Origin of the sequence: Mannheimia granulomatis (assembly GCF_011455695.1) — a bacterium.
Classification (GTDB): domain Bacteria; phylum Pseudomonadota; class Gammaproteobacteria; order Enterobacterales; family Pasteurellaceae; genus Mannheimia; species Mannheimia granulomatis_A.
Genome location: NZ_CP015030.1, coordinates 1,613,465 through 1,728,807 on the forward strand (window position 1 = coordinate 1,613,465; position 115,343 = coordinate 1,728,807).

106 protein-coding genes, 4 tRNA genes, 3 rRNA genes and 1 other annotated feature (2 of these 114 running past the window's edge) are annotated in these 115,343 nt (G+C 40.6%); of the genes, 56 read left to right on the plus strand and 57 right to left on the minus strand.

The annotated features are described in order from the left end of the window. Window positions 1-277 carry the end of a thiol:disulfide interchange protein DsbA gene (dsbA, locus tag A4G16_RS07780; protein WP_165889405.1) on the plus strand. It extends 362 nt beyond the left edge of the window, so 277 of the gene's 639 nt are visible here — the last part of the coding sequence; its start codon lies off the left edge, out of view; it ends in the stop codon at window positions 275-277. Window positions 278-362: 85 nt separating this feature from the next. Next, entirely contained in the window at window positions 363-656 is a 294-nt protein-coding gene (locus A4G16_RS07785) for a YfcZ/YiiS family protein (protein WP_165889406.1), read from the plus strand. Between the two features lie 69 nt (window positions 657-725). Here A4G16_RS07785 and srmB read toward each other — a convergent pair whose 3' ends face one another. Then, on the minus strand, window positions 726-2,060 hold the full coding sequence (gene srmB / locus A4G16_RS07790; RefSeq protein ID WP_165889407.1) for an ATP-dependent RNA helicase SrmB: 1,335 nt from the start codon (window positions 2,058-2,060) through the stop codon (window positions 726-728). A gap of 147 nt (window positions 2,061-2,207) precedes the next feature. On the opposite strand from srmB, the gene A4G16_RS07795 reads away from it, so the two are divergent. Beyond that, window positions 2,208-2,471 (plus strand): GrxA family glutaredoxin, encoded by a 264-nt coding sequence (locus A4G16_RS07795; protein ID WP_165889408.1) that lies wholly within the window; start codon window positions 2,208-2,210, stop codon window positions 2,469-2,471. A gap of 59 nt (window positions 2,472-2,530) precedes the next feature. On the opposite strand, the gene A4G16_RS07800 is transcribed toward A4G16_RS07795, so the two are convergent. The 4 genes from A4G16_RS07800 to A4G16_RS07815 all read right to left on the minus strand — a co-directional run bounded on the left by A4G16_RS07800 (window position 2,531) and on the right by A4G16_RS07815 (window position 6,685). Next, complete coding sequence (locus tag A4G16_RS07800; protein ID WP_165889409.1) at window positions 2,531-2,626, minus strand: methionine/alanine import family NSS transporter small subunit; 96 nt, start codon at window positions 2,624-2,626, stop codon at window positions 2,531-2,533. After that, on the minus strand, window positions 2,626-4,131 hold the full coding sequence (locus tag A4G16_RS07805; protein ID WP_165889410.1) for a sodium-dependent transporter: 1,506 nt from the start codon (window positions 4,129-4,131) through the stop codon (window positions 2,626-2,628). Before A4G16_RS07805 ends, A4G16_RS07800 begins: the two co-directional genes overlap by 1 nt. 335 nt (window positions 4,132-4,466) lie before the next feature. Further along, window positions 4,467-5,762 (minus strand): HlyC/CorC family transporter, encoded by a 1,296-nt coding sequence (locus tag A4G16_RS07810; RefSeq protein WP_165889411.1) that lies wholly within the window; start codon window positions 5,760-5,762, stop codon window positions 4,467-4,469. A 125-nt stretch (window positions 5,763-5,887) separates the two neighbouring features. Next, window positions 5,888-6,685, minus strand: coding sequence for a cytochrome C assembly family protein (locus A4G16_RS07815; RefSeq protein WP_165889412.1), 798 nt, complete (start codon window positions 6,683-6,685; stop codon window positions 5,888-5,890). 220 nt (window positions 6,686-6,905) lie between these two features. On the opposite strand from A4G16_RS07815, the gene yceD reads away from it, so the two are divergent. From yceD to plsX, 3 genes are read left to right on the plus strand one after another with little or no spacing between them, the layout of a single operon-like run. Further along, window positions 6,906-7,430: a 23S rRNA accumulation protein YceD gene (gene yceD, locus A4G16_RS07820; protein WP_027073732.1), complete on the plus strand. Its 525-nt coding sequence runs from the start codon at window positions 6,906-6,908 to the stop codon at window positions 7,428-7,430. Between the two features lie 16 nt (window positions 7,431-7,446). Further along, window positions 7,447-7,617, plus strand: a complete 171-nt coding sequence (rpmF, locus tag A4G16_RS07825; RefSeq protein ID WP_005598552.1) for a 50S ribosomal protein L32 — start codon at window positions 7,447-7,449, stop codon at window positions 7,615-7,617. Between the two features lie 18 nt (window positions 7,618-7,635). Continuing rightward, the gene (gene plsX / locus A4G16_RS07830; protein ID WP_165889413.1) at window positions 7,636-8,667 is read left to right on the plus strand and encodes a phosphate acyltransferase PlsX; all 1,032 of its coding nucleotides are present in this window, start codon (window positions 7,636-7,638) and stop codon (window positions 8,665-8,667) included. A gap of 28 nt (window positions 8,668-8,695) precedes the next feature. Here the strand turns inward: plsX and hisD are convergent, their stop codons facing one another. Both hisD and hisG read right to left on the minus strand, forming a co-directional pair. Continuing rightward, window positions 8,696-9,979 (minus strand): histidinol dehydrogenase, encoded by a 1,284-nt coding sequence (gene hisD, locus A4G16_RS07835; protein WP_165889414.1) that lies wholly within the window; start codon window positions 9,977-9,979, stop codon window positions 8,696-8,698. A gap of 118 nt (window positions 9,980-10,097) precedes the next feature. Further along, entirely contained in the window at window positions 10,098-10,997 is a 900-nt protein-coding gene (hisG, locus tag A4G16_RS07840; protein WP_165889415.1) for an ATP phosphoribosyltransferase, read from the minus strand. Between the two features lie 36 nt (window positions 10,998-11,033). Beyond that, window positions 11,034-11,162, minus strand: a sequence feature (His leader region). Window positions 11,163-11,357: 195 nt separating this feature from the next. On the opposite strand from hisG, the gene A4G16_RS07845 reads away from it, so the two are divergent. Next, entirely contained in the window at window positions 11,358-12,215 is an 858-nt protein-coding gene (locus A4G16_RS07845; protein ID WP_165889416.1) for a phosphoribosylaminoimidazolesuccinocarboxamide synthase, read from the plus strand. 160 nt (window positions 12,216-12,375) lie between these two features. On the opposite strand, the gene A4G16_RS07850 is transcribed toward A4G16_RS07845, so the two are convergent. The 3 genes from A4G16_RS07850 to ilvC all read right to left on the minus strand — a co-directional run bounded on the left by A4G16_RS07850 (window position 12,376) and on the right by ilvC (window position 14,683). Then, window positions 12,376-12,681: a nucleotidyltransferase family protein gene (locus A4G16_RS07850; protein ID WP_165889417.1), complete on the minus strand. Its 306-nt coding sequence runs from the start codon at window positions 12,679-12,681 to the stop codon at window positions 12,376-12,378. Beyond that, window positions 12,674-13,111, minus strand: a complete 438-nt coding sequence (locus tag A4G16_RS07855) for a nucleotidyltransferase substrate binding protein (protein WP_165889418.1) — start codon at window positions 13,109-13,111, stop codon at window positions 12,674-12,676. The genes A4G16_RS07850 and A4G16_RS07855 overlap by 8 nt, the downstream gene beginning before the upstream one ends. Window positions 13,112-13,201: 90 nt before the next feature. Continuing rightward, window positions 13,202-14,683: a ketol-acid reductoisomerase gene (gene ilvC, locus A4G16_RS07860; RefSeq protein ID WP_165889419.1), complete on the minus strand. Its 1,482-nt coding sequence runs from the start codon at window positions 14,681-14,683 to the stop codon at window positions 13,202-13,204. Window positions 14,684-14,916: 233 nt separating this feature from the next. On the opposite strand from ilvC, the gene A4G16_RS07865 reads away from it, so the two are divergent. Then, window positions 14,917-16,161 carry a paraquat-inducible protein A gene (locus A4G16_RS07865; RefSeq protein ID WP_165889420.1) on the plus strand — a complete coding sequence of 415 codons (1,245 nt, stop codon included), beginning with the start codon at window positions 14,917-14,919 and terminating at the stop codon, window positions 16,159-16,161. A 39-nt stretch (window positions 16,162-16,200) separates the two neighbouring features. Here the strand turns inward: A4G16_RS07865 and yccS are convergent, their stop codons facing one another. Next, window positions 16,201-18,417, minus strand: a complete 2,217-nt coding sequence (yccS, locus tag A4G16_RS07870; protein ID WP_165889421.1) for a YccS family putative transporter — start codon at window positions 18,415-18,417, stop codon at window positions 16,201-16,203. Window positions 18,418-18,450: 33 nt separating this feature from the next. Beyond that, window positions 18,451-18,909 carry a methylglyoxal synthase gene (gene mgsA, locus A4G16_RS07875; RefSeq protein ID WP_165889422.1) on the minus strand — a complete coding sequence of 153 codons (459 nt, stop codon included), beginning with the start codon at window positions 18,907-18,909 and terminating at the stop codon, window positions 18,451-18,453. Between the two features lie 130 nt (window positions 18,910-19,039). Between mgsA and thrC the strand changes: the two genes are divergently transcribed. Next, the gene (gene thrC / locus A4G16_RS07880; RefSeq protein WP_165889423.1) at window positions 19,040-20,314 is read left to right on the plus strand and encodes a threonine synthase; all 1,275 of its coding nucleotides are present in this window, start codon (window positions 19,040-19,042) and stop codon (window positions 20,312-20,314) included. 73 nt (window positions 20,315-20,387) lie between these two features. Here the strand turns inward: thrC and A4G16_RS07885 are convergent, their stop codons facing one another. Continuing rightward, window positions 20,388-21,122: a glutathione peroxidase gene (locus A4G16_RS07885; RefSeq protein ID WP_165889424.1), complete on the minus strand. Its 735-nt coding sequence runs from the start codon at window positions 21,120-21,122 to the stop codon at window positions 20,388-20,390. A gap of 120 nt (window positions 21,123-21,242) precedes the next feature. Between A4G16_RS07885 and oxyR the strand changes: the two genes are divergently transcribed. After that, window positions 21,243-22,124, plus strand: coding sequence for a DNA-binding transcriptional regulator OxyR (gene oxyR, locus A4G16_RS07890; RefSeq protein WP_165889425.1), 882 nt, complete (start codon window positions 21,243-21,245; stop codon window positions 22,122-22,124). A gap of 1 nt (window position 22,125) precedes the next feature. Further along, window positions 22,126-22,755, plus strand: a complete 630-nt coding sequence (gene fabR / locus A4G16_RS07895; protein ID WP_165889426.1) for an HTH-type transcriptional repressor FabR — start codon at window positions 22,126-22,128, stop codon at window positions 22,753-22,755. Between the two features lie 30 nt (window positions 22,756-22,785). On the opposite strand, the gene A4G16_RS07900 is transcribed toward fabR, so the two are convergent. The 5 genes from A4G16_RS07900 to A4G16_RS07935 all read right to left on the minus strand — a co-directional run bounded on the left by A4G16_RS07900 (window position 22,786) and on the right by A4G16_RS07935 (window position 34,875). Then, window positions 22,786-23,085, minus strand: coding sequence for a DUF4298 domain-containing protein (locus tag A4G16_RS07900; RefSeq protein WP_165889923.1), 300 nt, complete (start codon window positions 23,083-23,085; stop codon window positions 22,786-22,788). 141 nt (window positions 23,086-23,226) lie between these two features. Beyond that, complete coding sequence (locus tag A4G16_RS10985; protein ID WP_237052362.1) at window positions 23,227-31,173, minus strand: YadA-like family protein; 7,947 nt, start codon at window positions 31,171-31,173, stop codon at window positions 23,227-23,229. 328 nt (window positions 31,174-31,501) lie between these two features. Further along, window positions 31,502-32,491 carry a virulence RhuM family protein gene (locus tag A4G16_RS07925; RefSeq protein ID WP_165889427.1) on the minus strand — a complete coding sequence of 330 codons (990 nt, stop codon included), beginning with the start codon at window positions 32,489-32,491 and terminating at the stop codon, window positions 31,502-31,504. A gap of 190 nt (window positions 32,492-32,681) precedes the next feature. Continuing rightward, a complete protein-coding gene (mpl, locus tag A4G16_RS07930; protein ID WP_165889428.1) occupies window positions 32,682-34,046 on the minus strand; it encodes a UDP-N-acetylmuramate:L-alanyl-gamma-D-glutamyl-meso-diaminopimelate ligase in 1,365 nt (454 codons plus the stop codon). A gap of 73 nt (window positions 34,047-34,119) precedes the next feature. Further along, complete coding sequence (locus tag A4G16_RS07935; protein WP_165889429.1) at window positions 34,120-34,875, minus strand: VacJ family lipoprotein; 756 nt, start codon at window positions 34,873-34,875, stop codon at window positions 34,120-34,122. A 157-nt stretch (window positions 34,876-35,032) separates the two neighbouring features. On the opposite strand from A4G16_RS07935, the gene metJ reads away from it, so the two are divergent. From metJ to panF, 3 genes are read left to right on the plus strand one after another with little or no spacing between them, the layout of a single operon-like run. Beyond that, window positions 35,033-35,350, plus strand: coding sequence for a met regulon transcriptional regulator MetJ (gene metJ, locus A4G16_RS07940; protein ID WP_025248288.1), 318 nt, complete (start codon window positions 35,033-35,035; stop codon window positions 35,348-35,350). A 47-nt stretch (window positions 35,351-35,397) separates the two neighbouring features. Continuing rightward, a complete protein-coding gene (locus A4G16_RS07945; protein WP_165889430.1) occupies window positions 35,398-35,622 on the plus strand; it encodes a YhdT family protein in 225 nt (74 codons plus the stop codon). Continuing rightward, a complete protein-coding gene (gene panF / locus A4G16_RS07950; RefSeq protein ID WP_165889431.1) occupies window positions 35,622-37,046 on the plus strand; it encodes a sodium/pantothenate symporter in 1,425 nt (474 codons plus the stop codon). The genes A4G16_RS07945 and panF overlap by 1 nt, the downstream gene beginning before the upstream one ends. A gap of 80 nt (window positions 37,047-37,126) precedes the next feature. Here panF and nhaA read toward each other — a convergent pair whose 3' ends face one another. Further along, on the minus strand, window positions 37,127-38,311 hold the full coding sequence (gene nhaA / locus A4G16_RS07955; RefSeq protein ID WP_165889432.1) for a Na+/H+ antiporter NhaA: 1,185 nt from the start codon (window positions 38,309-38,311) through the stop codon (window positions 37,127-37,129). Between the two features lie 179 nt (window positions 38,312-38,490). Here nhaA and A4G16_RS07960 point away from each other — a divergent pair, with 179 nt between their 5' ends. From A4G16_RS07960 to nudF, 4 genes are read left to right on the plus strand one after another with little or no spacing between them, the layout of a single operon-like run. Further along, window positions 38,491-38,919, plus strand: a complete 429-nt coding sequence (locus A4G16_RS07960) for an EamA family transporter (protein WP_165889433.1) — start codon at window positions 38,491-38,493, stop codon at window positions 38,917-38,919. 18 nt (window positions 38,920-38,937) lie between these two features. Beyond that, window positions 38,938-39,690, plus strand: a complete 753-nt coding sequence (locus A4G16_RS07965) for a 4'-phosphopantetheinyl transferase family protein (protein ID WP_165889434.1) — start codon at window positions 38,938-38,940, stop codon at window positions 39,688-39,690. Further along, the gene (psiE, locus tag A4G16_RS07970) at window positions 39,683-40,099 is read left to right on the plus strand and encodes a phosphate-starvation-inducible protein PsiE (RefSeq protein WP_165889435.1); all 417 of its coding nucleotides are present in this window, start codon (window positions 39,683-39,685) and stop codon (window positions 40,097-40,099) included. Before A4G16_RS07965 ends, psiE begins: the two co-directional genes overlap by 8 nt. Before the next feature lie 9 nt (window positions 40,100-40,108). Then, window positions 40,109-40,738 (plus strand): ADP-ribose diphosphatase, encoded by a 630-nt coding sequence (gene nudF, locus A4G16_RS07975; RefSeq protein ID WP_165889436.1) that lies wholly within the window; start codon window positions 40,109-40,111, stop codon window positions 40,736-40,738. Between the two features lie 32 nt (window positions 40,739-40,770). Here nudF and A4G16_RS07980 read toward each other — a convergent pair whose 3' ends face one another. From A4G16_RS07980 to A4G16_RS08000, 5 genes are all read right to left on the minus strand, one after another. Then, window positions 40,771-42,174 carry a surface lipoprotein assembly modifier gene (locus A4G16_RS07980; protein ID WP_165889437.1) on the minus strand — a complete coding sequence of 468 codons (1,404 nt, stop codon included), beginning with the start codon at window positions 42,172-42,174 and terminating at the stop codon, window positions 40,771-40,773. A 56-nt stretch (window positions 42,175-42,230) separates the two neighbouring features. Continuing rightward, window positions 42,231-43,307 carry a factor H binding protein domain-containing protein gene (locus A4G16_RS07985; protein ID WP_165889438.1) on the minus strand — a complete coding sequence of 359 codons (1,077 nt, stop codon included), beginning with the start codon at window positions 43,305-43,307 and terminating at the stop codon, window positions 42,231-42,233. 195 nt (window positions 43,308-43,502) lie between these two features. After that, window positions 43,503-43,805: an EamA family transporter gene (locus A4G16_RS07990; RefSeq protein WP_336217463.1), complete on the minus strand. Its 303-nt coding sequence runs from the start codon at window positions 43,803-43,805 to the stop codon at window positions 43,503-43,505. A 37-nt stretch (window positions 43,806-43,842) separates the two neighbouring features. Continuing rightward, the gene (uxuA, locus tag A4G16_RS07995; RefSeq protein ID WP_165889440.1) at window positions 43,843-45,027 is read right to left on the minus strand and encodes a mannonate dehydratase; all 1,185 of its coding nucleotides are present in this window, start codon (window positions 45,025-45,027) and stop codon (window positions 43,843-43,845) included. 19 nt (window positions 45,028-45,046) lie between these two features. After that, window positions 45,047-45,796, minus strand: a complete 750-nt coding sequence (locus A4G16_RS08000) for an FCD domain-containing protein (protein WP_165889441.1) — start codon at window positions 45,794-45,796, stop codon at window positions 45,047-45,049. Between the two features lie 249 nt (window positions 45,797-46,045). Here A4G16_RS08000 and A4G16_RS08005 point away from each other — a divergent pair, with 249 nt between their 5' ends. The 7 genes from A4G16_RS08005 to cpdA all read left to right on the plus strand — a co-directional run bounded on the left by A4G16_RS08005 (window position 46,046) and on the right by cpdA (window position 54,061). Continuing rightward, window positions 46,046-46,891 (plus strand): SDR family oxidoreductase, encoded by an 846-nt coding sequence (locus tag A4G16_RS08005; protein ID WP_165889442.1) that lies wholly within the window; start codon window positions 46,046-46,048, stop codon window positions 46,889-46,891. Window positions 46,892-46,900: 9 nt separating this feature from the next. After that, window positions 46,901-47,716 (plus strand): HAD family hydrolase, encoded by an 816-nt coding sequence (locus A4G16_RS08010; protein ID WP_027073699.1) that lies wholly within the window; start codon window positions 46,901-46,903, stop codon window positions 47,714-47,716. 42 nt (window positions 47,717-47,758) lie between these two features. After that, a complete protein-coding gene (locus A4G16_RS08015) occupies window positions 47,759-49,519 on the plus strand; it encodes a glycoside hydrolase family 3 protein (protein WP_165889443.1) in 1,761 nt (586 codons plus the stop codon). Between the two features lie 27 nt (window positions 49,520-49,546). Then, window positions 49,547-50,959 (plus strand): MFS transporter, encoded by a 1,413-nt coding sequence (locus A4G16_RS08020; protein ID WP_165889444.1) that lies wholly within the window; start codon window positions 49,547-49,549, stop codon window positions 50,957-50,959. A 14-nt stretch (window positions 50,960-50,973) separates the two neighbouring features. Next, a complete protein-coding gene (gene uxaC / locus A4G16_RS08025; RefSeq protein WP_165889445.1) occupies window positions 50,974-52,377 on the plus strand; it encodes a glucuronate isomerase in 1,404 nt (467 codons plus the stop codon). 23 nt (window positions 52,378-52,400) lie between these two features. Next, window positions 52,401-53,042, plus strand: coding sequence for a bifunctional 4-hydroxy-2-oxoglutarate aldolase/2-dehydro-3-deoxy-phosphogluconate aldolase (locus A4G16_RS08030; RefSeq protein WP_165889446.1), 642 nt, complete (start codon window positions 52,401-52,403; stop codon window positions 53,040-53,042). A 182-nt stretch (window positions 53,043-53,224) separates the two neighbouring features. Then, complete coding sequence (gene cpdA, locus A4G16_RS08035) at window positions 53,225-54,061, plus strand: 3',5'-cyclic-AMP phosphodiesterase (protein WP_165889447.1); 837 nt, start codon at window positions 53,225-53,227, stop codon at window positions 54,059-54,061. Between the two features lie 83 nt (window positions 54,062-54,144). Here cpdA and torD read toward each other — a convergent pair whose 3' ends face one another. The 11 genes from torD to napF form a co-directional block, all read right to left on the minus strand. After that, window positions 54,145-54,756 (minus strand): molecular chaperone TorD, encoded by a 612-nt coding sequence (torD, locus tag A4G16_RS08040; protein ID WP_165889448.1) that lies wholly within the window; start codon window positions 54,754-54,756, stop codon window positions 54,145-54,147. Next, a complete protein-coding gene (gene torA / locus A4G16_RS08045; protein WP_165889449.1) occupies window positions 54,756-57,221 on the minus strand; it encodes a trimethylamine-N-oxide reductase TorA in 2,466 nt (821 codons plus the stop codon). Before torA ends, torD begins: the two co-directional genes overlap by 1 nt. Before the next feature lie 102 nt (window positions 57,222-57,323). Further along, on the minus strand, window positions 57,324-58,487 hold the full coding sequence (gene torC / locus A4G16_RS08050) for a pentaheme c-type cytochrome TorC (protein ID WP_165889450.1): 1,164 nt from the start codon (window positions 58,485-58,487) through the stop codon (window positions 57,324-57,326). A 4-nt stretch (window positions 58,488-58,491) separates the two neighbouring features. Beyond that, entirely contained in the window at window positions 58,492-58,626 is a 135-nt protein-coding gene (locus tag A4G16_RS08055; RefSeq protein WP_165889451.1) for a nitrate/trimethylamine N-oxide reductase NapE/TorE, read from the minus strand. A 297-nt stretch (window positions 58,627-58,923) separates the two neighbouring features. Next, window positions 58,924-59,532 carry a NapC/NirT family cytochrome c gene (locus A4G16_RS08060; RefSeq protein WP_027073689.1) on the minus strand — a complete coding sequence of 203 codons (609 nt, stop codon included), beginning with the start codon at window positions 59,530-59,532 and terminating at the stop codon, window positions 58,924-58,926. A gap of 10 nt (window positions 59,533-59,542) precedes the next feature. Beyond that, window positions 59,543-59,971, minus strand: a complete 429-nt coding sequence (locus tag A4G16_RS08065) for a nitrate reductase cytochrome c-type subunit (RefSeq protein WP_165889452.1) — start codon at window positions 59,969-59,971, stop codon at window positions 59,543-59,545. A gap of 57 nt (window positions 59,972-60,028) precedes the next feature. Further along, window positions 60,029-60,907 (minus strand): quinol dehydrogenase ferredoxin subunit NapH, encoded by an 879-nt coding sequence (gene napH, locus A4G16_RS08070; RefSeq protein WP_165889453.1) that lies wholly within the window; start codon window positions 60,905-60,907, stop codon window positions 60,029-60,031. Next, window positions 60,907-61,812 (minus strand): ferredoxin-type protein NapG, encoded by a 906-nt coding sequence (gene napG, locus A4G16_RS08075; RefSeq protein ID WP_042804324.1) that lies wholly within the window; start codon window positions 61,810-61,812, stop codon window positions 60,907-60,909. The genes napH and napG overlap by 1 nt, the downstream gene beginning before the upstream one ends. 95 nt (window positions 61,813-61,907) lie before the next feature. Then, window positions 61,908-64,406, minus strand: a complete 2,499-nt coding sequence (napA, locus tag A4G16_RS08080; protein WP_165889454.1) for a nitrate reductase catalytic subunit NapA — start codon at window positions 64,404-64,406, stop codon at window positions 61,908-61,910. A gap of 34 nt (window positions 64,407-64,440) precedes the next feature. After that, on the minus strand, window positions 64,441-64,707 hold the full coding sequence (locus A4G16_RS08085; protein WP_165889455.1) for a chaperone NapD: 267 nt from the start codon (window positions 64,705-64,707) through the stop codon (window positions 64,441-64,443). Beyond that, window positions 64,700-65,236 (minus strand): ferredoxin-type protein NapF, encoded by a 537-nt coding sequence (napF, locus tag A4G16_RS08090; RefSeq protein WP_165889456.1) that lies wholly within the window; start codon window positions 65,234-65,236, stop codon window positions 64,700-64,702. Before napF ends, A4G16_RS08085 begins: the two co-directional genes overlap by 8 nt. A 183-nt stretch (window positions 65,237-65,419) precedes the next feature. Between napF and A4G16_RS08095 the strand changes: the two genes are divergently transcribed. Then, a complete protein-coding gene (locus A4G16_RS08095) occupies window positions 65,420-65,995 on the plus strand; it encodes an NAD(P)H-dependent oxidoreductase (RefSeq protein ID WP_165889457.1) in 576 nt (191 codons plus the stop codon). 86 nt (window positions 65,996-66,081) lie between these two features. On the opposite strand, the gene ddc is transcribed toward A4G16_RS08095, so the two are convergent. From ddc to radC, 5 genes are all read right to left on the minus strand, one after another. Next, on the minus strand, window positions 66,082-67,617 hold the full coding sequence (gene ddc / locus A4G16_RS08100) for an L-2,4-diaminobutyrate decarboxylase (protein ID WP_165889458.1): 1,536 nt from the start codon (window positions 67,615-67,617) through the stop codon (window positions 66,082-66,084). Between the two features lie 80 nt (window positions 67,618-67,697). Continuing rightward, a complete protein-coding gene (locus A4G16_RS08105; protein WP_165889459.1) occupies window positions 67,698-69,062 on the minus strand; it encodes a diaminobutyrate--2-oxoglutarate transaminase in 1,365 nt (454 codons plus the stop codon). Window positions 69,063-69,411: 349 nt separating this feature from the next. After that, window positions 69,412-69,582 (minus strand): 50S ribosomal protein L33, encoded by a 171-nt coding sequence (gene rpmG, locus A4G16_RS08110; RefSeq protein ID WP_005613503.1) that lies wholly within the window; start codon window positions 69,580-69,582, stop codon window positions 69,412-69,414. Window positions 69,583-69,593: 11 nt separating this feature from the next. After that, window positions 69,594-69,830 (minus strand): 50S ribosomal protein L28, encoded by a 237-nt coding sequence (rpmB, locus tag A4G16_RS08115; RefSeq protein ID WP_005599762.1) that lies wholly within the window; start codon window positions 69,828-69,830, stop codon window positions 69,594-69,596. 158 nt (window positions 69,831-69,988) lie between these two features. Then, window positions 69,989-70,690, minus strand: a complete 702-nt coding sequence (radC, locus tag A4G16_RS08120; RefSeq protein WP_237052363.1) for a RadC family protein — start codon at window positions 70,688-70,690, stop codon at window positions 69,989-69,991. Between the two features lie 161 nt (window positions 70,691-70,851). On the opposite strand from radC, the gene coaBC reads away from it, so the two are divergent. From coaBC to A4G16_RS08165, 9 genes are all read left to right on the plus strand, one after another. Further along, window positions 70,852-72,084 carry a bifunctional phosphopantothenoylcysteine decarboxylase/phosphopantothenate--cysteine ligase CoaBC gene (coaBC, locus tag A4G16_RS08125; protein WP_165889461.1) on the plus strand — a complete coding sequence of 411 codons (1,233 nt, stop codon included), beginning with the start codon at window positions 70,852-70,854 and terminating at the stop codon, window positions 72,082-72,084. A gap of 140 nt (window positions 72,085-72,224) precedes the next feature. Then, the gene (gene dut / locus A4G16_RS08130) at window positions 72,225-72,680 is read left to right on the plus strand and encodes a dUTP diphosphatase (RefSeq protein WP_165889462.1); all 456 of its coding nucleotides are present in this window, start codon (window positions 72,225-72,227) and stop codon (window positions 72,678-72,680) included. A 12-nt stretch (window positions 72,681-72,692) separates the two neighbouring features. After that, the gene (gene slmA, locus A4G16_RS08135; RefSeq protein WP_165889463.1) at window positions 72,693-73,298 is read left to right on the plus strand and encodes a nucleoid occlusion factor SlmA; all 606 of its coding nucleotides are present in this window, start codon (window positions 72,693-72,695) and stop codon (window positions 73,296-73,298) included. A 2-nt stretch (window positions 73,299-73,300) separates the two neighbouring features. Then, window positions 73,301-73,519, plus strand: a complete 219-nt coding sequence (locus A4G16_RS08140; RefSeq protein ID WP_027073672.1) for a YheU family protein — start codon at window positions 73,301-73,303, stop codon at window positions 73,517-73,519. A gap of 63 nt (window positions 73,520-73,582) precedes the next feature. Continuing rightward, entirely contained in the window at window positions 73,583-74,257 is a 675-nt protein-coding gene (gene crp / locus A4G16_RS08145; RefSeq protein ID WP_027073671.1) for a cAMP-activated global transcriptional regulator CRP, read from the plus strand. Window positions 74,258-74,379: 122 nt separating this feature from the next. After that, complete coding sequence (gene murB / locus A4G16_RS08150) at window positions 74,380-75,408, plus strand: UDP-N-acetylmuramate dehydrogenase (protein WP_165889464.1); 1,029 nt, start codon at window positions 74,380-74,382, stop codon at window positions 75,406-75,408. A gap of 12 nt (window positions 75,409-75,420) precedes the next feature. After that, on the plus strand, window positions 75,421-76,182 hold the full coding sequence (locus A4G16_RS08155; RefSeq protein ID WP_165889465.1) for a biotin--[acetyl-CoA-carboxylase] ligase: 762 nt from the start codon (window positions 75,421-75,423) through the stop codon (window positions 76,180-76,182). A 136-nt stretch (window positions 76,183-76,318) separates the two neighbouring features. Then, complete coding sequence (locus tag A4G16_RS08160; protein WP_165889466.1) at window positions 76,319-77,962, plus strand: ABC transporter substrate-binding protein; 1,644 nt, start codon at window positions 76,319-76,321, stop codon at window positions 77,960-77,962. A 180-nt stretch (window positions 77,963-78,142) separates the two neighbouring features. Continuing rightward, window positions 78,143-81,148: a glycoside hydrolase family 2 TIM barrel-domain containing protein gene (locus A4G16_RS08165; protein ID WP_165889925.1), complete on the plus strand. Its 3,006-nt coding sequence runs from the start codon at window positions 78,143-78,145 to the stop codon at window positions 81,146-81,148. A 43-nt stretch (window positions 81,149-81,191) separates the two neighbouring features. Here A4G16_RS08165 and A4G16_RS08170 read toward each other — a convergent pair whose 3' ends face one another. Then, window positions 81,192-82,553: a patatin-like phospholipase family protein gene (locus tag A4G16_RS08170; protein WP_420704457.1), complete on the minus strand. Its 1,362-nt coding sequence runs from the start codon at window positions 82,551-82,553 to the stop codon at window positions 81,192-81,194. 418 nt (window positions 82,554-82,971) lie between these two features. On the opposite strand from A4G16_RS08170, the gene A4G16_RS08175 reads away from it, so the two are divergent. From A4G16_RS08175 to A4G16_RS08185, 3 genes are all read left to right on the plus strand, one after another. Then, a complete protein-coding gene (locus A4G16_RS08175) occupies window positions 82,972-84,297 on the plus strand; it encodes an MFS transporter (protein WP_165889467.1) in 1,326 nt (441 codons plus the stop codon). A 155-nt stretch (window positions 84,298-84,452) separates the two neighbouring features. Next, window positions 84,453-85,136 carry an AzlC family ABC transporter permease gene (locus tag A4G16_RS08180; protein WP_165889468.1) on the plus strand — a complete coding sequence of 228 codons (684 nt, stop codon included), beginning with the start codon at window positions 84,453-84,455 and terminating at the stop codon, window positions 85,134-85,136. Next, on the plus strand, window positions 85,136-85,423 hold the full coding sequence (locus A4G16_RS08185) for an AzlD family protein (protein WP_165889469.1): 288 nt from the start codon (window positions 85,136-85,138) through the stop codon (window positions 85,421-85,423). Before A4G16_RS08180 ends, A4G16_RS08185 begins: the two co-directional genes overlap by 1 nt. Window positions 85,424-85,470: 47 nt before the next feature. On the opposite strand, the gene A4G16_RS08190 is transcribed toward A4G16_RS08185, so the two are convergent. Together A4G16_RS08190 and A4G16_RS08195 are read right to left on the minus strand one after the other, a co-directional pair. After that, entirely contained in the window at window positions 85,471-86,568 is a 1,098-nt protein-coding gene (locus tag A4G16_RS08190) for an HlyD family secretion protein (protein ID WP_165889470.1), read from the minus strand. A gap of 32 nt (window positions 86,569-86,600) precedes the next feature. Further along, a complete protein-coding gene (locus A4G16_RS08195) occupies window positions 86,601-88,190 on the minus strand; it encodes an MFS transporter (RefSeq protein ID WP_165889471.1) in 1,590 nt (529 codons plus the stop codon). Window positions 88,191-88,323: 133 nt separating this feature from the next. On the opposite strand from A4G16_RS08195, the gene A4G16_RS08200 reads away from it, so the two are divergent. Beyond that, the gene (locus A4G16_RS08200; protein WP_165889472.1) at window positions 88,324-88,878 is read left to right on the plus strand and encodes a TetR/AcrR family transcriptional regulator; all 555 of its coding nucleotides are present in this window, start codon (window positions 88,324-88,326) and stop codon (window positions 88,876-88,878) included. 63 nt (window positions 88,879-88,941) lie between these two features. Here the strand turns inward: A4G16_RS08200 and lldD are convergent, their stop codons facing one another. Further along, window positions 88,942-90,087 (minus strand): FMN-dependent L-lactate dehydrogenase LldD, encoded by a 1,146-nt coding sequence (gene lldD / locus A4G16_RS08205; RefSeq protein WP_165889473.1) that lies wholly within the window; start codon window positions 90,085-90,087, stop codon window positions 88,942-88,944. A 794-nt stretch (window positions 90,088-90,881) separates the two neighbouring features. Between lldD and rppH the strand changes: the two genes are divergently transcribed. The 5 genes from rppH to trpS all read left to right on the plus strand — a co-directional run bounded on the left by rppH (window position 90,882) and on the right by trpS (window position 94,958). Further along, window positions 90,882-91,538, plus strand: a complete 657-nt coding sequence (gene rppH / locus A4G16_RS08210) for an RNA pyrophosphohydrolase (RefSeq protein ID WP_165889474.1) — start codon at window positions 90,882-90,884, stop codon at window positions 91,536-91,538. Then, window positions 91,538-92,326 carry a sulfite exporter TauE/SafE family protein gene (locus A4G16_RS08215; protein ID WP_042804361.1) on the plus strand — a complete coding sequence of 263 codons (789 nt, stop codon included), beginning with the start codon at window positions 91,538-91,540 and terminating at the stop codon, window positions 92,324-92,326. The genes rppH and A4G16_RS08215 overlap by 1 nt, the downstream gene beginning before the upstream one ends. Window positions 92,327-92,334: 8 nt before the next feature. After that, window positions 92,335-93,132: a prolipoprotein diacylglyceryl transferase gene (gene lgt, locus A4G16_RS08220; RefSeq protein WP_165889475.1), complete on the plus strand. Its 798-nt coding sequence runs from the start codon at window positions 92,335-92,337 to the stop codon at window positions 93,130-93,132. A 71-nt stretch (window positions 93,133-93,203) separates the two neighbouring features. Further along, window positions 93,204-93,872 carry a phosphoglycolate phosphatase gene (locus A4G16_RS08225; protein ID WP_165889927.1) on the plus strand — a complete coding sequence of 223 codons (669 nt, stop codon included), beginning with the start codon at window positions 93,204-93,206 and terminating at the stop codon, window positions 93,870-93,872. Window positions 93,873-93,926: 54 nt separating this feature from the next. After that, the gene (trpS, locus tag A4G16_RS08230) at window positions 93,927-94,958 is read left to right on the plus strand and encodes a tryptophan--tRNA ligase (protein ID WP_165889476.1); all 1,032 of its coding nucleotides are present in this window, start codon (window positions 93,927-93,929) and stop codon (window positions 94,956-94,958) included. 62 nt (window positions 94,959-95,020) lie between these two features. On the opposite strand, the gene A4G16_RS08235 is transcribed toward trpS, so the two are convergent. The 7 genes from A4G16_RS08235 to A4G16_RS08260 all read right to left on the minus strand — a co-directional run bounded on the left by A4G16_RS08235 (window position 95,021) and on the right by A4G16_RS08260 (window position 100,814). After that, the gene (locus tag A4G16_RS08235; RefSeq protein WP_165889477.1) at window positions 95,021-95,572 is read right to left on the minus strand and encodes a Crp/Fnr family transcriptional regulator; all 552 of its coding nucleotides are present in this window, start codon (window positions 95,570-95,572) and stop codon (window positions 95,021-95,023) included. Between the two features lie 67 nt (window positions 95,573-95,639). Then, complete coding sequence (locus A4G16_RS08240) at window positions 95,640-97,010, minus strand: sulfatase-like hydrolase/transferase (protein ID WP_165889478.1); 1,371 nt, start codon at window positions 97,008-97,010, stop codon at window positions 95,640-95,642. Between the two features lies 1 nt (window position 97,011). Further along, entirely contained in the window at window positions 97,012-98,514 is a 1,503-nt protein-coding gene (locus A4G16_RS08245; protein ID WP_165889479.1) for a tripartite tricarboxylate transporter permease, read from the minus strand. Between the two features lie 15 nt (window positions 98,515-98,529). Further along, window positions 98,530-98,985, minus strand: a complete 456-nt coding sequence (locus A4G16_RS08250) for a tripartite tricarboxylate transporter TctB family protein (RefSeq protein ID WP_165889480.1) — start codon at window positions 98,983-98,985, stop codon at window positions 98,530-98,532. A 52-nt stretch (window positions 98,986-99,037) separates the two neighbouring features. Further along, complete coding sequence (locus A4G16_RS10990) at window positions 99,038-99,361, minus strand: hypothetical protein (RefSeq protein WP_237052364.1); 324 nt, start codon at window positions 99,359-99,361, stop codon at window positions 99,038-99,040. Further along, window positions 99,303-99,599, minus strand: coding sequence for a hypothetical protein (locus A4G16_RS10995; protein WP_237052365.1), 297 nt, complete (start codon window positions 99,597-99,599; stop codon window positions 99,303-99,305). The genes A4G16_RS10990 and A4G16_RS10995 overlap by 59 nt, the downstream gene beginning before the upstream one ends. A 117-nt stretch (window positions 99,600-99,716) precedes the next feature. Continuing rightward, complete coding sequence (locus A4G16_RS08260) at window positions 99,717-100,814, minus strand: anaerobic sulfatase maturase (RefSeq protein ID WP_165889481.1); 1,098 nt, start codon at window positions 100,812-100,814, stop codon at window positions 99,717-99,719. 129 nt (window positions 100,815-100,943) lie between these two features. Between A4G16_RS08260 and A4G16_RS08265 the strand changes: the two genes are divergently transcribed. Beyond that, a complete protein-coding gene (locus A4G16_RS08265) occupies window positions 100,944-101,759 on the plus strand; it encodes a sulfite exporter TauE/SafE family protein (RefSeq protein ID WP_165889482.1) in 816 nt (271 codons plus the stop codon). Window positions 101,760-101,860: 101 nt separating this feature from the next. Here A4G16_RS08265 and A4G16_RS08270 read toward each other — a convergent pair whose 3' ends face one another. Both A4G16_RS08270 and ppa read right to left on the minus strand, forming a co-directional pair. Beyond that, entirely contained in the window at window positions 101,861-102,616 is a 756-nt protein-coding gene (locus tag A4G16_RS08270; protein ID WP_027073655.1) for a M48 family metallopeptidase, read from the minus strand. A gap of 58 nt (window positions 102,617-102,674) precedes the next feature. Beyond that, window positions 102,675-103,202 (minus strand): inorganic diphosphatase, encoded by a 528-nt coding sequence (gene ppa / locus A4G16_RS08275; protein WP_027073654.1) that lies wholly within the window; start codon window positions 103,200-103,202, stop codon window positions 102,675-102,677. 226 nt (window positions 103,203-103,428) lie between these two features. Between ppa and A4G16_RS08280 the strand changes: the two genes are divergently transcribed. The 10 genes from A4G16_RS08280 to A4G16_RS08325 all read left to right on the plus strand — a co-directional run bounded on the left by A4G16_RS08280 (window position 103,429) and on the right by A4G16_RS08325 (window position 109,390). Continuing rightward, window positions 103,429-103,504: transfer RNA gene (locus A4G16_RS08280), tRNA-Lys, on the plus strand. Between the two features lie 24 nt (window positions 103,505-103,528). Continuing rightward, window positions 103,529-103,604, plus strand: a tRNA-Lys gene (locus tag A4G16_RS08285). Window positions 103,605-103,628: 24 nt separating this feature from the next. After that, a tRNA-Lys gene (locus A4G16_RS08290) sits at window positions 103,629-103,704 on the plus strand. An 89-nt stretch (window positions 103,705-103,793) separates the two neighbouring features. Beyond that, window positions 103,794-104,816 (plus strand): endolytic transglycosylase MltG, encoded by a 1,023-nt coding sequence (mltG, locus tag A4G16_RS08295; RefSeq protein WP_165889483.1) that lies wholly within the window; start codon window positions 103,794-103,796, stop codon window positions 104,814-104,816. Window positions 104,817-104,827: 11 nt separating this feature from the next. Then, window positions 104,828-105,457 (plus strand): dTMP kinase, encoded by a 630-nt coding sequence (gene tmk, locus A4G16_RS08300; protein WP_165889484.1) that lies wholly within the window; start codon window positions 104,828-104,830, stop codon window positions 105,455-105,457. Then, window positions 105,457-106,440 (plus strand): DNA polymerase III subunit delta', encoded by a 984-nt coding sequence (locus tag A4G16_RS08305; protein ID WP_165889928.1) that lies wholly within the window; start codon window positions 105,457-105,459, stop codon window positions 106,438-106,440. Before tmk ends, A4G16_RS08305 begins: the two co-directional genes overlap by 1 nt. A 60-nt stretch (window positions 106,441-106,500) precedes the next feature. Next, a complete protein-coding gene (locus A4G16_RS08310; protein WP_165889485.1) occupies window positions 106,501-107,289 on the plus strand; it encodes a TatD family hydrolase in 789 nt (262 codons plus the stop codon). A 9-nt stretch (window positions 107,290-107,298) separates the two neighbouring features. Next, the gene (locus A4G16_RS08315) at window positions 107,299-107,820 is read left to right on the plus strand and encodes a DUF1523 family protein (protein WP_027073649.1); all 522 of its coding nucleotides are present in this window, start codon (window positions 107,299-107,301) and stop codon (window positions 107,818-107,820) included. A gap of 80 nt (window positions 107,821-107,900) precedes the next feature. Next, window positions 107,901-108,602 (plus strand): UDP-2,3-diacylglucosamine diphosphatase, encoded by a 702-nt coding sequence (gene lpxH, locus A4G16_RS08320; RefSeq protein WP_165889486.1) that lies wholly within the window; start codon window positions 107,901-107,903, stop codon window positions 108,600-108,602. Continuing rightward, window positions 108,599-109,390, plus strand: coding sequence for a glycosyltransferase family 2 protein (locus A4G16_RS08325; protein WP_165889487.1), 792 nt, complete (start codon window positions 108,599-108,601; stop codon window positions 109,388-109,390). The genes lpxH and A4G16_RS08325 overlap by 4 nt, the downstream gene beginning before the upstream one ends. A gap of 164 nt (window positions 109,391-109,554) precedes the next feature. On the opposite strand, the gene rrf is transcribed toward A4G16_RS08325, so the two are convergent. The 4 genes from rrf to A4G16_RS08345 form a co-directional block, all read right to left on the minus strand. Then, window positions 109,555-109,670, minus strand: a 5S ribosomal RNA gene (gene rrf / locus A4G16_RS08330). A 191-nt stretch (window positions 109,671-109,861) separates the two neighbouring features. After that, a 23S ribosomal RNA gene (locus tag A4G16_RS08335) occupies window positions 109,862-112,762 on the minus strand. Window positions 112,763-112,929: 167 nt separating this feature from the next. Beyond that, a tRNA-Glu gene (locus A4G16_RS08340) sits at window positions 112,930-113,005 on the minus strand. A 203-nt stretch (window positions 113,006-113,208) separates the two neighbouring features. Beyond that, a 16S ribosomal RNA gene (locus A4G16_RS08345) occupies window positions 113,209-114,748 on the minus strand. The 16S, 23S and 5S rRNA genes sit together here with 1 tRNA gene alongside, the layout of an rRNA operon. A 436-nt stretch (window positions 114,749-115,184) precedes the next feature. On the opposite strand from A4G16_RS08345, the gene A4G16_RS08350 reads away from it, so the two are divergent. Then, on the plus strand, window positions 115,185-115,343 hold the 5' portion of the coding sequence (locus tag A4G16_RS08350) for a DUF5718 family protein (RefSeq protein WP_165889488.1). The gene runs 672 nt beyond the window's last position; the window shows 159 of its 831 coding nt (coding positions 1-159); it begins with the start codon at window positions 115,185-115,187; the stop codon falls past the right edge of the window.

A 115,343-nucleotide genomic window follows, 5' to 3' on the forward strand; every position in this document is an offset into this window, starting at 1 on the left:
TAAAGATTCATTGAAATCGATGGACGATATTCGTGCCGTCTTTTTAGCAAACGGCATTACCGCTGAACAATTTGATAACGGTATTAATAGCTTCGCGGTAAACGGTTTAGTGAACAAACAGGTTCAACTAGCAGAAGATTTCCAAATTCGTGGTGTTCCGGCATTTTTTGTAAACGGTCAATATCAGCTTAATTTAGAAGGTTTTACCGATTCAAGCTCAACAAATGACTTTATCAAGCGTTATATTGATGCAGTCGTGTTCTTAAGCAAAAAATAATTGAGATAATCAATGCCGAATAGAAAATTCTATTCGGCATTTTTACTGGTTAGTGCGAAGATCATTTCAAAAGATAGGAATTAAAATGCGTAAAACCATGCAACAAAAGGCAGAAGAAGCTCACAATATGTGTAAATTAAAAGGAGACTCTCTGCTAGATAACAGCAACCGTCAGATAAGTTTTGAAGCGGTTTATAACAGCGAAGATGAAGCTTTACAAGCGGTCGAATTTTTTACACAAAAAGCAAAATCGGTGGAAACCGAACCTTGCGAAATCCAAACTGAAATCAGTCTTGTCGAAGAAGGGTTTCTGATGAAAATGTGGATAGAATTTAGCTGTGAAGCAGAAGTAATTTTATTCCAAATGGCACTTCGATAATGCTAAAACAAGCGGTTATTTTTTGTAAGATTTTTGCAAAAAATCATGTAAAAATAACCGCTTGTATTCTTACGCCTGTTTAACCACTGCCGACTCGCTGCTTGGCTTACGGCGTTTGCCGATATTTTTAGTATCTTTGTGGCGAACTTTCACTTTCTGTTTTGCCGCCTCTTTTTTCACTTCTTTTTTCTTTTTAATACGAGCCTTTTCTTTTTTGCTGGTGATATTTAGCTCAGCATCTTTCGGTGCTTTCGTGCGTGGCTCTAAGCCCTCAATAATACGAGGTTTTAACGCCTCTTCAGTGTAGCGTTTAATTTTACCAAGTAGCTTATAATCATGAGCTTCCACTAACGAAATCGCCGAGCCTTTTTTGCCTGCGCGAGCGGTTCGCCCAATACGATGTAAGTAAGTATCAGCACTATAAGGCAAATCGTAGTTAATCACAAAATCCACATCGTCAATGTCAATTCCTCGAGCCGCTACATCGGTCGCAACCAACACATTTACCACACCCTCTTTTAGACGGGAAATGGCTTGATTACGTTGAGTTTGAGCCATTTCTCCCTCAAGGTAGGTGGAACGTAGCCCACGCTTACGGAGGGTTTCGCTAAGCTCTCGCACATCTTCACGGCGGCGAACAAACACAATCGCTTTTCCAATCGAAAACTCCCCGATTAGGCGAGCCAATAGCTTGGTTTTATGTTCCACATTATCTGCATGATAATACCATTGCTGGATTTTTTTACGCTCACGGCGGCTTGGTTCGGCATCCACTTTAATCGGATCATTTAATAAACGGTTGGAAAAATCGTCCAATAATTCACCCTCAAGCGTCGCGGAAAAAAGCCAAGTATATTTACGCCAGCGGGTTTCAGCAGCAATTTTTTCTGCATCTTGCCCAAAGCCCATTTGCAACATTCGGTCTGCCTCATCAAAAATAAGAATTTCTACCGCCCGGCAATCAAAATTTTCTTCTTTGATGTATTGCATTAAACGCCCCGGTGTTGCAACTACAATATCTTGATTGCTGTTAAACACTTCACCGTGATTTTGGTAAGCCACACCACCGGTAATAGTTGCGATGCTCAATTTAGTAAACTGAGCTAACTCTTGCGCCTGCTCTGCTACTTGCATTGCCAATTCACGGGTTGGGGTCAAAATCAAAATACGTGGAGCGCCCGGCTTACGGCGTGGATAATCAAGCAAATGCTGAATGGCCGGTAGTAAAAAAGCAGCTGTTTTACCTGTGCCGGTTGGAGCAGAGCCAAGCAAATCTCTCCCTTCCAAAGCAGCAGGAATAGTGGCTTGTTGAATAGATGTTGGGCGGCTATAGCCTTTTTTTGCTAAGGCTTTAAGTAGTTGAGGGTGTAAATCTAATTCCTCAAATGTAGTTAATTGGGTCATTTCTTTTTCTCTAATCATGAATTTCCCCAAAGTATATCATATTAACGGCGTAGGGTGATGGTGAATAAAGTTATCCTCAAATTTGCAAAAGATTGCTAAAATATGACCGCTTGCAAAGCGATAATCTTATTTTAGAAGGAAAATAGTATGTTTGTTGAGATTTATGGACGTTATTCTTGCCCATATTGCACCCGTGCAAAAGCATTAGCGGAAAAAATGAAAGCGGAATTAAGCGATTTTGATTTCAAATTTATCGATATGATTACAGAAAATATCTCAAAAAAAGATTTAGAACCGCGTGTCGGCAAGCCGGTTGCCACGGTTCCACAAATTTTTATAGACGACACTCACGTTGGTGGCTGCACCGATTTCCAAGCATTTGTGAAAAGCAAATTTGGCATTGAAGTCTAATAAAACGCAAATGACCGCTTTTACAAGCGGTCATTTTTTTGCTTATTTTTGCAATAATGTTACTCTTTTGGTAAGCGTTTAACCGCAAAGATTAAACCGCCCCAGATGATTACCATTGCAACCACCATCGTAATAATTGCTGCTGAACTCATCATTATTCTCCTTTTGGTTCATTTTTCCAAGATAATTTGGAAAGTAGGTAAGCCACAACCACTAAGCCGATTGCCATTCCCCAACCGAAGGTATTCACAAACCAGCTTGGGTAGCCTTCGTAACCTTCACGGTACACTTTGCTGATTTCGCTAAACAGCATAAATGCTAATACGCCCGAAGTGATGACGATACATAAACGCCAGATAAAGCCGACTTTGAATGAAGAGACTTCGTTTAAGTGTTTCTCTAATGTGCTGAGTTTTTCGTTAGTTACAATCGCAATCAGTGAAACAAACGCCACTGCAACGATACCGAATTGGTTCACGAATTTATCCATAACATCTAACATTGGTAAGCCGGTTGTTGTACCGAATAAGAGTACAGACACGACCATCATCGGAATACCTACGATTAAGGTGGCTTTCACACGGCCTGCATTCAGTTTATCTTGTACCGCAGAAACGATAACTTCCACAACAGAGATGAAAGAAGTTAATGCTGCAAAGGTAAGTGAACCGAAGAACAGTACGCCGACTAATGCACCCATTGGCGCTTGGTTAATAATAGTTGGGAAGGCGAAGAAGGCTAAACCGATACCACCTTTTGCCACTTCATTCACTTCTTGACCAGCAGATAATGCCATAAAGCCAAGTGCGGCAAATACACCGATACCTGCTAATAATTCAAAGGCACTGTTCGCAAAACCTACTACTAAACCTGAACCGGTTAGGTCAGTTTTTGGTTTCAGGTATGAAGAGTAAGTAATCATGATCCCGAAACAGATGGAGAGTGAGAAGAAGATTTGACCGTAAGCGGCAATCCATACACTTGGATCAGAGAGTTTGTCCCAGTTTGGTGTAAACAACGCATCTAAGCCTTTTGCTGCCCCTGGTAAAGTTAATGAGTAACCCACTAATACAAGGAACATCACGACCAATAACGGCATTAAAATGTTAGAGGAGGCAGAGATACCTTTTTTGATCCCTAATGCCAATACAGCAATCGCCACCAGCCATACTGCGATTAATGGACCTGTGACCATACCGACAAATTCAAAGCTCACACCTTGTGAAATATCACCCATTTTCAGGAATTCGCCGATAAAGAAATCCACCGGTTTGTCGCCCCATGCCCCTGTTAATGAGAAGTAAGTATAGCTTGCTGCCCAGCCGAGAACGACCGCATAGTAGATCCCGATGATCACGTTGATTAACACTTGCCACCAACCGAAGGTTTCAAATTTCGGGCTGAAACGGCGGAAAGATAACGGTGCACCACCACGATATTTATGACCAATTGCATAGTCTAAGAACAGCAGTGGGATACCTGCGGTTAATAAGGCAATAATATATGGCAGAATAAATGCACCACCACCGTTTTCATAAGTAGTATAAGGGAAACGCCAGATGTTTCCTAAGCCGACAGCGGAACCAATGGCCGCCATAATAAATGCACCACGTCCGGAAAAAGTTTCTCTTTGTGGTGCGTTAGATGATTGATTAGACACGGGAATACCTCAAACTGATTCAGTTTTATATTAAATGAGTATTAAATTTTGTGAAATGCGATTTGCTCACATTTTAAGAGCGGAATATGCACAAATTCTGATTAAATGTAAAGTAGAAAAATAAAGCAAAACTGACAAAAAACACCAAAATCACAATATAAAAAACTAATAAAAACATAAAAATCAAACAAAAAATCTAAAAAATAATATATAAAAGTTGAATATAAATAAAAAAAGCGAATACATTAGAATAATCATTTATATTCGTTTTTAACAAAAAAATAACACATTATTTGTACAAATAATGTGTTATTAGAAAAGGTTAAGATAAAAAATTAACTTAATTGAGCTTCCGTATTCTCAGACTCTTCTGTAGATAAATATTCTACTTTAGCTTGCTTCACCATATTTTCACTGACTTCTAGAATAGTTACTTTCAAGTTATATAACTCAAATTCCATGCCTTCATCCGGAATTTTTTCTAAATGCTCCAAAATCAGACCATTAAAAGTTCTCACTTCTTCTAAAGGCAGAGCCCAATTAAATAACTTATTTAAATCACGTAGATTTGCTGACCCCTCAATAATCACAGTACCATCTGATTGAGGCTGAACTTCCTGTTCAAGCGTTGGAGCAGAAGAGGTGGTAAACTCCCCTACAATCTCCTCTAAAATATCAGCTAGTGTCACCAAACCTTTAATATCGCCATATTCATCAACTACTAAACCAATTTTCTCTTTATTGGCTTTAAAGTTCATTAACTGAGTAGTAAGTGGCGTACCTTCAGGAATAAAATAAATCTCATCAATAGCACGAATGAGCATTTCTTTGGTAAATTCGTTCTTCTCAAGCATTAGACGAAAAGCTTCACGCACACGTAAAATACCGAGAATATTGTTATCCATATCGCCTTTATAGATAATCACCCGAGCGTGTGGTGCATGGTTGAGCTGACGCATAATGGCTTTCCAATCATCGTCAATATCAATACCACTAATATCATTACGAGGCACCATAATATCGTCTACCGTGACCTTTTCCATATCTAAAATAGAAACTAACATCTCACGATGTTCTTCGGGAATAAATTTACCGGCATCTAATACCACGCTGCGTAGTTCTTCAGCACTTAAACCTTGTTTATCCTTTTTCTGAATACGCAGCAGCTTCATCAAGCCGTTAATAATCATATTCATCAAAAAGACGATTGGGCTAAGTAGTTTTTTTAATGGAGTCAGAATAAAGCTGGCAAAAAAACCGACTTTTTCAGGATAAATTGCCGCAATAGTTTTAGGTAAAATTTCAGAGAAAACTAACATAACAAATGTTAGTAAACCGGTTGCAATCGCAATGCCAGCCTCACCGGAAAGCTGCATTCCTATCATAGTCGCAATAGCTGAAGCGGCGATATTAACCAAGTTATTACAAATTAAGATAAGGCTAAGTAGCACGTCTGTGCGTGCCAAGAGTTTTTCCGCTAATTTTGCGCCTTTATGCCCTTGAGCTGCCAGGTGTCTCATTTTATAGCGGTTTAAAGACATCAGCCCGGTTTCCGAGCCTGAGAAAAAAGCAGAGAGTACTAAAAGAATAGCTAAGGTAATAAATAAACTACTCAGGGGAATACTGTCCAAAATTGAATTCCTATGTAAATTAATCAAAAAAATTATTGCAGCTCTTTATTTTATGCTGCAATAACTCACGCCGTCCTTAACACCGACTTGCAAAAAATTTAGCTTTTCTGACCGCTTGTAAAGGGTTAATGAACGATAATTCGGCTACCAAAATAGCCTATTGAGAGCAATATCATACCCGAAATCGAATAAATAAGCACCCGCTTTCCACGCCAACGTAATTTCCACTGTCCTAATAGCTGAACACAGTAGACCAACCACGCCAGTCCGGAGAAAATTGCTTTATGAATATGTTCCGGAGCAAAAAAATTATGTAGATAAATCATGCCCGAAATCAAGGTTAAAGTAAGCATTGCCTGTGCAGCCAAAGTTAATGTGAAAAAGTGACGCTCAACCGACATCAAAGGTGGCAAAATAGGGCAAAAGAACATTTTTTTGCTTTTTAGCTGTCTATCCAGCCACTTTAATTGAAAAGCATAAATTAAGGCTAGGAAAAATAGAGCATAAGAAAATAAAGCAATACCTAAGTGGAATAATAAACCCGCATTCTCTTGTAAGTGGCGGATAAAACTACCTTTTACAAAACTGGCAACCGATACACTGCAAATGGCAAAAGCATAAACGATAATCAGTGGAAACCATGCGGTTTTCCATTTTATTAACGCAAATGTTACGCAAATTGCCATGATAAAACTCATCAACGAAAGTACATTGGTTACCGTAAAATTTTGACCCGAAATTAAAATAAGATCGCCATATAACACTGCAGAATGCAAAATAATCGCCAACATACCTAATCCAAAGACTAAGGTAATATTCGGCTTTTTATTTACTGTGGTTGCATTTTCTAAGTTTACCAGCGTTGGGGCAACCCAAAGCAAGGTTAACGCATAAGCAACTATTGCTAAGGCAGGAAGTAACATTTTTCTCGAATCTCGTAAAATAAATAAGAATAATTTTCAGAATTTTAATCAAAAGTATCAGTTTTCGCTAGTTTTTGCTATGGTTAGATGAAAAATTACCCTAGAAAATAACCACTTTTTATTTTAAGTCAAACCGTCGCTTTTATATGAAAGGATATATTCATCAAAAAAATAATTTTCCTTTGACTAATTTCCTTTCTATCTGTAATATGCACACCCTATGCAAAAGGTAAAACTACCCCTTACTATTGACCCGTACAAAGACGCTCAGCGTCGAGTGGATTATGAAGGTTACATTTCAAGTGAGCTTCTAAAACGCTTGGGTGAATCAGTATGTAACGTGCTAAGTGATGCACAAGTTACTCTATCGTTATATGTCGATCCACAACGTTTGACTGTGATTAAAGGCACAGCAACCGTTGATGTGGAGTTTGACTGCCAACGTTGTGGTGACCCGTTTACACAAACGCTAGACTGTTCATTTAGTTTCAGTCCGGTGTCTAACATGGATCAGGCGGACATCTTGCCCGAAATTTATGAACCTATCGAAGTAAACGAGTTCGGTGAAGTAAATTTACTAGAAATGATTGAAGATGAATTTATTCTTGAATTACCTCTAGTCCCGATGCATAGTGAAGAACACTGTGAAGTGTCCGGTGTCGAACAGGTATTTGGTGAATTGCCTGAAGAATTGGCAAAAAAACCAAATCCGTTCGCAATATTAGCTAATTTAAAGAAAAACTAGATCTAGGAGAAAGCCCGTGGCTGTTCAACAAAATAAGAAATCTCGTTCACGTCGTGATATGCGTCGTTCACACGATGCGTTAACAACTGCAGCAGTTTCAGTAGATAAAACAACTGGTGAAACTCACTTACGCCACCACGTAACTGCAGATGGTTACTACCGTGGTCGTAAAGTAATCAACAAGTAATTCCTTTCGAGGTATATCTTGAGTGATATCACTCTTGCAATAGATGTGATGGGCGGGGACTTTGGTCCCCGTGTTACTATTGTGGCCATCGCAAATACATTAAAATGCAATTCCAAACTCTCGTTTCTTTTATTTGGTGATGAATACCAAATAATACCTCTTTTAAAAAAATACTCCCTCGAAAATCACCCTCGTATTCAGCTTCATCACACCCAACAAGTGATTGATCCCGATGTTCCTTTTTCAACCGCCATCCGTCAAAGTAAAAACAGTTCAATGCGTTTAGCTATCGAAGCAGTAGCCACCGGCAAAGCTCAGGGATGTATTAGCGGAGGCAATACAGGAGCATTAATGGGTTTGGCTAAATTATTGATTGAACCATTACCTAATATTGAACGTCCCGCATTGACTTCTTTAATTCCGACAATGAACGGAAACTCTACGGTTATGCTAGATTTAGGAGCTAATATTGAGGTGAGTAATCACCAACTTATCCAATTTGCCGATATGGGGAATATTTTTGCTCAAGTTATGCTCGGTTTAGTTTACCCCCGCCTTTCTTTACTCAATATTGGCACAGAAGAAAATAAAGGTACAGCCCAAATTAAAGAAGTGCATCAAGTGCTAAAAACACGACTTGATCTCAACTATCTTGGTTTTATTGAAAGCGATAAATTAACCAGCTATATAACAGACGTAATCGTCTGTGACGGCTATAGCGGTAATATTGCATTAAAAGCATTAGAAGGAGCGGCAAAAAATATTCTTTCTTTGCTTAAAAAAGAGAAAGCTGATTCTGATATTTGCCGTAAAACAAAACGCTATTTGTTAAGAGTGATTTTCCATCGTTACTACCGCAAACTACAAGAAATCAATCCTGATCGCCATAATGGCGCGACTTTACTCGGGTTATCAAAAGTAATAGTTAAAAGCCATGGTGGAGCAAACGCTAACGCCTTTAGCTACGCAATTGATTACGCTATTCAGCAGATTGAAAACGATATTCCAAACAAGATTATGGCAAGATTACATCAACTTGATAAAAAATAAGCGAACCGTTCAGTTCGCTTATTTTGTTTTAGCCTTTTAATTTTGCTACACGTAAACTGACTGCGTTTTTATGTGCTTGCAATAACTCGGCACTTGCCATTTGTTCTACTGTTTCCGCTAAAGCTAAAAAGCCTACTGGGGTTAATTCTTGTACTGTCATGCGCTTACTAAAATCGGCTAATCCTAAACTAGAATAAGTTTTAGTGTAGCCATAAGTTGGCAACACATGATTGGTCCCGCTAGCATAATCGCCCATAGATTCCGGTGAATAAGCGCCTAAGAAAATAGAACCTGCATTATCTAAATCTACAAGCAGTGATCGAGCATTTTCAGTCTGTACAATTAAATGCTCAGGTGCATATTTATTGCTAATTTCGACCGCTTGTTGCAAATTTTCCGCAATAAAAGTGCGACTGTGAGCCAAAGCTTTACGGGCAGTTTCTCCACGAGGTAAAACAGAAACCTGTTTTTCTAACTCCTCATCAACTTCCTTGGCTAAAGTTTCACTTGGCGTGACTAAAATCACTTGTGAATCAGCACCGTGTTCGGCTTGGGAAAGCAAATCACTGGCCACAAAGGCAGGATCAGCAAATTCATCAGCAATCACTAATACCTCAGACGGTCCTGCCGGCATATCAATCGCAGTGCCTTCTTGTACAACTTGGCGTTTGGCCTCCGTTACAAAAGCATTACCTGGCCCGAAAATTTTATCTACTTGCTGTATTGTTTCCGTGCCGTTTGCCATTGCAATTATCGCCTGAGCCCCACCTACCGCATAGATAGTTTCTACTCCACATAAATTTGCAGTATAGAGAATCTCATCAGCAATCGGCGGAGGCGAGCAAAGCACAACTTTCTTACAACCAGCGATTTTTGCCGGAATCGCCAACATTAAAACTGTAGAAAACAGCGGAGCCGAGCCGCCCGGAATATAAAGTCCAACACGATTAATCGGACGGGTAAGTACTTGGCAACGCACACCCGCTTGGGTTTCGATATCCACCTCTTGATTTTGCTGAGCCTTGTGAAAGGCTTCAATGTTTGCTTTAGCATTTTGAATTGCCTTTTTCAAAGCAGGGGAAATGCGGCTTTCCGCCTGCTGAATTTGCTCTTTCGATATGACCAGGCTCTCTAATTTTACTTTATCAAATTTTTCGCTTAGCTCTAATAAGGCTTTATCGCCGTTTTCTAATACGTTTTTTTTAATTGCCTCAACAGCTGTTTTGATGCTTTCACCAATGACTTGTGCCGGACGAGCAAGATATTGCTCTTGCTCTATTTCACTCAGATTATTCCAAATTAGGGTTTGCATATTTTGTCCTTATTTATGCCTAGCACGGCAAAGCCGTACTAGGTTACGCATATTTGAGCCGCTCTGCGGCTCTATTTTCGGTTACTTTCTTTGCACAAGCAAAGAAATAACATAAAACCTACGCCAACATTTTCTCAATAGGTAGAACGAGAACAGAACTCGCGCCCATCTCCTTAAGCTGCTCCATTGTTTCCCAAAACAGATTTTCTTGACTTACTACATGCATAGCCACTCGTGTTTGATCATTGGCAAGTGGCAGAATAGTCGGATTTTCTACTCCTGGTAATAACGCCGTGATTTGTGTTAACTTATCTTTTGGTGCGTGTAACATAATGTACTTCGACTCACCCGCCTGTTGCACACCTTGGATACGAGTCAGTAATTTCTCAACTAAGGCTTGTTTTTCGGCAGAAAGCGGTTCTTTACGCTGAATTAAACAAGCTGTGGAACGATAAATCACCTCCACCTCCTTCAACCCGTTTGCCTCAAGAGTTGCGCCTGAAGAAACCAAATCGCAAATAGCTGTAGCAATACCAGCACTTGGGGCAACTTCTACTGAGCCAGTTAATAAAATACTTTTAAACGGCACACCTTGCTCTTTCATATAGCGTTTTAATAAATTAGGATATGAAGTAGCAATCACAGTATCCTCCAAATCTTTTACACTGGTATAATTTTTATCACGATCAATGGCAAGAGATAAGCGACATCCGCCAAAATCTAACTGGCGAAGTTTTTTATATTCTACCTTTTCACCGCCAGCTAATCGTCCGAGCTCTTCTTCCTCTAGTACATTCTCACCGATAATGCCAAGATCTACTACACCATCAAAGACTAAGCCCGGAATATCATCATCACGCACACGCAAGATTTCAATCGGCATATTTTCCGAATAGGCAATCAAGCGTTGGTCATTCCAAATAATTTTTACTCCGCACTGTTTCAATAATTCACTACATTCTTGGCTTAAACGCCCTTTTTTCTGCATTGCGATGCGTAATCGATTTTGTGTTGTCATTGCTGTTTCCTTCTTGTTTTTTTAAATTTTAAATGTAAAGAAAAACCCTCTCGAAAAGACTTCCGAGAGGGTTAAATTTAGTTTGCCTTTATGCGTACTCGGAAGTTTCTATCTTCCGCACACATCAAATGCCCGAAAGATTATTCAGGGAAATGATGGTGATGATGAGTACGAATAAATGTCATTGTTCTATTCTCCAAAAATGAGCTGTTTTTAAAGATACGCCTAAATTTTAACAATGACAAGTCTTTTTTATAAAATTTGTTTTTATTATCTCAAAATAACTTATCGCAAACGTTTGCGTAAAGCGGTATAATTTCCCTAATTTTTTACAAATTCAATAAAGCAGGAATTTTAAAAATGCAAATCAGCTTAAAAAAAATCTACTCCGGCAAAGTACGTGACCTCTACGAAATTGACGAAAAACGAATGTTAATGGTGGCAACCGATCGCTTATCGGCATTTGATGTAATCTTAGATGACCCTATCCCACACAAAGGTGAAATCCTCACTCAAATCTCTAATTTCTGGTTTAACAAATTAGCTCATATTATGCCAAACCACTTCACAGGTGATAGCGTGTTTGATGTATTACCGAAAGAAGAAGCTGAAGCAATTCAATATCGTGCAGTAGTTTGCAAACGCTTAACTCCGGTCAAAATTGAGTCAATTGTGCGTGGTTATTTAACCGGCTCAGGCTTAAAAGATTACAAACAAACCGGCACCATCTGTGGCTTAAAATTACCTGAAGGTTTGACAGAAGCAAGCAAATTACCACAGCCAATTTTTACTCCATCTAGCAAAGCAGAAGTGGGCGATCACGATATCAACATCAGCTATGAAGAGTGCGAACGCCAAATCGGCGTTGAACTTGCCGCCAAAGTACGCGATGCTGCTCTCGCACTTTACACTGAAGCGGCAGAATATGCCTTAACCAAAGGCATTATTATCTGCGATACCAAATTTGAATTCGGATTAGATGAAAACGGTGTACTGACGTTAATGGACGAAGTACTGACTCCAGACTCCAGCCGTTTCTGGTCTGTCAAAACTTACCAAGAAGGCACAAATCCGCCATCATTTGATAAACAATTCGTGCGAGATTGGCTGGAAAACAGCGGTTGGAATAAACAAGCCCCGGCTCCAAAAGTGCCTATGGATGTGATTGAAAAAACCGTGGCAAAATACCAAGAAGTTTTAGATTTATTAACCAAATAAGAGAACAAGCGATTACAAAAAGCATTGCTTTTTGAACGTTGGCTTTGCCAATGGCAGCGAAGCTGTAAACAATCCTTACAAGGATTGTGAATAATTTTAGTCAATTTTTGCAAATACGAAAAAGCCTGTAAGGAATACTTACAGGCTTTTGTTTTGAGAATTACTGGATTTCTATATATTTTTGCCGAATAATCTGCCGAAATGCTTCGCTGGTGGTTGCCCAATCAACAATATCTACTTTCCAAACTAAATCCGATTCAGAAAAAGCTTCTTTGAGATTATCACTCTCTAAAAAAGTTAAAGGCGTTTCAGTGATAATAGCTAAATCCAAATCTGAATATTTCCTCGCAGTACCTTTCACACGAGAACCAAATGCCCACACAGGATAGTTAGGAACAAACTGTTGGAGGATAGATTTAACAATCTCAAGTTCCTCTGGCTGAAGAGCTAATTCAGGTTTATCCATTTTGATTTCTCAAACGCAGTTGCTCAACTAAAAAACGGCTATATTCAAGGAAATCCTCAATTTGGCTATACACTGCTATTGCTTTATCTTGATTATAAGTATGAGAGGTAATATTTCGCATATCTCGGAAAGTAACCCATTTTGCCATATCATCAATCAAACCTGATTTTAACGCATCTCGCAAAATATCTTTAAAGCTATAAGCTTGTAAATCCTCAATACTAATAGCTTCTTGTTGCAGCTGTCTTTTGATCATTTTAAGGCTTAATTCATAGACAAATTCAAATTTTTGAATTGCTCCAGCTATCAGCGTATCTTGAACAATTGGTAATTGCTGATTAAACCAATGAGTATCAGAGAGCTGGTTCATTGTCTGTTCCAAAGATTGAAAAGCATCTTCTAAAACCTGAGTACTAAGCTGTTCAGACATTCTAAATTTCCCCAAAAACAAAAAGTGCGGTTATTCTACCGCACTTTTGCAAATTTCTTAATTTTTTTGACCGCTTGTAAATAATCTACATTAGCCTTGTGACGAAATACGTTTCATATCTGTCATATAACCACGTAATTCTTGGCCGATTAACTCGATTGGGTGGTTACGGATAGCATCATTCACATCACGTAAGTAAACGTTGTCGATTTCAACCGCTGGGGTTGGTTCGCCTAAATCACCTTTCTCTAACGTTGGGATAATTTCTTTCGCAAGAATTGGCGTTGCCACGTGGGAGAATAAGTAGTTGCCGTATTCTGCTGTGTCTGAAATAACCACGTTCATTTCATATAAACGTTTACGAGCGATGGTGTTTGCGATTAACGGTAACTCGTGTAAAGACTCATAGTAAGCAGATTCTTCGTAGATACCCGCTGACACCATGGTATCGAACGCTAATTCAACACCCGCTTTCACCATTGCAACCATTAACACACCGTTGTCAAAATATTCTTGTTCAGAAATTTTGATGCCGTCTGCTGCTGGTGCATTTTCAAATGCTGTTTTGCCGGTTTCTTCACGCCATTTTAATAGGTTTGCATCACCGTTCGCCCAGTCTGCCATCATGGTTGATGAGAACTCACCGCTGATGATGTCATCCATATGTTTAACGAATAAGAACGCTAATTTTTCTTTGATTTGCTCAGAAAGTTCAAATGCACGTAATTTTGCACTGTTAGATAAGCGATCCATCATTAAAGTGATACCGCCTTGTTTTAACGCTTCGGTAATGGTTTCCCAACCAAATTGAATTAATTTACCTGCATAAGCCGGATCTTTACCTTCAGATACTAACTTATCGTAACATACGATAGAACCTGCTTGTAACATACCGCAAAGGATAGTTTGCTCACCCATTAAGTCAGATTTTACTTCTGCAACAAATGAAGATTCTAACACACCCGCACGGTCGCCGCCGGTTGCACTTGCCCACGCTTTCGCAATCGCTAAGCCTTCACCTTTCGGGTCGTTTTCAGGGTGAACGGCGATTAATGTCGGCACACCGAAACCACGTTTGTACTCTTCACGTACTTCTGTACCCGGGCATTTTGGCGCTGTCATCACAACTGTGATGTCCGGACGAATTTGCTCACCTTCTTCAACGATATTAAAACCGTGTGAATAACCGAATGCGGCACCGTGTTTCATTAACGGCATAACATCAGCTACTACTTTTGAGTGTTGTTTGTCCGGGGTTAAGTTGATCACTAAATCAGCTTCTGGGATTAATTGCTCGTAAGTACCAACTACAAAGCCATTTTCTGAAGCACGTTTAAATGAAGCACGCTTTTCTGCAATTGCTTCAGGACGCAGTGCATAGCTGATATCTAGGCCAGAATCACGCATATTTAAACCTTGGTTTAAACCTTGTGCGCCACAGCCTACGATAACCACTTTTTTGCCTTTTAAGAAATTGCAGCCATCTGCAAATTCATTGCGATCCATAAAACGGCAGCGACCTAATTGGTCTAATTTTTGACGTAAATTTAATGTGTTGAAATAGTTAGCCATTTTTTAATCCTTATGATTAGTCAATGTGAGTATGAGGTTTTGTTTGCATATTGTTGTTGTGTTGTGAGATGAATTATACACCAGCACAGCATTGCGTAAATTGAAAATATCAGCATTTAATATTGCATAAATTGCAATAAAATGCAATTTGCAAAAGATTTAGCGAATTGAACCGCTTGCAATCTGTGAGATAAAGTAGAAAATAGCTACTTAAATTAAATGAAGACTGAAAAATGAAGATCAACAAAATCATTCTACAAAGCTGTAGCGAATGTGGACAATTAGTTCGTGTACCACTCAATTTTCACGGCAGTGCGGTCTGCCCAAACTGCCGCCATGAGCTACGAAAAAATAACCACTGGAGCCTACGCCGCTGTTCATTTTTAGCTCTTGCTATCTTAATCTTACTGCCTTTCGCTCTCACTTTTCCGCTACTAAGCATTGACTTACTTGGGGTAAGAATCAATGCAACCGTATGGGACGGTATTTGGAAAATGGCGACCTCAGGCTATCCATACACAGCTTTTATGGTATTGGTATGTGCAGTAATTATGCCACTGGCTTTCGTACTGTTAATTTTAACTGTTCAGCTGCAACGCATTATTCGTCAACGTCCTCGTTATACACTGATATTCTTAACCAAAATAAAAGAGTGGGTGATGTTAGATGTTTATTTGGTATCTCTCGCGGTTGCCGCGTTCAAAATTCGAGATTATGCAGACTTACACTTTGGCATACATTTAGTTGCCTTTGTAATTGTAGCACTTCTGAATACCTTGCTATTTATTAAAATTGAGCCACAGCAGGCATGGGAAAGGTTCTATCCGGAATATCATTCACTGCCCTTTGACCACCCAAGCAAACCTACCTTGTGTCCAACGTGTGAATACTGCTTTGATGAAAAAATTCTGGATTTAAAAGGCCGTCAACGCTGCCCGCGTTGTGAAAGTAATTTATCTATATCCGACAATATTAAGCTACAACGGGTTTGGGCTTGTTTGATAGCCGGAACGATTATGATAATTCCGGCAAATATTTTTCCAATTTCTATTACTGAAATGGCAGGGCAAGTTTCTGCAGACTCATTAATTTCAGGTGTGATTTTATTTATCAAAATGGGAAGTTATGCGGTCGCAGCCATCGTGTTTATTGCCAGTATTGCCGTACCGATAAGCAAAATAGCCACAATTTTGTATCTACTTTTGGCAATTCATCATAAATGGAAACACCCTATTCACCTGCAAATGAAATTATTGCATTACGTACACTTTGTAGGACGTTGGTCAATGCTGGATCTGTTTGTACTCTCGTTAATGATGTCATTGCTGGAAAGAGGCCAAATTTTAAGCTTCTCGGTAGGAGATGCTGCATTCTATTTCGGCGCTTCCGTATTTTTAACCATGTTTGCATCTGCCAATCTAGACGCCAGAATGCTATGGAACATTCATTATGATAATCAGGGTAAAAATAACCGCTAATCTAAGTGTGTAAGGGATGATTTTACCTTCCCTTACTATTTATGCCTTATCAAACTTCTTTTCTGCCTCACACAGATTTTCCGCTTTTAATAAACTTTGAATCTGTGGCAGAAGTTGCACGATCAAACGCAATTGCTGTATTAGCACTAACGCAGTCCCACCCTGTTTTTGGGAATTATCCTGTTCAAACTGCGCTAAATCTCTATCGATAGCGGTCAATTTTTCGGATAATTTTGTAAATGAGCGGCTGCTATCGGCAATCTGTCCGATAATATTCGCAACCTCTCGCCCATGAGAAAAGAAAATAGCAGAAAAATCCACTTGCCGATTAATCTCTCGGCTGGCGATGCGGTAAGCACCCAAAGTGGAAATATACCCCAGTAAAGTATAAGCAATCCCTAACAATTTCGGGGCAAAAGTTAGCTCGTTAGCATATTTTTGCGGTTCACTATACATATTGGTAATGGCATTGCTTAATGCCGATAAATGATTATGCACATCACGGCGGGCAATACGGTAAGGCAACTGCTCGTTATAGCCAAATTGCAACTGGGCGATAATATGCCTTAAATAACCACCACTGGCTTTCAATGCGTTATGCAGATTATTATGCAAATTCAAATATTTCCAATCCGGCCATAAAAATGTTACCGCTAGCCAAGCAATAGCTGTGCCTAATAAAGTATCTACCATTCGCATTAATACGCCACTTTCAATGCTAACCCCTGCAATATCAAGGCTTATCATCACCAGTACCGTAATATAAAAAGTAGAAAATCCATAATGGACTAAGCGGAAAAAAGTATAAAGTGAACCAGTTAGAACAATTAATCCGAGTTGCGCTTCCAGGCTTAAGGTAACATTAAACAACTCGAAGGAACCACCAACCAGTACCCCGAAAATAGTTCCCATCACCCGATGGATCAAACGTGTTTTAGTTGCGGTGTAGTTAGGCTGGCATACAAAAATTGCTGTGAGTAAAATCCAATAGCCTTTATTATCAAATCCTAAAACGGGCACTATCGCACCACATAAAAACACGACAATAGAAAGCCTAATTGCATGACGAAAGAGTTGCGATTCAAAGGTTAAATGCCCTTTAATCGCTTGGGTAATATTACGCAGACCGGTAATATTTTCTGCACTCAAGCGGTTAGATTTAGTGAATTTTTTGCTAAGTGGCTCAATATACTCAGCATTGCTCTCTCCTTGCTCAATTTGAGCTAACTGGCGCTCAATATTGCCTAAATTCTCTGCAATAGAACTCCAGCGGTAGGCACTCTCTAAGCCCCTTTCTTGATGATAACTCAAAGAATTGAACAAACCTTGCAATGCTTTCTCTCCACGAATACTGTGTGCATAAAACTCTCTATGCCTTAATGAAACTGCGATTTTTTGGCAGGCTTCCGCCTGCAGTTCCAGCACACGTTGAAAGCGGAACATCAAGTCACTATTGCTTAATTGCTGAAATAATTCATGGTATTGATAATGACTGGAACTTGCTCTTTCCAAAATATCTTGGGCAGTAAAATAGTATCGCAACATACGCTGTGTACGTTGCTGGCGATGCTGCCGTCTTAAACGGTAAAATAGAGAAACCCTGGTTTTATCAAAAGCGGCCATCACCTCACTATTGGCTTTTGCCAGAGCTAACTGTTTAGCACTTAAGTCATCATCATCCGGATCAAAATAGGCGGATTTTGCCAATAAATAATGACTTAATGCAGCATAAGCCGAGGCTAAATTTTCCTGAACAGTCCGATTAGGAAAAATCAAGTAAACTAAAATACCGACCAAGCCATATAATAAGGCTCCCAGCAGAATCATCACAACATTGTGATACCATAAAACATCCGGGGTATAAGTGAGGCTGTTATAGACTGCAACGATAAGCGTGCCAAAGGCAATAGTATTATAGCGTTGTCCAACTGCACCTAACATAACCAATAAAAAGGTGCAAAAAACTAGTACCGGCACAAACAGCCAGCCCAAATAGAGCGAAATACTGGCCCCTACAGAGGAAAGTGAAAATGCAACCAAGCTAATAATCAGATTTTTCAGGCGACCAACAAGACTATTATCTAAATCAACCAACCCGCCGGCGATAATCCCCAACATCAACGGCATTGCAAAATCAGAAATTCCTAACTGCCAAATACTAACTGCTGCGATATTTAGCGAAATAAACATCGGTAGGGTTTTAATTACATTTTCGGATAACCAACTTGTTTGGAATTTTTTTAACAATCTCTTCATATTTGTATTTTTTTCAAAGAATCAGACCGCTTGCTAACCCAAACGCTCCCTCAAATAGCTATCATAATCCGGCACGCTAACATTCAATTCTTGGTTAAATAAATCGGCATTAAGTAGAAAGTTTGCGGTCGTTTCGTTAATCGCAACAGGAATATTCCACACCGTTGCGATCCGCATTAACGCCTTAACATCCGGGTCATGCGGGGCTGCATTCATCGGATCCCAAAAGAAAATCAACATATCAATTTTCTTCTCCGCAATTAAACCGCCTAACTGCTGATCGCCCCCCATCGGTCCGCTTAATAAGGACGTAATTTCAAGTCCTGTTTCTCTGCTTAATAAATGTCCGGTTGTGCCGGTAGCATAAAGCTTATGTGAAGCAAGTCGTTGTTTATGCTTTTCTGTCCAATGAATTAAATCTTGTTTGCAACTATCGTGAGCAACTAGAGCTATCTTTTTTTGTTTTGATATTGGGCGAAATGTCGTTTTCATAGTTTAGTTCCTTTTGGCAAAATTTTTACTAAATCATACCGCTTATTTTTCGGTTTTGCATTGACTAATAGACTGTTATAGCTAAAATCAGTTAAAAATTTCCATTTAAAAAATAAAGGATCCTCCATAAATGAACTTATACAACATCAAGCACCCAGAAGAACAAGTCAATTTTGCTCAAGCGGTACGTCAGGGTTTAGGCAAAAATCAAGGCTTATTCTTCCCTGAAGTATTACCGCAATTAGACGATATTGATGCTCTACTCGACTTACCTTTAGTTGAACGTAGCCAAAAAATCTTAGCTGCATTAATTGGTGAAGAGTTACCACAGGCTACCCTAGATGCAATGGTCAAAAATGCCTTTACCTTCCCTGCACCACTTGCGAAAGTAAACGATGATATTTATGCATTAGAATTATTCCACGGTCCGACCTTAGCCTTTAAAGACTTCGGAGGACGTTTTATGGCACAAGCTCTTGCGAATGTGCGTGGAGACGGCAAAATCACGATTTTGACCGCTACTTCAGGCGATACCGGAGCGGCTGTTGCTCACGCATTCTACGGTTTAGAAAACATTAACGTAGTCATTCTTTACCCGAAAGGCAAAATCAGCCCACTGCAAGAAAAACTGTTTTGTACTTTAGGGGGCAATATTCGCACAGTTGCTATTGAATCAGATTTTGATGCTTGCCAAGCGTTAGTCAAACAAGCTTTTGATGATGCTGAACTTCGTCAGGCTATTGGCTTAAACTCCGCAAACTCAATTAATATCAGCCGCTTACTCGCCCAAATTTGTTACTACTTTGAGGCGGTTGCACAACTGCCGAAAGAAAAACGCAATAACGTGGTAGTTTCTGTACCAAGCGGCAATTTCGGTAACTTAACCGCAGGCTTAATCGCCAAAACCTTAGGCTTACCGATTAAACGTTTTATTGCTTCAACCAATGCGAATGACACTGTTCCACGCTATTTACAGTCAGGTAAATGGGAGCCGAATGCGACAGTGGCCACACTTTCAAATGCGATGGATGTAAGCCGCCCAAATAACTGGCCACGAGTGGAAGAGCTATTTAAACGTAATGAATGGCACCTTTCAGATTTAGGTTCAGCTGCATTAAACGATGAAGAAACCGAAGCTGCATTAAAAGCCCAATACGCAGAAGGTTATTTATGTGAACCGCACGGGGCAATTGCTTACCAAACATTAAAAGACCAGCTTCAAACAGGTGAAACCGGTATTTTCTTATGTACTGCTCACCCAGCAAAATTTAAAGAATCTGTTGAGCGTATTTTAGAAATTGAACTCTCCTTACCGGAAGCATTAGACAAGCACAATAAGCTGCCATTATTATCTGATGAAATGGCTGCTGATTTTGCTGCATTACGCGAATATTTACTGAAATAATTTATAAAGAAAGGGATTAAGTTTTCACTTAATCCCTTTCATTTTAATGCTTACAAGCGGTTATATTTGCCGATTATTTTGCAAAATACGCTTCTAAGGCAGCACCACCGCCGATATGCTTACCACCGATAAACACTTGTGGCACAGAGGTTTTACCAGTAATTGCACGCACAGAAATCGTACTTGCATCACGACCTAATACGATCTCTTCAAACGTATAAGCTTTTTCTTTTAATAAAGCTTTTGCTTTTGCACAGAACGGGCAACCTGGTTTAGTGATGATCGAAACAGACTCTTTCGCAGTCCAATTTGGGCTTAAATATTTAATCATTGTATCGGCATCCGATACTTTAAACGGATCGCCCGGCTCTTGCGGCTCAATGAACATTTTCTCAACAATACCGTTTTTTACCAGCATTGAGTAACGCCAAGAACGTTTACCAAAGCCTAGGTCATTTTTATCCACTAATAAGCCCATACCATCGGTAAATTCACCGTTACCGTCCGGGATTACAGTGATGTTTTCAGATTCTTGATCCGCTTTCCAAGCATTCATTACGAAAGTATCGTTTACTGACATACAGATGATGTCATCAACACCTAACGCTTTAAATTCACAAGCTAACTCGTTGTAGCGGGGTAAGTGAGTTGAGGAACACGTTGGAGTGAATGCCCCCGGTAGTGAAAACACAACAACAGTTTTATTATTGAATAATTCATCTGTTGTTACATCTACCCAAACATCATTTTGGCGGGTTCTGAATGTTACATTTGGTACTCGTTGACCAGTCATATCTTTAAAAGACATAATGTTTTCTCCTTTTAGTTTATTAATTTAATTATAAAAATCGTAAGCATTGTACTCGTAAGTATGGCATAATTCAGCCTATCGGATTAATAGGAGAAATTTTTAAACTGGAGAAATCAAGTGAATATTCGAGATTTAGAATACCTTATTGCCTTAGCAGACCATAAACATTTTCGCCGAGCTGCCGAATCCTGCAATGTTAGCCAACCCACCTTAAGTGGTCAAATTCGTAAATTAGAAGATGAATTAGGCACAATTTTACTTGAACGCACAAGTCGAAAAGTTCTCTTTACCCAATCAGGTCTGACCTTAGTTGAACAAGCTAAAGCCGTTTTACGCGAAGTGAAAATACTAAAAGAGATGGCAAGTAATCAAGGTAAAGAGATGTCCGGCCCGCTACACGTTGGTGTTATTCCAACGCTAGGCCCTTATATTTCACCCATTATTATTCCGGCCCTTAAAAAAGATTTTGCCGATTTAGAACTTTACATTTATGAATTGCATACTAATCAATTATTGGATCAACTGGAATCTGGTCAACTAGATTGCGGCATAATTTCATTTGTCAAAGAGAGCGAATCTTTTATTGAAGTGCCAATTTTTAATGAAGAAATGTATCTTGTTGTTTCTGAAGAACATGAATGGGCAAAACAGGATAAATTAGATATTAGTGTATTGCAAAATCGGGAATTACTCTTCCTTGACGGTGGCCACTGCTTACGCACTCACACATTAGATTACTGCTTATCTGTCGGGGCAAAAGAAAATCCTCACTTTAAAGCAACGAATTTAGAAACATTACGCAACATGGTTGCAGCCAACGTTGGTATAGCACTTATTCCTAAATTGGCTGCTAAGCCAACACCGGGCGTGTGCTACATCCCATTTGACAACCCGCCTCATCGTGCCATAGGTATGGTTTATCGTCCGGGTTCTCCTTTACGTGTCCGTTATGAGCGTTTGGCCCAAGCAATTACCGAAATTATGCAAACAGAGGTTTAATATGGCTAACGGCATCAGCGTACGTGCTATTCAAAAAGAGAAAACACGTAGAGCCTTAGTGGAAGCCGCATTTAACCAATTAAGTGCGGAAAAAAGTTTTTCCAACCTAAGTTTACGGGAGGTTGCTCGAGAAGCCGGCGTTGCACCTACTTCATTTTATCGCCATTTTAAAGATATGGATGAATTAGGATTAGCAATGGTAGATGAATCCGGTTTGCTGCTACGTCAACTAATGCGACAAGCTCGTAAGCGTATTGCCAGTGGTGGAAGTGTAGTCGTCGTATCGGTTGAAACATTTTTTGAGCTCATTAGCGATCGCCCTAATGTGTTTCGTTTGCTCTTGCGTGAAAGCTCGGGAACATCTCAAGCATTTCGAACGGCTGCCTCTCGCGAAATTCAGCACTTCGTGGCAGAACTTACAGATTATATTCTAAGCAAAGATAACCACAGTAACCGTAACCTTGCCTATATTCAAGCAGAAGGTTTAGTCACTCTCGTATTTACTGCCGGCTCTCACGCCTTAGATATGAGCAATCAAGAACGGGAAAAACTGAAACAGCGTGTAATTATGCAACTGAGAATGCTGATTCGTGGCTCTGCATATTATGCCAATAAACAATTTACTCCTTAAAAAAACAGACGCCTAAGCGTCTGTTTTCTTTTATTCTTTAGTAATCAGTGCGGTAGATAACCTTAACCACTCTAGTGCTAATTGATGCTGTTCAGCCAAAGCATTCCATAATGCATCTTCCGACAAGATACTATAATTACCTTTAGTATCTAACTCTTCATCAAAACTATCATGCAATTCACGCCATTTCGGGCTAGCGTAAAATTGGCTTAATGGCTCTAAAAGCTCAGCCGCTTTTTTCCATTGTTCTAGCCCCTTTTCCAATTCAGGTAATAGCTCTACCCATTGATTATAAAGATCTTGCATTTTCTGAATATCGGCTTTTTTCATCATTTTTCCTCACTTGCAAGCGGTCTGATTTGCAAATTTTTTTACAAATCAGACCGCTTGTAACCATCAATTTTAGTTTATCCAATATAACATAAAAAATCCCCTTCCGAAGAAGGGGATTCAAAACTAGATTAGGCTAAATTACCATTGGTATCCTACGCCTACACCACCACCGATGTCACCACGGCTGTTTGCATTACCTTGTAATTTCAAGATAAGTTTGCCGTTATCGCTTGAGCGTGAATAACCTACTGCAAGTGCGTTTTCACCTTTGAAAGTACCACCTGCGGCTGCTACCATTGATTTACCCGGAATGTAAACCTGTGGTAATGCAGCTGCCGCATTTGAACCGGCAATCCCTGCTCGCGCTTCACGGTTGTTACGGTTAATCTTGTTGTTCAAGTGATTAACAGTACCTTTCAACTGACCAACATTCACTGCATCAGTATCTGCTTCACCGGCTTTAACGTTAGTAATACGATTACCGCCGTTATCTAAACCATTTTTAGTTAAGCTAACAGACTTACCTGCAGATCCATTGTTGATGGTTACACCGTTGTTATTCATGACTGTGTCACCAGTTTTCACGCTAGTAAATTCAGGATTATCTGATACCGCAATATCAACTTCCTTACCTTTACCGCTAATCTCAATGTTACGACCGGCTCTTACTTTCATTGTTTCGCCTGCTTTTACTTTGCTATCTGCGTTTGCCGTATAAGTCGATTTACCATTAGTACCTTCAACCTCACCAGAACCCACATTCCAGCTTACATTGTTCACTGCTTTTGCAACCGTTGTTGCATTGACATAGTGAGCACCTGTGCCGTTCGGGTCTTGAACATTGATTGTGCCATTATCCGCTACCGTCAAGTCAGTGTTATTCACATTAACTTTAATTTCACCTGCTTTATCGCTCGTTACCGTCGTTCCGGCACCGTTGACAATATTAATCGCACCGTTATCCGTGCCAATGTTGTTACCGTTTACTTTGGTGTAGTTGTTTAACTGTGAACCGTTAATTACATCTGTGCTCACCGGGCTAATATCGCCGTTTGCTACATTGGTAATCTTATCACCGCCTACATCTAAGCCTTTATTGCCTGATGTTAAGGTTGTGCTTTTCGCAGGGTCTGTTGCATCACCCACTACCACTGTCGTTGAGTTCACTGTGTTGAAGGTCACATCATCTTTGGTTGCGTAAGTGACTTTACCGTTAGCTTCTTGCTTCACGGTTAGGTTTTTACCTGCGGTCATATCAATGGTTTCACCCGGATTGATCATCTCATCTGAACCAGAGATTTTGCTACCACCATTTGCTGATGTTTTTAAGGTAAAGCCTGAAGCATTAATTGCATCTGCAACTGTCTTCGCACTCACTAATGCATCTGGAGCTTCAGCATTACCCACTTTACCATCTTTTGTTGGTGCATAAGTCGTGGTATTTGCTTTAACTTCGCCAGTATTTGGATCTGTTGTAATCGTAGTATTATCTACATTTACAGTCAGTTTACCTTCACCATCACGTGCTATCGTTTTATCCGTTGCAACATCAACTGTGTATTCAGTATTGCCGTTAGCATCTTCAGCTGCAGCATTTACAGTTACCGCTTTAGACCCTGCCTTCACCGATGAAGTTTTTTCAGAACCTGTGATAGCCGCAGCAATATCACCTGCCGTCATCACTTTATTTTCATCGCCAGCTTTAACACTTACGTTACCACGAGTAACCGTTGGCGCATCTGCTTTAGCTACATCTACATTGTAAATAGCTTGACCATTTTCACCTGTTCTGGTGCTCAGTGTCGCTAAACCTGATGCTGTCACCTCTGTTGCTGATGCTTTCGCCGCTGCCTGTAAATCACCGACATTTACTGCATTGCTTAAAGTATCACCTTCTGCATTTTTAATTGCATCGGCTAACTCTTTACCCGTTGGAGCTGTACCATCGTCTTTACGTACACCACTTGCAATATTGGTTAACTGTACCGGCGCATCGCCTGTTAATTTCGCTGTATTACTCGGGGTTGACGTATCATTTGAATCTTTGTTTACAAACTCAAGCGGGCTATCTACCTTAATGATGTTTTTACCGTCTTTATTCTCTACAGTAACAACGGTTCCCTTACCATTTACAAAGTTCACTGTATCGTTGTGTACAACCGTGTCTACAGCTTGACCGTTACCTTGTAAGTTCCAGCCCGCATTCAACACATCACCTACTGTAGCTGCGTTGTTTTTCTTATTAGTTAAGCTTTCTGGGCTATTAGCTGCCGGTTGCTCTTTAGCTACGCTTGCATCTGCTAAATTGCCTGCCACATTACTAATTGTTTTGTTACCTGCATTAATACCGTCTTTATTGATAGTAATCGGGTTATTAGCCGGATTCGCCGTATCAGTCGGTACTGTGATAGTGTTAGATGTTACGCTGTTGAAGTTCACATCATCTTTAGTTGCAAAAGTAAACTTACCATCTTCTTGCGTGATTTTGATATTTTTACCTGCATCTAAAGTAACTGTTTCACCTGTTTTAATCAGCTGATCTTTATTGCCCGATACTTCACCTGCACTTGCCGATGCTTTTGCAATAAAGCCTGCATTGTTAATTGCATCTGCAACTGTTTTTGCCGTGACTAAGGCATCAGGTGCGGTTGGCGCTGCAACTGTACCATTATTATTGTTGGCTAAGTCGCTTGTCACTGCTGCGATATTGCCATCCTTATCAACTGTAACAGTCTTATTATCAGTCTTCGCTGCAACTGTGTAAGTAGTTGAACCATCATCATTGGTTTTAGATGTCACTGTTACACCTTTGTCACCTTCAACCTTGGTTGTTGCGGCATTGACTGCCGCTTGTAAATCACCTACATTCACCGCGTTGTTTAACGTATTGCCTGTTGCATTTTTAATTGCATCAGCTAGATCTTTACCTGTTAGCGAGGTACCATCGTCTTTACGTACACCACTTGCAACATTGGTTAATTGTACCGGCGCATCGCCTGTTAATTTCGCTGTATTGCTCGGGGTTGACTTATCATTAGGGTCGGTGTTTACAAACTCAAGCGGGCTATCCACCTTAATGATGTTTTTGCCATTCTCGTTTTTCACTGTTACTACAGTACCCTTACCGTTTACAAAGTCCACTGTATCGTTGTGTACAACCGTGTCTACAGCTTGACCGTTACCTTGCAAGTTCCAGCCCGCATTCAACACATCACCTACTGTAGCTGCGTTGTTTTTCTTATCTGCTAAGTTAGCAGCACTGTTTGCATCAGGCTGTTTGTTAGCTGTGCTTGCATCTGCTAAATTGCCTGCCACATTACTAATCGTTTTGTTACCTGCATTAATACCGTCTTTATTGATAGTAATCGGGTTGTTATCCGGATTATTCTCATCGGTTGGCACTTTGATAGTGTTAGATGTTACGCTGTTGAAGTTTACATCATCTTTAGTTGCAAAAGTAAACTTACCATCTTCTTGCGTGATTTTGATATTTTTACCTGCATCTAAAGTAACTGTTTCACCTGTTTTAATCAGCTGATCTTTATTACCCGACACTTCACCTGCACTTGCTGATGCTTTTGCAATAAAGCCTGCATTGTTAATTGCATCTGCAACTGTTTTTGTAGTGACTAAAGCATCAGGTGCAGTTGGCGCTGCAACTGCACCATTATTATTGTTGGTTAAGCCGCTTGTTACTGCCGTGATATTGCCATTATCATCAACTTTTACTGTTGTACCATCAGTTTTCGCTGCAACTGTGTAAGTTTTTGAACCGTCTGGATTGTCCGCCGGTGTTACCGTTACACCTTGAGTACCTTCAACTTTCGTTGTGGCTGCTGCTTTAGCTGCTTCCAACTGGCTTACGTTTACTGCATCTGTTGGAGCAGTACCATTTGCTACATTAGTAATCTTAGTTGCATTGCCGTCTTTATCACCAATTTTGATATTATTACCTTCATTCGTGATCTTCGGACCATTGTCACCAATTTGAATAGTGTTAAATTTCACATCTTGTGCTGTTTCAAAGGTAAAGACTGTGCCAACACGTTTAACTTTTAAGTTAGTGCCTGCATTAAACTCAACTTCATCACCCGGATTGATTAATTCAGAAGCAGCTTCATCACCTTCTGCTTTATTACCGCCGGATTTCGCTTTCCAACCGGAATTATTAATTGCATTGGTAATATCGCCTGCATTAACCAATTTCTTCGCATCATCAGCATTTGGTGCATCAACCTTACCATCTTTATTTCCATCATTCAGAGTCGTGGTATTTGCTTTTACTGCACCGGTTGCCGGATCTTTAGTAATGGTTTCATTATCAACATTTACAGCAACATCAAATTCTGTTGAACCATCATCCTTCTTAGTTGGTGTAACAGTTACAGATTTATCTGCTGACACAACGCTTTCTTTAGAGGCAGCAGCAAGCTGTTTTAACTGACTCATATTAACAGCATCAGTATCGTTTTCACCTGCTTTCACACCAGTGATCTTAGTTGGGTTACCATCATTACCAGCCACATTGATGTTCCCGCCGTTGTTAGTGATCTTAGGGCCATTGTCACCAAAAGTTACACTGTTGAAAGTTACATCATCTTTGGTTGCGAATGTGAAGTTTGCGCCATCACGAGTAACTGTAATGTTCTTACCATTTTTTAAATCAACTACATCACCCGGATTAATTAACTCACCAGCATCGCTATTTGCTTTTGCTGTAAAACCTGACTTGCTAATTGCATCAGCAACTGTTTTTGCTGTCGCAATTTTATTGTCATCATTCGCAGGAGGTGTTACTTTACCTGTTGTTTCATCTACAGCAATCGTTGTAGTATCAACATTAAAGGTAACATCTGCAATTGTATTGTCAGACTTCATTGTCACATTTGCTTTTGTACCTTTGCCATCTACAAAGTTTACTGTGTCGTAAGCCTTAACAAAGTCTTTTGCTGTACTGTTTTCTTGTAAGTTCCAGCCTGCATTTAACACATCATCAACTGTTGCTGCATTGTTTTTGATGTTATTTACATCTGCCGGCTTCGCTTGTGATGCTGTATTCGTTGCATCACCTGTGCTATTTGTAACAGGTAAGTTGCTTGATACATTAGTAATTGGCTTACCCGCTGCATCAATGCCGTCTTTTGTGATCGTAATTGGCTTATCGTTACCATTTGTACCTGTAGGCACAGTAATAGTGTTCGATGTTACACTACTGAACGTAACATCATCTTTGGTCGCAAAGCTGAACTTACCGCCTGTTTGAGTAACTTTGATATTTTTACCTGCATCGAAAGTCACAGTATCGCCCGGATTAACAAGCTCTGCTGAAGTACCTGATACTTCGCCTTCGCTTTTGCTTGATGTTGCGGTAAAGCCTGAATTTTTGATTGCATCTGCAACAGTTTTTGTGGTTGCCACTTTATTTTCATCTGCCGGCGTTGTTACTGCACCGGTCGTGTTATCAACAGTAATTGAGCCGGTATCTACATCAAAAGTGACTTTAGTTACACCATCAGCTTCTGCTGTTACATTTGAAACAGTACCTTTACCGTTTACAAATTGTACAGCTTCATTAGGTGTTACCGTGCCTTTATTTGTACCTGCATTATCCTTAACATGGAAACCTTGGTTTACATAACTGTTTAAGTTGGTAATAGCATCACCAACATTATTTGCTGTATTACCATATTGGGTTTTGTCTGCATTTGTAACATTATATTTTGGTTGAGTAACAGAACCGTCCGGATTTACCACTGAACCACCACCAAAATTACTTGCAGTTGAATTTGCAAGATTATTGGTTGCATTCATAGCCATATAAAGTTGTGAACCGTTAATTGCATCTGTTGATGTTGCAGAAATCTGACCTGCTGCCACATTTTGGATTTGGCGTTCTTTTCCTGCAGAACCTACAGAAACAACATCATTTTTATTTTGGTTCACACCTGCAAAACCGGAATAGCTGATTTTGCCGACTGTTGCATCATTGGTTGGCGTTGCTTCACGTGTTGTTGAGTAATTACCCAACGCAACAGAACCTGCCAAGTTTGTACTCGCATGATGGCCTAAAGCTAACGCATTCTCTGCACTTGCTACCGATTCCGGGCCAACAGCAGTTGCATTTGCACCGCTTGCCGTAGCACGCGTACCAATTGCTAATGCAGATTGTGCTGATGCAGTTGAATTTGCACCCATGGCAGTTGCAGCATTAGCAGTTGCTTTTGTACCTACACCGATTGCAGAAGCTTTTTCAGCAGAAGCATTGGCATTTGAACCAATGGCTGTTGCATCTCCTTCACCGGCTGTTGTTTGACGACCAATCGCAGTTGCACCATTTGCAGAAGCATTTGCAGTATGTCCAAGTGCCGTAGCTTGAATACCTTTTGCAATAGCACCTACACCTAACGCAGCAGCACCATTGCCGTTAGCATTAGAGTTCGTACCTAATGCAATTGCAGCCTGATCTGCAGCGGCAGCATTCGGACCAATAGCAATTGCATTTGTCCCTGTAGCGCCATCATTGTTTTTATTACCTGTAACAGTTGAATTTACTGAGAAATATTCAATTTGCTTACCTTGTACTGCCGGGGTAACAGAAAGATCGTAAATCAAAGTACCATTTGCATTTCTATTTGCACTCGTTACTTTTACTGTACCGTCAGTTGAAACTACAGTAGCTTGAGTATCTTTCGTAAATTGTGTAATTGCATCTTGTGTTAAGCCAATTTCATAATTCGTTGTATTGGCCGCTGTTGCTGCTTTACCTGTTACTGTGATGTAAGTTGGAGAAACAGAACTCGCGGTAGTGTTATAGGCATTTACTGTGTAAATTGGTTGACCATTTGCGCCATCAGTTTTAGCTACATTTACGTTAGAACCGGCAACTACTTCCGTTTTCACAGCTTTTAATGCTTCTTCAATCGTATTTTTATTCGTACCGCCGATATTAGTATAAGTAACAGAACCATTCGGATTTACGACAGCATTACCGCCTAAAATATTTTTAGTTGAGTTTGCAAGGTTATCTGTCGCTTTCATTGCCATATAAAGCTGAGAACCGTTAATAGCATCAGTTGAAGTAGAAGAAATCTGACCTGCCGCTACATTTTGGATTTGGCGTTCACTACCTACATCCCCTACAGAAAACACTCGGCTTTTATATCCTGAAGCTACATCTACAACACTATTACCGGCAAATCCACTATAAGCAATACTACCAACCGTTGCCGAATTTACATTTTCCCCAGCTCTAGCAACAGAATTTGAACCAACTGCCACAGCTTTGTTTAAATTCTCACCTACCTTACTATTAACACCTAATGCTGTTGCATTTGCACTCGAAGCATTAGCATTATTACCAATAGCTAAAGCACTCGTAGCTGCTGTCGTGGTTACAGCACTTGCACCAAGGGCTAATGAACTTGTACCATTTGCAATTGATTTATTTCCCATTGCACCAGAGAAATCAGCATTTGCCGTTGAGCCTGAACCCATTGCGAATGAACGCGTACCATTTGCAAAATTTCTCCAACCCACAGCAGTTGAACGGTTACCATGAGCCTCTGCACCAGCACCAAAAGCAGTTGCTCGGTTACCTGTCGCATGAGTATCTGTTCCTAATGCTATAGCATTTGCTGATGTTGCAGTAGATCCCATACCAATCGAAATTGAAGGTACTAACGCCATATTAGTTCCACGCCCATACAAACTTTCTTCGCCAATTGAGTTAGTTAGATAAGATGTATCTTCAGGATCTGTCAAATTGGTTCTATGTGTTGCATTAGCTCCTGTGCCAATTGCAATAGTAGAGTTACCTGTAGATATTGAGCCTACACCAATTGCAATTGACTTATCGCCTGTTGCACTTGCTATCGTTGTGATATAGGAATTTGCAGTTGAACCTATAGATACTACAGCTACAGCATTACTTGCACCTAATACAACACCAGCACTAGCTACTAAAGCTAATACCCCTTTACTTGCAGAGCTTGTTGACTTAACTTTACCCTTCGCCTTTTGTAATTCGGACACAGCAACCCAACTCATCGTTGCCTGATTCCAAATAACCTTAAAAATTTTATTCATATAAACCCCTATAAAAAAGAAAAAGATTATGCGAAATTCACTTTCAACATAATCTTAAATAACTGAAAACTGCTTAAGAATTGCTGAGTAAATAGTTTATTTTTCTATTAACACAGCCAGAAATTAAACTGAGTATATTTTACTGCATTTGAAATACAATGTATCTTTTTAAATGTAAATTTAGTGTAAAAAAAGCGTTATCTTTGCCTATTATAACAAGCGTTAATTTTAATCAATTGCCTACCAATTTTGATGGAAGATTTATTCAAAGAGGTTATAAAACACAAGCGGTAAAATTTTGCAAAAATTTTACCGCTTTCATTATTATCTATTTCTTCAATTTATTCTCTAATTGCTCTAAATCCCTCAGATCTTCCAAATCTGCTTCCTGCTGTTTAAGATGTTTACGATTAGTATCAAATTTCTTATATTGCTCGTTAGCAAAAATTTCCATTTGCTTGTGAGTGATTGAACCAGCGTTTTCCAATACAGGAAAACCGTTAAATTCAATTAGTGCATCCACATTTCTTCGCCAGAAACCTAAAGTCAAGTCTTGATTATTTTTCACTCTCAATTCTGCACTCTCAAGGAAAATCATTACCAAACGATTTAAAGAATCTAATTCATTGTTATCTAAGTAATTTTTCGCTGTAATAATATCTCCTTTACGTACTACCTTTCCTTTCCAACTCGTTAATCCCATATTAGCTCTAGCAGAATCAGCACGTTGGCAAATTAACTCAGCAGCCGTTTGGTTGGTAATTGCATAAATAAGTTTATTTTGTGTTTCCGCAAAAAACATTTGGGTATTTTTATCGGTCTTATCGTAATCACTAGAGAGTTTAAAAAGTTCTCTTATTTTTTGATAGAAACGCAGTTCACTTGCCCGAATTTCACGTATTTGTTCAAGTAATTCATCAAAGTAATCTAAGCGTCCCTGAGGATTTTTCAAACGTTCAGTATCAACTAGAAAACCTTTTTCAAGATAAGAACGCAAAGTGCTATTTGCCCATTTTCTAAACTGAACTGCTCTTGGACTACGTACGCGAAAACCAATGGCCAAGATCATTTCAAGCGAGTAGTGTTTTACTTGATACTTTTTACCATCTTGAGCAGTTATTAAATAATCCTTAATAACTGAATATTCATCTAACTCTTTGTCTTTTAAGATATTTTTAATGTGAATGGTTATATTTGGTACAGAGGTGTTAAAAAGTTCAGCAAGCTGATTTTGTGTCAGCCAAGCTTCATTTTCTACCACTAATAATGCTACGTTACTTTTCCCGTCTTCAGTGTTATAAATAATCAAATCGCTCATATTTTTATTTTACCCGTAATAATTTAACTACTACTTTTTCCAAAAATTTTAGCCGTTATATGTATTATTTTTAACTGACATTTGTAAATAGCAAGAGTGATTTCGATTTTTTTCGATGCAGATCGTAAAAATAGATTCGCCAAGATAACCAAGCGGTAAAATTTTGCAAAAATTTTACCGCTTGCATGCTCTATTTATCTGCTAATTTGGTTAGGATCTTATTATGAATGCCCCCAAAAGCCCCATTACTCATCACTAAAATATGATCGGTTGGTTTGGATTCTTTGACAATTAATGCAACTAAATCATCAATATTTGCAGACCAGTAAGCCGGTTGAGATAATGCATTGGTTATCTCACTCACACTCCAAGCAATGATATCAGGTTGGTAAACAAATACGGCTTCAGCATCGTGCAGGCTTGGTGCAATCTCTTCTTTGTGAACGCCCATTTTCATCGTATTTGATCGAGGCTCTAACACTGCAAGAATTCGTTGATTTTTACCGACTTTACCACGTAAAGCATCAATAGTCGCTTCAATTGCGGTTGGATGATGGGCGAAATCATCATAAACAGTAATGCCGTTTACTTCACCTTTCACTTCCAAACGGCGGTTAGCATTAATAAAGGTCCCTAATGATTGGCAAGCACTTTTTACCTCAACACCAGCGTGGTGAGCGGCGGCAATCGCCATCAGCGCATTGTGCATATTATGTTTTCCAATAACCGACCAATGTACTTCGCCTTTTTTTTCACCTAAGTGAAAGACTTCAAATTTTGAACAATCTGCAATTAAAGGTTTCGCAAACCATTCGTTATCCTCACCGATAAATTGCAATTGACTGTAGCTGCCCATTTTTAGGGTATTTTGTACATTTTCATCAGCGATTGCCGATAAAATGCAGCCACTTTTCGGCATAGTACGAACTAAATGGTGGAACTGGCGTTGAATCGCTTTTAAATCATCAAAAATATCAGCATGGTCAAACTCCATATTATTGATAATTAAGGTTTTTGGCGTGTAATGCACAAATTTTGAGCGCTTATCAAAAAAGGCAGAATCGTATTCGTCTGCTTCAATCACAAAGAATTTGCTATTGCCAGCTCGTGCGGAAATGCCGAAATTGCCCGCCACGCCACCAATTAAAAAGCCGGTATCAATACCGTTTTGATCTAGAATCCACGCTAACATTCCTGTGGTTGTGGTTTTGCCGTGTGTACCGGAAACCGCCAACACCCAGCGATCTTTAAGAAGATGATCATGTAGCCATTGTGGGCCGGAAGTGTAATTCAGTTGGTTATCCAATACATATTCAACGCAAGGGTTACCACGACTCATCGCATTGCCGATTACAACCAAATCTGGTACCGGTTGCAACTGAGCAACATCGTAATTTGGGATAATTTCAATACCGTGAGATTCTAAAAAAGTGCTCATCGGCGGGTAAACATTGGTGTCTGAACCTGTCACTTTGTAGCCTAACTCGCGGGCAATCATTGCAATTCCGCCCATAAAAGTGCCACAAATTCCTAAAATATGGATATGTTTTTTCATTTTTCTTGATTTCAAATAGGAACAAGCGGTCGTATTTTGCAATTTTTTTGTAAAATATGACCGCTTGTTGGAATTAATCAATATTTTTCAGTTCTTCTTCTGAAAGTTGCTCTTGCTGGTTTTGTTCAACATTACCGTCTTTTACCTTAAATTCCAAGTTTTGGAAATAAGCTTCACGGAAAGTAACATAAGGATCTTGTGCTTGTTCTAATAACGCATCTTGCTCTAATAATTTAGAACGTGTATCAACACCTTGCACCACAAATTTTGCAATTGACCAAGGGGCGCCTACATAGGTGAGCACCGAATAGCCGGTTTCTACCGCGCTACCAATCGCTTGGCGAGGTGTAGTTGCGCCATAAGCCGGTACCATAATATAAGAGCCGGAAGAAACACCGTTTGCGCCTAAGCTTTCGCCAAGAGTTCGTTGCCCGTTGTTCAAACGTAAGCCATCGTCTAAGCTTGCCCAGTCAATTAAACCGCCTAAACCAAAAACTGTGTTGATCCAAAAACGGTTAAAGTGAACCATTGCTTTCTTTCCTTCACCTTCAATTAATCGGTTTACAAAGCTCACCGGCTCATCAAGGTTGTTAGCAACATTGGTTAAACCTGTTTTAATCGGGCTTGGTACATACTCTTTCCAACCTTTTGCCACTGGCTTTAAAACATAGGGGTCAAAATATTCGTAATTGACTTTCCACATAGCACGGTTAAAACCTTCGAGAGGATCCTCCCGCACACCGGTTTCTGGGTTAATGCTTGAAGAGCAAGCGGTTAACACCGCAATGCTGAGCAGAACAAAAATCTGCTTGATTGATGCTAATTTCATAAAATTTGCCTTTTGGAGATTAATTTCTGTCATTGTAGCGAAGTTGCCGGAAAATACAAAATAAAAAGCAGATTTCCCTTTAGAAATCTAGACGTCCAGATTGAGATATCCTTCACTTTTGATTACAATACCAGCAAAATTTTAGGAGTAATCACAAATGGCAGACTGGAACGGCGAATATATCAGCCCTTATGCCGAACACGGCAAAAAAAGCGAACAAGTGAAAAAAGTCACGGTGTCAATTCCGATCAAAGTGTTAGAAATTTTAACCAATGAAAGAACCCGCCGACAAATTAAAAATCTTCGCCATGCGACTAATAGCGAATTATTATGCGAAGCCTTTTTACACGCATTCACCGGGCAACCTTTACCAAATGATGAAGATTTAATGAAAGACCGAACTGATGAGATCCCGGAAGAAGCAAAACAAAAAATGCGAGAGTTAGGAATTAATCCTGACGAATGGCAATACTAAAAACGCCTCACACTTATGAGGTTATTTTCATTTTTAAGGAGACGTTTATGAATAAACAATTAACAACAGAGGCTCGCTGGGCAGTATTGCTAACGCTACTCTATCTATTTGGTTGGGTGGGATTTGCTTATTTTTCACCACAAGGCAGGGGAATTTTTGGCTTTCCAATTTGGTTTGAGCTTTCTTGCATTTTTTTACCGATTATTTTTACCTTCATTGCTGCTGTCGTAGTTAAAAAAGCCTATAAAAATATCGATCTGGAGGTAAAATAATGAATAATGAAATGATTCTTCCTTTGATAGCCTACTTACTCTTTGTCTTCGGTGTGGCTTTCTATGCCTACCGTAAACGTCAAGGTGGTAGTTTTATTTCCGAATATTACATCGGTGGACGTTCAATGTCCGGTTTTGTGTTGGCAATGACAACGGCCGCAACCTATGTAGGAGCAAGTTCATTTATCGGAGGCCCGGGAGCGGCTTATAAGTATGGCTTAGGCTGGGTATTACTGGCGATGATTCAAGTACCCGCAGTGTTACTTTCGCTAGGTGCATTAGGTAAAAAATTTGCTTTACTTGCCCGCAAACATAATAGTGTCACTATCAATGATATGCTACTTGCACGCTACCAAAATAGCTTTGTCGTATGGATTGCAGGCTTTGCCCTACTACTCTCCTTCTTTGCAATGATGACCGTACAATTTATCGGTGCAGGCCGATTACTTGAAACGACACTTGGTATTCCTTATAAAACTGCTATAGTCATTTTTGCAATTACCGTTGGGCTTTATACCTTTATTGGCGGTTTTAGGGCTGTAGTCTTAACCGACACAATTCAAGGCTTAGTAATGATAGTAGGAACAACCATTTTGCTGGGAGGCGTAATTTATGCGGCAGGTGGAGTAGAGAATGCAATTAACGCACTTGAAGCAATTAACCCTCAATTAACTGCACCTTATGGCATTGATGAACGCCCACTTGATTTTACCTTTATGACCTCATTTTGGGTGCTGGTTTGCTTTGGTTTAATCGGTTTGCCGCATATTGCGGTAAGAAGTATGGCATATAAAGATAGTCAAGCACTGCATAAAGCGATGATTATCGGCACCATCGTGATTGCGATTTTAATGTTCGGTATGCATCTTTCAGGCGTGTTAGGTAGAGCTGTCGTCCCTGATCTTAAAGTGCCGGATCAAGTAATCCCAACATTAATGGTTCAAGTACTTCCGCCAGTAGTTGCCGGTATTTTCTTAGCCGCACCAATGGCAGCGATTATGTCTTCGATTGATTCGATGCTAATCCAAGCATCATCAACCTTAATCAAAGATCTCTATTTGGCAATCAAACCAAATTCGATTAATAACGAGCGAAAAATTAAATTATTTTCAACCATTACCACATTAGCATTCACGTTCTTTTTAGTGTTTGCCGCCCTAAATCCACCCGATATGTTGATTTGGCTGAATTTATTATCACTCGGCGGCTTAGAAGCAACTTTCCTTTGGGTTATCGTATTAGGACTTTATTGGGAAAAAGCCAATGCAACAGGAGCAATTTGCTCAATGTTAGCGGGGTTAAGCAGCTATGTTATCATGACAAGCTTTAAAATTTCTATTTTTAGCTTCCATGCAATTGTTCCTTCTCTGATTATTGGTCTAATTGCATTTCTTATCGGAAACCGATTCGTCAGAAAAGCATAATAAAAATAGGCATAGTGGCTTAAAGCAACTATGCCTATTTTTTGCAAAAATCTGAGTTAATTTGACCGCTTGATTTTCATTTATAAACGTTCTTCAACATAATTTTTGTTTGTTACCATTCTGAGTAATAGATAACCTAAAATGGCAGAAACCGCAGAGCCTAGTAAGATACCTAAACGAGCTAATGCTGTGATTCTTTCACCTGTTGCACTGACATCAAAGGCTAAGCTTGCCAGGAACATAGACATGGTAAAACCAATCCCACATAATACTGAAATTGCAAAAATTTGTTTAAAATTAACCCCTTGCGGTAAGCTTGCAAAACGTAATAGTACAGCTAAGTAACTAAAGCCAAACACGCCCACGGTTTTACCTACAATCAAGCCTAAGGCAATACCTAAAGGCAATGGCGATGATAATTGCTCCATACCCATTTCTAATAATGACACACCGGCATTAGCAAACGCAAATATCGGTAAAATCATATATGAGCACCAAGGGGCAAGAATATGCTCTAATTCCTCTGCGGGTTTCTCACCGTTTTTACCTTTAAGCGGCACACAAAATCCGATAATCACACCAGCTAAAGTAGCATGAACCCCTGATTTCAATACGGATGTCCAAAGAATCAATCCAACTACTAAATAAGCACATAACGAGGTGACTTTAAAACGATTAAGCAATACTAATCCAACAATTGCAATAGCGGCAATAGTTAGGGCTTGAACACTAATTTCTTGGGAATAAAAGATAGCAATAACAATAATTGCCCCTAAATCATCAATAATTGCCAAAGCCAATAAAAATGCTTTTAGTGCTAATGGCACTCTTGCTCCGAGTAAAGCCACAATACCCACCGCAAAGGCAATATCTGTTGCCATAGGGATAGCCCAACCTTCGTGATATGCCGGATGATTTTTGTTAATCGCCCAATAAACAAGTGCCGGAATAATCATACCACCTACTGCTGCAACAGCAGGGAAAATGGCTTTCTTATAGCTCGACAGAGATCCTTCAAATAACTCTTTTTTTACTTCCAGCCCAACTAAAGCGAAAAATACCGCCATCAAGCCATCATTTATCCATAATAACAAAGGCTTATTTAAAGCGAATTCACCGAACTGCAAACTTACTGTAGTTTGTAAAAATTCAAAATAGAAATCATTTAATGATGTATTTGCGCATACAATTGCAGCAAATGCAAAAATCAGGAGTAGAATCCCTCCCGCTGCTTCAGATTTAAAAAACTCCTTTATTTTTACCATTTATTTCTCCAATATAAAAATTACATATAATGTACCTAAATTTTAGTACCTATAAATTACCCTTTATCTTTTACCAAAGATTTTACAAAGATTAAACAGAAAATTTGATAAACTAGAGGTAAGTCACGTTTTATCACTCCATATGAATAAAAAACACACAAAATTGTTAAGGATTTGTTATGTCACATGAATGGCTTTATTGGGCACTTGCCTCTGCCCTTTTTGCTGCACTAACAGCTATATTTGCAAAAATCGGCTTACAGGGGGTTGATTCTGATTTTGCCACCTTTATTCGCACTATTGTTATTATACTGACATTAATAGCTTTCTTAACTTACAGCGGAAAATGGCAACCGTTAGCAGATTTAACCAGTAAAAATTGGCTGTTTTTGATTTTATCCGGCCTAGCTACTGGCATATCGTGGCTGGCTTATTTTAAAGCACTACAAATGGGTAATGTCTCACAAGTTGCTCCGATTGATAAACTCAGTCTCGTGCTGGTCACACTTTTTGCAGTCATATTTTTAGGCGAACGGCCAAGCGGACAAGATTGGTTGGGGATCGGTTTGGTAGCATCAGGCGTACTGCTATTGGCATTCAAGCGTTAATTACAAGCGGTTATTTTTATGAAAAATTTTACAAATCAAGCAGCCACGATTGAGATTGCCTTTATTCATCGAGAAGAACAACTGCCAAACGATTTTAGCTACCCTGCCATGCCGGATAATTTAAATAGTCGACTGTGCAAAAAATGGCAAGGTCAACGTGCAGCACATTTTCTGTTAACGGAATTATTCAAAAAATATGGACTGGATTTAACCCTATTACAAAATATAGCACGCACAGAAAGCAGGCGGCCTTTCGTCCATTCAGACCATATTGATTTTAATATCAGCCATTCAGGCGATTGGATAGCGGTCATTTTTTGCTATTCTTTTACAAAATTAGCAGTTGGCGTTGACATTGAACATCCCCAAAGAATCAGACGTTATCGTGATTTAATTCTCCACTATGCCAATATTGAAGAACAACAAGTTTTACTAGCTGAAAATTGCCCGTTACTAAACAATCTTGCCGAACGCTTTTATTTGAGCTGGTGCTTGCGAGAGGCAATTTTAAAATCGCAAGGCGTGGGCATTGTAAAATTATCGGAAGTAACTCACTTACCGCTGACAAAACAGATTTTTTCCGCTCATTGCCCGAGCGGGAAACTGCATTTTATTAGCGAGCTACCATTCTATTTAAGCTACTTCTATCAGCAACCGCAAAATATGATATTATCTGAACCACAATTATGGCGGTGGCAAGCAGGAAAATTTCAACCGATTCATTGCCAATCTATTATTTATGATGTTAATTTAAGGACAACCAATGCCTAAATCTCTAGAAGAACGCCACTCAAGTTTTGGAAAAATCGCATCTGAAATTTTCCAATGGGTGCTCAATATCTCTTTACTTGCTACCGGAGCGTTACTCTCTTATTCTCTCTTCGCTGAAGCATACTCACTTTACGAGCTTTCATTCAGCCACAGCGAAAAATTCCAAATTGTGGAAAAAATCGTTATTTTCTTCCTCTATTTTGAATTTTTGGCATTAATTGTGAAATATTTTAAATCCAACTATCATTTCCCGCTGCGATACTTTCTGTATATCGGCATTACCGCAATGGTCCGCTTGATTATTGTTGATCACTCAAATGCAATGCACACCTTGCTTTTTGCACTCTCTATTTTAGTAATGATCATCGCGCTTTTCGTGGTACATACCGACCGTTTACAAAAAAGTTAAGGATATAAAATGAGCAAAAAAACACCCCAATATCAATATGATGACTTACAAATTGTAAAACAAGAAACCGTTTACAAAGGTCATTTTGAGCTGCAAAAAATCACTTTTCGCCATAAATTATTTTCAGGCGAAATGAGTGGTGAAGTAGTACGTGAATTGCTCATTAAAGGCGAAGCAGCAGCTCTCATCGCCTATGACCCCAAATTAGATAATGTAGTACTTATCGAACAAGTCAGAATCGGTGCCTATGACCCAATTCAGAGAAAATCACCTTGGTTACTCGAATTAGTTGCAGGAATGGTGGATAAAGGCAACGAAGTTCCTGCTGAAGTTGCAATTCGCGAAGCGCAAGAAGAAGCAGGCTTAAAAGTAAGCGAAGTTCAACATGCCCTAAGCGTTTGGGATAGCCCTGGCGGGCAACTTGAGAGGCTGCACTTATTTCTAGGCTTGATCGATAGTACTCAAGTAAAATCCGGCGAAGTACACGGCTTATTAGCAGAAGAAAATGAAGATATTCTCGTGCATGTTGTTAGCCGCGAGCAAGCCTACCGATGGGTAGAAGATGGCACTATCGATAATGTGATTGCGGTGATTGGTTTACAATGGTTAGAACTCAATTACACTAAGTTTAGAGCTTGAATAAATATTCCCCTTAAAATAGGGGAATATGGCTAAAATAATTTTTCGACTGTAAAAAAGAGTTCTTTATTGCTGCGAGAGTAAAAATCAGCAATGTTGCTATCTATTCTCTGGTAGCGAAAATTCAGTTTCGGCACAATGCCTTGCCAATGCCAATTTTTATTCCACACCGCAATATTGGCTTGATATTCCTTATCTTGCCGTTTGTAGCCAAACAAATAATGTTTATCCGCAAAATAACGCTTTCCATACCCTAAACTGGCTGAGGTTGCCCAGCTTGAAGTTTGGTAAATCACACCTACATTTACCAACCACTTATTTGAGGATTGTGCTTTTTCTCGTGCAATTTCACGACTGGCAATTAGATTTGCAAAAAATCGCCAATTTTTAACCGCTTGCCATTGTGTTCCAACAGTTACTTGATTCTGGTAACTATTATGGCGTTCTGCAGTTTTAGGAGCAAAATAGCGTTTTTGCAAATGGCTGAATGAGCCTGAAACTAAGCCTTGCTCAAAACGTTTAAGCGCATTTATTCTGCCACCAAACTGGTAGTTATAACGTGAGCTACCCAGCCAATTCTGTTCTATAAATGGTGAAAACCCAACGCGATAATGTGCCGTTCTGTAACTATAGCTTGGTTTTATAGAAACTGACTGCTCACTATAATCCTGGTTATTCCAATAATAAACACCATTATAAGCAAGCTCTGTTCCTAAAAAGTGGTTGCCACCTACATTTCGCACTTTACTTAACCCAACACCATATTTTATCCCTTTTGCCGCTTGAGGTAAGCTTTGCTTATCTTTACGGAAGATTCGCCCGTTTACATTCACAATAGGGGATGAGGCTGCATTATTCACATTATTGGTTTGGGTATACTGCAAGTAGAAATCGGGCTGCCAGCTCTCTTCTTCATTAATTTGGGTTAGCAACGAATTCACTGCGGTTTGTAAATTATGTGGAGCGGTCGTTTTAAGCTGTTCAAATTCCTTCTCTGCCTCTCTATAGCGGTAATCTTCTTTTAAAATTAAAGCTAAATCAAAACGAGGATAAATTAACTCCGGCTGTTTTTTCAGCAACTGCCGATAGTAAAAAATAGCAGAACGATGATCCTTTTTTGCATAGGCCAGAGCAGCCGATGCATAATCCAGCAGTAATGGATCAAATTGTTTTTGTATCGAATAATCTGTCAGTAATTTTTCTAACCTTACCCAATCTTGCGTTAAAATCGCTTGGTTAATTTGCTGCTCTATACTTTCAGCCTTATTCTCAGACAAGTAAACGGTTGATTTTAAGCTGTTTTTTGCAACTTTTTGGTCAAATTTAACCGCTTGTCTATCATAATTAAACTCTTTTGGATCTTGATGAAACTCAACAATAGTTTCAGCATTTACCCAAGGCGAAAAAAGCAACAATAGAAATAGTTTTTTATTCATAGTGTAAAAAAGAAATGCCGTTTAATTCGGGCTTAAACGGCATTTAAAATTAAGTGTTATTTTTGAATTTCGCCTCGAGTTCCGCTAATACCGAAGCGATCTGTTCCTCCGTTACCGTTAATCTCAATTTTTCCACCAATTTCTTCTGCTTTGGGGCCAAAGAATTCTATATTATAAGAACCACTCTCAATAGAGTTATCTTTATGATGTCTATGGGCAGTAGAAGAAATACCGCCATTCTCTATATTACCTTGTTCTAAGCTAATATGACCACCATATTCATTTTCAACTTTCCCTGATCCTTTACGATTAGAAAAATCTACATCATAAGTTAAACTACCACCATTAAGCCCAGCATCTCCGTGAGCGTCAAATGCTTTCCCTTTATAGGTTGCTCTGCCCTCAGTAGGTAACTTATCTGTCTTTAATCCTCTCACTTCGACCGTTTGATTAAGATTCTCTAATTTATCCCCTGATCTTACCATTTGAACCTTAACAACAGAATAATTCTGATTATAGAGGTTACCATAAGTTTGTCTTTTACCTCCATCTTCTTCAGTTGAAGGTAATAGTTTTAATCCTGGAACTTTATCATCAATCCCTTTAGCATCAATAATTTTTTTAGCTTCTTCCTCTTTTGCTTTTTCAGCTTTCTCTTTTGCTAAACGTTCTGCTTCTGCTTTCTTTTTTTCAGCTTCTTTGGCTAAACGCTCAGCTTCTGATTTCGCCTTTTCAGCTTTTTCTTTGGCTAAACGCTCAGCTTCCGCTTTTGCTTTTTCAGCCTCTTTTGCCAAACGCTCTGCTTCTGCTTTCTTTTTTTCAGCCTCTTTTGCTAAGCGCTCTGCTTCTGCTTTCGCTTTTTCAGACTTTTCTTTTGCTAAACGCTCTGCTTCTTTTTTCGCTTTTTCAGCCTCTTTTGCCAAACGCTCTGCTTCTGCTTTCGCTTTTTCAGCTTTTTCTTTTACTAAACGTTCTGCGTCAGTTTTTGCTTTATCTGCCTTATCTTTTAGCCCTTGCTTTTGCTCTGTAATTTTCTGGTTAGGCGATTTTGCATTAGAGCTTCCACCCGAACCACTACACGCAGTTAGACTAAATAAAATTAAAGTGGCTAATGTTATTTTTTTCATAAACATGATATTTTTCTCCTTAAAGTTAAAGAAATTATAAATTTTTGCTATATATAATAGCCATTCATTATAATGGAAAATAAATTCCCCTACAAAAAGTAATGTCTAACTCAACATCTGGTACGATGAGTCATCACTAAAATAGAATGCACTACAAGCGGTTGAAAACAGTGAATAATTTGCAAATAACAAAAGATTCGATTACTTTATTTTCAAAATAGTCGGTAAACGGTAGATTATCAATGCAGCTAAAATCAAACTACAACCTAGCCACTTTATAGAACTGATTTGCTCATCTAAAATCACTATGCTTAACAATAATGTCCAAACCGGCTCAAGTAACATAATCAAGGCTGAAGTGGCGATATGGCAATGCTTTTGCCCGATTGTTTGCATTAAAAAACGTAAGTGAGTTGTAATAAACACACTAGCAGCAAACCATGCCCACACACTATTTGGAATAGGGAAAATCCAAGTTTCCATACAAAGAGAAGAAAAAGGTATTAGGAATAATTATTCATAATACCTTCATATTGATTAATTAGTCATTAAAATACACTCTTTTTAACGCCAATTCTAAGCCGCGGAATTCTGCCAATCCTCTTAAACGGCCAATTGCTGAATAGCCCGGGTTAGTCTTTTTCTTTAAATCATCCAACATTTGATGACCATGGTCAGGACGCATTGGAATTAAACGTGTATCACCACTTGCTTTACGGCGATATTCTTCGGTGAGGAGTGCTTTCACTACTGCAAACATATCTACATCACCAGCTAAATGATCTGCCTCATGGAAACTTTGTGGATTTTCTTCACGCTGAGTAGCACGCAGATGAGCAAAATAGATACGATCTGCAAATGTTTCTGCCATTTTCACAAGATCGTTTTCAGCTAATACGCCATAAGATCCTGTGCAGAATGTAAAGCCATTGGCTGCAAGCGGTTGAATTTCGACAAACCATTGCATATCTTCAATTGTCGAAACAATGCGTGGTAAACCTAAAATCGGCCGAGGTGGATCATCAGGGTGAATTGCCATACGAATCCCCACTTCTTGTGCCACCGGTACAATTTCATTTAAAAAATAAGCTAGATGAGTGCGGAATTTATCGGCTGAGATTCCTTTATATCGGTCTAATTGAGCTTGGAATTCTTCTAATGTATAACCTTCTTCAGACCCCGGTAAGCCTGCAATGATATTTTTGGTTAATTTTGCAATATCTGCATCGCTCATCTTATCAAAATAAGTTTTAGCTTCTGCCTGTTCTTTAGATGAATAGGTCTCCTCTGCTCCCGGGCGTTTTAAGATATATAACTCAAAAGCAGCAAAAGCAACTTGGTCAAAACGTAATGCTTTGGAGCCATCCGGCATTTCATAATCAAGGTCTGTGCGAGTCCAATCTAATACAGGCATAAAGTTGTAGCACACCGTATCAATACCACATTCCGCTAAATTACGCAGAGTCTGCTTATAATTTTCAATCCATTGTTGATAGTTACCCGTTTGGGTTTTAATTTCTTCATGCACTGGCACACTTTCAACGACAGACCAAACCAGTCCTTTTTCTGCTAATTGAGCTTTACGCTTATTGATTTCCTCAATAGACCATACCTGACCGTTCGGAATATGGTGCAAGGCAGTGACAATACCTGTTGCACCTGCTTGTCTGATATCATCTAAAGATACTGGGTCATTTGGTCCATACCAACGCCATGCTTGTTCCATAGTAAACTCCTAATTTCACTTATAAATTAACAACTAATGGGCTAACATTAAACAAATAACCATCAAAATTGGGATCATCTAAATCCGATAATTCAAACAGTTTCTGTTTCACATTTTCTAAATGCTGCCACATTGCTTTTCTGGCTAATACAGGATCTTTTCGCTGTATCGCTGCAATAATATTTTCGTGATCTTTCAACCATTGATGTCGATAACTTTGATCCGGAATATGTGCATGTAATCCTTTCCACATAGGACTATTCGTTCTATATTCCCAAAGATCTTTTTGCATGCGAATAATCACTTCATTCTGCGTAATTTCTGCTATCGCTTTATGAAAGTCTTCATCAGCAACATAATCTTCATCACCATGTTCTAAAGTATTCCGCTCACGTTCTAAAATCTCTTTTAGATATAAAACATCTGCTCTTGTTGCCTGAATAGCTGCAAACTCTGCAATACTACTTTCAAGCAATTGCCTTGCTTGCAACAATTCAAAAGGCCCAACATCGGGTAAATTATCAACATCTTCGGTATTTAATTTCGGTAAATTAATGACATAAACTCCCGATCCTTTACGAACTTCAACAAGGTTTTCAAGTTCTAGCATAATAAGAGCTTCACGAATTACCGTACGGCTAACATTAAAATAATTTGCCAGATCTCGCTCGGCAGGTAGTTTATCGCCTACCTGATAAGCTCCACTTAATAATTCTGCTTTTAATTCTTGTCCTATTTTTTTATAAGAGCGTAAATCTTCGGGTGTCATAAATTTTTATCTCTATCATGTTTAAAATTAGCCTTTGGTTTACCAAAATACCATAAATGGGATAAAACACCAAGAAATTGCCATTTGATAAAAACATTTTATTTATAAATCAAACCCAGTAAACAAAAAAATCATCATTTTGTGATAAATATCACATTTCTGATAAAAATTGGTGTACCAATTATAACTAAGTGGTAATATATGTGTGTTTTTATAGCTAGAGTAGTCACCTATATAGGAGAAATAACAATGAGCATTTCAAAAAATCATAATTTCAAAGATAAAGTCGTTGTAATCACAGGGGCAGGAGGTGTGCTTTGTGCCTTCTTTGCACAAGAGTTAGCAAAAACAGGAGCAAAAGTTGCCTTATTAGATATAAATCTTGAGACAGCTGAACAGTACGCTCAAGAAATTATTAATAATAGTGGTATTGCAAAAGCCTATAAAGCAAATGTGCTAGATTTAGAAAGTATCCAGCAAGCTCGTAATGCAATTGCAGCTGATTTAGGAACTTGTGATGTTCTCATCAATGGTGCAGGTGGTAATAGCCCTAAGGCTACAACGGATAATGAATTCCACGAATTTAACTTAGCAGATAGCACGAAGTCTTTCTTTGAATTAGATAAAAGTGGAATTGAGTTTGTATTTAATCTGAACTATTTAGGTACATTGCTTCCAACCCAAATATTTGCAAAAGATATGATTGGTAAGAAAGGAGCAAACATCATCAATATCTCAAGTATGAATGCTTACACACCATTAACTAAAATTCCGGCCTACTCAGGAGCCAAAGCAGCAATTAGCAATTTTACTCAATGGCTAGCCGTTTATTTCTCTCACGTTGGTATTCGCTGCAATGCTATCGCTCCTGGTTTCTTAGTGAGTAACCAAAACCGTGCTTTGCTTTTTAATTCGGACGGTACACCAACTGCTCGTGCAAACAAAATCTTAACCAACACACCAATGGGACGTTTTGGAGAAGCAGAAGAATTAATGGGTGGTATCTTATTTTTAATGGATGAGAGCTATGCTAGCTTTGTAAACGGTGTAGTGCTACCGATTGATGGTGGATTCTCTGCTTATAGCGGTGTGTAGGAGGAAATAATGACAGAGTTTACACCTAAACACGATTTTATTGTATGCATTGATTCCGATGGTTGCGCAATGGATACAATGAATATTAAACATGAAATTTGTTTCGGGCCTTATGCTGTTGAAGTTTTTAGTATTGAAGATAAATCTCGCTTCATTGAAATTTGGAACAGAATTAATCTTTATTCTCAAACACGTGGTATTAATCGTTTTAAAGGATTAATTCTCTCATTAGAAGAATATGGTTATGACAAAGATTTTAAACAATTAAAAAATTGGGTAAATACTACACAAGAGCTTTCCAATCGCTCGCTAATCCAAGAGTTGCAAGCAAACAATTCTCCAGATCTTAAACTAGCATTAACATGGTCTGAAAAAGTAAATGATGGTGTTAAAACCTTACACTCACAAGATAAACCATTCCATCTAGTAAAACGCTCGCTAGCTATCATCAAAGAGTTCGCTGATATTGCAGTAGTTAGCTCAGCCAACAATGAGGCAATTATAGATGAGTGGACAAGACATGGTTTACTGCCTTTTGTGGATATTGTATACGGGCAAGATGAAGGTACAAAAACATTCTGTCTCAATCAATTAAAGCAGTATGGTTACCAACCAAACCAAATCTTAATGGTAGGGGACTCTCCTGGTGATTTAAATAGTGCCTACGAAGCTGGTGTGAACTTCTTTCCTATTTTATGTGGTATAGAAGATGAATCTTGGGATCGATTAATCTTAGAAACGCTAGGGAAATTGGTTTACCAAAATTTTGATGATGCATACCAAGCACAATTAATTGAAAAATTTAATACCAATTTAGCAGCTTGATAACACAGTTTTTATTATTTTAGAGAATAGATAGGAGAAATTATGTCTGTTGATTTAACTAAGAAACCCTATTACTTAAAAGATGAGGATATTCAATGGGTAAAAAATACTATTGCAAATATGAGCCTTGAAGAAAAAATTGGGCAACTTTTTGTAAATATGGGTTCAAGTAGAACAGAAGAGTATCTGACCGATGTTTTAAATCGATATCATATTGGTGCAGTGCGTTATAACCCTGGTCCAGCAGAAGAAATTTATGACCAAAACTATATCCTACAAACTAAAAGTAAAATTCCTCTTTTAATTGCAGCTAATACTGAAGCAGGAGGTAATGGCGCTTGTAGCGATGGTACAGAGATAGGTTTACAAGTCAAAATTGGAGCAACTAACGATGCAAAATATGCTTATGAAATGGGACGTGTCGCAGGTGTTGAAGCTGCTGCAGTTGGTTGTAACTGGAGTTTTGCTCCGATTGTAGATATTAGCTATAACTGGCGTAACCCAATTATCTCTAATCGAGTGTTTGGCTCAGATCCTGACAAAGTCCTAGAAATGGCACTGGCTTATATGAAAGGTATTCAAGAAAGCGGTATTGCTCCGGCTGCTAAACATTTCCCAGGAGATGGTGTCGATGAGCGAGATCAACATCTTTCCTTTAGCGTAAATAGCTTTAGTTGTGAAGAATGGGATAACACTTATGGTAAAGTATATAAAGGTTTAATTGAAGCAGGTTTACCTTCATTAATGGCAGGCCATATTCATTTACCTGCTTATGAGAAACATTTCAACCCAAACCTTTCTTACGAAGATTGCTTACCCGCAACCCTATCTAAACCAATTTTGACCGATTTATTGCGCGGCAAACTAGACTTTAACGGCGTTGTAGTCACTGATGCAAGCCACATGGTCGCAATGACATCAGCAATGAAACGCAGTGAAATGCTACCAACTGCAATTGCAGCTGGTTGTGATTTATTCCTTTTCTTTAATGATCCTGATGAAGATTTTAGCTATATGATGGATGGTTATAAAAACGGAATCATTACAGAAGAACGTTTAAACGATGCCCTAACTCGTATTTTAGGTTTAAAAGCAAAATTAGGCTTACATAATCGTCCAAAAGAAACTTTACTTGAACCAAAAGAACAAGCATTAGCCAAAATTGGTTTATCTGAAAATAAGGCAATTTTCTGTGAGGTAGCAGATAAAGCAATTACACTTGTTAAAAACAAACAAGATATTTTCCCAATTAGTGTTGAACGCTTCCCAAGAATATTACTTGTTAATGTGAAAGGCACAGATGGTGGCTTCGGAAAAATGGTAGCAGGTAGCCAACGTAATGCAACTGAAATTTTAAAAGAAAAATTAGAGAAGAAAGGTTTTAATGTATCCATTTATACTTCTCCGATGGAGAATATTCTTAAAATGTCAGATGAAGATCAAGTTAAAACTATCCGTAACGAATATTCACAAAAACGCCCAATTACGAGTTTAACAGACCATTATGATTTAATTATCAATGTCGCAAATGTTCAAATGAGCACCGTTCAACGCATTGTATGGCAAGCGACAAAAGGAACACCTGACATTCCATTCTATATTCATGAAATTCCAACCATTTTTGTATCGGTTCAATGCCCATTCCATTTGGTTGATGTGCCTCAAGTGAAAACGTACATCAATGCCTACGATGGTAAAGAACCAACTATGGAAATATTAGTTGAAAAATTAATGGGTAACTCCGAGTTTAAAGGTGTTAGCCCTGTAGATGCTTATTGTGGCTACAAAGATACTCGCATCTAATCATTCTAGCTAGTAAGGAGTTTTTTTATGAGTTCAGAACAAAGACCTTTTGGTATAAAAGATAAACTTGCCTATATGGCTGGTGATATCGCCAACGACTTAAGTTTTATGATGTCAGCTTTCTTTTTAATGCTTTTCTATACTAACGTATTGCAAATTGAAGGCTATGTTGTTGGTATTCTCTTTCTTGTTTCTAGAGTTATCGATGCATTTACCGATATCGGTATGGGACGATTAGTAGATACAATGAAGCCTTTCAAAGAAGGAAGATTCAGAGGTATTATTCGTCGAGCAGCTCCATTTATCTGTATTTCAGCCTTTCTCCTTTTCTTACACGTAGTGAAAGATTGGTCTTATACAGCAAAACTGGTTTATGTCACAATTACCTATATTGTGTGGGGAAGTTTAGCTTATACAGCAATTAATATTCCTTATGGTTCAATGGCTTCTGTCATCACTACAAAGCCTGAGGAGCGTGCTGGACTATCCGTTTTCCGTACCGTTGGAGCGAATATTGCATTGCTCTTTATCTCTTTTGTTATTCCATTGATTATTTATAAAGAAGTGGATGGAAAACAAGTAATTATCCCTGAAATGTTCACTTACATTATGGGAGTATTTATGATTTGTGCCTTTATTCTTTACCAAATCTGTTGGAAATTCTCCATTGAACGAGTGCAATTACCTGAAAAAGATGGACGTCGTTATAACAAAAAACACAATAAAGCAGACTGTTTGAAAGACGTAAAAGCTATTTTCAGTAGCTTATTTTCTAATAATGCTTTATTAATTTTCATTTTAGTAGCGATTATTTTATTACTCGCAAACTTACTAATTGGCACCATGAACCCATATTTGTATGTAGATTACTTCAATAGCAAATTAGCCTTATCATTCGGTGGTATTTTAGGTGCAGTAACAACCTTTATAGTTGCACCATTTGCACAAAATATAGTGAAAAAATACGGTAAAAAAGAGTCAGCTTCTGTTGGATTACTGATTACAGCAATCATTTACGGAGTATTATTTTTCGTAAAAATTACTAATGTTTGGATCTATATCGTTATTGTGTTAATCGCATCACTTGGTTTAAGCTATTTCCAAATTATCGTATGGGCATTTATTACAGATATTATCGATAACCAATTCATAAAAACAGGACGCCGTGAGGACGGAACAATTTACGCTGTTTACTCATTCGCCCGCAAAATTGGTCAAGCATTAGCAGGAGGATTAGGAGGCTTCGCATTAAGCTATATTGGCTATACAGCTAAAGCACCATCCCAGCCACAAGAAGTCTTAGAATCAATTTATGCCTTTGCAACTGGGGTTCCAGCATTTGCTTGTCTATTAATTTTCTTATTGCTTAAATATGCCTATCCGCTTTCTAAAGAAATTGTAGAACAAAACTCAGCAGCATTAGAAAAACAAACAAATTAGGGGTGAATGAAATTATGATGAATTTTATGACGGAAAATTTTCTGCTCTCAACATCAACAGCTCAAAAGCTCTATCACGATTATGCTAAAGATCAGCCAATTTTCGACTACCATTGTCATTTAAACCCAAAAGAAATCGTAGAAAACCGACAATTCAATGATTTAGCTGAAATTTGGTTGGAAGGCGATCACTATAAATGGCGGGCAATGCGTTCAGCCGGTATTGAAGAGCGTTTAATTACAGGTGAGGCAGATAAATACAGCAAATATTTAGCCTTTGCAGAAACCGTTCCAAAATGTATCGGTAACCCGATTTACCATTGGACACACTTAGAGCTACGCAGACCGTTTGGTATCGTCAATACTCTTTTTTCGCCAGAAACCGCAGAGAAAATTTGGCATCAAGGCAAAGAACTATTACAACAATCTGAGTTTTCAGCCCGTGGCATTATGCAACAAATGAATGTGAAATTGGTTGGTACAACTGATGATCCGGTTGATTCATTAGAACATCATCAATCAATTGCTCAGGATAATACTTTTGATATCGAGGTTGTGCCAAGTTTCCGACCAGACCGAGCGTTTAAAATTGAGCTACCACTATTCAATGAATATATTGAAACGTTAGGCAAAGTATCAGATGTTGAAATCAATACGTTTGAGAAACTAAAGCAAGCTTTATTAAAACGTCTTGAACACTTCGATAAACATGGCTGTAAATCTGCCGATCACGGTATTGAAGTTGTCCGTTTTTCACCAATTCCTGATGAAAAGCTCCTCGATCAGATTTTGCAAAAAAGATTACAAAATCAACCGCTTGTAGAAGAAGAGATTGCCCAATTTAGCACCGCACTACTTGTCTGGTTAGGTACAGAATACCATAAACGTAATTGGGTAATGCAGCTGCATATTGGGGCAATTCGTAATAACAATACAAGAATGTTTAAGTTATTGGGGGCGGATTCAGGTTTTGATTCAATTGGCGACCGTACGTTTGCGGAGTCACTTTCACGCTTATTAGACGCTATGGATCAAACCGATCAACTACCTAAAACAATTCTATATTGCTTAAACCCTCGTGATAACGAAATGTTAGCCAGTATGATTGGCAATTTCCAAACCGGAGGCATTGCCGGCAAAATCCAATTTGGCTCGGGTTGGTGGTTTAACGATCAAAAAGACGGAATGGAACGCCAGCTACAGCAATTATCTCAATTAGGTTTACTCAGCCAATTTGTCGGTATGCTAACCGACTCTCGTAGTTTCTTATCTTACACTCGCCATGAGTATTTCCGCCGGATTCTGTGTGAAATGATTGGTGGCTGGGTTGAACGTGGTGAAGCACCAAATGACCTGAACCTGCTAGGTAATATGGTCAAAGATATTTGCTACAGTAATGCGAAACGTTATTTCAAATAGGACAGATCATCAAAGAGGTAAAAATGCGTTATACCACCGAACAAATTGTCGAAAAACTTAGAGAACTCAAAGTTGTCCCCGTCATCGCTCTCGACAACGCAGAAGATATTTTGCCATTGGCAAAAACACTTTCAGAGAACGGCTTACCTGTGGTGGAAATCACTTTCCGCTCAGCCGCCGCTCAAGAGGCGATTAAATTAGTTAAAGCTCATTATCCTGAAGTATTAATTGCTGCCGGCACAGTACTAACCAAAGAACAAGTGCTTACCGCTAAAAATGCAGGGGCGGATTGTATTGTGACACCGGGCTTTAACCCAAATATCGTGAAGTATTGCCAAGAGTTAAACCTTCCCGTTACCCCGGGTGTGAACAACCCTATGGCAATTGAAGCCGCCCTCGAACTCGGCATACAAGCGGTCAAATTTTTCCCTGCCGAAGCAAGTGGCGGAGTGAAAATGATTAAAGCCTTGCTTGGTCCTTACGGTAATCTACAAATTATGCCAACAGGAGGTATCAGCCCGATTAATATTAAGGAATATCTCGCTATTCCAAATATTGTTGCTTGTGGTGGATCTTGGTTTGTGGAAAAATCATTAATTAACAATAAAAAATGGAATGAGATTGGAAAATTAGTTAAAGAAGCGGTTGAGTTAGTGAATAATTAAAAAGCATCTTTTATGAATAAATGATCTGCCCCCCAAAGCTAGACAAGTAACTAAGGTGCAGATTTTTTCTCAATTAATCCTACTTTTTTCCAAAAATGTGGCATAGTCCACATTTTTCATTTTGAGTTATTGATAAAATCCTACAAGTTAAAATTTATAAGCATTTGAATGGATATCGATAAATGAATGAATCCCTGAAATTAGATAAAAAGGGGGCAATTAGGTTATTACAAATAACCGACCCACATTTACTTTCTACCCCACAAGAAACTCTACTTGAAGTTAGAACAGTTGAAAGTTTTGCTGCTGTTATCAACCAAATCAATGCTCAGGTTGAAGAAACATCACAGCCTTTCGATCTTGTTCTGGCGACAGGTGACTTAATTCAAGATCACCATATTGCCGGTTATCATCATTTTGCAAAAATAACGGCTAAATTAAACACATCTATTGTTTGGCTGGAAGGTAACCACGACACACAACCTGATATGGGCGAAATTCTAGCAAGTTATCCGCATATCTCACCATATCGTCATATTTTGATTGGTGATTACTGGCAAATTTTAATGCTGAATACGCAAGTTATTGGTAGGCCTTATGGTGAGCTATCCTCAGAACAGTTAGTTTGGCTGGAAAAGACCCTAAATCAATTCCCTGAACGTTTTAGCTTAATCGCACAGCATCACAATATTCTGCCAACCAATTCTGCATGGTTAGATCAGCACAGTTTGAAAAATGCCGATAAGTTAGCAGAAATTTTAATCAAATTTAAAAAAGTAAAAGGTATTGTACATGGCCATATCCACCAGCAAGTGGATTCTATATGGAAAGATATTCCTATTTTTGCTACACCTTCTACCTGTATTCAATTTAAACCTAATTGTGATCAATTTACATTAGATACCTTGCCTCAAGGCTGGCGGGAATTCTACCTGCACGAAAATGGGGAGATTGAAACCATCGTCAAGCGGTTAAATTCTAATGATTTTTTACCAAACTTTCACTCTAAAGGTTATTAATTTTTATCAATAAAAAAAGACCGCTTGCATTAAACAAACGGTCTTTAGCCACTATTTTTTAGAGATAATTACTCTGCCCTAAATCAAAATTTAGTTGCAATCTCTCTTTCTAAATCATACGCTACAAACTTCTCTAAAAGCTGAAGCAAGCTTTGATAAAACGTCGTTTTCGTTGAAACCTGTTGAGCTTTTGCCACCCACAATGGCAGCCATGGTAGCTGGGTTTGTAGGAAGCGTTGCACCTCTTCATCGCTGCTTTTTTCCAGCAACTTATCCAACAGGTTCAAATACACGCCGATATGGTCGCTCGGTTCTTTCGTTTCTCGGTTAATTTGCAGTGAAAAATGAGCCAGTAGCCGATCCATTTCTGCCAAATGTGCCGTCAGCGCGCTCTCACCCAAATAGGCGGAAGCATAAGGAATGGCACTCTGTTTGCCGTCTAACAAAAAGAGCTGGGCAAAATCCGCTGCCAGTTCTAAACGGGGAAATTCCAGCTGCCCACAAGCGGTCAATTCTGCCTGAAATCTTGCAACGTCTTCGTTCAAGCCAAGCTCGGTGAGAAATGCAAAAAAATCGCCAAATTGATCCGCTTGTAGGGCGTTGAGCTGCTCGTCCGAGAGTTCTCGAGCGAGCATCGCGTTAAACCAGCGGTAGGTAAATTGCCGCTCCTCACGGCTTAACCATTCGGGAGCCATTAGATTGTTACCTCAATCGCACCGTTAAAGCCGTTTGGTGCCGGTGCTTCGCCAATAAATTTCTCAATATTCACCAAACACGTATTGGCAGAAACCGCTTGCGCCAGTTTGGACGAGCCAATATCAAGCGTCATGGTATTCGGGTCGCCGTAGGTGTCGATAGCGCCGATTTTCTCATCAAGTGGTGAATACCACGCCCCTTCTTGCAAACGCACTATGCCTCTTGGGAAATTATCGGAAAGCACCGCGCCGACAATCGCTTGTCCACGGTCGTTAAATACACGGACGAGGTCGCCGTCTTGAATGCCAAGCTTGGCGGCATCTTGCGGGTTGAGGTAAAGCGGCTCACGCCCTTTTACGCTGTAAGTTTCACGCAGTTCTTTCGATTCGCAAAGCTGAGAGTGTAAACGTTTATCAGGGTGAACCGATTGTAACCAGAACGGGAATTTGTCGGAATTTTTGCCGCCGTGCGAACGCTCCGCTTTTTCGAACCACATTGGGTGACCTTTGCAGTCATCATAGCCAAAGCTGGCGATTTTGTTGCTGTAAATTTCGATAAAGCCAGATGGGGTACCGAGTGCGTGCAGCTCCGGATCTTCTCGGAAATCGGCGTGGCGAACCCACGGTTTGCCTTCCGGGAACAGCACATAGCCGGTTTTCCAGAACTCAGTAAATGCCGGCATATCAAATTTGCCTTTGTTCTCTTTGCGGCAATCGTTGTAGAGTTTCTCCACCCACTGCATTTCATCCATGCCACGGCTGTACTCTTTCTCTTTACCGAAGCGGCGGCAGAGATCACGGAAAATCTCAAAGTCGGAGCGAGAATCGTAGAGCGGGTCAATCAACTTGTGCATTGCAATTACGCCACGGTTGCTGTAGGAGCCGTAAGCATCAATATCGTTACGCTCAAACGGCGTGCAGGCAGGCAACACAATGTCGGAGAAGCGGCAAGTTGCCGTCCAGCTATAATTGATAGAGACAATGGTTTCCAATTTTTGGAACGCCAGCTTCATTTTATTGCGCTCAGAGTGGCGGTGCCACTGGTTACAGCCGGTGAAAATCGCCATTTTAAACGGGGCATAAGTCACTTTTTTACCGTTGTAATCAATGGTTTCGCCTGCGTGCAGCAGGCTGTCGGTCATTCGTGCCACCGGAATGGTGTCACTGTAGCCTTTATAGTCCTTATTGTCATATTTCGGCGTTTGCCCTTCGTCAATGTTGAGCGGGAAAGCCCCCGGCATGGCTGCACCGGATTCCGGAATGCCGATAGAGCTGTAATGGTGAGCGTAGCTGATTCCACCACCCGCCAAGCCGATCTGCCCTAACATCGAGGCCAGCACCGCCCCCATCCAGTACGGCTGCTCGCCGTGTTGCTGGCGTTGAATTGCCCAGCCGAAAATCAGTTGCGTGCGTTTGCCTGCCAACATTCGTGCGAATTCACGGATACGCTCGGCGGAAATGCCACAAATTTCTGCCGCCCACTCGGCGGTTTTGGCAACTTTATCTTCGGTTTCGCCTAACAGATACGGTAGGAATTTCTCAAAGCCGACCGTGTACATATCAATGAATTTTTTATCGTATAAGTTTTCCGTATAAAGCGTATGTGCCAAGGCTAACATAAACGGCACATCGGTTTGTGGGTTGATGTACTGCTGCTCACAACCTAAGAAGTTTTGCGTTTTGCTTTTTACCGGATCCACACAGATCACATTCACCCCTTTCGCCGCCACTTTTTCTTTCAGTTTTTCTAAGTAGGCGTAGGCTTCGTGGGTTTCACAGTTCCAGCCGACTTGCAGGTTTTTCACCGGATCGCTCGCCCAGAAAATGATATTTTCACTCTCTTTTAAAATGATTTCCCACGAGGTGCCTTGTGAATAGACTTCGGTCGAACCCAGCACATACGGCAGAATGGTTTGCCCTGCACCGGTGGAATAGTCGCCCGCCGTGCCAACACTGTTACCGTGCATGGCAATGGCACGGATCATATGGTTGCCGCAACTATGGAACTGACCGGTTGAACGCCAGCCCACGTTTGCCGTGTGTAATGCCCACGGGCCGTAGTCTTTCTGTACTCGCTCTAGCTCTTCATAGAAGAGATCTAGGGCTTCGTCCCAGGTTACCCGCACAAAACGGTTATCGCCTCGCTGGGTACGGTCACTATTTTGACGGTTTTTAAGCCAATCTAAACGCACCATTGGGTAACGAATACGGGCATCGCTATAAATTAAACCTTTGATTCCGTTGAGCATTTCAGTTGGGTGTTTATCAAACTCAAACGGCTTGATTTCTGCCACACGACCATTCTCAATTTTGGCACGCATTGCCCCCCAGTGGGAGCCGGAAATTTTCCATTCACTGAGATTTTCATTGGCAAAGACATTGCGTGGCACGAGAAAACTCGGTGTGGCGATGGCTGCCGCCATCACAGACATATTTTTTAAAAATTGACGGCGAGATTGTTGCATATCTTGTCCTTGTGTAATTTGTAAAATGTTAGCGGAATTTGACCGCTTGTATTCCCCGAATTTATGAAGATATGGAAGGGTACCCCTTCCCCTTTAGAGTGCTTAATGCTTCGCCCCTTCGCTATCAGATGCGTGCATTTGCAGGTAACGCAACACTTCTTTGCCGGTCTGTTTATCCATATTGGTAAAGCCGATCATACCGTTGAACAAGCCAATCCAGCTATTTGAATCGAAGTGGGCAACATCAGGCTGTCTGTGGCAGGTACTGCATTGCGTTTTGTATTGATTTTCCGCATTCGCCCAAATTGGGGTGACATCATCAAGTAACTGCGCTTTTCCAATCCACGCTTGCAGTTTGACTTTCTGCCAGTTCAAGCCGGTAATCGGATCTTCTCGGGTTTCCAATACCTCAAATTTCGGCTCGTTTGCCATAAATTCCTTGGTAAGCACCGCATCGGTAATGTTTTTACCGAAATCGTGATACCAAATACGTCCAAAGCCTTTTTCTTTACGCCACATCGTCAGTTCCACCAAATCCGCATTGCTGCCTGCTTTAACAAACGCAACCGGCACGGCGGTTTCCAACTGCCCGATAGCTTGGCTCAAGCCTTCGTCTAAGAACAGTTCCGCATTGCCTTTGGTGTAATACGATTTGCCTTGATTCGGTGATTTATTCACAAACTGATCAAACTTCGATTTCACCGCATTTTCGTCCACTTTCGGTAAGTGGTGGGCAATCCCTTTGTGACAGTCCATACAGCTTTGATCTTTCTCGGCTGCCGGAATCATCGCTTTGCGTGCCGCTTCCGACATCTTCTCGAAATTCATTCGCTCGTAGCTGTGGCAAGCTTTACACTCTTTAGAGCCATTGGCGGCAAATCTTGCCCACTCCCGCTCTGCCATTTCTAAGCGGTGTTTTTCAAACGCTCCCTCATCTTTATATTTTCCTGTCATTTCCGCTAACACTTCACGGCTTGCCTGCACTTTGCGTGCGTATTTTTCGGTGTAATCATGTGGCAAATGGCAGCTCGAACAGGTAGCCGTTACCCCACTTTTATTCGACCAGTGGACCGTTTGTTTGAGCTCTTCCAACGGTTTTTGCATAGAGTGACAACTTACGCAAAACTCCTCACTGCTAGTTTTATCCATCGCTTTGTTAAATTGATGCCAACTCACTGCACCTGCCACAAAGCCGATACTGACCAATACCCCCAAACCAATTTTATTAGCCGGTTTGGTAAAAAAGGATTTTATCGCTCTTATCATATTCCTAAGCTCCCGGTAATCCGATGACAAATATTTGTAACATCCACACAATAAAGCCGTAAGCCCCCACGGCAAATGCCATCAGTAATGGTAAAATTAGCCCTGACAGCAATAACGTTTTAAATAATTCTGAACGCATTTCAACCCCTATTCTTTATAACTAATAGTAATATTATTTAATTATTCTCCTTTCAGCGATAAGTTGCCTTGATATCAATCAAAAAATAGGGGATTTGTGCTAAAAACAAACGAATGGCGACTTTTGCCTTACTGTAACCTAATCCCTTTGCCTTGATTACCCTTTGGCAGGCAGCCACAAGCAAGTTGCAAGCGGTTAAATTCTAATGATTTTTTACCAAATTTCGAAACTTAAGGATATTAAGAGAAAAAAATAACCCTCAAGAAACTTAAGGGTTATTGTGTTTTTACTAAATTACTATTTTTTCTCTTCTGATTTTTTTAGTAAATCATCCGGAATAAAGTTCTTTTGGATTGCTTCCATATGTGGAAGATTATGAGCAATACCTTTATGGCAATCAATACAGGTTTTGCCTTGCTCTTGTGCTAAAGTATGCATTCTTTGTGCAACTTCTTTTTGTTGAGTAAAGTCCATATCATCAAAATTATGGCAATTTCGACACTCTTGTGAATTATTCGCCTTCATACGAGCCCATTCACGTTCCGCCATTTCGCCTCGGTAGGTTTCAAATTTCTCTTTAGTATCTACCTTACCAACAATGTGAGCGTATACTTCTTTGGCAGCAATAATTTTACGTTGCCATTTCGGGAAAAACTCGTGCGGCACGTGGCAGTCAGAACAGATCGCTTTTACACCACTGCGGTTTGAGTAGTGAGATGATGCACGATACTCCGGCACAACATCATTCATATGGCAGTCAGAACAAAACTCTTCAGTATTCGTCATTGCAAGACCGGCATTAAAACCACTCCATGCAAAAATCCCACCTAGTGCTGAAATAAGGATAACTGCACCAATCGCCATTTTACTTGGGCGACAAAACCAATTCCAAAATCTTTTTAACATTGCTTACTCCTTATTTACCTTGCGATTGACGTGCAGAATCAAATTTATTTTGAACGATTGGATTCACATCTGTTTGTTGCACGTGGCACTGTAAACAGAAATAACGGCTTGGTGATTCGCTACCATGCATCTTACCATTACGATCAGTAAAATGACTTGGCGGTAAAGGAGTTGCGCCTGTGGTTTTAGATGGCTCAGAGGCATGGCAACCTAAACAATGGTTCACATTTTTACTCACTTGTAAGCCACGAATGCTGTGCGGAACCAACGGCGGTTGGAATGGAAAAGTAGTCGGAATATTCCCAACATTTTTTTGTGGATTATGAAATCCCGGAGCCACACTTTCAGTTGTACCATCAATACCACCTGAGAGTTTTGGGGATTCTGCAATCGCAAAGCCCGACATTGCGACTAAAATTAGGGCAAGATATTTTCTCATTTGAGGTTCACTCCATTAAAACGGTTGTTTTTAAACTCAAAAAACAAAGATTAAAATTTAAATATTTTTTACATCAATACTACCTTGGAAACGACTTCCAAAGGCAAAGACTTTCTCAGCACAAACGTCTATGCAACGTCCACAAGTAATACAATCCTTCGATAAAATAACCGTACTCTCTTCCGGCTTACCGTGCAGCGGAGTTCGCAATACTTGTGGCTCAGGGCAAACGTTGTAGCAATCCATACAATTATCGCAACGATTGCGATCAACCACTTTGACCTTAATCAGGCTTTTCGCACCAATTAAGGCATAAGTTGCCCCAATCGGACAAAGATGCCCACACCAACCATGCTCAGCGACTAATAAGTCAAATAAGAACACAACCAACACTAACCAAAATGTTGCTCCTAAGCCAAATACAAAAGCTCTACCTAAAGCAGCAACCGGGTTAATCCACTCCCATAGCAACGAACCGGAGATCGCACTACCAATTAAAATCACGACTAAAATCACATAACGCAAATTGCGTGAAATTTTTGCTGTTTGGCGAATACCTAATTTACGTCTTAGCCAAGCAGCTGTGTCGGTAACCATATTCATCGGGCAAACCCAGCTACAAAAAAGCTTGCTACCGACAATGCCATAAAAAGCAACTATAATTAACGCCCCAGCAAGTACCGTCCATTCGGGGCGATAACCTGTTGCTAATACTTCTGCTGCCATTAGCGGGTCGGTCATCGGCACGGTATCCAGCAGTAAACTACCGCTATAATTACCTTTCAGAATCCAAACATTCCAAAGCGGGCCACTCATAAACATTAATATAATGCTTAACTGGCTTAAGCGTCTTAAAATCAAAAAACGATTTGCATGCCACCAGCCTAATTTCTGACGTGCTTCCAAACCTGCATTTTTAGGAGAATTTGCCGCCATTATTTCACCCCCTTAAGATTTAAGTCTAAATCAGGGAAATGCTCCGGAGCTTCAACGGTTGTAGAATTAGGCACATAGTGTTGTGTTGCACGGCTAGGCGTTATGACTTTCACATCAGGTTTAACCTGCATAGGTTGATATACCGGCTCGTGCAGCCCTTCCGGCATACGCGCCTCATAAGCCGGGCGCAAACCGTCCGGATGCACATCTTCAATTAAAGATTTTCCGGCATTTTGTTTTTCCTGCCAACCTAATCGATAATGGCGACCTAATAAACCTTTTGCCAAATCCATTGGTAACACTTTGATTGCAGCCTCTTCCAACACGCAAGCTTGCTCACATTTTCCGCAACCGGTGCAAGCATCGGAATGAACTGTTGGGATTAATTTTGCATGAATTGCTGTTCTATCGTTATGAATATTTTCAAGCGTGATTGCCTTATCAATTAAAGGGCAAACACGGTAGCAAACATCACAACGCAAGCCTTGCCAATTCAAGCATGTTTCGTGATCTAACAAAACCGCTAATCCCATTCGAGCATCATCAATATCTTTCAGCTCTTCGCTTAATGCCCCTGTTGGACAAGCATTCATACACGGAATATCAACACACATTTCGCACGGTTTATCCCGAGCAATGAAATAAGGTGTACCGGCTTCCACAGGTGAAATTAATGAAGCTAGATGCAACATATCGTAAGGGCAAGCCTGAACACATTGCCCACAACGAGTACAGGCACTGAGAAAATCTTGCTCAGGTAATGCCCCCGGTGGTCGCAGTGCTACACCTTCTCTGGCAAAGCTCTGTTGCTGCTGCAAGCCCAAAATCACTCCAACACCGCATATTCCTGCCGCAGTACGAGTGGCATTTTTCAAAAATTGTCGGCGATTTGGATCCATTTTCATTGTGGGTTCCTCTTGTTAAGCGGTCAAAATTTGCAAATTTTTTGCAAAATTGAACCGCTTGTTACATCCCCTCCACCAAGGAGGAGAGTGTTTTATTAAGCCTTAACCACCTTAACCGCACATTTTTTGAAGTCGGTTTCAAATGAAATTGGGTCTGTCGCATCTAACGTTACTTTGTTGATTAACTGACCTGCATCGAAGAAGGTTGAATAAATTAAACCTTCCGGACACTTATTACGGCCACGGGTATCTAAGTTCGATACATACTCACCACGACGCGAAATAACTTTCACTTTATCACCATGACGTAGACCTCGTTTTTTCGCATCGTTCGGGTGCATCCACACAAGGTTAGTTGGGAACGCTTTGTGTAATTCAGGGACACGACGGGTCATTGTGCCGGTGTGCCAATGTTCTAGTACACGGCCGGTACAGAACCATAAATCGTATTCTTCATCCGGTGCTTCTGCCGGTCCTTCATATGGAACACCTAAAATAACAGCTTTTTTATCTGCATTTCCGTAGAAAGAAACCCCTTCACCCGGTTGAACATAAGGGTCATAACCCTCACGGTAACGCCATAATGTTTCTTTGTATTCACCGGTTTTTTCATCTTTTACTACAGGCCAACGTAAGCCACGCACTTTATGATAAGTCTCAAAATCTGCTAAGTCATGACCATGTCCGCGACCAAATTCTGCATACTCCTCAAATAGACCTTTTTGAATGTAGTAACCAAAGTGATCCGCTTCGTCATTCATATAGCCCGGAATATTGGTTGGCACTTGGTAACTATCTACTTTTCCATTACGGTAAAGGATTTCATACAAAGTTTTACCACGTAATTCTGGTGCTTTTGCAACTAGCTCTTCCGGCCACACTTCTTCTACTTTAAAGTATTTAGAGAATTCAACAAGCTGCCATGTATCAGAGCGCGCATTTGCTGGTCCTTTAACTTGCTGACGCCAGAATTGGGTACGGCGTTCTGCATTACCGTAAGCCCCTTCTTTTTCCACCCACATACAGGTTGGGAGAATTAAGTCTGCAGCAACTGCTGAAACTGACGGGTAAGGGTCTGATACCACAATAAAGTTTTCAGGATTACGCCAGCCCGGGAAGATTTCTTCATTAATGTTCGGTCCACCCTGCATATTGTTGGTACACATCTGCCATAAGAAGTTGAGCTTACCGTCTTTTAATGCTCGGCTTTGTGCGGTTGCGTGGAAGCCCGGTACATCCGGAATCGCACCCGCAGGTAATTTCCATGCTTTTTCTACAATCTCACGATGTTTTGGATTGGTGACCACCATATCTGCCGGTAAACGGTGAATAAATGTCCCTACTTCACGCGCTGTACCACAAGCCGATGGCTGACCCGTTAAGGAGAAAGGTCCACAACCTTCCAATGCAATCTTACCGGTTAATAAATGTACGTTATACATCATGTGGTTTACCCACACACCGCGTGTATGTTGGTTGAAGCCCATTGTCCAGAATGAAACAATTTTTCTGTTTGGATCAGCATACATTTCCGCTAAAGCCTCTAACTGCTCTTTCGGCACACCTGAAATACGGTGCGCTTCTTCTAATGTATAAGGTGCAACGATTTTCTTAAATTCTTCGAAATCACTGTCATACATTTTACCTGCAGTTTTCGCATTGGTATTTTGTTGCAATTTGTGTTCAGGGCGTAAACCGTAACCGATATTGGTTTCACCACGTTTGAATTTGGTGTGTTTGTTTACGAAATCCCAGTTTACTTTATCGTTTTGGATAATGTAGTTCGCAATATAGTTTAAAATTGCTAAATCGGAATGTGGTTTAAACAAAATTGGGGTATCGGCTAATTCAAATGAACGATGCTCAAAGGTAGACATAACCACTACACGTACATTGTCATTCGATAAGCGACGATCAGAAATACGGCTCCATAAAATCGGGTGCATCTCCGCCATGTTTGAACCCCAAAGCACGAAAGCATCGGTTTTTTCGATGTCGTTATAGCAGCCCATCGGCTCATCCATACCGAAAGTACGCATAAAAGCAACCGCTGCTGATGCCATACAGTGACGAGCATTCGGATCAATCGTATTTGAACGGAAACCACCTTTCCAAAGTTTAACTTTTGCGTAACCCTCAAAAATCGTGGTTTGACCTGATGAGAACATCCCTACCGCATTCGGGCCTTTTGCTTTAATGATGGCTTTGATTTTCTCTGCCATAATGGTAAAAGCTTGCTCCCAAGAAACCGGCGTGAAATCACCGTTCTTATCAAATTTACCGTCTTTCATACGAAGCATCGGCTCTTGCATACGGTCTGCGCCGTACATCATTTTTGATAGGAAATAACCTTTAATACAGTTTAAACCACGGTTTACTTCTGCATCCGGATCACCTTGTGTTGCAACCACTTTACCGTCTTTGGTACCTACAAGTACGCTACAACCTGTACCACAATAACGGCACGGTGCTTTATCCCAACGAATGCCTGTATCATCTGCCTGAACGTTTTTCACAGGAATCATAATTCCTGCTGCCGCAGCAGCTGCTACAGCCGCGTTCGCTTTCATAAAATCTCTACGATTGAGTTCCATAACTATAGTCCCACGTTGACTTCAAAAAATAAAATTACTGCTCATCGATATAGTTAGAAATTAAAGACACTACAATCACACCTTTTATATCTTTAATCTGATCAATGCGATCTGAAAGGGCTAAATGCACATTGCTTTCAATCGTCACGACTAACTTACCTTCCTCTGCTTTCTCACCATGAATTTCAGTAAAAGGAATATTCAGAATCTCTGCTTTTACAGCATCTAATCTTTCTGGCTTTGCTTGTACCACAAGGCTACACACATACCAGTTTTCGTTTTCAGATAATTTTTCACTCATATTGATTTGCTTGTTGAATTTGAATTGCACCTGTCGGGCAAACGCTTACACAAGCCCCACAACCGGTACAACTTTCTAAATTTAACGTCATTTCAGCAATCCCGCCCAAACTTGGACGAAAACGGATTACTCTCATCTCACAGCTATCACCACAACTTCTGCACTCAGTTCCGTGCTTTAATAAGCAGCTTGGCTGAACATTGATTTTATGTGTCCAAGCTTCTTCGCTTGTCTCTCGAAACACGTCAACTTCACACGATTGCACACATTTTTCACAAAAAGTACATTCGCCACGGCTGAAATCCACTTCAGGATAACCGCCCGCTCCTTTTATCAGGATTTGCGTCTCACAAGTCTCAATACAGCGATGACAAGCGGTGCATTTTTCTAAAAAATTTGCTAAATTAGCCCAAGGCGGACGAATCGGCTCATGCCCCTGTTGGCTGACTTTCTCACTTTTTAAGGAATCTAAAAAATGCCCTTGTAAAAAGCTACGACGAGGGAATGATTGGTTTGAAATATTGGTCAAGAAAACACCATTTTTAATATCACCAGCATACGTTGATTATCTAATGTTCACTGAATATCGTTCATTCCTCAAACGGGGTATTTGATTGTTAATTCACGAAAACATTGATTTTCATCAAAGAAAATCAAGTTAAAATCCGCTATCTATAAATTGTTACATCAAAATATTTAAGGTGAGAAATATATGAACCACCTCATTATTTATGCCCATCCCAATCCAAACAGTTTTAACCATGCTATTTTAAATAAAACGGTTGAATCCTCTTCTTCATCCAAAGTTATAGTAAGAGATCTTTACCAACTTGATTTCTCTCCCACGCTAAGTTGGCATGAGCTTAAACAAAGCTTTAGCCGGCAATATTTCTTAGACGTTGCCAGAGAACATCAATATTGGCGAGAAGCCGACCTTATTACTTTAATTTATCCGATTTGGTGGATGGGGTTTCCGGCGATTTTAAAAGGCTATTTAGACCGTGTATTAAGTTATGATTTTGCCTACCGTAACGGGGAAACTGAAAGCATTGGCTTACTCACAGGCAAGAAAATGCAACAGTTTGTCACACTCGGTAATTCAAACGAAAAATATGAGAGAAAAGGTTTTTTATCTGCTTTCGAACATACTCTAGGGAAAGGGTTATTTGAGTTCTGTGGTATTAAGGAGGTAAAAATGCACTATTTTGGCAATGTAGGGCTAAAAGAGACCGATTATGCAGCCATCTTGCAACAAGTATCGGTTTCTTGTCGAGAAATGTTAGAATAAATTTGCAAAAAATTGAGTAAAAATAACCGCTTGTCGCCAAATTTTAAGCGACAAGCGGTCTTATTTTCACACTTTTTTGCAAAAGCCTAGTCAATCGGTGGAACGTAAGTGCCGTTTACAATCGAATCTTTAATACGATCTGCTTCTGCCAATACTTGTCCTAATAATGCTTTCACATTTTCAAGGGTGGCGATTGGGCTTAAAGTCGTCATCTTCAGCGATTGATTACTGCCTACTTTTGTTACCCCAATATTCGCCTCACCGCGGGCAAAAAGTTCATCCGCCACATTTTGGTTAAGTGTATCTACAAACTCTGCCGGATACCCCTCTGGCACAACACGGAATAACACCGAGGCAAATTGTGCAGGCACAAGCATTTCCAAGTCTTTCGTCTCAGTAATATAAGCCTCAACTTCTTTTGATAAGTAAACACCGTGGTCAATCATTGAAGCGTATAAATCTTCACCTAAGGCTTCCACTGTAAACCACAATTTTAACGCATCAAAACGGCGGGTAGTCTGTAACGATTTCGCCACTAAGTTTGGCACACCATGTTCTTCATCATATTCTGAGTTTAAGTAGTCTGCCTTGTAATCAATGAAACGGTAATTCGCTTCATCTTTTAACAAGAAAGCACCACAAGAAATAGACTGGAAGAAATGTTTATGGAAATCCAGTGTAATTGAATCGGTTAACTCAATACCATCTAAGAAATGACGGAAATCTTTCGATAACAATAACGCACCACCCCAGGCTGCATCCACATGAACCCAAGCTTTGTATTCATCCGCTAACTTACGAATCGCTTTCAGATCGTCAATCGCTCCGGCATCGGTTGTTCCTGCTGTTGCCACAATACAAGCCACAATTTTGCCTTCGGCTTTTAACGCAGCAAGGGTTTTGGCAAGTGCATCAACATCCATTTGAGCATTTGCATTTGAAGGGACAGTTACCACAGATTGGAAGCCCATTCCCATCATTGCCATATTTTTTTGCACTGAAAAGTGAGCATTTTCCGAACAAACTACTTTTACATTTTTCATGGCATCGGCAGGAATACCATCAACCTGTACCGACCACTCTGAACCATCATCTTTTTTCCAATGATTTGCAATTGCCCAATCACGTGCTAATAACACACCCATTAAGTTCGATTGCGTGCCGCCAGAGGTAAATACACCTGATGTGCCTTTACCATAGCCGACTTTTTGGCGTAACCAATCAATTAAATGCTCTTCCATAATCGAACCAGCCGGGCTTTGATCCCAAGAGTCCATTGATTGGTTAGTCGCATTAATCAGCACTTCCGCAATTTGGCTGGTGACCATTGTCGGACAATGTAAATGAGCTAATGAGTGCGGATGGTGTACTTTTAAACTTGGATTTAAGAAAATATCGACCAAATGCTCTAGCGATTTTTGCACTCCAACGCCTTCTTTAGTCGGCTTGAAGCCATCAATTAAAGCCCGCATTTGCTTAATTGAACCACCGGTGTACATTTTTTCGTTTTTAAGCCAATTTGAAACTGCTTTCACCGCATTATTCATTGCTGTTTCATAATCCGCAATAGATTGTGGATCACTACAAAACAGGGATTGTCTGTGTTTGGAAATATCGGTCATTTTGTTCTCTCATCTATTCTATACACAAGACAAGCGGCCAAAATTTGCAAATTTTTTGCAAAATCTAATCGCTTGTATGATTAACCACGCACTGCTTTTACTGCTTCAGCAACAGATTTTTTGAAGCGCTTGATAAACTCTTCACATTCTGCTTGGGTGATATTTACTGCACAAAGAATACGTACCACGTTACCACCACGGCCACCACGCTCTAATAACAGTCTGTTTTTAAAACAGTATTTTTGAATCGCGACAGCTAAATCACAATCGCGTGGGTATGCACCGGTTGCATCCTGAGGCTTATGCTCATCAACAATATCAATACCCATCATTAAGCCTTTACCACGCACGTTACCGATACAAGGGAACTCTTGGCTTAATTCGCCTAATGCTTTAGTTAAGTACTCGCCTCGCTCTTTTGCATTTTGAGCCAAGTTTTCTTCACGCATAATTTTTAATGATACATAACCTGTCGCCATTGCTAATTGGTTACCACGGAATGTGCCTGTGTGACCTGCCGGCTGCCACGCATCAAATTCTTTTTTGATTGCTAATACCGCTAATGGCAAACTACCGCCAATCGCTTTAGACATCACGACGATATCCGGCTCAATGCCTGCATGCTCAAAAGCAAACATTTTGCCTGAACGACAGAAACCGGCTTGCACTTCATCCACAATCATTAAAATACCGTGTTTTTGTGTTACTTCACGCACTTTTTGTAAGAAGCTGATTGGAGCCGGTACCACACCGCCTTCACCTTGAATTGCTTCAAGAATAACAGCTGCCGGTTTTACGACACCACTTTCAACATCTTCGATAAAGTTTTCAAAATAATGCTCAACTGCTTTTGCACCGGCCTCACCACCAATGCCAAACGGGCAGCGGTATTCATGTGGATAAGGCATAAATTGCACACCCGGCATCAAACCTTGTACCGCATTTTTTGCACTTAAGTTACCGGTTAAAGATAAAGCACCGTGAGTCATACCATGGAAACCACCGGAAAACGCGATCACATTGCCACGACCTGTATAAGTTTTTGCTAATTTGATTGCTGCTTCATTAGCATCTGCACCAGATGGACCGGTAAATTGTAAGATGTATTTATCTTTAGGGAAGAAAGATAATAGTTCTTCAGTAAATGCATCTTTTAATGGAGTAGTAATATCTAAAGAGTGTAATGGCAAACCACTATCTAACACATCTTTGATAGCTTGCATTAACTGAGGATGGTTATGACCTAATGCTAGGGTTCCTGCACCTGCTAAAAAATCAAGATATTCATTGCCTTCAACATCCGTTACCCAAACACCTTGTGCTTTTTGATATGCAAACGGTAATTTACGAGGATAACTACGTACGTTGGATTCCATTGCATCTTGGCGATCTAAAAAGTATTGGTTTGAAGCAAGAACTGCTTGAACAGGAGTTTTAATTGTCATGTCAAAATAAACCTTCTGAAAGAGGTGAAAAAAATAAGTCGGGTGCCTTGCGGGAAGCCTAAGCTTTCTTATCCTAAAAGATAAGATGCCATGGGGCATTTGACTCGCTACTTATTAAAAAAAGCGTTTCAGCTTTTTTGTTTTTACCCTATATCTCCCTAAGAAATGAAATTGGGATAGGTTGGAAACAGACTTAAATGTAGGGCTACGTTTAAGAGGCGTAATGATACTTTTTTTGTTATAAAAAAGAAAGTTTTTTTGCCTAAAATGTCCGCAAAAATCAAGAAAATCAGAGTGAAGTTAATAAAAAACCCGACATAAAGTCGGGCTTCTCATATTTAAAACAAAATTATTTGATTTTTGCTTCTTTGTAGATAACGTGTTTACGCACAACTGGATCAAATTTTTTGATTTCCATTTTTTCCGGCATATTACGTTTGTTTTTATCTGTTGTGTAGAAATGACCTGTTTCTGCAGTAGAAACTAAACGGATTTTCTCACGAGCACCTTTAGCTGCCATGTTTTAGCTCCTTAGATTTTTTCGCCACGAGCACGGATTTCAGCTAATACTGCATCAATGCCTTTTTTATCAATAATACGCATACCTTTCGCAGTTAAACGTAAGGTTACGAAACGGTTTTCACTCTCAACCCAGAAACGGTGAGTGTGTAAGTTAGGTAAAAAACGACGACGAGTCGCGTTTAATGCGTGTGAGCGGTTGTTACCAACTGCTGGACGCTTGCCTGTTACTTGGCAAACTCTTGACATTTTAATTCTCCAATATGACTTAAGCTTAAGCTTGATGGTTTGGGTTTATCAGGGTTTTCACCTTCTGACTACCTCGTCAGGTAACACCCATCCCACGATTATGTTTTAAAGACTGCCGATTATACTGACTTTGTTCGACTCATTCAAGTCATTATTTGCTAATTATTTATCTCTTTTAGTTCCAGTTTTTCTTCTGCAAATGAAAAATAATCACCTTTGCCTACAATAATATGATCAACAAAGCGAATATCGACCAGTTCACATGCCATTTCAATCTTCTTCGTTAAACTTCTATCAGATTCGCTAGGTAAGCAGGAGCCGGAAGGGTGATTATGCGCAACAATAATCGCAGCTGCATTATATTTTAATGCCCGCTTAATAATTTCCCGGGGATGAACTGCAGTTTGATTAATGGTACCAAAAAACATTTTTTCTTTATAAATCAAGCGATTCTGATTATCTAAAAACAATACCATAAAAACCTCTCTTTCCTCTTCTTCCAGCTCGGTTTGAAAATACATAATCGCCATATAAGGAGCTTGAATCATCTCACTAAATTCCATTTGTTGTGCCAAATAGCGTTTCGTCATCTCTTTTGAGGCCTGCAATTGAATATATTTCGTTTTTCCTAATCCATAAATTTTGCAAAACTCATTGATATCTGCATTAAGCAATTGACGTAATGACCCAAATACCATTAATACGCTTTCCGCTAATGTCATTACTGGCACTTCTTTAGTTCCGGTACGCAAAAAAATAGCCAGCAACTCGGCATCTGTTAATGAAGCTGCTCCATGTGTCAGTAATTTTTCTCTTGGCATCATTATAGGTTCATCTGAAATAGCATCAAAGTCGTTCATTTTTTCCTCCATTACACAAAATTAGAATAAGAGAGCCAGCCCTTTTATGCAAAGGCATGAATTCGATTTTTCGAGCCAGATCACAAAAATAGTGTGCTTGTGAGCAACTACTTATTCGGATAAAATACGTCGAAAAAATCCAGTCCAAAAAGGAAATTAGGATGTTACAAAATAAAAAAATCTTAGTTGGTATCACTGGCGGAATCGCTGCCTACAAAACCATTGAACTCATTCGCCTACTCAAAAAAGCGGATGCGGAAGTGCGTGTGGTGCTGACCCCCGCAGCTGAAGCCTTCGTCACACCACTCACGCTGCAAGCGATTTCCGGCAATGCTGTGTCGAACTCATTACTCGACCCGCAAGCGGAGCTGGCAATGGGGCATATTGAGCTGGCGAAATGGGCGGATTTGGTGGTGGTTGCCCCTGCCTCAGCGGACTTTATTGCACGGCTTAGAATGGGAATGGGTAATGATTTACTTTCTACCCTCTGCCTTGCGACCCCAGCCCCGATTTTGCTCGCCCCGGCAATGAACCAGCAGATGTACAAGCGGTCGGCGGTGCAGGAAAATCTGCAAAAAGTGCGTGAACAAGGCGTGCTGACAGTCGGCCCGAACAGTGGTTTCCAAGCCTGTGGCGATGTGGGTGAAGGACGGATGTCTGAGCCTGCCGAGATTTTTGCAGAAATTCAGCAAATTCTGACCGCTTGCAATGACCTCGCCAATTTGAGTGTGGTGATTACCGCTGGCGGCACACGAGAAGCCATCGACCCTGTGCGTTATATCAGCAACCACAGCTCGGGCAAAATGGGCTATGCGATTGCCGAGAGCTTTGCCAAACGGGGGGCGAAAGTCGTGCTGATTTCGGGCGTGACCAATCTACCAACGCCGCCGAATGTTGAGCGTGTTAATGTGGTTTCCGCCCAAGAGATGTTTGAACAAGCGGTCAAATTCGCTCCGAAATCTGCAATTTTTATCGGCTGTGCGGCGGTAGCGGATTATCGGGTTGCGAACGTTTCCGAGCAAAAAATCAAGAAAACAGACGACAGCGATGAACTAACGCTAAAACTGGTGAAAAACCCCGATATTATTGCTAACATCGCCCATCTTACCGAAAATCGCCCGTTTGTGGTCGGCTTTGCGGCGGAAACGCAAAATGTGGCGGAATATGCTAAATCGAAACTCGAGCGTAAAAATCTCGATATGATTTGTGCCAACGATGTCTCAGGCGGACAAGTGTTCGGGCAGGATCAGAATGCACTCCATCTTTTTTGGAAAAACAAAGAAGGGGAAAACGGCGAGAAAAAATTACCGCTTGCGGATAAAACAAGGCTTGCGGAGAGCTTAGTGCAAGAAATTGTTGAGTGTTTCAACATCAAAAAAGGAACTACTACCTAGCACGAACCGTACTAGGTTAAAACCCCAGCCCCTTTTTGGGCTGTGCAGATCAGCAAAGCTACTCAGATAAATAACTCTGTACGACTCATACAAGGTTACAAGCGGTCAGAATTAGGAAAAATTTTACAAAAGGACAGACAATGAAACAGATCGATTTAAAAATTTTAGACAGCCGTATCGGCAACGAATTTCCGCTGCCGGCTTATGCGACAGAAGGTTCTGCAGGTTTGGATTTGCGGGCGCTAATCAATGAACCACTGACAGTTAAAGCTGGAGAAACAGTACTGATCCCAACGGGAATTTCGATTTATATTGCCGATCCAAATTTAGCTGCTGTGATCTTACCAAGATCAGGTTTAGGTCATAAAAACGGGATTGTGTTAGGCAACTTAGTAGGTTTGATAGATAGTGATTATCAAGGTCCGCTTATGGTTTCACTTTGGAACCGCAGTCAAACAGATTTCACTGTGAATGTGGGGGACCGTATCGCTCAATTAGTCTTTGTGCCAGTGGTACAAGCCAGTTTCAACATTGTAGAAAGTTTTGAGCAAACCGAGCGTGGCGAAGGCGGTTTCGGGCATTCTGGTAAACAGTAATCGGGAATACAAATGACAGAACCTAAAATTAAAATGCCGAAAAAATCCGTAGTTGAACGCCAACAACAAGTTTTAGAGGTGTTAATCGGATTATTAAATTCTGAAGAAGGCATGCAGCGTGTTACCACCGAGCGTTTAGCTGCTGCGGTTGGGGTGTCGGAAGGAGCGTTATACCGCTACTTCCCAAGTAAAACCAAGATGTTTGAAGCCTTGATTGAAAAAATTGAGCAAACCTTGACTCACTATATCCATACAAATAAACGTCAAGCCAGTAGTGCGAATTCCGTACGAGCCATTCTTTATGCGATCTTAGAATTTGCCCGTAAAAACCCGGGGGTAACTCGGATTCTGACTGGGCATGCATTAATGTTTGAAGACGATTTATTAAAAGCGAGAGTTGCCAAATTTTTCGATAATTTAGAGTTACAATTCGCCAATATTTTGCAACTGAGCAAACTACGTGAGCGTAAAAGCTTTGAAGATGAACGAGCGCTGGCAGGTTATTTAGTGAATTTCTGCGAAGGACAATTTTTACGTCTGGTCCGCTCTAATTTTAGCTATAACCAACATCAACATTTTGAAAAACAGTGGGCATTTATTAAACCTTTATTTGATTAATTATGATAATTCCTTGGCAAGAACTGGAAGAATCTACTTTAAATAATATTTTAGATTCTTTTATTTTACGAGAAGGCACAGATTATGGCGAAAAAGAACTCTCTTTAGCAGAAAAAAGAGAGAATTTGTTAGCACAATTAAAGGCTGATAAAGTCGTGATTGTCTGGTCTGAATTACACGAAAGCCTTGATATTAAAGAGAAAAAATCTTTTTTGGGTTAACGCTTTATTTCGTGCTAAAATTTCAAAAATTTAACTGGCTATAAATGATTTATAGGGAATATTATGCAAGATATGACGCTCTCAACTGCACCACTTGAAAATGTAACACCACCTCCCTCGATTCACGATCCGGCAGTTGAGTGGTTTTTAACGCATTGCCATATCCATCGCTATCCGGCGAAATACACACTTATTCATGCCGGTGAAGATGCTCAATCTCTGTTTTATATTGTAAACGGCTCTGTTGCGGTTTATATCAAAGATGATGAAACTAAAGAGATGTTACTTACTAATTTAGGAACAGGTGAATTTGTTGGTGAGTTAAGCTTATTTGAAGAGAAAGTGCAACAGCGTACTGCCTTTGTCCGCACCAAAGGCCCATGTGAGATTGCTGAAATTTCTTATAAAAAATTCAAACAGTTAGTCCATTTAAATCCTGACATTTTAATGTATTTATCGGCACAAATGGCACGCCGTTTACGTCAGACATCACGCCAAGTCGGTAATTTGGCTTTCTTAGATGTTGCCGGTCGCATTGCTCAGACATTGCTCAATCTAGCTAAAATGCCCGATGCCATGACCCATCCACAAGGTATGCAGATCAAAATTACCCGTCAAGAAATCGGGCAGATGGTTGGCTGCTCCCGTGAAACCGTAGGCAGGATTCTGAAAATGTTAGAAGATGAAGGGCTGATTTCTGCCCACGGCAAAACGATTGTCGTGTTTGGCGCCAGATAAATTTATTCTCTATTTCTTGCAAGCGGTCATATTTTTTCGGAGTTTTGCAAAACTCACTAAAAATATGACCGCTTGTTTATGGTAAACTTCTCCAATCTATCTACCAAAGTCGAATTTAAATTATGAACTACAGTTTAACCCCTTTTCATACTTTCCACTTACCCTCAAAAGCTACTCAGATCATTGAATTTAGCAGTGCAGAACAGCTATTAAGCGAATGGCAAAAAGCAGATGCGGCAAAGCAGCCTATTTTAATTCTTGGGCAAGGCTCCAATGTCTTATTTTTAGAAGATTTTGACGGCGTGGTACTCGTCAACAAACTTAAAGGTATTACATATCGGGAAGATGAGCATTTTCACTACCTACACGTTCAAGGTGGCGAAAACTGGCATGAGCTGGTTAAATGGACATTAAACCAAAACATCGCAGGACTTGAGAACTTAGCCTTAATTCCCGGTGTTGCAGGCTCTGCCCCTATTCAGAACATCGGCGCTTATGGCATGGAGTTTGAGCGGGCATGCGACTTTGTAGAGGTATTGAATTTGCGTTCCGGCGAGCGTTTTACGCTAAATAAAGCCGAATGCGAATTTGGCTATCGTGAAAGTGTATTTAAGCATCAATATCGTGATGAATTTGCGATTATTTCAGTTGGCTTAAAGCTGGCAAAAGCATGGCAGCCGATTTTAAGTTATGGCTCTTTAGCCCAATTTGATCCGAAAACCGTTACACCAAAGCAGATTTTTGATGAAGTCTGTGCAGTACGCTCCTCCAAATTACCAAATCCCGATGAATTTGGTAATGCCGGCAGCTTCTTTAAAAACCCGGTAATTTCACAAGTTCAATTTGCAAAAGTACAAGCTAAATTCCCAACTATCCCACATTATCCACAAGCAGATGGCAGCGTAAAATTAGCAGCAGGCTGGCTTATTGATCAAACTGAATTAAAAGGTTTCCAAATTGGGGGCGCTGCCGTGCATACCCAACAAGCATTAGTGTTGATAAACAAAAACGATGCAACTGGATCAGATGTAGCAGAGCTGGCTAAAACGGTCCGTCGTAAAGTTCGAGAAAAATTCGGTGTTGATATTCAACCTGAAGTTCGTTTTATAGGCAGAAAAGGTGAAGTCGACAGCGATCAGATCACACGCTAACAAGGAGTAGAGATGAAACTGAACCAAGCTCAAATTCAATCCGCATTGATTTGTGGGCAAGCGATTGTGTTTGATGAAATTGATTCGACAAATGAATACCTACTAAAACACCATCAAGTGTTAGAAAACGGCTCAATTTGTTTAGCCGAAAAGCAGAGTGCCGGTCGTGGCAGACGCGGTAGAAGTTGGTATTCACCTGAAAGTGAAAATCTCTATTTTTCAATTTTATGGCACTACCCAACGGAAGATACCGCTAATCTGCCGCCACTTAGCTTAGTCGTGGCGTTAATTATTGCCGAGAGCTTACAGGCTCAGGAGGTAGAAGATATCCAAATTAAATGGCCGAATGATATTTACTATAAAGGCAAAAAAATGGGCGGTATTTTGTTGGAAACGAAAGCAAACCGCTTAGGCTTGGATTTAGTCATCGGCATTGGCTTGAATTTGGGTATGACGCAAGTGGATAAAAACGTTGTCACCCAAGCATGGGCAGATTTATCGCAATATCATTTCGAGCGAAATCAGCTTGTATGCCATTTAGCCCATGAATTACAAAAAAATCTGAAAATTTACCCGCTTGTCGGCTTTTCTCACTACGTAGAACGCTGGCAAGCATTTGATATCTTCCACAACAAAGCGGTAAAACTCATTACTGAGGCGGATGAAATACACGGCATCTCACTCGGTATTAATGAGCAAGGTGAATTGATGTTAAAGCAAGGTGATATCGTTCAGAATTTCGGTATTGGAGAAATTTCGTTAAGAGCGGAATAATCAAATGCGCTCCCCTAAAGCTCCCGCAACACATTTTACATCTTTTAGGTTATATCAAAGTAATTTTTTGTTCTTTACTCTTGCCACCAGAAGCAGTAATCTTGCATAAATGCCGCTCAAATTAATCGGAGAAAATATGAAATTGTTAACTTTAACTAAAATCAGCGCAGCAGTAATGGCTACATTAGCATTGGCTGCTTGTGATGATAAAAGCAGCGAAAATAAATCTGCTAATGCAACTAAACCGCAATCAGAAAAAACCTTTGTAAACTGTGTAAGCCGCTCTCCAACAGGCTTTAGCCCAGTTTTAGTGATGGACGGCTTATCTTATAATGCCAGCTCGCAACAAATTTATAACCGCTTAGTGGAATTTGTTCCCGGCACCACTGAAATTGAGCCAGCCTTAGCAGAAAGCTGGGAAATCAGTGAAGATGGTTTAACTTACACTTTCAAATTACGTCAAGGAGTGAAATTCCATACCAATAAAGACTTTACACCAAGCCGTGAATTAAATGCAGATGATGTCGTGTTCTCATTTAACCGCCAGTTAGATAAGAACCATCCGTATCATGCTGTTTCAAAAGGGACTTATCCGTATTTCAATGCGATGAAATTCCCGGCTTTATTGAAATCAGTCGAAAAAGTCGATGACAATACAGTTCGTTTTACGCTAACTAAGCGTGATGCTTCGTTCTTGTCTAGCTTAGGTATGGATTTCACTTCTATTTACTCGGCAGAATATGCGGATAAGATGATGAAAGCCGGTACACCAGAAGCAGTCGATACGGCTCCAATCGGTACAGGTCCATTTGTATTCAACGGTTACGTGCTAGATCAAGCCAGCCGTTATGTAGCAAACAAGGATTACTGGAAAGGTAAGCCGGATATTGACCGTTTGATTTTCGAGATCGTACCGGATGCCACTACCCGTTATGCAAAATTACAATCCGGTCAATGTGATTTAATGGATTTCCCAAATGCGACCGACATTGAAAAAATGAAAAACGATCCGAAAGTGAATTTATTATCACAGCCTGGCTTAAACATTGCTTATGTAGCGTTCAATATCGAAAAAGCACCGTTTGATAACGTGAAAGTTCGCCAAGCATTAAATTTAGCGGTAGATAAAAAAACAATTATTGATGTAGTCTATCAAGGTAATGGCTTTGCTGCGAAAAACCCTCTTCCGCCAACCATTTGGGGCTATAACGATACTTTACCTGAATCTGAGTTTAATATCGAAAAAGCAAAACAATTATTGGCAGAAGCAGGCTATCCGAACGGTTTTGAAACTGAATTATGGGTGCAGCCGGTAGTACGTGCCTCTAACCCAAACCCTCGCCGTATGTCGGAAATCATCCAAGCAGACTGGGAAAAAATTGGTGTGAAGGCAAAATTAGTCACTTACGAATGGGGTGATTACGTTAAACGTACCAAAGCCGGGGAATTAACGGCGGGAACTTATGGCTGGTCTGGCGATAATGGTGATCCAGATAACTTCTTATCACCACTCTTCGGTACAGCAAACATTGGTAACAGTAACTATGCTCGTTTCACTAATTCTGACTTAGATGCGTTGTTAGAAAAAGCATTAGCTTCATCAGACAAAGCAGAACGGACCAAGCTCTACGAGCAAGCTCAAGTACTTTTAAGAGAACAAGCACCGTGGATTAACGTGGCTCACTCAATTAACTTTGCCCCAACCAGCAAACGTGTTCAAGGTTATAAACAAAGTCCGTTTGGATACACTTACTTATATCCGGTGAAGTTAGTAGATTAATTAGCACAATAGAAAATTCATCAAGATAATTAAACTGCAATCATAAGTTGGAATCAGATCCAAAATGTGATTGCAGTTTATTTTTTTGTGATCCCTCTCACAATTCTAAATATTATTGATTGCCCAATTTTATAACTGGATTAAGGTATGACAATACAGCATTTCAACCCAGAGGCTATTATGTCATTACCAAATTATTATCAAGATCCAAACCTTCTACACCTTAACACCACGCCTCATCACGCTTATTTTATTCCTTTTGCTAAAGAGCAAACTCCAAGTCAGCTTACACGAGAAGAATCCGATTATTTCACCTCACTCAACGGCGAATGGGATTTTAACTTTTATGCGAGCCATCACGATTTACCTGAGGATTTTTTAACAACTGATTTCGCCTATAAAATCCCTGTACCGTCTAACTGGCAAACGCAAGGCTTTGATGCTCATCAATATACCAACATCAACTACCCGATTCCGTTTGATCCGCCCTATGTGCCGCAGCAAAATCCGTGCGGGGTTTATTTGCGTGAAATCGACTTCCAACCAAAACCAAACAAACGCTATTTGCTCAATTTTGAGGGGGTGGATTCCTGCTTGTTTGTCTATTTGAACGAACAATTTATCGGCTACGGGCAAATCAGCCACAGCACTAACGAATTTGATATTACTGAACAACTACAGCACGGTAGTAATCGCCTAGCAGTTGTAGTATTGAAATGGTGTGACGGCAGCTATTTGGAAGATCAGGATAAATTCAGAATGTCTGGTATTTTCCGTGATGTGTACATTTTAGAAAGAGAACAAAATTACCTGCAAGATTTCTTTATTCAATATCAGCTCAATGACGATTTAACGCAAGCCAATTTCATCGTTGAAACCAACTTTTCAAGCGAGCCTGAACCGATTCATTTCCAACTATTTGATCCACAAAACAACTTATTAGTGGAACAAACAAGCGGTCGTTTTTGCCAACAAATTTACAATTTACAGCTATGGAATGCGGAAAGTCCGACACTTTACACCTTGCACCTTAGCTACCAAAACGAAATCATTGAACAGAAAATCGGTTTTAGAAAAATCGAAGTACAAAACGGCGTACTGTTGTTTAACCAAAAGCCGATTAAATTCAAAGGGGTAAATCGCCACGACTCCGATCCGAAAACCGGTTATGCAATTAGCCGAGAGCAGGCGATGGTGGATTTAACATTGATGAAAGCTCACAACATCAACGCTATTCGCACTGCTCATTACCCAAATTCGCCATGGTTTACCGAACTGTGCGACCAGCTTGGCTTTTATGTAATTGCCGAAAGCGATATTGAATCTCACGGCTCAAGTGCCGTCTATATCGAAAGCCCGGAAAACAGCATTTTCTTAAATGTGCCGAACCCGAATAAACAGGAAGAGATCCGACAACAAGCGGTCGATAATTTCTGTTATTTTGCAAGAGATCCTCTTTTTAAAAAGGCAATTTTAGATCGTACCGAGGCGAATATTGAACGCGATAAAAACCGCACATCCGTCGTAATCTGGTCGCTTGGCAACGAATCCGGCTTTGGAGAAAATTTTGAGCAAGCGGCATTATGGATAAAACAGCGAGACCCAAGCCGTTTAACCCATTACGAAGGTTCAATTTACCAACATTCGGATTACCAAAACGACCTGTCCAATTTGGATTTATACAGCGAAATGTACCCAAGCACCGAGCGGTTAGATGAATATTTTGCTGATCCCAAAAACCAAAAGCCGTTTATCCTGTGCGAATACTCCCACGCTATGGGCAATTCTTGCGGCGATCTGGAGGATTACCTCCACACCTTCCAACACTACGCAGGCTCTTGCGGCGGTTTTGTATGGGAATGGTGCGACCACGCACCTTATCTGCCGAATTCAGATAAATTCGGCTACGGTGGCGATTTTGGTGAAACCCCGCATGATGGCAATTTTTGTCTGGATGGCTTAGTTTCCCCAAACCGTATTCCGTACAGCAATTTACTTGAGCTGAAAAACGTCAACCGCCCTGCCCGAGCCTGCTTAAAAGAGGGCAAAATTTGGCTGAAAAACTATTTGGATTTCACCAATCTTGCCGATTATCTGACTGTGCATTATCAATTCAGCGAAAATGGGGTGCCAACTGCTGAAGGAAATTTATTGGTAAATTGTGAGCCAAATCAGACCGCTTGTTTGGATTTGGAGCTGCCGCAGCCTAACGGCACATTACAACTTTTAACCTTAGATTATCGCTTAAATATCGATTCCGCATTGTTAGCGAAAGGTCATCATTTAGGCTTTGACCAAATTACGCTTGCCGAAAACAGGGTAAAGCCACCATTGCAAATACGTGAACAAGCGGTCATTTCTGTGGAAAATTTTGCAAATCATTGGCTGATTAAAAACGGACAATTTAGCTATACCTTCGATAAACTCAAAGGTATTTTTAGCCATATCGAAAAAGAGGGTAAAGCGATTATTGAACAGCCTCTTGATTTTAACATTTGGCGGGCTCCAACCGATAACGACCGCTTAATCCGCGAATTTTGGCAGAAAGCCGGCTATGATAAATGTTACACCCGAGCCTATCAAACCTCTCTTAACCAAGATGAAAATGGTGTAACAATCAATGCTGAATGCGGTATTGTCGCGACTTCCCAAAGCCGAATTTTAACCCTTGATGTGATATACCATATTCAACCAAATGGTGAGATAGAGATCAAAGTACAAGCCAAACGCCCAATGCACTTGCCATTTTTACCTCGCTTTGGCTTACGCTTTTTCTTACACAAAGCAAATGACAGACTGGAATATTTTGGCTATGGCGAGCAAGAAAGCTATGTGGATAAACACAATCTGGCAACACTCGGTATTTACCAAACTACCGCTAAACAAAACCACGTGGATTATTTAAAACCACAGGAAAACAGTAGCCATTTTGGCACTCATTATCTGCAATTACCGAATTTAACTATTACTGCAGAACAGCCATTTAGCTTTAATTTCTCACCTTACACACAGGAAGAGTTAACCACCAAAACCCATAGCTATGATTTGGAAGAAAGCTGCTCAACCGTTTTATGTGTGGATTACAAAATGAGCGGTATCGGCTCCAACTCTTGTGGCCCAGGCCTAAAAATGCCTTACCGTTTAAATGAAACTCAATTTAAGTGGCAGCTCACTCTGAACATTTAACGTATCTTCCCTCTTCATCTGACATAAAGAGGGAATTTTACTTTTATTGCAATGCTTTTAATGCCTGCTTATATTCCTCTGATTGCTCTAACAAAATACGGGCAGCTTTGCGTAACTTATCTACATCCGTTTCCGGTAAGTAAAAAGAAGTCCCGATATTCAGTACATCTTGTTTTAATTCGCCATCTGGTAAAGCTTTTAATCCTAAATTGACAAAGTGCATTTCTATCTTATTTGCCTGTTTATCGGCATATTCATTCCATTGATCAGTAAATTGACGGTAACGGTGAAGCGTAATCTGAGTGGTTTTATCAATTGGCACGTTAATAATAGTATTAACTACATCAGTCAAGCCTGGAATATTAGCTGATTTATCCATATCACTCACTACTTCATTTTGTGCATTGACATTTATCACCACTACATTTTTCACCCCTAATTGAACGGCTCTTTTATATACCTCATCAACCCCAATCACATCAGAAATATCCAATACACTCGCCAAGCCCAGATTATCGGTTAACCCACCATCCACTAAATGAATAAACGGGCGCTCTTTGCTATCTTGATAAAGACTCAAAATATGCTTGGTTTCTTCAATATTTTTTACTACCAACCCATCTACCATCTCTTCACGCACGGCAAATTCTTTCGGCATGGTAAAATTACAATTGCCGCCATTATTATTTAGCGTTAGCGGGGAAAAAATCAGTGGGACGGAACTGGATGCCGCTACCGCCCGTGCAATCTCCAAATCATTTAAGTTAAGACATAAGCCGTCGAAGGTTTCTTGAGTGAAGATGAATTTCTGACCGATATTCATATCCGTCGCACTGATAATAGCAAAAGGTCCTTTGCGGTTTTTAACCAATTCGCCAAATGTTTTCCCTCGATAGAGGGTAAAATTCAGTCGTTCCTGCAATAAATCGCCCCGTCCGAATTGTGGCGAACTTAACCGAGGCAAATTGGAGAGTGAAAAAGCTTCTGTAATAATATCTTTCTGAAAATTCTGCTTTAAAAAACGGTTGGCAAATTTCGGAATCACATCTTTACCTTCCAAGGCAAAATAAGCTGCCAACACCGAACCGCCGGACACTCCATACACAATATCAATATTCTCCAGCAACGTGTCGCCTTTGCTACTCGTTTTTACCTTAACGTTTTTCAGTTGTTCCAACACCCCATAACCCAGGGAAGCTGCCCGCGTACCACCGCCAGAAAACATCATAATGACCAGATTGCCATCTTTCGCACTTTCAGAAATCACATTTTTTTGTCGGTATCCCTTATCAAGGTTCACCTGATTAATCGTACCAATCGGTTTATAAATTACCAAGCTACAGGCAGACAATATAGTCGCTGCCATCAATACCGTTGTTTGTTTTAATTTTTGTGTAAACTTCACTCTGGTTCTCCCATTAATTCCATCAAATTATAATGGTTTTAGCTTAATATAAAAACCGCCTGTATTTGCAAAATAAGAGAAAATTCCGACCGCTTGTGATTTTTTACCGTTAGCACAGAGTAACTTTCAATATCGTTGCTTTATACCCAGAATAGAAAGGTTTGAAAACAATAACTTACTTGTCTATTTATTACACAAACAAATTAAATATTTTAGAAAAATTTTATTTTTACAAAGCAAAAATTGACTTTTTAACCCAGAATAAAATTAGACTAATTTTAGTATAAAAAACCAAAATAAATAAAAATTAAAGAATTTAATAAAAAATAATAGACAAAAACATTAATTCCAATAGCTTGTTTCATTTTTTTATAAATGATATTTTGCAATCCTTTCTTATTAAAACGGTATTTTATAGATGACAAACACAACACATACACTTCGCAACGATCCGAAAAAAGTGGCAATCGCCTCAATGATCGGCACGGCGATTGAATTTTTCGACTACTATATTTATGCGGCGGCTGCCGTATTGGTGTTTAACACCCAATTCTTTAAAAGTGGCGATCCGGTTTCAGACGAGCTGCTTTCCCTTTCTACCTTGGCGTTAGCCTTCTTCGCCCGTCCAATCGGTTCAGCATTGTTCGGTCACTTTGGTGACAAAATCGGGCGTAAGAAAACCCTTGTGGCCTCTCTATTATTGATGGGCGGCTCGACTGTGACTATCGGCTTGCTGCCAACCTATGCGGACATCGGTATTTGGGCAACGGTGCTGCTCTGCTTATGCCGTGTCGGACAAGGCTTAGGTCTCGGCGGCGAATGGGGCGGTGCAGCGTTAGTAGCTACCGAAAACGCACCGGAAGGCAAACGTGCGTGGTACGGTACTTTCCCACAACTCGGTGCGCCAATTGGCTTGTTCTTGGCAAACGGTGCGTTCTTCTTAGTGAGCTACACCTTCGGTAAAGAAGCATTGGTGGAGTGGGCGTGGCGTATTCCGTTTATCTCATCTATCGTGTTAGTCGCGGTCGGCTTATGGGTGCGTTTAACCCTGCACGAAAGCCACGTTTTCCGTGAAGCGGAAGAGAAAGGCAAAACCCAAAAAGCACCGGTGAGTGCTGTGTTCAAACACCACTTAAAACCGCTGATTTTAGGCACATTCATTATGACAGCAACCTATGTGTTGTTCTACATTATGACGGCGTTCGCCCAAGTGTACTCACGCACACCAGCAAAACTTTCAGAAGCAGGCCACGCAATGGGTTTAGGCATTGAACCAAACGTATTTACAGGCTTACTGTTATTAAGTGCGATTGTATTCGGTATTTTCACCAGCATTTCAGGTATTTATGCTGACAAAATGGGGCGCCGTAAATTCTTACTACTCGTTACCGCAGCGATTGGCGTGTTCGGCTTATGTATGCCGTTCTTCCTCGACAACGGTACACCGTGGAGCGTCTTCGGTTTCTTAGTGGTCGGTATGATTTTAATGGGCTTCACTTTCGGCCCAATGGCAGCATTACTTCCTGAATTATTCCCAACCGAAGTGCGTTATTCAGGTGCGTCATTAGCGTATAACTTCGCCTCTATCGTGGGTGCGACTGTGGCAGCGACCTTTGCGATCAAAATCAATGCGGCGTATGGGATTATCGGGGTTGGGATTTATTTGGCAATCAATGCAGTTATTACCATCATCGCACTTTGGGCATCGAAAGAAACCAAGAACATTGATTTAACGGCAATGTAATTTGCAAAAAATGCGGGAAAATAGACCGCTTGTAAGCTCTTTTTATGCAAAAGGCGACCTTATAGTCGCCTTTTTCGTCTTTATACATCTATTTTGATAGATAAAATTTACGAGCTATAAAGTAAAATAGTCGCAACACATTAATTGAGGTAAAAATGTATTATCAAAACAATTTCTTACGAGGAACAAAAGATGCGGTTCCTGTTATGCTTGGCTATTTTCCGGTAGGATTGTTACTTGGGGCGCAGGCAGCAGAAAAAGGGTTTGAGGCCTGGCAGGTTCCATTAATGACTGGTTTGAATTTTGCCGGTGGCTCTGAATTTGCTGCTGTTGAAGTTTGGACGTCTCCGCCTAATTTACTGCTGATTTTAGCGATGACATTATTAGTTAATAGCAGACATCTTCTTATGGGAGCAACCTTTGTGCCGCATTTCCGCCACTTACCGAAACGGAAATCACTCGGACTACTGTTTTTTATGTGCGATGAAAACTGGGCTATGGGGCTAAATGATGCTCAAAAACGAAATCGCTTTTCTATTGCTTACTACCTTGGTCTAACCGCCGTATTCTACCCAATTTGGATGTTATTTCCTTATTTTGGGGCATTGCTGAGAAACCATATTGGCGATATTACTCAATATGGCTTTGATATGGCATTTCCTGCTATCTTTTTAGTATTAATGAGAGGAATGTGGAAAAGTTGGGCAAAGGCTCGCCCATGGTTAGTTAGCTTAGTTGTTGCTGCATTAGCCTATCTCTTGCTGCCGAAAGGTTGGCATGTGCCACTAGGCGCACTAGCAGGGTTGATCGCAGCTTATATTCTAGCGGGGCGTGAATAATGACAGTAATCACAATTATCTTAATGGCAAGCGTAACTTACCTCACCCGTATTCTCGGGTTTCTAGCTGTACAACGTATGAACCTCAGCAAAAGAGCCATGAGCGTGCTGGAAGCTGCTCCGGGCTGTGTATTGATTTCAGTTATTGCACCTCGTTTTGTTGCAGAGAGCCCTGTTGAGCTGGCAGCTCTTGCTATCTCATTATTCGCCGCCAGCCGTTATTCACTACTCACCACCGTATTAGTCGCGATTATTGCAACCGGTGGGCTAAGAGCATTATTTAGCTAAACATTGACAGAGCGACAAGCGGTTATTTTTGACTAAAATTTTGCAAATTATTCTGCGGTGTCAATCTCCACAATCACTGACATCCCGGAAAGTAAGCGTGCTGCATTTTCTTGGTTTGGCGAAATCTCAATTTTCACCGGCACTCGTTGTGGAATTTTCACGAAGTTGCCGGTACTGTTATCAGTTTTATTGAGGCTAAATTCCGACCCTGTTGCCGGAGAAATTTCAATCACTTTCCCCTCTAAAGGCGCTCCGCCAAGAGCATCCACTTTAACACGAGCCGTTTGCCCGATGCGGATATTTTTCATTTCAGTTTCTTTCAGATTCGCCACCACCCAAGTTTCCGGTGGCACGAGGTAGGCAATATTGCTGCCTACGCTAAGTAGCTGACCCTGCTTTATACCGATTTCGCCTAATTTGCCACTCACCGGAGCTTTGATTTCGGTGTGAGTAAGATTATCTTGAGCAATCAGCAAACCGGCTTTGGCATTTTCTACTGCAGCTAACGCAATTTTTTCATTTGCTGCTACATTAATCACTTCTTGCTCTGCAACATCTTTTTGCGCCTTTGCTTGGCTTAATGCCGCTTGCGCTTTTTTAAGAGTCGCCTGAGCGTTATCGTATTGCTGTTTAGAGGTGGCATTTGTTTTAATCAATTCCGCCTGACGTTTAAATTCAATTTGAGCGTTGCGTAACCCCGCCTCAGCACTTTCAATGGCAGCACGATGCACATTCACCGTGGCTTTGGTTGCTTCTCGAGATTGGCTGATTTTTGCCAAATTAGCCTGTTGAGTAACAAGATTCGCTTTTGCTTGCTCTACTTGGGCGAGGTAAGTAGTCTGTTCCAAACGAGCGAGTACCTGGCCTGCTTCAACTGTTTGATAATCCGCCACCAACACTTCCTGCACGTAGCCGCCCACTTTGCTACTGATTAAGGTTGTTTTTCCGCGAACATAGGCATTATTGGTTTCCACCCAGCTTGTTTGAAACGGAGACAATTTCCACGCATAAAGCATTCCTAGCACACCACCAATAATCAGTAACAGTACCAAAGCACTTTTTAATGGCGAGGCTTTTTTCGGCTGCCATTGTTCAGGCTGGGCATTTTCGTTATTGATGTCCGTTTTTTCGGTAATATCTGTCATTGTGTTTCCTTTTTTATATTTGAATAGGGTTGTTACATCATTGATTTTAACGCGGCCATTTCTTTTGCCAGAATATCAATGCCCTTGATTTTACGATAAATCCAAAGTGCACAGCTAATCACCGCTCCTGTACCGGCGGTGATAAAAATCAGCTCAAACAAATCGTTATAGGCCAGCAGAGTCGCATTGAGATTTGCGTTTTTTATTAAATTTCCGACCGCTTGCGGGGCAATAGCCGGGTCTATTGCCGTAATATGTTGCGATAAATTCTGTAAATGCACTTTGCTTTGGATAATGATATAGGCGTTAAATGCCGCAGCACCTAATAATCCTCCCAATACTTGAGTGGAGGTAAATAGGGCTAAAAAGCTGATAATATGATTAAATCCTACGGAAATCGCTCGGAGAAATCCCTCGATAAAAACCGGGCTGGCAAAATAAAAGCTCGAAAACGCAATAATGCTTTGGCTGAGATAAAACTGCTCGGCTCGTGTTTGGCTACTAATCCCAATATCTAAATATGCCCCAAGTGCAATGCCGAATAGAGCAATCATCGTACTGCGTCGAATTTCTTCTAACTTTAAGGTCAGCACGCTCATCACTAACCCCGCTAACGATGAAGCCCAAATAATCAGATTGTAAGTGACCAACTCGCTCGCACTTAAACCGAACAAACTCAATACCCCGTTTGCCCCAACAGATTGCTCGGTGGTAAACAGCCTAGTCAGCATTGCTATCAATAAAAACATCACAACTTGCTTGCCGGAGACCCATCGCCAATAAATCAGCGGCTCACGGCGATGAGATTCAATCCAAAACATCAAGGCAATGCAACCAAAGCTACCGGCAGCTAGCCAGCCAAGCCAAGGAGTTGTCCACCACACTACGTTGCCCTGTACCAAAAAGGCACAAAGTAAGGCAACACCCACTGCAAACAGAGCAAAGCTGACATAATCCAACCAAATCAGGGATTTTTGAGTAAAGCTCGGCGGTAGCGGCAACCAGCGAACCAGCCCAATACCCAATAAAGTTGCAGAAAATTGGAAAATAAAGACCGCTTGCATATCGCCATCAGCAAATAAAGAGGGATAAATAAGCTGGGAAAGGGTCGGAACAACCTGCATCAAGCCGGAAAAGAAAGTAATGCCTATAACTCTCCCTACCCCTGTCAATGCTTGCATACCATAGAACACCGCCAAAGTAAAAAATCCGCTTGTTCCTATACCCATCATCAAACGGGCAAACACTTCGACTTCGTATTCACGAAAATAGACTTGCAGTAAATTACTTAACAATACAGCCCATAATGTCCAACGAATAAATTTATGTAAGCCAAAATGCTGGCGAATCTTAAAAAGCAACACACCAAAAGTGGCATACCCCATAAAATAAGCAGATTGGATCCAGCCTCCCTCTACAATGGTTAGCCCCATTTCACCCCTTAGTTGCGGCACAGTGGCTGAAAGTAAACCGTTTTGCAAACCTGATACAAAAGTCAGCACCAAAGCGACTAAAAAATAGAGTAACCGCTTTTTAGGCAAATGATCGGGTGTTGCCGGCGAGCCGGCGACCATTGGCAATTCGTGTGGTTTAAAACGGTAATTATTAGAAACGAGCGACATAATATTCTATCCAAATCAAAGGTGCGACATTCTAGCAGAAAATCAAATTAAGAAATAACTGTTTCTTAATTAATACAAGCGGTATAATTTCAGCTATAATTTACAAAATCGACGAATTGATAAGGAACAGAAAATGAGTAATCCACTTGGGCGACCACGCGATGAAGAATTGACCGCAAAAGTGCTAAAAGCCACTTATGAGTTGCTTTCCAAGCATCATTATCACGAGATCTCTTTGGTGAAAGTAGCCGAAGTGGCTGGCGTTTCTCGCAAGGCGTTATATAGCCGTTGGCAGAATAAAATTGAGCTGGTGGTGGAGGCTTTTAACTTTTTCAATCCACCCGAAATGCCTGATTTACAAGGCTCGGTGAAGCAGCAATTACTAGATTATCTTGAGCAGTCGGTGGCAGTGTCTAATCAAAATCCCACCTTATTTGGCGATATTTTGGCGGATATTTTAGGCTCACCACAAGCTCAAGCCTTTTTTGATAAAGCCTACACTCAACCTCGTTGGAAAATTTACAGCCAAATCTTGGAGAAAGGAGTTGAGCAAGGCGAATTTTCTGCTGATATGAATATCCCGTTGGTAGTAGAAAGTCTCTCAGCAATCTTCCGTAGCCGTATATTACAGCAGAAAACTATTGAAAAAAGCTTTATTAATGAGGTTGTAACATTATTGGTTCGCTAAAGGCCTATCAACGCATCATATAAGATCTTGATAAAAAGGCTGCAAACGCAGCCTTCTAAAAATTTAGATTTTACTGAGATCAACTAAAGCATCACGAGTAATATCACTGATTTTTTGGTTGCTGGTCAATGTCATCGCGACTTTCATTTCTTTTAAGAAAATATCCAACAAGTTTTCTACGCCGGCTTGGCCTGCTGCCCCTAGTGCATAAACAAAAGCACGCCCAATCATCGTACAATCTGCTCCTAGCGCTAACATTCGCACCACATCAAGCCCGTTACGAATACCTGAATCAACAAGGATTTTGATGTCACCTTTTACTGCATCAGCAATAGCCGGCAAGGCTTTTGCGGAAGATAAAACACCATCGAGTTGTCGTCCACCATGGTTAGAAACAATAATACCATCTGCACCAAAACGAACCGCATCTTTAGCATCTTCTGGGTCAAGAATTCCCTTGATAACCATTGGACCGTCCCAAAACTCACGAATCCATTCTAAATCTTTCCACGAGATTGAAGGATCGAAGTTATCGGTTAGCCATCCAATGTAATTATTCAGATCAACCGGTTTTCCCATATATTTTGAAATATTACCCAAAGTATGTGGCTTACCTTGAACCCCCACATCCCATGCCCAGAATGGATGAAGCATGGCTTGTAACACTCGACGAATGTCTTTATATGGTCCACTCATGCCTGAGTGCATATCACGATATCTTGCTCCAGGAGTTGGCATATCAACGGTGAAAACCAATGTAGAGCAGCCAGACGCTTTAGCCCGTTCTAACGCATTTTTCATAAAGCCACGATCTTTTAGCACATAAAGCTGAAACCACATTGGGCGTTTAATCGCTGGTACAACTTCTTCAATCGGACAAATAGAAACAGTCGAAAGAGTAAAGGGAATGCCTTTATTATCTGCGGCTTTTGCGGCCTGCACTTCTCCACGGCGGGCATACATACCTAATGCACCGACCGGAGCAAGTGTAACCGGCATTGAAAGTTTTTCACCAAATAATTCAATACCAGTATCTAGTTGGGACATATCTTTTAGCACACGCTGGCGTAATGCAATATTCTCTAAATCACTTACATTACGGCGAAGCGTTTGCTCCGCATAAGAGCCACCATCTGCATAATGAAACATAAAAGGGGGAACGCGACGCTTTGCCGCACGTTGATAATCTTTAGCTGATGCAATAATCATTTAATACCTCGTAAAACATTAGGAATAAAGTGTGGCTATTTTACGATAAAATACAAATAAGAATTAATAACATTTACCAATTCTGTGAAATAGATCACATTTTTGTTAAGAAAATGTATAAAAATCTAGCATTTTTCTCTAGTAAAGAAGAACCCTAACTTAAAATACAATGCTAAGTGTGCCTAATCTAAAATAAATCAAAAGCCAAATGAACAAAAAATCACCAATAAAATCTTTTTCTTTCCACAGATTTCAATATTCAATTTAACATATTGATTTTATTGAAAATTTTAAAATATAAAGTATATAATTTTTAGTTATTCACGCCTATTTTGAAAAACTATCACATCTTTATCCACAAATGATGGGGATAACTTAATGGTGTGTTTACATCAATTATTTGAGCTTTCACACAACTCAAAAACCCCTCGAATTTCGGTTGGAAAAAACTCAAGATCTTGATATTTATCCAGATCATTGTGCAAGAAAAAGATCCTGTTTTTAGGTTTTAAGATCGTCTTGGATTTACAATATTCCTGCCGCTTATCCTCAGCTTATACCGTTAAAAATCAGAAGTTATCCACAAAATTATCCACAAGCGGCAAAAAAGCATTGCATTTTGAACATTAGCTTTGCCAACAACTCGCAAGGGCGTACAATCCCCTTAAGAATTATGAATAAAAAAGTGAATTTTTTTACAAATATCCCTATTTTGCTTTTTCTGAAGGTTGTTCAATGCCTCAAAGTATGAAACAATCTCTTTCATTCTAAATTTTATTAAATTAGGTGGTCGAGTGATCGATTTCGATGGCTACCGCCCAAATGTTGGAATCGTCATCTGTAATAAGCACGGACAAGTTCTGTGGGCAAAACGGTTTGGTCAAAACTCTTGGCAATTTCCGCAAGGCGGTATTAACGAGGGAGAAAACATTGAAACAGCAATGTACCGTGAGCTTTATGAAGAGGTCGGCTTAAGTAAAAAAGATGTGCGGTTGCTTTGGGCGTCTAAATATTGGCTGAAATATAAGCTACCAAAACGTTTGGTGCGCTCTGACAGCCCGGGTCCGGTTTGTATCGGACAAAAACAGCGCTGGTTTTTATTACAACTTATCAGTGATGAAAATCAAATTAATCTAAAAGCAACAAAAAGCCCTGAATTTGACGGCTGGCGTTGGGTGAGTTTTTGGTATCCTGTCCGCCAAGTAGTATCGTTTAAGCGAGATGTTTATCGCAAAGTAATGAAAGAATTTGCTCTTGTATTACAAAGTGGTGTTCAGAAAAAGCCTGACGATAAGCCAAACGAAAAAATAAGATCCGATCGATACGAGAAATCGGACTATAAAAAAGATCCGAATATGAGAAAAAATCAATCGGAATCAACTAAAGAGAATAAACAGGAATATCGTAAACTCTATCGCCCTTGGCAACATAATCAAAAGGGAAAACAATAATGATCATTCTATTTAGTTGCCTGTTTTTAGGCACCTTTGTCGGTTTTTTAGCAGGCTTATTCGGTATCGGTGGTGGCCTAATCATTGTACCAAGCCTTGCTTTTTTATTACCGCTAGCAGGTGTTCCGCCTGAATATGTAATGTCCACTGCATTAGGTACATCCTTTTCTACTATTATCATTACTGCATTTTCATCGGCACAACGCCATCATAAATTAGGTAATGTCGATTTGCAAACCAGCAAATTTTTTATTCCGGCGTTAATGGTGTCAGTCTTTTTAGGTGGACTTATTGTTAGCCACCTAGATGCTCAATTGATGTCCAAAATTTTTGCAGTGATGGTACTTTATCTTGCCAGCAAAATGCTGTTCTCTTTGAAAAAAGCACCTAAAAACAAACCGCTTACACTAAAAACTACCTTGGTAGGTGGCAGTATTATCGGGGCATTATCCAGTATGGCAGGTATTGCAGGTGGTGCATTTATCGTACCGTTTTTAAGCGATCGCGGTTTAGATATCAAACGCGCTATCGGCACATCCTCATTTTGTGGGGCATTTCTAGGCTTATCAGGCACAATCAGCTTTATTGTGAGTGGTTGGGGCTTGGAAGGAATGCCTGATTATTCACTCGGTTATGTTTATCTACCGGCTCTATTAGGTATTACCGCCACTTCATTTTTCACCTCAAAAATGGGCGCAAGTGCCGCTAACGTACTACCTGTACCCATCCTCAAAAAGGCATTTGCGGTATTACTGGTCTGTATTGCAATTAATATGTTCTTAAAATAAAGGAAACCATGAACGAACAATTTATCCAATTTCCTCAAATCAGCCCCATTGTGTTTGAAATCGGTCCGATTGCCCTGCGTTGGTATGGGTTAATGTATTTGGCAGGTTTTGCCTTTGCTTATTGGCTCGGGATGAAACGAGCTAAAAATTCCAACGGTGTTTGGACAACCGAGCAAGTAGATACCCTTGTCTATTCCTGCTTCTGGGGTGTAGTATTAGGCGGTCGCATTGGCGATGTATTCTTTTACAATTTTGATCGTTTCTTACAAGATCCACTCTATTTGTTCCGTATTTGGGAAGGGGGAATGTCGTTCCACGGCGGTTTAATTGGTGTAATTGTAGCGATGATTTGGGTATCATACCGCCAAAAACGCAGCTTCTGGAACACAGCTGATTTTATTGCTCCTCTAGTGCCATTTGGACTAGGAATGGGGCGTATAGGTAACTTTATTAATGATGAACTTTGGGGACGAGTAACTGATGTTCCTTGGGCAGTATTATTCCCAAGCGGTGGCTATCTTCCCCGCCACCCCTCACAACTGTACGAGGCCTTTTTAGAAGGTGTCGTTTTACTATTTATCCTAAACTGGTTTATTAAAAAGCCACGCCCGGCTGGCTCTGTATCAGGTTTGTTTCTAATTGGTTACGGCACCTTCCGCTTTATTGTGGAATATTTCCGAGAAATCGACCACAACGTCAATACAAGTGCAGATTTAATCACTCGTGGGCAATTGCTCTCTTTGCCAATGATTATCGGCGGAATCCTGATTATGGCATGGGCATACAAAGCTAATAAAGTGAAATAACCATTTAACAAGCGGTCTGTTTTAGCAAAAAATTTGCAAATTTCGACCGCTTGTATTTTTAAGGAAAGATGATGAACAGAAAATATAAAGTCATTGGTTTCGACCTAGACGGCACCTTAATTAATACCTTGCCGGATCTCACTTTAGTCGCCAATGCGATGTTTTTAGAAGCTGGGTTACCCACGGTTACACAACAAAAAGTCTTAACTTGGATTGGTAAGGGGGCAGATATTTTCTTCCAAAATGCAATTAACCATACAGGCATGCTCCTTGATGCTGAGCAGCTTGTCAAAATGCGAACCAGCTTTGATAAATATTACGCTACTTATGTGTGCGAAGAAAGTACACTGTTCCCCAATGTAAAAGAGACCTTAGAAGCCTTAAAAGCCAAAGGTTATCCTCTGGTGGTCATTACCAACAAACCGACCAAACTAGTTGAACCTGTGCTATCGGCTTTTGATATTTATCATTTATTCGATGAAACTCTAGGTGGGCAATCGCTCCCTAAAATTAAGCCGCACCCCGATCCGATGTTCTTTATTTGCGAAAAGTTTGGCATCACCCCGCAAGAACTCTTATTCGTGGGCGATTCGGAAAACGATATTATCGCTTCAAAAGCCGCCGGCTGTGATGTAGTCGGCCTAACTTACGGTTATAACTACAATATCCCGATTGAGCAATCCAACCCGACTTTTATAGCCTCTGAATTTAAAGACGTGTTGAAAATTGTAGGCGAATAAGGCGACAAGCGGTATAATTTATATAAATTTTTGCAATTAAAATGAGAAGATAAAATGACCAAACCTATTGTATTTAGTGGCGTTCAGCCCTCTGGTGAATTAACGATTGGGAATTACTTAGGGGCATTACGCAACTGGGTAAAAATGCAAGATGATTATGACTGTGTTTATTGTATTGTTGATCAGCACGCTATTACCGTGCGTCAAGATCCTGAAGCACTACGTAAATCTACCCTTGATGTGTTAGCCCTATATTTAGCCTGTGGCATTGATCCTAATAAAAGCACGATTTTTATTCAATCTCACGTGCCTGAACACGCTCAGCTTGCCTGGGTGTTAAACTGCTACACTTATTTCGGTGAAATGGGTCGAATGACACAATTTAAAGATAAATCCGCTCGTTATGAAGAAAATGTGAATGTAGGCTTATTCACCTACCCTGTACTGATGGCAGCAGATATTCTGCTCTACCAAGCTAATCAAGTACCGGTGGGTGATGATCAAAAACAACACTTGGAAATCACCCGCGATATTGCCAATCGTTTCAATGCGTTATATGGCAAAAAAGATGCTGAAGGTAATGTGATTGAGCCTGTGTTTGCCGTACCTGAAGTCTTTATTGCGAAATCGGGGGCGAGAGTGATGTCGTTACTTGAGCCAACGAAAAAAATGTCTAAATCGGACAATAACCGCAATAATGTGATCGGTTTGCTCGAAGATCCAAAAGCGGTAGCGAAGAAAATCAAACGTGCAATGACCGATGGCGATGAACCACCTGTAGTGCGTTATGACGTGCAAAATAAAGCCGGCGTGTCCAATTTACTTGATATTTTATCTGCTATCACAGGCAAAACTATTGCGGAATTAGAAGCAGAATTTGAAGGTAAAATGTACGGTCATTTGAAAACGGAAGTAGCAGATAAAGTATCTGAATTATTAACTAATCTGCAAGAACGCTACCATCACTACCGCCAAGATGAAGCCTTGCTTGAAAAAATCTACCGCGAAGGCGCAGATAAAGCACGAGCCCGTGCAAAAGCGACCTTAGATAAGGTGTATGAATTAGTGGGATTCGTGCGTTACTAATCTCCTTATAAACAAAAATGCTCTTGAGTGGCTCAAGAGCATTTATTAAACTGATCAACAAATTATTTCTTCAGCAAACGACTAATTCTAATCGCGGTCTCAGTTTCACAACCGGAAAATTCAGCAATCTCACGATATGTCCAATGGTAATTCGGGTAATTTTCTGTTAAATAAGCAATACTACTACTTACTCTCTCTTGTGTACGTTGGTAAGATACTTGTGAAAGCCGATACTCGGCATCTTGCAACTCACCAGCAAGCTGTCGAATTAAATAAGCAGTCAACTTAGGATTTTGCGTAAAAAAAGAGGATAGTTGCAACGGCTTAATCCGAACAACTTCTGCCGATTGCAGTACTTTAGCCGTGCAATGGTAAAAGTGATCTCCAAAAAATGTTCGGAAACCGAAATATTCCTGATCTTGATAAATCCTAACCAGGCTTTCTTTACCGTTGTCGAGCATATGATATAAGCCGATTAATCCTTTCTTTAAATAGTAAAACTCTTGGGCTTGGCTACCTTGAGAATAGGCAGTTACGCCTTTCTCCAGATAATTTAAAGAACTCTGTTGACAGCCTCTCAACGTTTCTGGGGAGGGAAAATTTATTGCATCCATTACAAACCCTTATATTTTATGCCTAAAATCATATTACCGTAATGAATGCAATACTATCAAACTAAATTTATATTCCGGCTGGGAAAATTTGTGGTCGCTGTTCTTTAGCGATTTCCATATGATCTCCCAGTTTCTCACGCAATTCGATTCGGGCTTGTTCATAAGCCGGATCTTTTACTAAGTTGTTTAACTCAAATGGGTCTTTTTCAAGATCGTAGAGGAAGTCTTCGATATAAACCTCACTGCCTGCCGCCTCACCACCGCCTAAGTGAGGGGCAACGACGGCATAAAGATATTTTTCAGTACGAATAGCACGACCAATACGGCTTTCACTGATTTGTGTAAACACTTCATTACGGCGGCTTGGATCTTTTTTCTCCACCACGCTGTATAGATCTTCACCAATCATTTTGTCACCGACATCAATCCCTGCCATCGCCAAGAATGTTTTTGGTAAGCTGGCTGTACTCACTAGCTCTTTAATGCGTTTACCACCCACATATTTTCCACCGCAAATCACTAATGGAACGTGGCAAGATGAAGAGTGGCACGAGCGTTTGTAGTCGTCATAGCCATTTAGGTTTTCATCTTTGTTACGAGTCATAAAGTGGGAACCATGGTCGGACGCAAACACAACAATGGTATTGTCGTAAATACCTTTTTCTTTGAGTTTTTCAATAATTCTTGCCAAATTATCGTCTAAACTGCGGCAGCAGCCGAGATAGTCGGGATACATTTCATCGGCATTTCCTTTTAAGACGGCTAGATCGTGTGGTAATTGATAATTTTGGAAGCGAGTTTTTGAACCAATAGGCCCTTCGTAGCAATTGCGATCATTTTGGTGGTGTGGCTCAATATGCGAGATCGTCATAAAGAACGGTTTATCGCCTTTATAGCCGTCTAAGTATTCCAAGGCATAATCGGTAATACAATCCACACGGTAGCCTTTAAACTCACACTTGTTCATATTTTCATCGAAAACGAAGCCGTCATAGCCGTGTGAGGTAAACTCCAACACATCGGCAGCACGCCAGAAACCTTTATAGCCGCCACGGCGTTCAGGCGGAATGGCGGTGACGGTATAGTCGATAGTCGGTGCTTCTTCCAATTCGCCGTCACTGGCTAAGTGCCATTTGCCGATATAAGCGGTGTCATAGTCATTTTCGGTAAAATAGTTCGCCAATGTTTTCACGCCCTGCGGTAACGCCACATTATTGCGGAAACAGCCCGTTTCGGTCGGATACAGTCCCGTTTGGAAAATAGAGCGGCAAGGCCCACACACCGGCTGAGAAGAAAAAGCTTCTTCAAACAACACGCCCTCTTCCGCCAATTTATCTAATGTCGGCGTGATATTGAGCGGTTGCCCATAAGCACCTACAGTGTCCCAACGTTGTTGGTCTGTGAAGTAAAATAGAATATTCGGTCTAGTTGTTGTCATATTAAACCCTCTGTGTTTTAGATTTTTTATAATTAGTATAGATAATGCTTATAAGTACGCCTAGTATTAGGATACAGAGTGCTAGAGAAATTGGTCTCTCGATAAAAATGCTCCAATCTCCGTCAGAAATCATGAGTGAGCGACGTAGATTTTTCTCGGTTAATGCCCCTAATACCAGTCCAAGTAAGGTTGGTACGGCAGAGAAGCTGAATTTATCCATGATATAGGCAACCGCTGCAAAGCAAATCGCAGCCCCCACATCAAACATATTTTCTTTTAAAGAATAAGCACCAGCGAAGCAGAAAATTGCAATGATCGGAATAAGTACGACTTGCGGAATTTTGACCACTTTTACAAACAATTTCAGTAAATACTTGCCTTGAATTAGCATAAAGATATTCACGAAAATTAAGCCGATCATAATTGCGTACACTGCGGTGCCATGTGTGGCGAACAGATTTGGTCCCGGGGTTAAACCGTTTACCATTAACGCACCCAGCATTAGTGCTACGGCTGCATCACCTGGTATCCCTAAGGTCAATAACGGAATGAGTGCTGTACCAGTGATTGCATTATTTGCCGATTCTGCTGCGGCAATTCCTTCAATCGAACCATTACCAAATTCCTCCGGTTTTTTTGAGGCTTTACGAGAGAAATCATAACTTAAAAACGAGGCAATAGATGCACCAGTACCTGGGATAATCCCGATGATAATACCGGCCAGTGAGCCAATACTGAGCGGTTTTGGTAAACGCCACCATTCAGATTTTGTTAAGGTTCCCTTGTCCAGGCTAATCACCGAGGCATTTGCACTATTTTCGCTTTTTTTGACCGCTTGCCCTTTATGAATAATTTCGATCAGCGCAAATAAACCGATCAGTACTACCACCAAGTCAAACCCACTATATAGATTTAAGTTATCAAAGGTAAATCGCATGGTATCACCACTCATCAGATCGATACCGATAAACGAGAGGAACAAGCCTAAACAACCTGAAATAATCCCTTTTAAGAGGTTCTCACCACTTACCCCGGCAATAATGGTTAGACCAAATGCACAAATTAAGAAATATTCAGGCGAACCCATTTTCATCGCAATTTTTGCTACTTCGGGAGCTAGGAAAAGTAGGACTAAAGCACTGACGATACCGCCGGCGAAAGACGCATAGAGTGCCACATTTAATGCTTTTTGAGCTTGTCCACGTAAAGCGAGAGGGTGTCCATCTAACATTGTTGCTGCTGCGTGTGGTGTCCCCGGCGTTTTAATTAAAATTGCCGAAATGGAGCCACCATAGCTGCCAGCACAATAGATCCCTAATAGGAACATAAACGAGTGGATAGCATTAAGTGAATAGGTAATTGGTAAGAATAGTACCAAACAGAGCATCACGGTTAAACCTGGAATGGAGCCAAATACAATGCCGAGAAACAACCCTAAATTCATATATAGAAAACTTTCAAGATTAAAAAATGCATAAAATCCTGAAATCATTAAGTCAAACATAGGTTACTCCCTGTATTAAGGTAAAGAGATATGGAGTAAATTTTGGAAAAAGAGCGATAGTAAAACCGAAAATATTGCTACTGTGGCGTAATACTTCCAATTTTTACAGCGGAAGAAAGCCAGTAACAAAAAGGCAAAAATAATTGACGACACCATAAAGGGCAGCCAGTGTAATAAGCTCCAATAAATTATTAGAGACAATAAAATAAAGGTAGAGTGCAGCTCTTCAGCGAAATGAATTTCAACCATTTTGGTCGGCTGTTTGCGTACCCATTTAATCAGCTCTTGTATAAGTAGAATGAGGCTGCATACGGCCATTAAGCCAATAATTAAGCGAGGGAAAGTCTGTGCGGTAATGATTTCTTCATCATCGGCAATCGCAATTTGTGACGGCATTAACCACCACAAAACCAAAGAAAGTATAAAAAAAATCAAGGAACCGACTAAATCTTGTCTAAGCATAATTTTCATCGTGATCTCCTTATAAAGAGGGCAAAATCATCACATTTGCCCTCTCTGGTTATTATTTAACTAATTTTGAGTATTTTTCAGCTTTTGTCATGGTTGAAATAATGTAGTCTTTTACCGCTTTACCATCACGAATATCTAAACGGATACCAATATTTTTCGCCGTTTGTTGTAATTTCTGATTTTCTAAAATGGCTTTGAGTGCATTGTAGTTTTTATCTACGATAGCTTGGTCTGTTCCTGCACGGATAAATACCGCACAAACGTTTGTCATCCATGTATCAAAACCGTGATCCACCACGCTATCTAGGTTATAGACATCATCCTGTAATTTCTTCTCGTCGAACGCTACAACGGGTTTTACATCGCCATTTTTCAATCGCACCACCTGAACCGAGAATATTGTCGGCTAACAACGGCTGCCCGTATTGCTCCTTACCATACTCCGACATTGCACGGTTAATTTGGTCGGCAAGCCCGCCCACTGCCCACGGAGTAATAATCGTGACAGGTGCGGTTGGCCATTCAGTGTTTGCCATTGATTGATTTGCCACCGCAAAAAGTCCGACAGTACAAGCTAAAGCAGTTTTAATGCATTGTTTCCATGTTTTCATCATCAACTCCTAGTTTATGTGATTAAGTCATCAATAGAATATAAACAAATAATATTAGTTTGTATGACAATGATCATATTTATGATGTGACATAGTTCACAAATTTAACATTTTATTCTACTAAACCATTCTTCTTTGACGCATTTGAGCGGCCAGCCTCTGCAAGTAAGGAGCCATATAAGAGAGGGCGGAGTAATACGCCTCACAAAGTTGATTGTGTGGTTCGCCAAAACCATGTACAGTACGATGTTTTGGGCAACCGCCATTACAGGCAAAACGAAATTCGCAACGCTGACAACGAGAAGAGACATTCGCTTTGCTCAGTCCAAATTTCTGCTGTTTATCGGAATAGGTGATGTCTAACAGTGGTGTTTCAATTAAGTTACCGAGTTTATATTTCGGATAAACATAGTGATCACAGCTATAAATATCCCCATTCTGCTCGATAATCATCTGATCACCACAGGTTTTACGGAAAATGCACAAACTTGGCTGATAGCCTAAAAACGCCATCATCCACTGTTCAATAAATTGCACGCCAATTTTACCGATGTCGTTTGGATACCACTGTTTAAAAATCTCAATCATCATCTGCCCATAATCTTTGGCAGAAGCTTGCTGTAAATAATCGCCCATCAGCGGAATAAATTGCATATAAGTTGAGCCAATTGATTTCAAATAACGGTAGATTTCCGCTCCATGTTGGACATTTTCTTTGTGTACCACCGTTAGGGTATTAAATTGCACCTGATATTTCTTGAGCAATTCTAACGCATCAAACACTTGCTGAAATGATCCTTTTTGGCTTTTAGTCACCCGATAGGCATCATGCATCTCCTGCGTCCCGTCAATGGAGAGCCCGACCAAGAAACGGTTTTCTCTTAAAAATTCACACCACTCTTCATTCAGCAAAATGCCATTTGTCTGTAATGCATTATAAATTTGCTTGCCGTTTGCATATTTTTGCTGAAATTCGACCGCCTGTCGGTAAAAATCCAACCCTGCCAAGGTCGGTTCGCCGCCTTGCCACAAAAAAGTTACCTCTTTTTGAGGACTTTTAGATAGATAATCCCGAATATATTTTTCCAAAACGGTCTCATCCATTCGGCGTTGATTTAAATGTGGCTTTTCCAAATAGAAACAGTACTTACAATCTAAATTACAAATTGAGCCAGCTGGCTTTGCCATTATTTGAAAAGCATTAAAAATAGGTTGCATACATCACTCCGTACCAAAACGGCTCAATCATAGTAGAAATTATTTGAAAAGCGTATGACAATCATCATAACCAAAAGCAGATCAGAAGTCGCACAATAGCTACAAATAACGCTTAGAAGAGGGCAAAGAATGACGCTTAGTGTAATTTCTATTCTGATAGTATGTGGTTTGTTAGTCAATGTAATGTCTGCCTTGTTTGGCATTGGCGGTGGTGTATTGATGGTCCCGATTTTACGAACTTTATTCCCAGAATTACCTCTTCAAGTTATTGCTGCCTGTTCTTTGACTATTGTGATGGGAAGTGCTTGTATTAATTTAATCCGTTTTAGGCAAGAAAAAGAGCAAATCAATAAATCTAACCTGATTTTTTGGTCATTTGGTATGATTGCAGGGGTGCAAATCGGCTTTGAATTAAGTTTTCTACTCTCTGATTTCGTCATTACTGCTATATTCTCCAGTACGTTAGCGTTGCTTGCTCTTCGCTCGCTCTTTCAAAAACACCGAAATACTGATTATATACAAACCAAAAAACTTAAAGATCTCAGTTATGGTATGGCAAGTTGTGGTTTTGGTGGATTTATCGCCGGCATTACCGGCATTGGTGGTGGCTCTATTATGGCTCCGCTGGTTGCACAAATTCGCAGTGTCCAGCCAAAACAAATTGCAATTTATACCAATTATATGATGGTATTTGGCGGTATCGGCAACCTGTTTGGCTATCTTTCCCGTGACTTAGACAAAACGCTCTATAACTTACCTAGCTGGCAAGTCGGCTATGTCAATTTTTCGATTGTTGGGATAGTCATCATTAGCTCTTTTTGCACCGGCTTTATGACACAAAGACTTCGCGAGCACTTAAGTACAGAAATAATTAATAAATCACTTAGCACTCTCTTATTTTTCATTGCTATCTATTATTTCACATTAAATTATTGGTATATCTAATAGGTAGCTAACCGTTTTTTAGCTAGCATAAATAAAATGCTCTTGAGTGGCTCAAGAGCATTTTATTTTGCAAAAAATTAGCTAAAATCAACCGCTTGTTGCTATTTACGTGCGTTATAGATTTTCATTGCCTCAGGCACTAAGCGAGCCAAATTCTCTTGTCGCTCTTCATTTGATGGGTGAGTTGAGAAAATCGACAAACCAGAACTACCGTTAGCTTTACTCATCTTTATCCAAACATTCGGTGCAGCTGATGGGTTATAGCCGGCCTCTGCCATCAGCATCAATCCAACCTCATCTGCCTCTGTTTCTTGGCTGCGAGAGAAGGGCTTAGTTGCAATCAAATCTACGCCTGTACTCAATAAACCTTCCGTATTCACACCTGTTGAAGCAGTTACCGCTACGTCTGCAATTACACCGACAATACCGGTAATCGCACTTACTGTACGATCTGATTTACCGTGTTCTTTTAACGCATGAGCCATTTCATGGCCCATCACGACAGCAATTTCATCATCTGATAAATTCAATCTTTCTACTAAACCGGTATAAAATGCCATTTTACCACCCGGCATTGCCCATGCATTTAATTCATCAGACTTTAAGACTGTAATTTCCCACTGGAAAGGCACGCCCGTTTCATTGGCTTTTTCAGCATAAGGTTTTGTTTTATTAAACACAGCATGAATACGTTTTGCTGTTGGGGAAGAAACATCAATTGCATTTTGCTGTCTAGCTTGAGCTTTGACTTGAGCATATTTTTGAGCTGCTTCTTGGTTAATGCTTTCTGTTGTGGCACAAGCTGCAATCATTGCTGCTAAAAATACGCCATAGCCTAATTTTTTGATGAATTTCATTTTTATATCCTATAAAAAATGCCAAACAAACCTGCTTGGCATTTAAAATTAACAACAATTATTTTTTAGCACGTTCGAAAGAGTCTAAAATTTCTTGGCGAGCTTCATTTACATCGCCCCAACCTTCTACTTTTACCCATTTACCTGCTTCTAATGCTTTGTAGCTTTCGAAGAAGTGCTGGATTTGCGCTTTTAATAATGCAGGTAAATCGCCTACATCTTTAATATGGTCGTATTCTTTGCTTAATTTAGTATGCGGAACTGCAACCACTTTTGCATCACCACCAGCTTCATCAGTCATCTTTAATACGCCAACCGGACGGCAGCGGATCACTGAACCCGGTTGTAATGGGTATGGAGTTGGCACTAATACATCTACCGGGTCACCATCTGACGATAATGTGTTGTTCACATAACCGTAGTTTGCTGGATAGAACATCGCTGTTGCCATAAAACGGTCAACAAATAATGCGCCAGTTTCTTTGTCCACTTCGTATTTGATCGGATCTGAATTCGCCGGAATTTCAATTACTACATAAATATCGTCTGGTAATTCTTTACCAGCTGGTACTAACTCTAAGCCCATTTTGGTTTCCTTCTAAATAATAAATAGGTGAATAAACAGGGCGATTATAGCTTATTTTCAGAAAAAGATAAAAGCCCGTTCTCTTTTCATTTTGTATAGAAAAACCCAAGCTTGAGCAAAATTTCAAAAAATTGCTTATAAACCGCACACTTAACACAATTTCTCTAAAAAAAACTTGCCAAAGTTTCAAAAATCCGTAAGATATGCCCTCGTTACGCAAGATTATGGGTCATTAGCTCAGTCGGTAGAGCAGCGGACTTTTAATCCGTTGGTCGAAAGTTCGAATCTTTCATGACCCACCATCATCTTACAAAACAACTCTTTACGGGTCATTAGCTCAGTCGGTAGAGCAGCGGACTTTTAATCCGTTGGTCGAAAGTTCGAATCTTTCATGACCCACCATCATCTTACAAAACAACTCTTTACGGGTCATTAGCTCAGTCGGTAGAGCAGCGGACTTTTAATCCGTTGGTCGAAAGTTCGAATCTTTCATGACCCACCATTACTTCTCATTTTGCAAATTTTTCTGAAAAAATGACCGCTTTATAGTAGAATTTAGTTCATTTTTACTTTTATATTCTATCTTTTTCAATGTTAAAAAAACTTCTTATTGCATTAGGTATTGCCGGCACTATCGCTTGTGGCGGGCTATTTTACGGCTACCAAAAGCTAAGCTCATTAGCCGAGCACCCAATTGCCGCTCAACCAAACCAACTTTTCGTATTGGAGAAGGGTGTTTCAAGCCAAAAATTAGCAACCTTATTAGAGCAACAAGGCATTGTTGCCCATGAAGATATCCAACTACTTCCCTATTTAATGCGTTTATATCCGGAACTAAGCAAATTTAAGGCAGGTGCTTATTCATTGGATGGCTTAACTACTGTTAGAGAATTATTGGCGCATTTAAGCTCAGGCAAAGAAGTTCAGTTAAATGTGCAATTTATTGAAGGGAAAACGTTTAAAGTCTGGCGTGAACAGTTAGCCAAAGCCAACTATTTAAACCATACGCTAAAAGATAAATCTGAAAAAGAAATTGCAGAACTACTTGGCATTCCTCACGATAAAGTAGAAGGCTGGATTGCACCTGATACTTACAGCTATACGCCAAATTCTACCGATCTTGCCTTACTGAAACGAGCGTATCAAAGGCAAAAAGCAACGTTAGAACAAGCATGGCAAAATAGATCAGAAAATTTACCGCTTGCAAATCCTTATGAAATGCTAATTTTAGCTTCTATTGTCGAAAAAGAGACAGGTATTGCCGGCGAACGCGCACAAGTAGCGTCGGTATTCATCAATCGCTTAAACCATAAAATGTTGCTACAAACCGATCCAACCATTCTTTACGGTAAATGTGGCTGCTATGATGAAAAAATCTATCGCTCGGATATCACTAAGCCGACTGCTTATAATACCTATGTCATTGAGGGCTTACCTCCTACCCCGATTAGCATGCCAAGTGAGGCTTCTATCAAAGCAGTTGCCAATCCTGCGGATACCTCCTACCTCTACTTTGTAGCTGATGGCACAGGCGGGCATAAATTCAGCCGCACATTAGAAGAACATAATCGCTCTGTGGCAGAATGGCGGAAAATCGAACGAGAAAGAAAATAATGAAAACAACAATGAACGCAAAGTTTATCACTATCGAAGGGCTTGAAGGTGCAGGCAAAAGCAACGCACAAAAGATTGTATGTGAAACCTTAAAAGCCCATGGTATTGACTTTATCACCACCCGCGAACCGGGCGGCACACCGATTGCCGAAACGCTCCGCACCTTGTGGAAAGAAGGAGTAGATGGTGAAACCACCACTGACAAAGCTGAAGTGCTAATGATGTATGCAGCGCGAACGCAGCTAGTCGAAACCGTAATCCAACCGGCTCTTGCCAGTGGGAAATGGGTAATCGGTGACCGCCATGATCTCTCCAGCCAAGCCTATCAAGGTGGGGGTCGTGGGCTTACCGAGCTAGTAGAAACCATCGGTAAAGCTATTTTGGGCGATTTCGAGCCGGATTTGACCATTTATCTCGATCTTGATCCTAGCATTGGTTTGGAACGTGCCAAAGGGCGTGGAGCGTTAGATCGTATTGAACAGCAACATATTGATTTTTTTCACCGCACTCGGGAACGTTATTTAGTTTTAACTCAAAATAATCCAAAGGCGGTGATCATCAATGCTGAACAGCCAATAGAAAAAGTCTCTGCCGACATCCAACAAGCGGTCGAAAAATTCCTAAAATTTGCAATACTATGATGACATTATACCCTTGGCATACCGATACCTACACCCAGCTCACTCACGCCTTTTTAAAAGGAAGAGGGCATCACGCCCTACTGTTTAAAACCGATATCGGGCTTGGTACAGAAAATCTGATTCGAGAGGTCGCAAGCTGGCTGCTTTGCTCTGAGATAATAGGCAACCAAATTTGCCTAAAGTGCAAAAGTTGCTTGCTAAGCCAAAATGGCAACCACCCCGACTTTCATCTTTTAACCTCTATCGAAGGTAAAGATATCGGTATCGATCAAGTGCGTGAACTGCTTGGCAAACTACAAAATTTTGCCCAACAAGGTGGTAATACAGTTGTGTATATTCAAGGTGTTGATCGCCTCACCGAAGCTGCCAGCAACGCGTTGCTTAAAACTTTGGAAGAGCCACATAAAAATGTCTATTTCCTACTGGAAGCCCCATTGCAATCTGCCGTTTTAGCCACGATTCAAAGCCGTTGCCAAACATGGGTAATTAACCCTCCGAAAGCTAAGCAAGCAATGGAATGGCTACAGCAGGAATGCTCAACAACTTCAGAAAACGATTTAGAAATTGCAATTCGTCTTTGCCATTTTCGTCCACTGATTTGCAAAACTTTTATCGAAAATGACCGCTTGTCAGCACGTAAAACGTTTCTGCAAACCTTCTGGCGATTCTACAAAAATCGAGAGGTCATGCTACTTTTCACTGCCTTTGATAAAGAAAAAGAGCTGATTTTACAACAACTGGAATGGCTGGAAAGTTTCTTTAGCGATGCCTTAAAAGCCAAAATGGAAATTACCGAGAGCTGGATCAACCCAGATTTAAAAAACGGGATTTTCCCTTTTAGCCAGCAGCTCACAGTTCATGGTTTGCTACGAGGATATCATATTATCCAACAAACCCAGCGTGACTTAACGGAAGTAAATGCAGTTAATCAAGAATTGATAGTGCTAGATTGTTTAACAAAGTTGGTTTTAATTTTTGAGTAATATAGTGAATAATTCTGGCAAAAATAGTCATTTATACTATTAAAACAACAAAAGGAAAAAATGAAAAACTTATTTATCATAGACTCACATTGTCACTTAGACTCTTTAGATTACGAAACACACCACAAGAATGTGGATGAAGTCATTGAAAATGCCAAAGCACGTGGCGTGCATCATTTTATTTCAGTTTGTACAACTCTCGGGCGTTTTGAAGCAATGAAAAATTTAACCGCACACCGCAATGAGGTTTCGCTTTCTTGTGGTGTTCATCCGTTAAATGTGGAAGACGAGCCCTTTGATTATGATAAGCTGCTAAAACTTGCACAAGACCCACAAGTGGTTGCGGTTGGGGAAACCGGGCTAGATTATCACTACACTCCAGAAACCAAAGCCTTGCAACAATCACTGTTTATTCAACACATTGAGGTAGCAAATAAGATAAATAAACCACTTATTATTCACTCTCGCTCCGCTCGCCAAGATACTATGGATATGTTGGCACAAAATGGAGCGGAAAAATGCAAAGGCGTATTGCATTGCTTTACTGAAGATTGGACAATGGCAAAAAGAGCCTTAGATTTGGGTTTCTATATTTCAATATCAGGTATTATTACTTTCAGAAACGCAGAAGAGCTAAGAGATGTAGTACGAAAAGTGCCGTTAGAGCGCCTATTAGTGGAAACAGATTCTCCTTATCTTGCACCGATTCCATACCGTGGCAAACCGAACCAACCGGCTTATGTAAGGGAAACCTGTGAATATGTTGCGATGTTAAAAGGTGTATCAACGCAAGAATTAGCTCGCATTACAACTGAAAATGTGCAACACTTATTCAAAATTCAATTATAAGGAACAAATATGAGAGCCATACTCAAATATTTTTTAATTCTAGTCTCACTATCATTCTTTATTGTCATTGGTGGAGCAGTAAACTATGCTATGCCAAGTTATGAAGATACTGTGGTAACCGGTATGGAAGTTCGCCGGATGGATAAAGACGGCATTATCAGCAAATCTAATCCTGCCGATGGTGAAGTACGCGATGTCTATTTCTTATTTACCGAAGAACCTGAAACGAAAAAAGTGATGGTCTATCGTAATGAAGATACCGGCTGGGGCTTACCACCTTATTTCAAATTTGGCTCTGCTGATATTCAAGCTAAAGCTCAAGCTTACGCTAATGAAAAGCAACGTGTACAAATAAAATATTACGGCTGGAGAATCAACTGGCTGAATGAGTTTAGAAATATCGTTTCAATCAAACCACTGGCAGAAGCTGAAACTGTAAGTAAACCCATTATGACCTACGTACTTTATGCAATACTTGCCTTTTTATTCTTCTTATCAGTACAACTAATTCGCGGTATTTTTAAAGATTAATTTCTCTTACTTAATTCCTTTGACAAACGGTTTAATTTTGTAAAAAATTAAACCGTTTTCTTTTTAATATCAAATAGCCGATGATTTACTACTTTATTGCTGATCTACATCTCAACGAAAATCAACCTGAAATCACCCAACATTTCTTGCAATTTATGCAGAAAAAAGCACCGCTTGCACAAGCAGTTTATATTTTAGGGGATTTGTTTGATTTTTGGATTGGTGATGATGAGGAATCTGAACTCATCTCACAAGTCAAAACCGCAATTAAAACTCTCACTACGAGCGGTGTAAAATGCTATTTTATTTGCGGAAATCGTGATTTCTTAATCAGCAAACGATTTAGCCAACAAACAGGGATAGAAATTCTCCCGGATTATCAATTGCTCGATCTATTTGGCAAGCAAACCTTACTCTGCCATGGCGACACTCTCTGTATTGACGATATCAAATATCAAAAATTCCGTAAGAAAGTACATCAAAAATGGCGGCAAGCTCTCTTCCTATCCCTGCCACTCGCTTGGCGTATTCATATTGCCCGGAAAATTCGTGCAAAAAGTCAGCTAGAGAAACAGCACAAATCTGCCCATATTATGGATGTTAATCCTCAATTTACAGCAGATATCATGGGAAAATTTAATGCAGTACAGCTAATTCATGGACATACCCATCGCCAAGCAATTCACAAAGAGCATAATTTTACCCGCATAGTATTAGGAGATTGGAAAAGAGACTACGCCTCAATTTTAGAAGTCAGTGAACAAGGAATAAAATTTATATGATTGATGTCATCATCCCATGTTACAACGCTGAAAAAACTCTCTTGCGAGCGGTACAAAGTGCTATCAATCAACCTGAATTAAACCTAATTTGGTTGATTGATGACTGTTCAACTGATAATACGCTAGCACTCGCTCAACATCTGCAAGCACAAGTGCCGAATAAAATTCGAGTAGAACAGATGCCGAAAAACGGCGGGGTTGCCAAAGCACGGAATTGGGGAGCTTTACAAAGCGAGGAAGAATTTATTGCCTTCTTAGATGCTGATGATGCTTACGAGAACGGAGCATTACAAGTTGCTGAAAAGATATTTGAGTTCAAGCCGGAAACCAGCCTGGTTCGTTTATCCCTAAAACCGATTGATCTACCTGAACGCTATAGCTCACACCCGAATTTTGAACTAGCTTGGCAAAATATGCAAATGACAGCTGGTGGCAATATTGTATTTAGACGAGCCTTTTTTCTCGCTTGCGGAGGCTTTCCACAACATCAACTTTTTAGAGAACTTGGTGGGGAAGATGGGGCTTTAGGAATTGCTACTACTCAAATAAGTTCTGTTGCTACAGCATTTAATGATGTTGGTGTATTACATTACTGCCGAGATGGTATGCATGCCGAAAGGTTACTCAATACTATTTTATTCAATGAAAAGGATCCAAAAGTCACTGAAGAGAAAATTGCACAAGCAAATCGTATTACCGACACCATTTGTCATCAAATACAAACTCTGAACCAATGCTTAAATAGTCAAAACATTGGTATCAAACCCTATAATTTAGAGTGGTCCTAACATTATCTCACTACTAATTTACAAAATTTTAGCTAGAAATAGCCGCTTGTAACCCATGCTACAAGCGGTCTATTTTCATGATAATTTTACAAAACCCTAAAACATCTCCATCCCCAAAACAAAAACCCCAAGCCTATCGCTAAGCTCGGGGTCCTCTAATTAAGCCCTGATGTTGCCCTACTCTCACATGCGGAATCCACACACTACCATCGGCGTCACTGCGTTTCACTTCTGAGTTCGGAATGGAATCAGGTGGCACCACAGCACTATCGACATCAGGAAAATCTTCGATGATTCAGACTTTCTTCGTCTTTCTTTTTATCTTTGTCTTTCCAAATTGTTCTTTCGTTCTTTACTTTCTTCGGCTTTCGCCTTTCATTCGAAACAAGCTGTTACTGATTCTTAATTTCCGTCTTTTCGTTTTGTTTTGTTAATTTCTCAACCCTTTCACTAAAAACACTTGAGCGTTGTATAGTTAAGCCTCTCGGGCAATTAGTATGTGTTAGCTCAACGTCTCGCAACGCTTACACACCACACCTATCTACGTCGTAGTCTTCAACAACCCTTACCGACTTATAGTCGGGGAGAACTCATCTCTTGGCAAGTTTCGTGCTTAGATGCTTTCAGCACTTATCTCTTCCGCACATAGCTACCCGGCAATGCGTCTGGCGACACAACCGGAACACCAGGGGTGCGTCCACTCCGGTCCTCTCGTACTAGGAGCAGCCCCAATCAATTCTCCAACGCCCACGGCAGATAGGGACCGAACTGTCTCACGACGTTCTAAACCCAGCTCGCGTACCACTTTAAATGGCGAACAGCCATACCCTTGGGACCTACTTCAGCCCCAGGATGTGATGAGCCGACATCGAGGTGCCAAACACCGCCGTCGATATGAACTCTTGGGCGGTATCAGCCTGTTATCCCCGGAGTACCTTTTATCCGTTGAGCGATGGCCCTTCCATTCAGAACCACCGGATCACTATGACCTGCTTTCGCACCTGCTCGACTTGTCTGTCTCGCAGTTAAGCTTGCTTATACCATTGCACTAACCTCACGATGTCCGACCGTGATTAGCAAACCTTCGTGCTCCTCCGTTACTCTTTGGGAGGAGACCGCCCCAGTCAAACTACCCACCAGACACTGTCCGAACACCCGATTAGGGCGCTTCGTTAGAACATCAAACGTTAAAGGGTGGTATTTCAAGGACGCCTCCACACAAACTAGCGTTCATGCTTCAAAGGCTCCCACCTATCCTACACATCAAAATTCAATGTTCAGTGTCAAGCTATAGTAAAGGTTCACGGGGTCTTTCCGTCTAGCCGCGGGTACACCGCATCTTCACGGCGATTTCAATTTCACTGAGTCTCGGGTGGAGACAGCCTGGCCATCATTATGCCATTCGTGCAGGTCGGAACTTACCCGACAAGGAATTTCGCTACCTTAGGACCGTTATAGTTACGGCCGCCGTTTACTGGGGCTTCGATCAGGAGCTTCTCTTTCGATAACACCATCAATTAACCTTCCAGCACCGGGCAGGCATCACACCCTATACGTCCACTTTCGTGTTTGCAGAGTGCTGTGTTTTTAATAAACAGTTGCAGCCAGCTGGTATCTTCGACCGGTTCAACCTTCGTCCGCGAGGGACTACAATCTACGCCGGCGCACCTTCTCCCGAAGTTACGGTGCTATTTTGCCTAGTTCCTTCACCCGAGTTCTCTCAAGCGCCTGAGTATTCTCTACCTGACCACCTGTGTCGGTTTATAGTACGGTTTAGTGTAATCTGAAGCTTAGTGGCTTTTCCTGGAAGCGTGGTATCGGTTACTTCAGCTCCGTAGAGCCTCGTCATCACTTCTCGGTGTTAAAAGCGTCCGGATTTGCCTAAACGCTCCACCTACCGGCTTAAACAGGGATATCCAACACCCTGATAACCTAACCTTCTCCGTCCCCACATCGCAATTACACCAAGTACGGGAATATTAACCCGTTTCCCATCGACTACGCTTTTCAGCCTCGCCTTAGGGGCCGACTCACCCTGCCCCGATTAACGTTGGACAGGAACCCTTGGTCTTCCGGCGAACGAGTTTTTCACTCGTTTTATCGTTACTTATGTCAGCATTCGCACTTCTGATACGTCCAGCAAACCTCTCGATTCACCTTCTTCCGCTTACAGAACGCTCCCCTACCCAACAGACTTTCGTCTGATGCCGCAGCTTCGGTGACTAGTTTTAGCCCCGTTACATCTTCCGCGCAGGCCGACTCGACTAGTGAGCTATTACGCTTTCTTTAAATGATGGCTGCTTCTAAGCCAACATCCTAGCTGTCTAAGCCTTCCCACTTCGTTTCCCACTTAACTAGTACTTGGGGACCTTAGCTGGCGGTCTGGGTTGTTTCCCTCTCCACGATGGACGTTAGCACCCACCGTGTGTCTCCTGAGTATCACTCTTCGGTATTCGCAGTTTGCATCGGGTTGGTAATCCGGGATGGACCCCTAGCCGAAACAGTGCTCTACCCCCGAAGGTGTCCGCTCAAGGCTCTACCTAAATAGATTTCGGGGAGAACCAGCTATCTCCCGGTTTGATTGGCCTTTCACCCCCAGCCACAAGTCATCCGCTAATTTTTCAACATTAGTCGGTTCGGTCCTCCAATTAGTGTTACCCAATCTTCAACCTGCCCATGGCTAGATCACCGGGTTTCGGGTCTATACCTTGCAACTCAAACGCCCAGTTAAGACTCGGTTTCCCTACGGCTCCCTTATTCAGTTAACCTTGCTACAAAATATAAGTCGCTGACCCATTATACAAAAGGTACGCAGTCACAGAACAAGTCTGCTCCCACTGCTTGTACGCACAAGGTTTCAGGTTCTATTTCACTCCCCTCGCCGGGGTTCTTTTCGCCTTTCCTTCACAGTACTGGTTCACTATCGGTCAATCAGGAGTATTTAGCCTTGGAGGATGGTCCCCCCATCTTCAAACAGGATATCACGTGTCCCGCCCTACTTGTTGTTAGCCTAGTACCACAATAATGTTTTCGAGTACGGGACTATCACCCTCTGTGGTTGAGCTTCCCAGCTCATTCCTCTAACAAAACTGCTATCACTAACTGGCTCTTTCGCGTTCGCTCGCCGCTACTAACGAAATCTCGGTTGATTTCTTTTCCTCGGGGTACTTAGATGTTTCAGTTCTCCCGGTTTGCCTCATTTACCTATGTATTCAGTAAATGATAGTAGGTTCTTCACCTACTGGGTTTCCCCATTCGGACATCTTGGATTAAACGCCTCTTATCGACTCATCCAAGCTTTTCGCAGATTAGCACGTCCTTCTTCGCCTCTGATTGCCAAGGCATCCACCTTGTGCGCTTAGTCACTTAACTATACAACCTCAAATGTTTTTTTCTCGGTTGCTAAATTAACAACTTGCTTGAGTGCTTTTGTTCACTCAAGACTTCAACTACTCAGACTTTCTTTCGAAAATCTCTCAGTTTTTCAGCTTGTTTCTCAATTTTTAAAGAACATTAAGACAATAAAAATCATCTTTAAATGGCGTCCCCACGGGGATTCGAACCCCGGTTACCGCCGTGAAAGGGCGATGTCCTAGGCCTCTAGACGATGGGGACAACATTTAAAGATGCTTTCCGCTTTGCCATTTTGGGTTAAACATTCTAGCTACTTTTGCCATATCTTGCAAGATTATGACCGCTTGAATGCCTAACTTTCATTCATCTCTTGTCCTGCGCTTATCTATCAAACAATCTGTGTGAACACTTGCTGTCGTTACAGCTCCACTTCGCTCTCGCTTAGCTTCGCCCTTGATTTTTGGTAAGGAGGTGATCCAACCGCAGGTTCCCCTACGGTTACCTTGTTACGACTTCACCCCAGTCATGAATCATACCGTGGTAAACGCCCCCCTTGCGGTTAAGCTATCTACTTCTGGTACAACCCACTCCCATGGTGTGACGGGCGGTGTGTACAAGGCCCGGGAACGTATTCACCGCAACATTCTGATTTGCGATTACTAGCGATTCCGACTTCATGGAGTCGAGTTGCAGACTCCAATCCGGACTTAGACGTACTTTCTGAGATTCGCTCACCATCGCTGGGTCGCCGCCCTCTGTATACGCCATTGTAGCACGTGTGTAGCCCTACTCGTAAGGGCCATGATGACTTGACGTCATCCCCACCTTCCTCCGGTTTATCACCGGCAGTCTCCTTTGAGTTCCCGACCGAATCGCTGGCAACAAAGGATAAGGGTTGCGCTCGTTGCGGGACTTAACCCAACATTTCACAACACGAGCTGACGACAGCCATGCAGCACCTGTCTCAAAGTTCCCGAAGGCACACTCGCATCTCTGCAAGCTTCTTTGGATGTCAAGAGTAGGTAAGGTTCTTCGCGTTGCATCGAATTAAACCACATGCTCCACCGCTTGTGCGGGCCCCCGTCAATTCATTTGAGTTTTAACCTTGCGGCCGTACTCCCCAGGCGGTCGATTTATCACGTTAGCTACGGGCACCAGAGTTAAACCCCAATCCCCAAATCGACAGCGTTTACGGCGTGGACTACCAGGGTATCTAATCCTGTTTGCTCCCCACGCTTTCGCACATGAGCGTCAGTACATTCCCAAGGGGCTGCCTTCGCCTTCGGTATTCCTCCACATCTCTACGCATTTCACCGCTACACGTGGAATTCTACCCCTCCCTAAAGTACTCTAGACTCCCAGTCTGAAATGCAATTCCCAGGTTAAGCCCGGGGATTTCACACCTCACTTAAAAGTCCGCCTGCGTGCCCTTTACGCCCAGTTATTCCGATTAACGCTCGCACCCCCCGTATTACCGCGGCTGCTGGCACGGAGTTAGCCGGTGCTTCTTCTGTAGTTAACGTCAATTGATTGTTCTATTAAAACAATCACCTTCCTCGCTACCGAAAGAACTTTACAACCCGAAGGCCTTCTTCATTCACGCGGCATGGCTGCATCAGGGTTCCCCCCATTGTGCAATATTCCCCACTGCTGCCTCCCGTAGGAGTCTGGACCGTGTCTCAGTTCCAGTGTGGCTGGTCATCCTCTCAGACCAGCTAGAGATCGCGGGCTTGGTGAGCCTTTACCTCACCAACTACCTAATCCCACTTGGGCTCATCTTATGGCAGGTGGCCAAATGGTCCCACCCTTTAGTCCACAGACATTACGCGGTATTAGCTACCGTTTCCAGTAGTTATCCCCCTCCATAAGCCAGATTCCCAAGCATTACTCACCCGTCCGCCACTCGTCACCCAGGGAGCAAGCTCCCTTGTGCTACCGTTCGACTTGCATGTGTTAAGCCTGCCGCCAGCGTTCAATCTGAGCCATGATCAAACTCTTCAATTCAAAAAGTTTAATCGCTCAATATGTACTGACATAAAAATCGCACTCTCAAACTAACTTAAAAAGTTAATTTAAAGAGAAAATGAATTTCTAGTTAAGCACCTATTAAGACTTCAAAATTAAAAAAATATTTTTAAATCAAGTCAATCAACAAGTGCCCACACAGATTGTCTGATAAATTTTTAAAGAACAAAATAAAACGACGCACTGCAATCTAAACAAACCGTTCACAACAGCGCGTCGTTGTGTGGTGCGTATTATAGGGAAAAATAAAACGAACGCAAGCAAAAATTGTAAAAAAATTGAAAAATATTACCGCTTGTTGATCTTTTCAACAAGTTGATTAATTTATATATTAATCACTATTCGTTTTATACTTATTTATAAAGATACTATAATCAATAATTAGCTGTTCAATTACAATAACAGGAGATTATCTATGACTACTCAACACTTTATCGGCTTAGGCGTTGCCGGCAATTTTGCCGGGCATTTGGAGCAAGCAGGCGAGGCGGCTGATTTCATGAAAGTGAAAACAGTGGAAGCTATCCAGCCAAAAGCAATTTTTCCGTTTTATGTACCGTCTGATAATCTAGGA

Coding starts and splice junctions, on each gene's coding strand:
- A4G16_RS07785 (WP_165889406.1), top strand. CDS start 363: ATGCGTAAAACCATGCAACAAAAGGCAGAAGAAGCTCACAATATGTGT.
- srmB (WP_165889407.1), bottom strand. CDS start 2,060: ATGACCCAATTAACTACATTTGAGGAATTAGATTTACACCCTCAACTA.
- A4G16_RS07795 (WP_165889408.1), top strand. CDS start 2,208: ATGTTTGTTGAGATTTATGGACGTTATTCTTGCCCATATTGCACCCGT.
- A4G16_RS07800 (WP_165889409.1), bottom strand. CDS start 2,626: ATGATGAGTTCAGCAGCAATTATTACGATGGTGGTTGCAATGGTAATC.
- A4G16_RS07815 (WP_165889412.1), bottom strand. CDS start 6,685: ATGTTACTTCCTGCCTTAGCAATAGTTGCTTATGCGTTAACCTTGCTT.
- yceD (WP_027073732.1), top strand. CDS start 6,906: ATGCAAAAGGTAAAACTACCCCTTACTATTGACCCGTACAAAGACGCT.
- hisD (WP_165889414.1), bottom strand. CDS start 9,979: ATGCAAACCCTAATTTGGAATAATCTGAGTGAAATAGAGCAAGAGCAA.
- hisG (WP_165889415.1), bottom strand. CDS start 10,997: ATGACAACACAAAATCGATTACGCATCGCAATGCAGAAAAAAGGGCGT.
- A4G16_RS07845 (WP_165889416.1), top strand. CDS start 11,358: ATGCAAATCAGCTTAAAAAAAATCTACTCCGGCAAAGTACGTGACCTC.
- A4G16_RS07850 (WP_165889417.1), bottom strand. CDS start 12,681: ATGGATAAACCTGAATTAGCTCTTCAGCCAGAGGAACTTGAGATTGTT.
- A4G16_RS07855 (WP_165889418.1), bottom strand. CDS start 13,111: ATGTCTGAACAGCTTAGTACTCAGGTTTTAGAAGATGCTTTTCAATCT.
- ilvC (WP_165889419.1), bottom strand. CDS start 14,683: ATGGCTAACTATTTCAACACATTAAATTTACGTCAAAAATTAGACCAA.
- A4G16_RS07865 (WP_165889420.1), top strand. CDS start 14,917: ATGAAGATCAACAAAATCATTCTACAAAGCTGTAGCGAATGTGGACAA.
- yccS (WP_165889421.1), bottom strand. CDS start 18,417: ATGAAGAGATTGTTAAAAAAATTCCAAACAAGTTGGTTATCCGAAAAT.
- mgsA (WP_165889422.1), bottom strand. CDS start 18,909: ATGAAAACGACATTTCGCCCAATATCAAAACAAAAAAAGATAGCTCTA.
- thrC (WP_165889423.1), top strand. CDS start 19,040: ATGAACTTATACAACATCAAGCACCCAGAAGAACAAGTCAATTTTGCT.
- A4G16_RS07885 (WP_165889424.1), bottom strand. CDS start 21,122: ATGTCTTTTAAAGATATGACTGGTCAACGAGTACCAAATGTAACATTC.
- fabR (WP_165889426.1), top strand. CDS start 22,126: ATGGCTAACGGCATCAGCGTACGTGCTATTCAAAAAGAGAAAACACGT.
- A4G16_RS07900 (WP_165889923.1), bottom strand. CDS start 23,085: ATGAAAAAAGCCGATATTCAGAAAATGCAAGATCTTTATAATCAATGG.
- A4G16_RS10985 (WP_237052362.1), bottom strand. CDS start 31,173: ATGAATAAAATTTTTAAGGTTATTTGGAATCAGGCAACGATGAGTTGG.
- A4G16_RS07925 (WP_165889427.1), bottom strand. CDS start 32,491: ATGAGCGATTTGATTATTTATAACACTGAAGACGGGAAAAGTAACGTA.
- mpl (WP_165889428.1), bottom strand. CDS start 34,046: ATGAAAAAACATATCCATATTTTAGGAATTTGTGGCACTTTTATGGGC.
- A4G16_RS07935 (WP_165889429.1), bottom strand. CDS start 34,875: ATGAAATTAGCATCAATCAAGCAGATTTTTGTTCTGCTCAGCATTGCG.
- metJ (WP_025248288.1), top strand. CDS start 35,033: ATGGCAGACTGGAACGGCGAATATATCAGCCCTTATGCCGAACACGGC.
- A4G16_RS07945 (WP_165889430.1), top strand. CDS start 35,398: ATGAATAAACAATTAACAACAGAGGCTCGCTGGGCAGTATTGCTAACG.
- panF (WP_165889431.1), top strand. CDS start 35,622: ATGAATAATGAAATGATTCTTCCTTTGATAGCCTACTTACTCTTTGTC.
- nhaA (WP_165889432.1), bottom strand. CDS start 38,311: ATGGTAAAAATAAAGGAGTTTTTTAAATCTGAAGCAGCGGGAGGGATT.
- A4G16_RS07960 (WP_165889433.1), top strand. CDS start 38,491: ATGTCACATGAATGGCTTTATTGGGCACTTGCCTCTGCCCTTTTTGCT.
- A4G16_RS07965 (WP_165889434.1), top strand. CDS start 38,938: ATGAAAAATTTTACAAATCAAGCAGCCACGATTGAGATTGCCTTTATT.
- psiE (WP_165889435.1), top strand. CDS start 39,683: ATGCCTAAATCTCTAGAAGAACGCCACTCAAGTTTTGGAAAAATCGCA.
- nudF (WP_165889436.1), top strand. CDS start 40,109: ATGAGCAAAAAAACACCCCAATATCAATATGATGACTTACAAATTGTA.
- A4G16_RS07980 (WP_165889437.1), bottom strand. CDS start 42,174: ATGAATAAAAAACTATTTCTATTGTTGCTTTTTTCGCCTTGGGTAAAT.
- A4G16_RS07985 (WP_165889438.1), bottom strand. CDS start 43,307: ATGTTTATGAAAAAAATAACATTAGCCACTTTAATTTTATTTAGTCTA.
- uxuA (WP_165889440.1), bottom strand. CDS start 45,027: ATGGAACAAGCATGGCGTTGGTATGGACCAAATGACCCAGTATCTTTA.
- A4G16_RS08000 (WP_165889441.1), bottom strand. CDS start 45,796: ATGACACCCGAAGATTTACGCTCTTATAAAAAAATAGGACAAGAATTA.
- A4G16_RS08005 (WP_165889442.1), top strand. CDS start 46,046: ATGAGCATTTCAAAAAATCATAATTTCAAAGATAAAGTCGTTGTAATC.
- A4G16_RS08010 (WP_027073699.1), top strand. CDS start 46,901: ATGACAGAGTTTACACCTAAACACGATTTTATTGTATGCATTGATTCC.
- A4G16_RS08015 (WP_165889443.1), top strand. CDS start 47,759: ATGTCTGTTGATTTAACTAAGAAACCCTATTACTTAAAAGATGAGGAT.
- A4G16_RS08020 (WP_165889444.1), top strand. CDS start 49,547: ATGAGTTCAGAACAAAGACCTTTTGGTATAAAAGATAAACTTGCCTAT.
- uxaC (WP_165889445.1), top strand. CDS start 50,974: ATGATGAATTTTATGACGGAAAATTTTCTGCTCTCAACATCAACAGCT.
- A4G16_RS08030 (WP_165889446.1), top strand. CDS start 52,401: ATGCGTTATACCACCGAACAAATTGTCGAAAAACTTAGAGAACTCAAA.
- cpdA (WP_165889447.1), top strand. CDS start 53,225: ATGAATGAATCCCTGAAATTAGATAAAAAGGGGGCAATTAGGTTATTA.
- torD (WP_165889448.1), bottom strand. CDS start 54,756: ATGGCTCCCGAATGGTTAAGCCGTGAGGAGCGGCAATTTACCTACCGC.
- torA (WP_165889449.1), bottom strand. CDS start 57,221: ATGCAACAATCTCGCCGTCAATTTTTAAAAAATATGTCTGTGATGGCG.
- torC (WP_165889450.1), bottom strand. CDS start 58,487: ATGATAAGAGCGATAAAATCCTTTTTTACCAAACCGGCTAATAAAATT.
- A4G16_RS08055 (WP_165889451.1), bottom strand. CDS start 58,626: ATGCGTTCAGAATTATTTAAAACGTTATTGCTGTCAGGGCTAATTTTA.
- A4G16_RS08060 (WP_027073689.1), bottom strand. CDS start 59,532: ATGTTAAAAAGATTTTGGAATTGGTTTTGTCGCCCAAGTAAAATGGCG.
- A4G16_RS08065 (WP_165889452.1), bottom strand. CDS start 59,971: ATGAGAAAATATCTTGCCCTAATTTTAGTCGCAATGTCGGGCTTTGCG.
- napH (WP_165889453.1), bottom strand. CDS start 60,907: ATGGCGGCAAATTCTCCTAAAAATGCAGGTTTGGAAGCACGTCAGAAA.
- napG (WP_042804324.1), bottom strand. CDS start 61,812: ATGAAAATGGATCCAAATCGCCGACAATTTTTGAAAAATGCCACTCGT.
- napA (WP_165889454.1), bottom strand. CDS start 64,406: ATGGAACTCAATCGTAGAGATTTTATGAAAGCGAACGCGGCTGTAGCA.
- A4G16_RS08085 (WP_165889455.1), bottom strand. CDS start 64,707: ATGAGTGAAAAATTATCTGAAAACGAAAACTGGTATGTGTGTAGCCTT.
- A4G16_RS08095 (WP_165889457.1), top strand. CDS start 65,420: ATGAACCACCTCATTATTTATGCCCATCCCAATCCAAACAGTTTTAAC.
- ddc (WP_165889458.1), bottom strand. CDS start 67,617: ATGACCGATATTTCCAAACACAGACAATCCCTGTTTTGTAGTGATCCA.
- A4G16_RS08105 (WP_165889459.1), bottom strand. CDS start 69,062: ATGACAATTAAAACTCCTGTTCAAGCAGTTCTTGCTTCAAACCAATAC.
- rpmG (WP_005613503.1), bottom strand. CDS start 69,582: ATGGCAGCTAAAGGTGCTCGTGAGAAAATCCGTTTAGTTTCTACTGCA.
- rpmB (WP_005599762.1), bottom strand. CDS start 69,830: ATGTCAAGAGTTTGCCAAGTAACAGGCAAGCGTCCAGCAGTTGGTAAC.
- radC (WP_237052363.1), bottom strand. CDS start 70,690: ATGAACGACTTTGATGCTATTTCAGATGAACCTATAATGATGCCAAGA.
- coaBC (WP_165889461.1), top strand. CDS start 70,852: ATGTTACAAAATAAAAAAATCTTAGTTGGTATCACTGGCGGAATCGCT.
- dut (WP_165889462.1), top strand. CDS start 72,225: ATGAAACAGATCGATTTAAAAATTTTAGACAGCCGTATCGGCAACGAA.
- slmA (WP_165889463.1), top strand. CDS start 72,693: ATGACAGAACCTAAAATTAAAATGCCGAAAAAATCCGTAGTTGAACGC.
- A4G16_RS08140 (WP_027073672.1), top strand. CDS start 73,301: ATGATAATTCCTTGGCAAGAACTGGAAGAATCTACTTTAAATAATATT.
- crp (WP_027073671.1), top strand. CDS start 73,583: ATGCAAGATATGACGCTCTCAACTGCACCACTTGAAAATGTAACACCA.
- murB (WP_165889464.1), top strand. CDS start 74,380: ATGAACTACAGTTTAACCCCTTTTCATACTTTCCACTTACCCTCAAAA.
- A4G16_RS08155 (WP_165889465.1), top strand. CDS start 75,421: ATGAAACTGAACCAAGCTCAAATTCAATCCGCATTGATTTGTGGGCAA.
- A4G16_RS08160 (WP_165889466.1), top strand. CDS start 76,319: ATGAAATTGTTAACTTTAACTAAAATCAGCGCAGCAGTAATGGCTACA.
- A4G16_RS08165 (WP_165889925.1), top strand. CDS start 78,143: ATGTCATTACCAAATTATTATCAAGATCCAAACCTTCTACACCTTAAC.
- A4G16_RS08175 (WP_165889467.1), top strand. CDS start 82,972: ATGACAAACACAACACATACACTTCGCAACGATCCGAAAAAAGTGGCA.
- A4G16_RS08180 (WP_165889468.1), top strand. CDS start 84,453: ATGTATTATCAAAACAATTTCTTACGAGGAACAAAAGATGCGGTTCCT.
- A4G16_RS08185 (WP_165889469.1), top strand. CDS start 85,136: ATGACAGTAATCACAATTATCTTAATGGCAAGCGTAACTTACCTCACC.
- A4G16_RS08190 (WP_165889470.1), bottom strand. CDS start 86,568: ATGACAGATATTACCGAAAAAACGGACATCAATAACGAAAATGCCCAG.
- A4G16_RS08195 (WP_165889471.1), bottom strand. CDS start 88,190: ATGTCGCTCGTTTCTAATAATTACCGTTTTAAACCACACGAATTGCCA.
- A4G16_RS08200 (WP_165889472.1), top strand. CDS start 88,324: ATGAGTAATCCACTTGGGCGACCACGCGATGAAGAATTGACCGCAAAA.
- lldD (WP_165889473.1), bottom strand. CDS start 90,087: ATGATTATTGCATCAGCTAAAGATTATCAACGTGCGGCAAAGCGTCGC.
- A4G16_RS08215 (WP_042804361.1), top strand. CDS start 91,538: ATGATCATTCTATTTAGTTGCCTGTTTTTAGGCACCTTTGTCGGTTTT.
- lgt (WP_165889475.1), top strand. CDS start 92,335: ATGAACGAACAATTTATCCAATTTCCTCAAATCAGCCCCATTGTGTTT.
- A4G16_RS08225 (WP_165889927.1), top strand. CDS start 93,204: ATGAACAGAAAATATAAAGTCATTGGTTTCGACCTAGACGGCACCTTA.
- trpS (WP_165889476.1), top strand. CDS start 93,927: ATGACCAAACCTATTGTATTTAGTGGCGTTCAGCCCTCTGGTGAATTA.
- A4G16_RS08235 (WP_165889477.1), bottom strand. CDS start 95,572: ATGGATGCAATAAATTTTCCCTCCCCAGAAACGTTGAGAGGCTGTCAA.
- A4G16_RS08240 (WP_165889478.1), bottom strand. CDS start 97,010: ATGACAACAACTAGACCGAATATTCTATTTTACTTCACAGACCAACAA.
- A4G16_RS08245 (WP_165889479.1), bottom strand. CDS start 98,514: ATGTTTGACTTAATGATTTCAGGATTTTATGCATTTTTTAATCTTGAA.
- A4G16_RS08250 (WP_165889480.1), bottom strand. CDS start 98,985: ATGAAAATTATGCTTAGACAAGATTTAGTCGGTTCCTTGATTTTTTTT.
- A4G16_RS10995 (WP_237052365.1), bottom strand. CDS start 99,599: ATGATGAAAACATGGAAACAATGCATTAAAACTGCTTTAGCTTGTACT.
- A4G16_RS08260 (WP_165889481.1), bottom strand. CDS start 100,814: ATGCAACCTATTTTTAATGCTTTTCAAATAATGGCAAAGCCAGCTGGC.
- A4G16_RS08265 (WP_165889482.1), top strand. CDS start 100,944: ATGACGCTTAGTGTAATTTCTATTCTGATAGTATGTGGTTTGTTAGTC.
- A4G16_RS08270 (WP_027073655.1), bottom strand. CDS start 102,616: ATGAAATTCATCAAAAAATTAGGCTATGGCGTATTTTTAGCAGCAATG.
- ppa (WP_027073654.1), bottom strand. CDS start 103,202: ATGGGCTTAGAGTTAGTACCAGCTGGTAAAGAATTACCAGACGATATT.
- mltG (WP_165889483.1), top strand. CDS start 103,794: ATGTTAAAAAAACTTCTTATTGCATTAGGTATTGCCGGCACTATCGCT.
- tmk (WP_165889484.1), top strand. CDS start 104,828: ATGAACGCAAAGTTTATCACTATCGAAGGGCTTGAAGGTGCAGGCAAA.
- A4G16_RS08305 (WP_165889928.1), top strand. CDS start 105,457: ATGACATTATACCCTTGGCATACCGATACCTACACCCAGCTCACTCAC.
- A4G16_RS08310 (WP_165889485.1), top strand. CDS start 106,501: ATGAAAAACTTATTTATCATAGACTCACATTGTCACTTAGACTCTTTA.
- A4G16_RS08315 (WP_027073649.1), top strand. CDS start 107,299: ATGAGAGCCATACTCAAATATTTTTTAATTCTAGTCTCACTATCATTC.
- lpxH (WP_165889486.1), top strand. CDS start 107,901: ATGATTTACTACTTTATTGCTGATCTACATCTCAACGAAAATCAACCT.
- A4G16_RS08325 (WP_165889487.1), top strand. CDS start 108,599: ATGATTGATGTCATCATCCCATGTTACAACGCTGAAAAAACTCTCTTG.